Below are 115343 nucleotides of genomic sequence, written 5' to 3'. Positions count from 1 at the left end.
GGTTTCGTAAAAGCACCATTCTCAAATTTTGTTCCACCACCAAAAAACTTTGCGATATCTCCAGAGATCTGATTAATTTGGCTGCCATTTACTGCCTCAGTTGAACTTTCTGAAAGCTCTCCTTTCTTCACACCCGCAATAATTCGCGCTCCATTACTGCCTGTAATATCAACTTTCTCACCGCCTTTTTCCTTACCAATAGTGATAAGCCTCTGTTCTTCATCCCATTTAACAAGACTATCATCAGCTATTTGATCTTTTATTTCATTCAACTGAGAAACATTTACTGCATCAGTATCATCAGTCCCTTTTAATACTCCTGTAATCTTTTTATTCCCCGCATCAATACCATTCATGGTTATGCTTGGTCCCCCATCCATAAACATAAAGCCATCATTACTCATAGTACTTTTACCTGTAGTGATACTTGTCAACTTAAGATCATCATTCAAAGCAAATGTAACTTTATTCTTATCGTCTTTTTCAATTGTGATATTTTTGTAACCATCCACCTCACTCGCAATAAGATCTACTGTACTACCTGCTCCAACATCTGTAGCATTGTTACCATCAACAGAAAGCTTCCAACCTTTTGTCGCAAGTTGTTTTACATCTTTCAATTGTTTATAATTTACTGCATCATTATCATCCTCTCCAGCCTTTACGTTTGTAATAATTTCATTGCCAGCATCAATACCTTCTAGATTCAAGCTTGGCCCCTCACCATTAGCAAACATAAAGCTACCACTACTCATAATGCTATCACCTGTAGTAACACTTGTTAAGTTAAGGTCATCATTCAAAGCAAATGTGACTTTATTCTTATCGTCTTTTTCAATTGTGATATTTTTGTAACCATCCACCTCACTCGCAATAAGATCTACTGTACTACCTGCTCCAACATCTGTAGCATTGTTACCATCAACAGAAAGCTTCCAACCTTTTGTCGCAAGTTGTTTTACATCTTTCAATTGTTTATAATTTACTGCATCATTATCACCCTCTCCAGCCTTTACGTTTGTAATAATTTCATTGCCAGCATCAATACCTTCTAGATTCAAGCTTGGCCCATCACCATTAGCAAACATAAAGCTACCACTACTCATAATGCTATCACCTGTAGTAACACTTGTTAAGTTAAGGTCATCATTCAAAATAAATGTGACTTTATTCTTATTGTCTTTTTCAATTGTGATATTTTTATTATTGTTCTGATCAACACCTGCAACAAGATTTACTGTATTACCTGCTCCAACATCTGTAGCATTGTTACCATCAACAGCAAGCTTCCAACCTTTTGTTGCAAATTCTTTTATTTTATTCAACTGCGCAACATTTACTGCATCAGTCTCATTTTCTCCAGCTTTCACTCCCGTGATTATTTTATCACCGGCATCAATACCATCTGTAGTTATTCTAGCACTCCCGTCAAAAATAATACCATCATCACTTATAGTACTTCTCCCTGCGGTAAGTTTCTTTACTGTAATATTATCAGCTAAATCAAATTTGACGTTATTTTCGTCATTTTCATTGTCTTTTACAATTTTAATGTTTTTATTACCATCTTTATTCTCAACAGCAGAAAAATGGACCGTACTACCTGCCTCAACATCTTCTGCATCCTCATCTTCAACAGAAAGTTTCCAGCCTCCCCCTTTAATTCCTTCTGTCATTTCTTTCAGTTGCTTTAAATTCACCGCATCAGTATCATTTTCTGCTTGCTCTACTCTTGTAATCTTTTTATTGCCAGCATCAATACCATCAACAGTCATTTTAGGGCCATTATTATCAACAAACATAAAACCAGCACCACTCATAATACTGTTGCCTGTGGTAACACTTGTCAATTTAAGCTGATCACTCAAAGTAAATGCAATTTTATTCTTATTGCTTTCAGTACTTTTTTCAATTTTTAAATTATCTTGTCCTACATCTTTGTCATTTTTTACTGAAAAATCTACGATATCACGTCCTTTAACGGTTGTAGAATCTTGATCGTTCACGGAAACTTTCCATTCTCCTGCAACCAAATCTTTCATAGCTTTCAATTGCGCTACATTCACGGCATCAGTATCCTGACTTCCCGCTGCTACACCTGTGATTTGTCGTGTTAACCGACCATTCTTCTGACCACCAACTTCACCAACGCTAAAAGCACCTGCAGTACTTTTCCATGCCATATTAGTTTCTGTCGACGGACCATTCAGAAAGGGATCATAACCAACATCACCTTTTTCTCTATCAGAGACAGAACCTCCACCTATAGCAACACCATCATAAACATGTGCTTGTGCATTCGCACCAATAGCAACAGAATCCTCTGCCTCGGCAAAAGTATGCGTTCCTATAGCAATCGCATTTTCACCTTTTGCTATTACTTTCCTATTAGGATTAACCGTTGGAGTTCTATCAGAATCCCTACTGCCTATTGCAATAGCTCCTGAACCTTGCGCTTCAGCCTCTGAACCTATAGCAATCCCATAATTCTTATCTGCCTTTGCTTTTACACCCAAAGCGACACTATTCTTACCTAATGCATTTGCAAGTCCACCAATAGCAACCGTAGATTCCTTCTTCGCTTCCGATCCTACACCTATAGCAATACTTGCTTTACCGCTTGCAAGTGCAGAAACACCAAAAGCTTGCGCCCCACCAGCTTTTGTAGTAGCACCAGCACCAAATGCCGTTGAATAATTCCCTATTGCAGAAGAGCCACAACCGGTCGCAAAAGAATAAACACCATAAGCTTCAGGTATCGCATTCATAAAACCACCAGTAGCTGTCCCCATATAAGTAGCATTTTGGGTTAAATTCCCATCACTCATCCATATAACCTGTTGAGTAGTCGTACCATAAGGATCACCTCCATTGTTGGCATTATAGCCATCCATAAATCTATTATATTGTTCCTCTGCAGTTATTCGGCTGGTAACGTTTGCTTGTTGTTGTCCACCGCGATTCACAACATTATCCACACCACAAAAATCATCATCACCAGCTAAAACAATACTACCATGACTACCTTTTGCATATGAAACACCGGCACCTATCGTACTCTCGACAAGTGAGCCTCTTATAGCAAGATTTGCAGCAAAAACAGGAGAAACACTTGATAAAAGCGCTGCCATTGCAGTTCCTAACGAAACAGCTTTGATCACATTTGGTGTTGAATATAATTTTTTCATAAGAACCTCCTCCAACAGAATTCAACATCATCACAACGCGCAAAAACTCTCATGGCAAAACGCTTGGTTTGCGCACCCAAAAACGAATAAATAAAAATAAAACTACCCCTCTATGATGCCGATATTTCTTAACAGCATCATCCTAAAATCTCTGTAACAACATTGAATCTAGAAAAGTCCCCAACCCTTTTAGCTAGAGGGATTCAAGCTAAAAAATAAATAAAAACACAAAACTTTGAGAATATTATAAGTCTCCATTCAAAATTACTGCGATTTATCTCTTAACAAAACAGTTTCATTAAAGAGCAATTCTATCTTTCAGATAAAGCGCATAAGCAGAATGGCAAGAGCATAAAAAATAATTTTTTATAAATTTGCAAAAATACTTTATAAATAAAATGAAGGAGAAATCTTTTATACGAGCTTTTCTTAATAAGCATAAGCTTATGATGTTTTTAAACTTATAATATAATGCAGTAGATAATGATTATCTTGACAGCTACATATTTTTTCTCTAAATTAGCCCACTTTAAATGCAAGATATGATTTTTGCAAAAACTATTGCTTCGTATAGCAAGATACTTTCCATAAAAAGTTTTGAAATTTTAGCCTATAATCGTTACAAAATGGCTGTATGTTATTTTATAATTTATGCATCTAAAACATACTCTTTAAATAAAAATGCTTTTTATTAGTTTTTTCTGCATCTAAATCTAGAAAAAGCTGCTGCAGTTACAAAAATAAATAGCATAAATTAAAAGATATCGCTTAATATGCTTTCTCAGTTTCGATTGGACACTTTAAAAAGAAGTAAAGTTGCCTCAACTTCTTCCCTATTATTGAAATCTTGAAGGAATCTTATCCTCTTCAAAATACTCCATCTTATACGACAATAAAAAAAAATCATTTGGCAATGCATCTTAAATACCGTAACTTTGTCGACATATTTTGTGGTTAGAAATTTCAAAGTCTTAGAATCATAAAAATTCTGATAGACATTTTTTCAAAAATTGCTACTTTGCAGAAAATGAATGAAATCATTATATCGATGTGCAGAATAATTCTTGATAATGGCAATGAAGTAATGCTTAAATATGCCTAAACTGTATGGAAAACCGCGACTTGGAGGAGTAAATATGACCTCTTTATGCGATAAAGAGTTATCCGATACCCTTGTTGGGCTTTATGATGACTATCAGCGCGGTTTTGATATTGGAGAAGAGCTTAAATTATGCGTAGATTTAGCTTTATCTCTTGAGTTGGAACTTAGTATTCATCGTTTAAGTGAAGCAGATGCAATTTTTAAAAAAGAAATTGCACAAACTTTGCAGCGACGTAGAAGCTCTCTTTCCAATGAAGATGGAAGTGATACGATCCTCCCTATGGATTGGGAAAAGCACAAATAAATAATATTTTTATAGAATAAGAAGATTTCCTGATTATTTTATACTCTGTTGTGTTCAAATATGGAATAAATTTCAAAATTCTAACTTCTCAATTCTTTCATGAGAATAACGTTTGTTGAAAAATTTATATGAACACTTTTTGATGATTATCAAACAATAGCATGTATTTTAAATCTCCATAAGCTTTATTTTATTGGTTAAAATCTCCAACTTTAGCATTCATTCATCTATTCGTTAAAAGAAAGTGTGAAGTGTGAATTATCATAAATATTTATAGAATAGCATAGATACGATACTAAAATGTAATTGACTGTTTTTCATTTTTATAAAATAAAACGATAAGCATTCCAATAATTGCAACGATACTTTGAAGAAAGTATATAAACTGAGATGAGATAGCGTAAGGTTCTATTGCCATAAAAAGATAGACTCCAAGAATAAAACATCTAGAGATACTATTAAAACTTGCTTGCAGTCTTCCCTGATATTCAGGTTTACAGAAAAGTTGTGATAAAGAAATTGAAAGAGCCCTGCTCGAAAGTCCAAATCCAATTATAAAATAGACAGGAAAACCAATGTATATCTGTCTATTGAAAGACAGAATGACAAGATCACTAGCCATAATAGCTAATAAAATTGCTAATGTTTTCCTTATGGATAAAACTTTACAAAAAAATGGCGAAAGAAGCGCACCGGTAAATACGCCCGCTGAATAAAGTGCTTCAAATATTGCAAAAATCCTACTATCTGCTTTCAAGACTTCTTGTGTATAAGGAATGAGAATAACAGGAATAGTCATCAAAAGCATCATAATAATCATTTGGCTCATATAAAATATAAAAAGAACCGGATTCTGCTTAAAATAGCGGAGGGATACTGTACAATTTTCCCACCAATTTTTCTGGCTTTTACTTTTACATCCTCGAATTTTAGATACCTTCATGGCAAAATTAAACAAACCCGCAATAATAAAGAATTACCACCTATTAGAAGAGTTCCTTTTATTCCCACATAGGCAAGTATAAACCCGCTGAATCCCATACCTATGATAGTGCCAAATTCATAGACCATATCGATTGTTGCATTTATAAGCTGTTCTTTCAGAACAATACTCTGAATTAGAGGAACAGCTGATAGCATATAAAAAGAGATAAAAATGCCAAAAGAACAAATAAGACTATCAATTCAATTTTTATGCCCAATTGCCAAAGTATTACCCAAACCACGAGCACCAAACCTCTAACAAGATTTGAAATAATAATTTGTATTTTACGATTATATTTATCCGCTAGCACACCAAAAACAGGTGCCAAAATAATATTAGGCATCTAGAGAAAAACATTAAAAGCGCTACACCACCGATTGAGCTTGTCTGATTGTAGGCAAACCATGATAATGCGATATAATTGAGCCCATTTCCAAATGTAGCAAAAAACCGCTCAAAGTAAAATACAGAAAAGTTCTATTATTGAATAATAGCAGCGCGTTCTTTCAAATTTTCAACGAACATAACCTAATCTTCCCGCATATATATCATTTGGTATGTTATATAACCCTATTGAAAAAATATATTTTTTTACAATTTTATATTGTAACTTATTCAGTTAAAGAATTCCTGAGTTGAATAGTTTTAAAATATTCATTTTGTCATGGAATGCCTAACGGCTCCATAAAAGAAAGCATCTTTGTCATAAGATGGAATAATTTTATGATATTTAAAGATTCATAAATAGCATTGTTCTTATTGAGCGTTATACGCCGTCGATATGATATATAAAGCAGAAATTAATGACATTGATCGTAACAGCTATAAAGAAAATGGATTATTTTATCTTTTTCGCTAGAATGGGAATGAGTAATTGTCACAGGTAAGCTATAAATTTAATGCTCATTAAAAGCATCAAAATGGTAAGCACACTGGAATTAAGATAAATTTTTGAGCAAAATGCATGGAATTTGATCTGATAGTCATTAAACTCTAAAGCATATCATGGAAAAATAAGAAATAAATCAATATCTTTTGTATCGAATAAAAGAGAGAAAATGCTGAAGATTAGTTCTCGTTCTCCTTCTAAGTTTATATTTGACATATAAGAAAAAAGGAGCAATTCTCAATTATGTATATCAACTCTTGTAAAGAGGGGGGGGCTTATAATGCAAAATGCTCAACTAAAAAGTGAAAAGTTCGATGAGTTGGCTGATGACTACGATCTTTATCGTCCACGTTATCCTCTTACCTTATTGAAAACCATGCTACTGCCTTTTAAAGGCAAAAAGCATTTGTCCATCGTGGATGTAGGCGCTGGAACAGGCATTGCATTAGAGGGGATTATTAAACTTCTAGGAAGCAAGCACCAATATCATGCTATCGATGTATCAGCCGATATGATTGAGCAGGGACAAAAAAATTTCCTTTTATGCAGTGGTATCACGGCAAAGCTGAAAGCCTATTACCTCAAATCGGCAAGATTGATCTTGTTATTGTAGCACAAGCATTTCAGTGGATGAATCGCCCTCTGTTGCTTTGCGCTGTCTCAAACCAACTCCGAAACGGAGGTGTCATGGCGGTTATTCAAAACAATCGCGATTTTAAAAATAGCAAATTTCTCGCTGCTTATGAAACATTGCTAGAAGAAATGAGCCCTCATTATTCTCGTTATTATCGTCATTTTGATTTTTTACAGGAAATGCATGAGGGGCTTGGGGTAAGTTCAGAAAAGGTTTCTTTCTATACACACAACTGGACAATAACAATTCCATCTGAGTCTTTTATAGGAATGAGCCGTTCCTCAACACAAGTGCAACGCGCTATTGCTTACCATGGGGATGAATATCTTCGACAATTAGCTGTATTGATAAAGCAATATGAAGTGCATAGAAATTTGGAGCTTTTATATAAAAGTGAACTCTATATGTATGTACAATAACCCAACATCTATGATTATCCCCACACCTTATTATAGCATACCCCTCTCAAAAAACTTGGGCTTCTCAATAATATGTGAAACAATTATTTAATTATCGACATATATCCTAATGACAAGAGTATATATTTTTAGAGTGTCGATATGACTGCACAAAAAACTATTATTTTGGTTTTATGGGCTTGTTGTTGTGCTCTATCTTCTGATATGCTGCTTTTTTTAAGTAATCTTTAGAATGCTTATTAAGATAATATCCTCATCGGTTTTCCTAGGCATGACTATGACATTAGGAACCCTTACAGGCCTATCTTTTGAAAAAAGCAGCTTGTACACATTAAATCTTCATTACAATGGATAGATTTATATAAAAGAAGAATTATCATCTATAGTCTTCTTTTGTTTATTGCTCTTTTTCACTATATTAATTATCTCTTTGGTTTTAGTACTGTCTTTATTTTCATAGGTTATCTCTCTTTGATTACCTTAAGTACACTAAAGATTGATAATACTAAACTAGCACTGAATGGTTATATTCAGTGCACACAGAGCTTTTCACATCATGCAAACAGTAGTGCAGATCGGCGCCTTTTTGGAAGTAACTATCCCACAAGAAATCACTTCTAAAATGGACTATAATGGTTTGATTTCGGCAATTTGTATATTGGAGATCATCATAAGCCTTATAGCCGGATATAGCATTTTTCGCGATAAATATAGCAAAGATAGCGCTATGTGTACCACACCGTCTGCAACCGAAAAAGAGCTAACACCATAGCGCAGACAGATGGGCTTTCCTTTAAACTTCAACTTTTATGCATCTGCATAGGCCTTATTGATTTGCATATTTGCGCCTACAATACACTGGTAACTATTCTTTTTCAAAATATGAAAAATTTTAACTATGAATATTATGGACTTTATAGTGCAGTAACAGATGTAATCGTTTTTTTAGCTGCTTTAATAAAAAGCCCTCGCTTGAATTCATTCAACCAGCTCTTATACTGAGTGTAGCTAATTTCATTTTTAGTATCACGCAATCACCCTATTTAGCTGTAGTCTCTTGTTTCTTATTAGCTTTTCGATGAATAACATGCGAATTAATGCTCGCAAACATACAATTGAAATGCTCAAACAAAAACTCAAGTAGAGCTAATAGGAAGCTATAGTGGCATGCTTTATACTCTTTTTCAATCGACGCGGGATATGTTATCCTTTGTCTTCTTACAAGCTCGTCTCTTATGGGACCGCAAGCATCCACTTAATAGGGCTTACAATCTTTATTTATGTTCTTTTCCTTTCATCGCAACAAAATAAAGCATGAGCAAACCCATTCTTATATTATCATCCCCTTCTCTACTGGCATCCTCTATGGTCCTACTGTGCAAAAATAAAAATATAGCAGAAGCGAATCTTCACAATACCAATAAGATAAAACAGTACTTTTCGACCGGTAGCGATAGAAGCAATGGTAACAAGCGCTGAAGAGATATTTATTATACAAGAGCAATCAGCTGCTTATTATGATTGTTCTGATACTAATCCCTTGACTACTGATTAACGATGAAAAAACAGCAACGTAACAACACTTTTGTGTAAATGATTTATCTTATATCCAATCAAAAACTCTCATAAAAAACGGTTATTCTCTCGATGGTTTTGAATCCCTTAATGGTTATGTAGTGAAGCCAAATACTCCTGCTGGAAACAATAGTGCTTTGTTGTTTTCTAACTATGAAGAAATGATGATATAGGTCTCTAAAATCGACAGGATGCACAATTTTTGGGTAGGCCTAAAGGAAGCTTATTTCCTTCAAAAAAGCTTGATGGGAGAAAAATACATAAGTAAACGCCATTATAAATGAAGAAGCTATAAAGATATGTGGTTTATCGCGATATAAAAAAGCTATTCATAATGAGGAGTACCTTTGTTTATAAATCGCTTGATATACTTTATGCTCAAAATCCTTTTTATACCGCTCTTATTTCTTATGCAAAGTGATGCATGCATGCGGTAGGGAATTGAATATAGACCTTCGCATATGGAAATCGTGCGAACTATCCACGAACCAATGATAATCGAAGTGGGAACTTACCTTCATGGAGAAATTGCATCCACCTTATTCACACATTGTGATGAAGATGATTTACTTGAAAGTCCCACTAATCTCATTACAATTTTTTTGCAAATACCAAGTCTCTTCAAGAAAAAAGAGCGTATTATCTTTCTTATCAATAAAGACGAAGGCCATATCATAAAAGATGTTAGACTATAACAGCCAAAGTTTCATGCTTGAAAAAATGTGATCATTTTATAAAGAAAATAAGCTTTTAGCCCTGACAATCGATTTAAATATTTGTCTAACTATTATAGCAACTTGGGGAAAAAGTGATGATTACTTACCGGTTTTAGAGAAAATAATTCGTAGCATTTGTTTATCAAAACTATCTGTTTAATAAAAAAGTTATTTTAACACAAGAAGCAAAATATCATATATTGGCTCCGTAACTGCCAATACTGTTGCTGAACTTCTTATTCTTCTCAGGAAAACCAGATGTTATTTATGCATAAAGCATATGAAAAATATCAATATGTTGAAGTTTATTAAGAATATTCTACAAAACTATATAAATATTTAAAAAAACCAGTATATATGATGTCCTCATTGCTTTCATGAGCATTATTGGGGGATAAATGACAAGTATATTAACGTTTGGGTTTTTATTTAACGGTATAAGGATTTTAACTGGCGCCTTTATTGTATTCTATATGCTTGAAAAAGGCTTAACGCTTATTGACATAGGTATTATTAAGTCATTTCAAGCTTTTATTATGATGATTACAGATATCCCTCTTGGATATTTTGCAGATAAAAAAAGTTATAAAATATCTGTCATTTTGGCAGCAGCTTTTTCAGCCACATGGCTATTTCTTATGGGAATTTCTACAAGCTTTAACGGTTTTCTTTTGGCAGAATTTTTCAACGCATTGTCTCTTACATTGAATGCTGGTGCCTATAATGCTTTACTTGTTCAATATGCAAAAAAAACATTGACATCTACTAAAAAAATACTTGGCTCTAGCTCCCAATACAATTTTATTGGTATGTTTATATTTAGTTTAATTGGCGCATATTTTGCTAATTATTCTAACCAATATATATGGTATATATCTGCATTTTTAATGCTAATTACAACAATATTTGGTTTAGTTTTTTTGAATGATCTAAAAGGAGAGAAAAAACCAATAAAAGAAATTGCTGTTATTTTAATCTGTATCGTTTTTTATTTAATTAAATATACATATCTTCGCGTAGAAGTTATTTTACACGATAGTATTAGCGATAATCTCAGAGCCACATATGAATCTTTTTTATCAACTGTTAGCAGATTGAGCCTCTTGGTATTCTTTTATATAAGTGCGTATATGGTCAATTTATTCGGTTTTTTGTCATTAGTTTATATTTTTGCTATATATTTGCTTATTTATTTGTTTGCAGTGTTCTTTTTAGAAAAGACTCTTTGAAAAAGCGCAATGAGACTGTTAGCAAGTTTCGTTTATGCAAATAATCTGGCTTATGCATGCAAAATCTTGATGGCTTTTCTTTAGAAAATGAATAGAAATTTCAATATACGTTTTATTTGGAGTAAGGAACGCAAAATGACCATCTATAATGTATTAAAGAGCTGGATTATTCATAGCTTAGTTATTGTATAAAATATTTTATCCTGTTTGCGTTTTGCTGAAAATAATGAACTCTTTTGTAGATTAGCAAAAACAAAAAAGCGTTCGTAGTTAACTTATCATGTTTTTATTAGAATAAACTCTGAATTCACCAAAATTTATAAAACCCAATTTTTTATAAATGCCAATTCCCTCGTTAGAGGCTTGCATACCAATAACATGACATTTTTTTCTTTTTAAATGCTCAATCGCAATTTTTGTCATTAATGTCCCAACACCTCTTTTCTGAAAATCTGGATTAGTGACAATATCATACACTCCATCAACTCCATCTACTTTAATACAAAAACATATTGCTACAGTACTATTCTTTATATAACCAACGAACATCTCTACATCAGAGTCTTTTTTATAACAACGGCCTATTGTTTCATAAAATATAACCGCTTCTTCATAAAAAGGCTCAAATACTGATGCTATAACATTTCTGTAATCTCTAAAATCTTGAAGAGATTCAACTTCTTTGATTTTGAAGTTATCCGGCATAAAAATAACATGTGAGTCTATATTTTGTGCTAAAGCTGCCATTCCTACCTCTGTTTCAACATGCTCTAAACCAATAGATAAAAGAACTTCATCAACTTTATAATGAGACGAATGCGATCTAATCCACCAAGCTAAAGGCAGTTTTTTTGCATTAAAGGAATCGATTATAGATTTTGCTTGGTCTACAGGTATAGTTTCTTGTAAATTTTTAGCAGAGATAATATTGAATATGTCTGAAGCAAATGTTGAATTAACAGAAGATACTCCATTTGGAAAATCAACAACTTTCATTTTAGGGCATAATTTGGGTCAAAACGTACCTTTGAAAAAAGTTATTCTCTAACGATAAGTCAATTTGTGATTTGTTTAACATTTTATTTCTTAGTAATTACTCTGAAAGAGCATAGCAATCTCAATATTTATTGAACTGCTTCATCATCTGCGATTCCTCGCAATGATAACTTTTGGTGATAATGATGCTGAAAAAGGTTCTCTAAAAAAATATGGCGGAGAGAGAGGGATTCGAACCCTCGATATGGTCTCCCATATACACGCGTTCCAGGCGTGCGCCTTCAACCACTCGGCCACCTCTCCAGAAGCCTGCACTATACTCAGAAAGAAATAACGTGCAAGCTTAAACTACACATTCAAAATTCAAAAAACAATTTTATTTATCAAAATACGATGTGATACCTGTTGAATAACCAGCACATCCTCTTGTTTAAAAAACTTTTCCGTAAATTGCATTAAAATATAATCATTGGATTTGTGCGTAATAAGAATTTTTTATGTTTACGAACGCATTTTCTACTCTATACGTAACAAATAATACGCCTCTTTAAATTAAGATATTACCTATCTTTTTTCAAAAACTAAATAATTATGTATCACTAATTCGCTATCTACTCATTTTATCTAGTAATACGTATCATAATGAATGAATCCTAACTTCTTAGACCCATAATATTAAAATTTACTGGAATAGTAAATTTATATTCTAAATAATGCGTTAGATTATAATTATTTTACATTGTAGAATTCATTCATTCTTCTCTTTTAAGGCTTTCTAGTACCCTATATCATTGCTTAAAGCGCGTACAGCTCGCGCTGTTTCACATTGTAATGCTTTTTTTGCTAAAATTTTCATCTCTTCAAAACTATGTGCCTGCAAACATGCTTTTACTGAAGAAATATCACTAGATATCATGGAAAGCTCATGAATTCCTAGTCCAGCCAAAATCATTGCTGCAAAAGGATCCCCAGCCATACCACCGCAGACACTCACCCAACATTCGTGCTTTTTAGCACCTTGAATAGTCTGATGAATCATACGTAAAACAGCTGGATCAAGACTATCTGCTTCAGACACTAAATATGGATTTTGTCGATCAACAGCCATTGTGTACTGTGTTAAGTCGTTGGTTCCAATTGAAAAAAAATCAACATGAGCACTTAAAACATCAGCCATAATGGCTGCTGCAGGCACTTCAATCATAATACCAAATTTTAACTTTGGTGCACGAATATCATTTTGAATTTCTTCTGCTATCTTTTTTATAGTGAAAATCTCTGAAAGAGACATGACCATCGGAAATAAAACCCAAAGATCACCTCCTTCTTTAGCGGCTCGATACAAAGCACGCAATTGAGGAATCAATAAATCACGACGCCGTAATAAAAGCCGTGTCCCCCGAATACCTAAAAAAGGATTATCCTCTTTCGATAAAGATAAATGTGTAACCTGTTTATCCCCACCAATATCAAGTGCACGAATAATTAATGGCCTATCTCCTACAGCTGTAATCATCCTTCGATATGCATCAAATTGTGACTTTTCATCCGGAATATGTGGATTTTCTAAAAACAAAGACTCTGTACGCATGAGTCCAACACCTTCAGCTCCTAAATCAAATGCTACAGGAACTTGATTTGCATAGTTGACATTTGCCATAATGCGAATTCTTTGGCCATCTGTTGTTTGCAATGGCAATCTATTCACACATATCGTACTGTCACATTTTTTTGCAAAACTTTTCATTTGTTTTTGGACATCTTCAATATCTTCAAAAGGAGGTTCAAGATAAATAAAACCGTTATCACCATCAATAATGGCTTGAACACCGCATTTAACTGCTAAAACATCAGCACCCACAGCAACAACCATTGGAATACCAAGAGTACGTGCTAAAATAGCTGTGTGAGATAAAGGACCGCCCCATGCCGTTACCAATCCCCTTACTTTTGTAAAATCGAGCTGGGCAATATCAGAGGGAGAGAGATCATCCGTTATAAGAATAGTATCATGCAGGATATTCTTTAAAAAGAAAGATCTATATAATGGATTGATTTTACCTAGAACACGACGACCAACATCAAATAAATTAACAGCACGTGCCGCTAATACAGGATTATCTACCTTAGACAACATATCTGTAAATTGTCTAACCGCTCTATCCCAAGACCAAGCTACCCCATGACCTTCTGCCATAAAACGATGCGCCTGTGCTATCAGATTTTCATCTTCAAGCAAAACCATTTGCGCAGAAAAAATCGCCGCAGAATCTGCTCCCATACGTGCTGTGATATCAGCAATAATTGACGTTAGCTTATGCTTTGTTTTTTTGATAGCATTTTCAAGACATACCACGCCAGCTGCAAAATCAATTGGCTGATCCAAAATGGAAATATTATTTTGCTGTAAAACCAAAACCTCACCGACAGCTAACCCACCACTCGCTCCAACACCAGAAATACCTTTGTGACCAGAGTGAGGATACCAACTATGGACAGCTTTTCTTTGAGCTTCCATTTCTCTCATCATACATTTTTCACTTATGCTCACTTTCTTTACAACAGAAATTGCATCCTGAAGAAGTTGTATACCTTCTACTGCATTTGTTGAAAAAATTAAAACATCACCATTTTTGGCTCCTAATTGTAGTAAACCAATCAAATTTTTCATTTCAACAATATACTGACCATGGCGCACTTTGATAGAACTCTGAGCTCTTTTCGCAAAATCAGCCCAAAGAGAAGCTGGTCGTGCATGAAGACCACTTGGATAATCTAAAGTCCATTCCTGACACACTGAAAGATCACCAATTAAATGCTTATTCGTTTTTGTATTCTGACCAAAAAGTGTTGTAATAATCTGCTGTTTGTCTGAAGTTGTGAAAAGTATTTCAAGTTGTTCTTTATCCAATAAAAGAGATGCCAATTTTTTATAAATTTCTTTATAGCGATCTGGATAAGCTGCAACAGCAATCACTAAACGCGCTTTATTACCGTTTTGCCATTCAACACCTGCAGGAATTTGTATAACAACAACAGCCTCCCTGATAATAAAATCACAACTTTCAGCCATTCCATGAGGAATAGCCATACCATTTCCAAGCCAAGTATTCGTTATTTCTTCACATTTGAGCATGCTTGCTAGGTAACATTTGTTAACTGCACCAATCTGTACCAATAATTTAGCAGCAGCATGAATCGCATCATTCTTATGGTCAAAAGCAGCTGCAAGTTGTACAGATCTTATAGATAAAGTTTCCATCTCGTTACAATCTGTATTCATTACCTCTGCTTCCTCATGGCTCATCGTAAATTTTAAATTCCTCACATTCACACATGAATATGTCTGATAAATTTTATTTCAAAGCCGCAGTTCTCAAAATAGAAAGTGTAAACAACACTGCAACTTTCTGTTTTATGGAATATCATTCAATAAGCGTTTAAATTGCCTAGCATAACTCAAACAATAATTGGATATTGTTATTCATCGCATCGCTTAAAGTCATCAAGACAAGCCTAATTTCTACCCTTTATTTAACAAAGATAAATGCCCCAATCCTTTTAACCTCATCAATAGAAAAACGTTCTTTAAGAACGCTTTTATCATCTAAAGTTATCCGTATAATTTATCATCATTCCTCATTGAAGCAATCAAGCATTCTTACCTATAACTTTAGCTGATATTTTAACATACCCCTTAAACTGACTAGTCACACTTGCACGTCTCTGGTTTATGACATAACGAAAAACTTCCTCTGCATACTCTTTCTCTTTAAGATTTCATACGAAAAAAAAATCTCGTAAAACACTGTTTTTAATCTTTAAAGAATAACTTTGATCCTATTATAGACTTCTCTTTCTCAAATAAATATTGTTACCGCATGGTGCTCTCTGTCCGTATACCCTTAAAGTATATACATCTAAAAAACACAGTCCCTCGATAACCAAAATCTAAAAAAGCTTTCTAAATGCCTTTAATGTTTAAGCAAATCGATCAATAAAAAATGATGTTTCTTTTAATTCATTTTTGTTCTTGTGTTTAGAGATTGTATTTTCATAACGTACCCAATAAAGAAACAATGTTTTTTTCTGATGACGCATCAACTATTTTGATATTGTAAAATTTAATCTCTTTAAATGACATATTAGATTTCCTCATTTTTTAAAAATTATATCATACCTCAAAACACCATGGTTAATGTACTCATTCCTACTAAAACAATTGTACAAATGGTCTTATTCAATTATTCTACATTTTTTGAAAAAAATTATCTCACGCTTCTCTGGCATAAAGTAAAGTAGATTTTCAATATTACACACCCCTTACTGAGAAGCTTTATCATCATATTAATATTTTGCACACTCATGAAAGAGAATGCAATTTTTTCCATTCTTTAAGAGCAACATGCCCTCAAATTTTATTTTTTAGTTTCCTATATACTAGGCTTTTTTAATATTATTATAAAGCAAAAAAGGAAAGATAGCTCTCTACCTTTCCTTTTCATATTAAAAAAACTTTAAAATCAAAGTCCAATAAAATACTGACCTATAGCCCAATATTACGGTTTACTCCGCTATCTCCCCTACAGGAATAACAGAAACATACGAACGATTCTTTGCTTTCTTACAAAAAGAAACCGTTCCATCTAACAATGCAAAAAGAGTATGGTCTTTTCCTATACCAACATTATCACCAGGATGCCAGCGTGTACCACGCTGACGAATAATGATATTTCCAGCAATAACGGTTTCACCACCAAATTTTTTAACGCCAAGACGTTTTGATTCTGAATCGCGGCCATTACGCGAGGAACCGCCAGCTTTTTTATGTGCCATGGACGTTCTCCTTTAATCCTCTTTACTCTTTGATGCTACAGTTGTTTTTTTCTTTGAGGTAACTTTTTTTTCAGTCGGTTTCTTTATAGAATCTGCAGCTTTTGTTTCCTTTGTTGTTTCTTTTGATGCAGCTGCTTCCTGTTTCACGGGCTTTGCAGATGCTTTTTTAGGTTTTAAATTACCCATTAAAATTTCTAAAATACGAAGCCTTGTTACTTCTTGACGATGGCCTCGCGTACGCTTTGAGTTCTGACGACGACGCTTTTTGAATGCAATAACTTTACGTCCACGTTCTTGCCCTATAATCTCAGCTGTAACCACAGCATCAGCAACAACAGGTGTACCAATAATTGCATTATTCTCTTGCCCAACCATTAATATGTTATTAAACTCAACAATATCACCAGTATTTCCAGTAACTTTTTCAATTCTCACCACTTGGTTAGCAACAACACGGTATTGCTTACCACCGGTTTTAATGACTGCGAACATTCTTTATCCTTCCGTTCACTCCAGCTCTTATTTTCATTTCTACCTTACAGAATAAGGGGGAAAATAGGCTGCTTTTTATCAGTCGTAATAAATTTTCAACAATAAGTATAAACTATTTTTTCAACAAAAATACACGCAGATTTCTCCACGCTCATGGTCAAAGCATATATGACAAAGTTTCTATACTCTGTCAATAAAGTCCTACAAAAAAGCAAAAAAAGGTTGTACTTAAAGCAATTGAAGGTTATCTACCCGCCATAATATTTCAACAATATGAAGTTTTTTGTTGTACTTGTATATGGAGAGATGGCTGAGTGGTTGAAAGCACCGCACTCGAAATGCGGCATAGGGGAAACTCTATCGAGGGTTCGAATCCCTCTCTCTCCGCCAATAGCTGAGAAATTGTCATTTAAAGAATTTAATGACAACTTGTCTGTGGCTTATCAGCAGGTTTTGTATCAATTTATGCTCTTTCAAATGATTTCTAAGAGGCTCTTAAAGATTTTTTAAAACCTATTCCTTTTTTTACTACCAAATTTCGACTTTTGCTATTTTTTACATTTTTTGCAATTTTAAGTGTCGAAATCTATTTTCGACAAAACACGTATTTAATGGTAAAAAATATTCATAAGAATAAAAAACTTCCAAATCTTCCCTAAATGCTAAATCATTTAACTTGATTGAGTTCTCTTGTTAAGCGTACAGCTTCCTCTGCTTTTGGTCTTACAAAACGTCCCAAAAAGAGATAAACAACCGGTGTAACATAAAGAGTAAAAATAGTTGCCAAGCCTAAGCCACCAACGATTACCCAACCTAAAGCTATACGTGCCTCCGCACCAGCACCTTTGGCTAAAACCAAAGGAATCCCTCCTAAAATAGCACAAATCATTGTCATAAAAACTGGACGAAGACGAATATTTGCTGCTTCTTCTATAGCTTCACGTACACTTTTACCTTGATCACGTAACTGATCTGCAAACTCGACGATAAGAATACCATTTTTAGCCATAATTCCAATCAGCAAAATTAAACCGATTTGACTGTATATATTAAGGCTAACACCACTTAAAAACATAGCAATCATAGCACAACCAATCCCTAATGGTACAGTCGCCATGATAATAAACCCTGAAATAAAACTTTCAAACTGTGCAGCTAAAACCAATAAAATGATCACAAAGGCGATTCCAAAAACAATCATAAAATTGGAAGATGTTTCATTCAGTGTTTCAGCTGCTCCCAAGGGAACCACATAGTTTCCTTTTGATAACAAAGGAGCAGCAATTTCCTGTACAGTCTGATAAGCACTGCCTAAAGTAACGCCTGGGGCAAGATTTGCGCTTAAAACCACCGCACTCATACGTTTTTCTCGTTTTAATTGGGGTACGGTAGCTTTTTCATGTAAACTTGCAATAACCGATAAAGGAACATATTGATTTCCTTTTGTTTTTAAAAAAATATTTTCCAAGTCACGAGGGCTCTTCATAGGATTTTTACGCGATGTCAATTTAACATCGTAAGAATGATCATTTACATAAACAGAGCCAATCTTTTTACCATCCAACATTGTTTGTAATGTATAACCCAAATTGGTAATATCAATCCCTAAATCAGAAGCTTTTTCTCGATTAATTTCAATAAAAAACTGTGGTTGCGTTGCATCGACAGTAAGTCGTGGACGAATAAAACGTGGATCAGCTTGTAAAGCACTCACGAGCTTATCAGCAATAGGTTGTAATGTTTTATAATCACTGCCAAGAATGGCAAATTCTAATCCTTGACCCGTTCCTCTTACACCTAATGAGTTTCCTTGTGCAGCAAACACCAAAACTGCTGGAAACTGTCTCACTTTTGCATTAATATCTTCTACAATTTCTTGTTGATTCCGTAACCGCTTATCCCAAGGGGAAAGTAATAAAATTAAAAAAGCGGTATTGGTTGAGCCGTTCATGCCCACTATAGAATAACTGTTAGCAATCTCTCCAGAATCACGTAAAGGCTGTAATCGCTCTTCAATTTTTTCTACTTGCTCATTCATATATTGTGCAGAAATACCTTGTGGGCCATTGACCACTAAAAAGATAAGAGACCTATCTTCTGGTGGTGTTAATTCTTGTTGCAACTTCATATAACTGCCAACGCAAAGACCTGCAAAAATAAGTGAAGAAAAAACAACAGTCCAAGGCCTTTCTAAGCATTTATGCAAACTATAAATATATCCTTTATGAAAAAACGAACCTAATTTATCCAAAAAAGTCAAATAATGGTGCACGCCTTCTTTCTTTTCCTCGCTATGTGCTTTAAGAAAACGCGAAGCCAACATAGGGCAAAGTGTTAAAGCAACAATTGCGGAAAGAAGAATAGAAATTGCCAAAACAAAACCAAATTCTCTAAAAAGTCTTCCCACTTGCCCAGGAAGAAAAGAAATAGGTACAAAAACAGCCACTAGAGTCAATGTTGTTGCTAAAACAGCAAAAAAAACTTCACGCGTTCCTAACACCGCTGCTGCTCTAGAACCTAATCCCATATTGCGCCATCGAACAATATTTTCAAGAACAACAATGGCATCATCCACTACAAGTCCTGTAGCTAAAACAAGCCCCAAAAATGTAAGAATATTCAAAGAAAATCCTACAAGATAAATGGCTGCAATTGTACCAATTAAAGCAACAGGAAGAGATAAAGCAGGAATAAGCGTTACACGAATATCTCTTAGAAAAAGAAAAATAACCAAGATAACGCTAAGGATAGCAATGACCAATGCAACTTCAACTTCATGAAGTGCGCTCTTGATAAAAAGTGCATCATCACTAATAACATCTATATGCACATCAGGAGGAATAATCGTTTTAAGATTATCGACAGTCGCTCTCACACCTTTGGAAATATTAAGGGTATTAGACTCTGCTTTACGCACAATCCCTAACCCAATACCTGTCTTTCCGTTGATACGAAGAATAATCGTTTCTATATCAGGTGACAAAGTCACATGTGCGACATCACCGAGACGTACATGAGGTTTTAAGACAACTTGTTCAAAAGCTTCTGGTGTTGTTAAACGTGCAGTAGCATGCACAATTAAAGCTTGCTTAGAATTACGTAACGAGCCCACAGGTATATCAGTTGTCATATCTGCAAGAGCATTTGAAATATCTGCCACTGTTAATCCATAACTGGCAAGTTTTGCTTGATCTACATCAACTTGAAAAATCTTCTTTCGCGCACTCGCAACTTGTATATCACCAACACCATCAACAGCAGAAAGTGCATCAACAATTTTATCATCTACAACCGTTGTTAAATCATCAATACTCATTGTTGGTGAAGTCACAACCAAATACATCATTGAAGCAGCATTTGAATCTGCTTTAATAATAAGAGGTGCATCTGCTTCTTTTGGTAAAGAATACGTAACAGGAGACAAAGCATCACGAATGTCAGATGCTGCAATATTCAAATCAACACCCACATTAAAATTAACCTCTACACGAGAAATGCCAAAAGAAGAAGTTGAAGAAATTGTCTTCACACCTGAAACGCGAGAAACGGCATCTTCTATAACTTTCGTTACTTCACGATCAATTGTTTCTGCTGATGCACCAGAAAAAAGCGTTATAATCGTCGTCACAGGAGTATCAACATCTGGGAGTTCCCGTACATCAACATTCAACCATGCAGAAACTCCTGCAATCATGATCATAGCATTCAAAACGAAGGTAAATACTGACCTACGAATAAATAAAGAAATGATACCGCCTTGCTCCGATACCTGCGACTGTTTTGTACTCAATTCTTGGCTCATTGTTCATCTTTCCCATAAACGGCTGATAATTGCTGTTGATGGGCGTCTGGAGCCTCAAGAGTAACCTTGCTTCCTGGATAAAGCATTTGTACTCCCTGAATAACAATTTGATCACCATTTTTTAAAGGTGCTTTTACAAAAACCTTATCTGTTTCATGCTGAATAATCGATACTGGTATAGACTCGACTTTTCCCTCTCTCACACGCCAAACAAATGACCCTTTACTATTCCATTGAATTGCAAGAGGATTAACGACAGGGAAAGAACCACCATAAAATTGTAAAGCAATAGAAAAAGACATACCAGACATAAGCGCATCTTTTTCATTCTTAATTTCAACTTGGATGTGAAGTGTACGGCTTTTAGGATCAACAATATTATCAATCGCATAAATATGGCCAACAAAAACTTTATCAGGTTGCGCCGTTAATGTTGCGGTTACCTCATCTCCTTTATGGATTTGTGAGATATATCGTTCAGGAACCCATATATCGACCAAAATACTTTCTCTATTCTCAATACGCCCTATAACAGTGTTAAGGGTTACAGCATTGCCCTCATCAATGGGCAAAATGCCAACAATTCCTTTTATTGGTGCACGAATTGTTCGCCGGTCAAGATCTACCTCAGCATTCTGAAAAACTAAATTTGCATTTTCTAACTCTAATCGTGCAGTAACCTCCTGAACCTCTGTTGCTGTATTGCTAGCACGCAATTTAAGAATACGTGAAAGCGTTAAAGCACTATTGTCACGCTGTACTTTTGCTTTTGCAGCCGCTATTTCTTCCTTTTTAGAATCAAGCTTTGCTATTACATCCCCTACTTGCACTTTTGTACCAGCTGATACAAAAAGTTTATCAATAACACCTGGAGATAAAGGCGTTAATTCTACCTCAGCGAGTGCTTGCCCACTTCCAAGCACATTTAACCGTTCATAAAAATCCTGAATTTTTACATAATCAACAACAACATAGGCCGGGGAGCGTTTCCTTGGTATCTTTGAAAGATTATGCGATGCATTTGTTGTTTTATCTACTATAGAAATACCTTGTTCTGAATTCTGTTTTCCAGCCCAATAGGTAACCATCAAAATAATAACGAAAAACACCCATGGAAAGATTTTTTTTAACACTTCTATACATCCACCCTCGCTGTGTCATGAATACGCAAACTTATTTGAAACAGTTTTCAACAGCAATATCCGAGTTTCATATAAAAGCCAAACTGCAGGTAGTATATTTTACCCCCCGCCGCAAAAAACATATCTCATTTTTGTTTGCGTATCTTTTCTACATTTAAACGTCAAGTTAACTATCGTTCATCTTAATTTATACACTGAATATAAATTAAGAAAACGCCTCTGTAAAAATCCAATTGAAATCGGAAACATAATCATTGCATTTCTTACAATGTTTCCTCAATAAAAAGATAAATTTTCTATTTCTATTAAGTTTCACTTGCAATTTTTTAATGAAACGATTAGGAACCCTTTGTCTTCAAAGATAAAAAATTAAAAATATAAGCACCCGTAGCTCAGCTGGATAGAGCACCAGACTACGAATCTGGGGGTCAGGAGTTCGAATCTCTTCGGGTGCGCCATTATAAAAATTTTATTCTTTTCAATGCATTGTTTAAATTAACAATTATAAACTCTCTCTTAAATTGCTTTAAAATATATTTAGTGTGTGAGAGCAGGATATTGTTCTAATTCTTTTGAGTGCGAATCAAAATTTGTTTTTTCTGGAAACCTTCGCCATGTTAGAAACTGTTTCTCTGTAAAATTTCTAAAATTATTAAACCTTATCTTTATAAGATATAAAAATATCTAAATAAAATAAATTGTTAAAAATAGACATCACACTCCCAAAAAATTGCAGAATTTATATCTGGAAATTTTTCTGATCTCTTTCATTCTTTCTAAAACTTTTTAAAATTTCATTTCGTGATGCTTTTTAAAAACTATAGCAATATTATTTCATTTTTTATTTTTTCTTGCACAGCATATCATCGATCTTTATGATAGTTTACTCTATCTTGATATCCTATAAGCTATCATAGCCAATAGAGTACACGCTCTCAATGCTAAAAAACTAAATTAAAGAATTTTTCTATGCCCAAAACAGATATTGAAATTGCTCGCACAGCTAAAAAACAACCCATTATTGAAATTGCTAAAAAAATTAATATTGCACATGAAAATCTTATTCCTTACGGACATGACAAAGCTAAAATTTCTTCTACTTATATAAAATCGCTTAATAAAAATCCGGATGGTAAACTTATCCTGGTTACAGCTATTAACCCAACACCTGCAGGAGAAGGAAAAACAACAACAACTGTTGGGTTGAATGATGCTCTCAATCTCATTGGCAAAAAAACTATAGCCACTTTGCGAGAACCGTCTTTAGGTCCTTGTTTTGGAATAAAAGGGGGAGCTGCTGGAGGTGGTTATGCTCAAGTAATACCGATGGATGACCTTAATTTGCATTTTACCGGCGATTTTCATGCCATTACAGCTGCTCACAATCTTCTTGCCGCGATGATAGATAATCATATCTATTGGGGCAACACTCTAAATATTGATCCACGTCGTATTGTCTGGAAGCGAGTCCTCGATATGAATGATCGCGCATTGCGTGATGTTGTTATTTCATTAGGTGGAGTTACCAACGGTTTTCCCCGTCAAACAGGTTTTGATATTACTGTTGCATCAGAAGTCATGGCACTTTTTTGTCTTGCCGAAAATTTAGAAAATCTGACGCAGAGACTCAAAAAAATTGTCGTTGCCTATCGTTATGATAAAACACCTGTGACAGTTGCTGATCTTAATGCAGAAGGCGCAATGACAGTTCTTCTCAAAGATGCTATACAACCTAATCTCGTACAAACAATTGAAAACAATCCTGTGCTTGTTCACGGAGGACCTTTTGCCAATATTGCTCATGGCTGTAATTCAGTTATAGCAACAAAAACTGCTTTAAAACTTGCTGACTATGTTATTACAGAAGCAGGATTTGGAGCCGATCTTGGTGCAGAGAAATTCTTCGATATTAAATGCCGACAAGCAGGTCTTGTACCGAATGCGACCGTGATTGTCGCAACAATTCGTGCATTAAAAATGAATGGTGGTGTCAACAAAAATAATTTGACAGAAGAAAATGTCGTTGCTTTACAAAAGGGAGCAAACAATCTTTTAAGGCATCTTAAAAACATGGAGAACTACGGTATTCCTTGTGTTGTTGCTGTTAACCATTTTGCAACCGATAGCGACGCTGAAATCAGTACATTACAAAAAATAGTTGCCGCAACAGGACACAAAGCTATTATCTGCAAACATTGGGAACAAGGAGGAAAAGGCGCCATAGAACTGGCGCAAGAACTCGTAACCTTGATTGAAGAAAAAGCTTCCCATTTCAAAGTTCTGTATCAAGATGATCTTCCGCTTGTTCAGAAAATTAATTGTATTATCAAAAATCTTTATGGTGGCCGTGGCGCTATCATTACAGCTCCTATTCTCAAACAACTTGAACACTGGGAGAAAGAAGGATATGGAGCATACCCTATTTGCATGGCAAAAACGCCTTATTCTTTTTCTTCTGATCCCACACAATATGGTGCTCCTGTTGATTTTGAAATTCCTATACGGGAGGTGCGCCTCTTGGCAGGTGCTGGCTTTATTGTCGTCATCTGTGGAGATATTATGACCATGCCAGGCTTACCGCGTTACCCTGCTGCTGAAAAAATTTATATGGATGAAAATAATCAGATAAAAGGGCTTTCATAAGCTTATATGCAGCAAACTCCATCATCTATTGTAAAAAATACTCTATAGCAAGAAGAATGGAATTTAAAAAAGCAATGTAGACAAATACCCTCTTTATGTGTTATGCATATATTGTATGTTTCCTTTTAGATATACCTTTTAAAAGGAAGTGGATTTTTTCCTATTATTTATAATAATGAAACAAAACAGGATAAGCAGTGCAAGTACTCGTTCGTGATAATAATGTTGAGCAAGCGCTACGTGCGTTGAAAAAAAAGATGCAGCGTGAAGGTATCTTTCGTGAAATGAAAATGCGTGGTTATTATGAAAAACCATCGGAAAAACGTGCTCGTGAAAAAGCTGAGGCTGTTCGTCGTACACGTAAACTTGCTCGTAAACGTGCACAAAGAGAAGGCCTTATTGGTAATGGTCGAACTGCTGCGGTAAAGTAGTATATTTTACTTGTTATAAAATCACATTGGTTGTGGATGAGTAGAGCGTAATATCTTAGCGATTTACACTGATAGTTGTTTTTATTATCTACTCTTTCTCATCTTGTTGTTATTTTTTTCTTTACACCCATAAAGGGTTCATGTGTTTTTGATGTAATCTTAATAGAAATGACTTTGTTCCAAGCCATTTTGAGCAATCGGAATAATACGCTGTTACTTGAAATAAGTTAAAGGGGGATTGTATATGTGTTGTAAGGTGTTTTTGTTCCTTACTTTATATAATTATCCCTCTTAATGCGATTTCCCCCTCTTAATATAATTTTCTTTGTATACAAATTATGTAATCGTTCTCTTAATGTAGGATACAATATTCAATATCCCTCATACTCCCCAATTATATTAGATTGCAAAAATAAATCATGGCTCAATATACAACTGTATGTGTAAAAATTATAAGCCTCAGATTTATATCTCTCTTCATTTATTAAAATAAGCAGATACAACTCTATTATTTTAATGTTTTATCGGTAATTTTTACTTGTTAGATACGTACATAGCCTAATTTATTGGTTTAATATAATTATAGCATGACCAATTCACTCAATCTCGTGGTATTCTATAATAACATTCCAACATTTGTAAAAATGTACGATAGTTAGTAAAATATTCAACTGCCTTTCCATGTACTTCAAATAAAAAATTGTGTGAAAATAAAACCCTCACAGAGTTATGAAAATAAAGTGGGGATTAAGAAACTCAAATTTTTTACGTATTTCGTTATTCTTATCCAGTACTCTCATTGTTTAGATCTTTTTAACTACGATATGTCATAACTTTTATTCATTCTCAATTCTATTTTTCAGATTGTAGTCTAGCCAATATGTGCAAAATAAAGGATGTAAGTGTGCAACATTCTCGTTGGTTTCAATTTTCAATACTCGCATCATGTATCTTAATGGCAGAAAGCGTTATCTTTAGTTTATCTGGTTTTTTGTATGCACAAACACTCAATCAAAATTTAGGACCAAGTGGTTTACCACTTCCGCGCTTTGCTTCAATTAAGCCTACGCGTGTTAATGTGCGCGTCGGACCAGGAAGTAATTATTCTATTATCTTTACTTACAGAAAGAAGGGATTACCTATTGAAATTATTCAAGAATATGATCAATGGCGTAAAATTCGTGATGCAGAAGGAGATGAGGGGTGGGTCTATCAATCGCTCCTATCAGGAAAACGCACTGCTATTACTGTTCCATGGCAAAAAGATAAAACAAAAAGGCTGATGTTACGCAAAAGCCCAACAGATAATGCAGAACTCGTAGCAGAAGTAGAACCTAATGTTATTGGTTATATTCGCCAATGCGACGGAGGACATTGGTGCGAAATCAATATTAACAACACCCGCGGATGGCTTCATCAACCTCAATTATGGGGAATTTATCCTGATGAAAAAATTAAAGGTTGGTAAATCCGCAATTCAATATAGTTGAATTTTTATTCCTTATAATCAGATTTACTTTTTAGGCTTTAACCGAACTATTAAATCAACATGTGAAATCTCCATACCCTCCGGTGGTTTAGGCAAGTTTTTAATAATAGGAGCTTCTTCTAAATTGCACGGAATATCAAGAATACGATTTTCACCTTCTATATAAAAATGATAATGATCAGACGTATTGGTATCAAACCAAGTTTTTGAACCTTCCACAGCTATAATCCTTAATAACCCCTCTTCTGTAAACTGGTGAAGTGTATTATAAACGGTTGCTAAAGATACAGGCACCCCCGCTCTCACAGCCTCTTCATAAAGCTCTTCAGCAGAAATATGACGGTTGCCTTTAGAAAAAATCATATAAGCAAGTTCCAATCGTTGACGTGTTGGTCGCAAACCATTTTGACGCAAACGCTTTTCTAACATAGAGATGGAATAATAAGGCATCATCTTTCCACAATCTTCTACAGACTGTTTTTCTTCATTCAAACCCAAATCATCTACGCTCACTGACATATTTTAAACCATAATATATTTCTATTTTGACAAAATTAAAATACAACAAAATGGAGACAGTATGATAGAATCCTTTATTCCATTATAGATAACTATTCACACAAGATACATAAAAAAGGACTTTTGTCATTAAAAATGGTATAAAATCATTTCCCTCTTCCTAAAATTTGCTCTAAAAGTAAGTTGAAGAAAAGCACAGAAGTAAAAATATATGCAAATAAATGGAGTAACAATGACTGAAAAAAAGTCTCGCTACACTTATGAAGAGCTTCTAAGCTGTGCTCGCGGTGAAATGTTTGGTAAAGGCAATGCACAATTACCAGCACCACCAATGTTAATGATACATAGAATCACTCATATCGATGAAACTGGTGGTGAATATAATAAAGGAATAGTTCGTGCTGAATTTGATGTTACTCCAGACCTATGGTTTTTTGATTGCCATTTTATAGGAGATCCTGTTATGCCAGGATGTCTAGGTCTAGATGGCATGTGGCAATTAACAGGTTTTTTTCTTGGTTGGTTGGGAGAACTAGGAAAAGGGAGAGCTATATCAACAGGTGAAGTAAAATTATCAGGTATGGTAACTCCCAAAACACAACTTCTTGAATATGGAATAGATTTTAAGCGTATCCGACGTGGGAATTTGGTCTTAGGAATAGCTGATGGGTGGGTAAAAGCAGATGGAGAGACCATCTATAAAGCGAATGATTTACGTGTTGCTTTATTCAAAGAAGACTGAAAATTATTTCTATCAGAAAAGGTGCTTTTATTATTCTGTATGAAACAAGGAGGTATGAATGCGTCGAGTTGTTATAACCGGAATGGGTATTGTTTCTGCGATTGGAAATGACCCGCAAGCCGTTTTAACCAGTTTAAAAGAAACAAAATCTGGAATTTCTTACGCACCTCAGTATGCTGAATTAGGCTTCCGTAGTAGAGTTTACGGTAAACCTGATATTAATATAGAAGAGCTGGTAGATCGACGTGCCCTGCGTTTTCACGGACGTGGAACAGCTTGGAATCATATCGCTATGGACCAAGCAATTAGTGATGCCGGTTTAGAGCCTCATGAGGTATCGAATGAGCATACTGGAATTATCATGGGATCTGGAGGTGCTTCAACACAGTCAATTGTTGAAGCTGCTGATATTACACGCCAAAAAGGTCCAAAACGTATAGGACCTTTTGTTGTGCCAAAAGCAATGAGTTCTACAGCGTCCGCAACGCTTGCAACTTTCTTTAAAATTAAAGGTGTAAATTATTCAATCTCTTCGGCTTGTGCTACATCCAATCATTGTATCGGCAATGCTTATGAAATGATTCAATATGGTAAGCAAAAGCGCATCTTTGCTGGTGGTTGCGAAGATTTAGATTGGACATTATCTGTTTTATTCGATGCTATGGGTGCTATGTCCAGCAAATATAATGATGTTCCAGCTAAAGCTTCACGAGCTTATGATACTAATCGTGATGGTTTTGTTATTGCTGGTGGAGCGGGAGTATTGGTGCTTGAAGAACTAGAAGTTGCTAAAGCACGTGGTGCAAAAATTTATGGAGAAATTGTTGGTTATGGTGCTACATCTGATGGATACGACATGGTTGCTCCTTCAGGAGAAGGAGCTGAACGTTGTATGCGTATGGCACTTGCTACTGTAAAAGATAAAATTGATTATATTAATCCCCATGCAACAGCAACACCTGTTGGAGACCCTCCTGAAATAGAAGCAATTCGTCGTATCTTTGGAGCAGGAGATAAATGTCCTCCAATCTCTGCTACAAAATCTCTAACCGGACATTCATTAGGAGCAGCAGGTGTTCAAGAAGCAATTTATACACTGTTAATGATGAATCATAATTTCATTTGTGAAAGTGCCCATATTGAAGAACTTGATCCGGCTTTTGCTGATATGCCTATTGTTCGTAAACGCCGTGATCATCAACAACTTAATACTGTATTGTCAAATACATTTGGATTTGGTGGTACTAATGCAACGCTTATTTTCCAGCGTTATGCATAAATCAGGAGTTCTTAGCTTATCGAAAAAATTACGGTCTTACGGAGAATAATATGAAAGGTTTGATGGAGGGCAAACGTGGCCTTATTATGGGGGTTGCAAATGACCATTCAATTGCTTGGGGCATTGCATGCCAACTTGCAGAAGCGGGAGCTGAATTAGCTTTTACCTATCAAGGAGATGCTTTTGGAAAACGTGTACGGCCACTCGCAGAAAAACTTGGCTGTAAATTAGTATTAGAGTGTGATGTTGAAAAAATTGAGAATGTGGATTATGTTTTTGAATATCTTGAGAAAGAATGGAAAACGCTTGATTTCATTGTTCATGCTATTGGTTTTTCTGATAAAACACAGCTCAAAGGGCGCTACGTTGATGTTACAACACGTGAAAACTTTAAACGCACAATGGTTATTTCAGCGTATTCTTTTACTGAAATTGCTCAGCGTGCAGGTAAGCTTATGCCTAATGGGGGAACACTTTTGACACTTACCTATGGGGCTTCACAACAAGTGGTCCCTAATTATAATATCATGGGTGTAGCTAAAGCTGCTTTAGAAGCTATGGTGCGTTATTTAGCAGCAGATTTTGGTCCTCAAAATATCCGTGTCAATGCAATTTCAGCTGGTCCTATTAGAACCTTAGCAGGGAATGGTATTGCCGCTGCACGCGCAATATTCGCGCATCAACGCCGGAATGCGCCATTGCGCCGTACTGTAAACATTCAAGAAATCGGAAAATCTGCTCTTTATCTTCTTTCTGATTTATCATCAGGTGTTACTGGCGAAATCCATTATGTTGATTCCGGCTATAATATCATGTCTATGCCAATACTTGAAGAACTCAAGAAAAGTGAAGATGCTCAAGAAGAAGAATAATCTGTCATATTTTTTAAGTGTAAACATAGTCATTTGCATATCTTGAGTAATATGTTGAAACCTTGCTTTAGAAACAGATAATTGAAAAAGCAGTTTATTTTGAATAGCCTTACCTTCAATAATGTTACAAACTTTATATTTTAATTATATTGTCTAAAAACTGTTTCTTCATAACTTATTGCTAAAGAGTTGTCTTTTATTCAAGTGATTAAAGACAGTCTATTTTAGTTTTTTCTCATATGCGTTAAATCTCTCATGTTCTAAAATCATTTCAAAACATATTGTATCAATATATTTCATCTTTAAGTGTACGATTTAACAATGTATTAGCCGCTTCACGTACATTTTTGCTGCAATAGAGGATTTGATAAATTTGTTCTGTAATTGGCATTTCTACCCCAATACGTCGTGCTAATATATATACTTCCTTGGTATTTAAATAGCCTTCAACAACCTGACCAATCTGTTTTTTTGCTTCTTCTATGTTCGTTCCTTTGCCAAGTAATAGTCCAAAACGACGATTGCGCGATTGATCATCCGTACTTGTCAAAATTAGATCACCTAAACCTGTCATTCCCATAAATGTAGAAAGTTCAGCACCCATAGCAACACCTAAACGACTTATCTCGGCTAATCCGCGTGTAATGAGTGCTATACGAGCATTAGCTCCAAACCCCATACCATCTGATATACCTGCACCAATAGCAATCACATTTTTGACTGCTCCCCCTAGCTGAACACCAATCATATCTGAATTTTTATAAACCCTACAACTTTTATCATGACAGAAAAGCTGTTGTAATTCTTCACTAAATTCAGCATTAGAAGCTGCTATCGTCATTGCAGTAGGTAATCCCATAGCAAGCTCTTTTGCAAAAGTTGGTCCTGAAAAAATTGCTAAAGGAATTTGAGCACCTAAAACTTCACGAGCAACTTCTTGTAGAAGACGTCCTGTTCCAGATTCTAAGCCTTTTGTTGCCCAAATAATACGTGAGTTCTGATCCAAATGAGGTTTAATATTATACAATACCTGATGAAAGACATGGCTTGGAACAGCTATTAATATAATATGGCTTGCTGTTATTGCTCTCTTAAGTGAAGCTTCAGGCAACAAATTATCAGGGAATCGAATACTAGGTAAAAACGCCTGATTACAGCGATGTTTCTGCAATTTTTTGATATGTTGAGGATTATATCCCCAAAGCAAAACACGATGTCCATTACGTGCAAGCGCAATAGCTAATGCAGTACCAAAAGAACCAGCACCAATAATTGTTATCGAAACAGTTTCCATTAAATTTTCTAATTTATTTTTCAAATTTTTGGTTTTAATGACCTCTGTTTGCTGCATATATCTTCATGCAAGAGATATTTTAGTATAAATTACTAAACCTGAAACTGCTATTTCTTCATAGCTTTATTTTGCCATAACATGGATAATTTTTATTAAAATCCTTATATCCTCTATATTCAATTTTATAAACATTATTTTTTTACATTCTATCAATAGCTCTTTTTCTCAAATATACATTCAAAATTGCCATTCTTTTCTGAATCACTTTTTCCTTATGCCCTCCTAAGCACACCTATCTTACATTATCTCGCGCTTTTATAAAGCATATGCCCGAGGAGCCTTTGCTTTAGCATCTGCTCCACGGACATCTCTCTTCTTAACCTATTACTTTATCGAAGAATGCGTATCTTGAATGTGTCCTTACGGATTTTGCACATTTGGCTGTTTTTCTACAGAAACATTTTTATTTGGTAAGCGCTTTAAAACCGATGAACTTTGTTCTTCTTGTATTTCCGACTCAATAACACGCCCTGAACCACCCATCATATTATAATTCAAATGAGAAATAGCCCACCACGTACCTCCAACAATAACAAAAACGCAAATAACTGCAAACCATAAAGCAATTAAATTCCATTTAGCATCTGGACCAGAATTCAAATGTAAAAAGAAAACAATTTGTACTATAATCTGAATAATTGCCATCCCAATAAGATATGCAACTTTTGTACTAATTGCCCAGCTTTCCATCATTCCATACATTACAGGAATAAAAGAACCCAAAGTGAACAATACAGCCAAAAGAAACCCTACTAAATAACTCCCTGTACTGGGATTATGTGTTTCATTATGCAGACTCATTATAGCGCTCCTAACAGATAAACCATGGTGAAAACACCAACCCAGACAATATCAAGCAAATGCCAAAAAATTGAAAGACAAGTCAAACGGGTTTTATTATCTTGATCTAAACCACGGCGACGAAGGTGAAAAAACATCACAACCATCCAAAGTAGACCAACACTCACATGAAGACCATGGGTACCAACCAAAGCAAAAAAAGCTGACCAGTAAGCAGATAAAATTTCTCTTCCAAAAAGCTTTAAACCGGTTTCAGGATCAATACCAGCATAAGCACTAGGATCGAAATAAAACACCTCTCCTAAAAGCTCATGGAATTCGTAAATTTCCATCCCAATAAAGCAGCATCCAAGTACAAAGGTAATGGCCATCCATAAACGTACACCACTGAGATTATCCTTATGCATTTGTACCATTGCAAACCCATAAGTAATTGATGAGAATAATAAAATGGCGGTTTCAACCAAAACAAATTTTAAATTAATAAACTCATTACCTGCTTTACCTCCACCATAAGAAGCAGAAAAAACAGCAAAACTTGAAAAAAGTGTCGAAAACAAGATCAAATCCGAAAGAATATAGACCCAAAAACCAAATGTCATTACTGAGCTACTATCGTGATGATGTTCATCTATGGCATTCGTATTATTCACTGTTATTGCACTCATACTGTGACTCCTTGCTCCTTAAGAACTGCTGTAAAGGCATCTTCAGTTTTTTGAACTTCTTCAGCTGAAATATAATAACCATGGTGGTCACCTGTTAATGAATGACACACTATCGTTGCAATAAAGCCAATCAAGCCAATAGCAGCAAGCCACCATATATGCCAAACAAGTGCAAAACCAATAACTAGCGAGAAGAATCCTGCGATAATTCCAGCTGATGTGTTTGATGGCATATGAACTTTTGTAAATCCATTTGTCGGACGCTGATAACCATTTTTCTTCATATGCCAGTAAGCATCATCAGACTGTACCTTTGGAAGTATCGCAAAATTGTAAGAAGGAGGAGGTGAAGAAGTAGACCATTCAAGTGTTCGCGCATCACCCCAAGAATCATTCACTGTGACTGGTAACTGTCCTTTATGCTTAATACCGTACCAAATCGCTAAAACAACCTGTAATACAAAACAGAGAATACCAAGTAAGATAATAAAAGCGCCTAGCGCAGCAACTATAAACATTGGCTGCCAAGTAGGCTCTGCATAATGTTGAAGACGACGCGTTGCACCCATTAAACCAAGCGCATAGAGTGGGAAAAAAGCAAGGTAAAATCCAATAAACCAACACCAGAAAGACGCAATACCCAACATCCTATTTGGCTTATAACCGAAAACTTTTGGAAACCAAAAAGCAAGTCCCGCTAAATAAGAGAAGACAACGCCTCCAATAATTGTATGGTGAAAATGTGCTATTAAAAAGAGCGAGTTATGGAATTGCCAATCAGCAGGTACAATAGATAATAAAACACCTGTTAACCCACCACCAACGAATGTAAAGATCATCCCCATACACCAAAGCATCGGGGGCTCAAAGCGAATTTTCCCCTTATACATCGTGAGTAACCAATTAAAGACTTTAACACCTGTAGGAACTGCAATGATCATTGTTGCAATACTAAAAAAGGTATTGACCGCTTCACCACCACCCATTGTAAAGAAATGATGCCCCCAAACAAGAAGGGAAAGAATCAAAATAACTACCATTGCCCATACCATGGAAGTATAACCAAAGAGGCGTTTTGAAGAAAAGGTTGACACAACTTCAGAGACAATTCCAAAAGCTGGAACAACCAAAACATAAACTTCAGGATGACCAAAAACCCAAACATAGTTAATCCATACCATTGGATTCCCGCCACCAACATTGGTAAAGAAGTTCATTCCTAAATAACGATCACATGCTAAGAGTGCAAATGCTACAGCTAAAACAGGATAAATAACTACAATAAGGATGTTACTGACAAAAGCACTCCAACAAAAAACAGGCATCTTCATCATTGTCATTCCAGGCGCCCGCATTTTAATGATCGTTGCAATAAAATTGATTGAACCCATGGTGGTCGCTATACCAGAAAGTTGAAGCGACCATAGATAATAATCAACTCCTGTATCTGGACTCATCTGCAACTCTGTGAAGGGTGGATACATAAGCCAACCACCACGACCAAAATTACCAATAGCTAGTGATATATTAATCAGTATTGCTCCTGCAGCTGTAATCCAAAATCCCAAATTATTTGCAAAAGGAAAAGCAACATCACGAGCACCAATTTGAAGTGGTATAAGATAATTGAAAAGACCAAATAAAATAGGCGTGGCCATGAAGAAAATCATAATGGTACCGTGCGCCGAGAAAATCTGATCAAAATGATCTGGTGGTAAATATCCTGCTGCTTCACTCCCAAGCGCTAAAGCCTGATGTGTCCGCATCATAATCGCATCGGCAAAACCACGAACAAGCATGATAATTCCAAGGACAATGTACATAATGCCAATGCGCTTATGATCAACCGTTGTAACCCAATTTCGCCAAAAAACGCCCCACCACCCAAGCACACTTAAGCCAATAAAAGCAATTAGGCCAACTAATACAATCGCAATACATGTATATAAAACGATCGGTTCATGTGCAAGTGCATGAAAAGCACCCGCTGTAGGATCTGTAAGTCTTCCAAACATTTCTCAACCCATATCAAATGAATTTTAGTTTCAAAGAAACCTCATTTTAAAAAAGGATTTCTTCTCGATTTACCCTCTAAATAACGTCAGGATCAAACACTGAACAAAGCGCACCCCACAGCGTCTGAGCTGCGGCACGTCTCATCAAATCTTCATTACATACCGTATTTTCATCGACACATCGATTAACAACCCGATAGTAAAGCCGCTTCTCAACAGGTGCAAAATAACGAACTTCGGCATCTTTTTTCTTTGCAGCAACATCACCCATACGAGGCGCAATAGACAGCTGACGATAAGATACACGATCAAGCGCTCGACCATTAGCCCGAGCTTTCATAACCCAATTATTAAAATCTTCTAAAGAGACAGAATGCCATTGAAACCGCATATTTGCAAAACCATCACCGCTATAATTTGCTGAGCTTCCATTGAACACTCCTCGTTCTTCAGCTAACAAATGTAACTTAGAATTCATCTGCGGCATAGCATAAATAACCGTACCCAATCTTGGTACCCAAAAAGCATTAACAGAACTCTCTGATGTCAATTGCAATAAAACTTGGCGACCTTCAGGCGCATAAATTTCATTGATCGATGCAATATTATACTCTGGATAAATGAAGAGCCATTTCCAATCAAGTGCCACAACATCTACTTGCAACGGCTTTTCTTCACCAACAACTTCTACTGGAAGTGGATGTTCTGGTTCAAGCTTATAGGTGTAATAGGCTGTAAATGCACCTAAAACTAACACGATAACAATTGGAATACCCCACATAAATGCTTCAATTTTATTGGAATGCCCCCAATCAGGCAAATATTCTCGTGAGGTATTCGATGCGCGATATTTGATAGCCAAAAATATCACACTCACCATAACTGGAATAACAACACAAAGCATAACAGCAACACAAACAATAATCAAAAACAGCTGCTGACGTGCAACATACCCCGCTGGGTGAAGAACATCCCACTTAAAACCTGATAAAAGTAACATCCCCCCTAAAATTACGAGTATCTTTATTTGTTTAACAAAGTTTCTCATCTCACCTGCCCCATCATACATATCAGAAGTTGCCATAAAAAAATGACAAAATCTTAATAATATGCTTACCTATTAAAAAAAAATTATCAAGTAAATTCAAATGCCCTTATTAAGATTATACAATTTTAATTCTTCTACGCCAATTTTAAACCTCTTGGCAATATATTCGAGCGCAAATCGATACCCTTCATATCCACAACCAGAAATAACGGCATCCACACCTGCAGAGACATAAGAATGTCGACGAAAAGTTTCACGATGATAAATATTAGACAAATGGACTTCTACTTTTGGGCCTGAAAACATCTTTAACGCATCAAGAATTGCAACAGATGTATGGCTGTAAGCAGCCGGATTGATGATTAATCCACTACTTACTTCAAGCGCTTCTTGTATCCACTCTACCAATTGACCTTCACTATTACTTTGATAAAAGCGGAGTGTCATGTCAAATTTTATCGCCCATTCTTTACAAAATTGTTCTATATCTTCTAAAGTTTTAGTTCCATAAATTTCTGGCTCACGTCTTCCAAGACAATTTAAATTAGGGCCATTTAAAATCGTTATAACTGTAGGCATAGTGAATCTTTTCTTCTCTATTATCATATATCAAAAAAATTTTTAGTATGTTTTTTATTGTGATAAAGCACCATCTTTAATTTCAAAAAATTCTGCGCGTCCTCTCAAGGTGTCAAATAAAATGCTGTCTGTTCCAGTCATAAATGTTTGCCCACCTAAATCATCCAGAATATCAAATAAAGCATTACGTCTATGAGAATCAAGATGCGCAACAATTTCATCAAGAAGAAGAATAGGCGCTTTCTCTGAAAGTATACCTGTTAAACGGGCATGACATAAAATCAAACCTGTTAAAAGTGCCTTCTGTTCACCCGTCGAACAAAATGCTGCTTCCATATTTTTATCAGCATAAAAAACCTGTAAATCTGTGCGGTGTGGTCCCTCTAATGTTCGTCCAGCTGCACGATCCAATGCACGATTATGTTGTAATCGATCACAAAATTGCTCTTCAACTTCAATAGCTGATAGATTATTCAAAGCTGTTTCTAAAAAACCATCAACTTGCAAAAAAGCACGCGGAAAAGGTGTATGAACTGGCATTTGTGCAAATAAGTCATTTATAAGCCGGATAATATCAATACGGGCTGCGGCAATAGCTGTTGCTAATTCTGCCATTTGCTTTTCTAATGCATTAAACCAAGCATGATCTTCATTACCATCTAAAAATAAACGATTACGCGCACGCATAGCTCTATCATAATCTATTATGCGACGACCATGTAAAGGATCAATAGCCAAAACCATACGATCTAAAAAACGACGACGCTCAAGCGAAGAACCTGTAAAAAGCCCATCCATAGAAGGTGTCAGCGCACTCATATGGCAATATTCTGTTAGGCTATCACCTGTTTCACTGACACCATTAATATGAACTTTTCGACTGTTATTACCAATTTCCAACGCTGTACCAATATTCACTTCACCATAAAGCGAACATTGAAGACGCGCAAATACAACAAACCCATCATCTCCACCATCCGAAGAACTAATATCAGAATAAGCTGCACGTCGTAAACCACGCCCCGGAGATAGAAAAGATAACGCCTCTAAAAGATTTGTTTTACCAGCACCATTATGGCCTGTAAAAACAACATGTTGTCCTGAAAAATGAATATTAAAAGAAGAATAATTACGATAACGTATCAGCTTTAGTTGCTTTACCGCCACTTTATGCACATGATTTGCATCGCATTGCAAAATAATTGTCCCTAAACGCGAATAGGCATCAACACGTAAAGCGCATCCGCATCATTATTATCACGAATCAGAGCTGGTGCGACAGAATCAGCTAACATAAAAACAATTTCATCACTGGAAAGTTGCCCAGCAATATCAAGAAGATAACGTGAATTAAACCCTATCTCAAGAGAATCAGATGTATAAGTCACAGCTAATTGATCTTCTGCACTCCCAGACTCAGGATTATTAACGACAAGTTTTAATTGCCCTTGTTCAATTGCTAATTTTACTGCACGCCCACGATCACTTGAAATTGTAGAAACACGATCAACCGCAGAAGAAAAATCCTGCCTATTGACAACCAATTTTTTATCATTTCCAAGTGGAATAACACGTTGATACTCTGGAAATGTTCCATCAATTAACTTTGAAGTCAAAACTACAGAGCCTATAGAAAAACGAATCTTTGTTTCTGAAAGCTCTATACACACATCACTATTAATTTCTTCTGAAAGAAGTTTTTGCAACTCTCCTACCGTTTTACGAGGAATAATAACACCTGGCATCCCCTCAATCCCTGAAGGAGCGTCCATATCAACTTGTGCCAAACGATGACCATCAGTTGCAACTAAACGTAGTTTTAACACATTATCATCAATAACATGAAAATAAATACCATTAAGATAATAACGGGTTTCTTCAGTGGAAATAGCAAATTGCGTACACTCAAGTAAATGCTTTAAACCTGATGCTGATAAAGAAAAACGATAACCAAATTGCCCTGGAAGTGATTCTGGAAAATCTGCTTTAGGAAGACACTGAAGTTGAAAATTTGCACAACCAGAAACAACAGACATTGTGCTTGCCTGATTCATATCAACTGATAAGACAATCTCACTACCATCGGGCAACTTTCGAACAATATCATACAACAAATGCGCTGGAACAGTGATTGCTCCAACTTCTTCAACATGAGCAATGAAAGATTCTATAACTTCTAAATCAAGATCTGTTGCTTTTAACTGCACACCACTCTTGTCTGCATCAATTAATACATTCGATAAAATAGGAACAGTATTACGCCGTTCCACCACACGGTGGACACGACTAAGAGATTTAAAAAGTTGATTACGATCAACTGTAATACGCATAAAAGCTCCGTGACAATTTACTAAAACTATAGGAACAAACAAAAATAACAGATTTAGTTTATAGAATCATCTGTCAAGTTTTATTCAACCTCTCTTAAAATAACAAGCGTCTCTCCTACAAGGAAAAAATCACTTTTCATTCCACTCCTGCAATATTTTCTAAGGATTAAGAAAAGACTCTACACACTAGGCAGCCTGTTCTCCAATTAATCGTTTAAGCAATTCAAGCTCTTTAGCTAACGTCTGATCATCACAAACCAAATCTTCAATTTTACGTACAGCATGTAATACGGTTGTATGATCACGCCCTCCAAAACGACGCCCGATCTCTGGCAATGAGCGAGGTGTCAACATTTTTGCTAAATACATTGCAACTTGGCGCGGCTTTACAACTGTACGAGTCCGACGATTAGATAATAAATCTTGCTTAGAAACATTATAATGGCGCGCAACCGCACGTTGAATTTCTTCAATCCGAATACGTTTAGGCTCACCTGAACGCGTCAAATGACCTAACAATTCATCAATCCGTTCTAAAGATAAATCAGACTCAAAAGACTGACGGAATAAAAGTTGATTAAAAGCGCCCTCAATATCACGCCCCGACCCCAAAACCGTTTTAGCAATATATTCTAAAATCTCATCGGAAATGACAACCATGTTATCATCTTGTTGTGCTACCTTTAATCGCTGACGCAACATTTCCAAACGCATCTCATAATCTGGAGCTTCAATTTCAAGAGCAACACCCCCCTGAAGCCGAGATCGAACGCGAAGATCTAGTGATTCTAGTTCTGCTGGTGGACGATCCGCAGCGACAACAACCTGTTTTGCACTATCAAGCAACATGTTAAGAAGATGACAAAATTCATTTTGTATAGACTTTCCTTGCAAAAATTGCATATCATCAATAATCAAAAGATCAATGTCGCGAAGCTGCTCTTTAAAAGAAAGAGCATCATTATCACGGATAGCTGTTGCAAAACGCCACATAAAATATTCCGCAGTCAAATAAATGACTCGTGCTGGCGTTAAACGTTTTAATGCCGCCGCTGCAATAGCTTGAAGCAAATGTGTTTTTCCTAAGCCAACAGACGCATGAATAAAAAGAGGATTAAAACGCAAAGCACTTTTATGCCCCTCTGCAACAGAACGCGCTGCAGCTAAAGCAACACGGTTAGAAGAACCCTCAACAAAACTTTCAAAAGTATAGCGAGAATCAAGAGGAGAACCAAAAACTCCTGATTCAACACTCTTTACTGCATCTTCACTATAACACTCAACAAAAGGAGATGCTGCTTGCTCTTCTAGAGTAATAGGAGCTGAATTTGTTCTACAGATAACACTTTTTGAAACACGCTTCATACCACGCACAATCACTTCAACACGAAGAATCGCTGAATTCTCCTGTTTCCATAAATTAGTTAAAAGAGAACCATAGTGATTATTAATCCATGAACGTAAAAATGCCGTAGGAACAGAAAGCTTTACAAGATTACGGCTATACTCAGCAAGTTTCAAACGACCAAACCAACTGGTATAAGCTTCAATGCCAACTTGTGCTTTTAATTGCGCCATCACGCGTGTAAAAGCCGCTACACCTTCCTCCTCTGAAATAACCGGAAAATCTACAGAAGTATTTCTACTAACTAATCCACCTCTATCTGTCATCTTAATTATTCTCTCTGTCGACAGGATATTCACCGAAACCCTTTTAAAGGAACTAGCTTTAGAGTTCAATTTATCCACCATCTTTCATCCCGATAAACAAAAATTGTATCTTGCTAAACAACTAAAAATTAAATTAGCGACAGCAAAAACGCTCTACCCAAAATAAGTTTCCTTATCCTCCCCTAGGATAGTCCATCACAACCCCACCAATAAAGATGACCAATAAGATTCACTTATACTCATGATACGACCCATTCTTTGCAATGGAAAACATACCAATCAAGAAAACTAAAAATACTTCAGACAGTCTACCCAATATGAAAGCTCGTAATAGCCTAAACCAAAGCACATTATATGCAACAAAAACTCTATGAACTGATTATGAACCCCTGTATATTTTTAGTCTCCAAAAGAACCATACAAAACAGCAGTGGTAAAATGCAAGGGGGCAAAATAAAATCAAAAATCATGATAAATTTGCATATACAAACAGAAAATGAGAAAAATAGTTGATTCAATTCATTTTTTTTCTTTAAATTTACCAATTATAAAGAATCTCTCCGGATGAAAAAAAAAAAATAAAAATGCTTGACAAAAAAGACTCTGCAAAAATCCACAGAGCTTGTGGATAACCATACAAACTCTACAAATCTGCTCTACTTTTTTATAAGGAGAATCGCTGTATTTTCTTTCCCAAAAAGGACAAAGTTTTCAGAAAATACAAAAAACCAGCGCTTATATGACGCTGGCATAATCATTAGTAAAATGAAAAATTCTTAAACGCTGAGAGCTTTCAAACGCTTTGCTAAACGCGATACCTTCCGCGCAGCAGTATTTTTATGAAAAACCCCTTTAGAAACTGCACGCATAATTTCAGGCTCAAAATTCTTAAATGCTATTTCTGCAGACGTCCTATCGCCACCAGCTACAGCATCATCAAACTTACGCATAAAAGTACGAACGCGTGAACGACGTGCTCTATTAACCTGCGTACGTGCAACAACCTTGCGCACCGCCTTTTGAGCCGAAGGTGTATTCGCCATAAATCTCTCTCTCTTTCAACTCATTGGATAAGAGCAATCTCTACGACCTCTTCACCAATATCAATAAATCATGTTAAGCAAAACTATAAAATTGCTTATAACTGGACAGCTTATAGCGTAACATTTCCGTCAACGTCAATCAAATTTTCAAAGAAGGGCATAAAAAATAAAATACAATTCTTATACCCAACTTGATATTTCAAAAACACTCTTTAGCATACAAAAGCCGTCACTCTTTACACCGCTAAATTACGCAAAACATATTGCAAAATTCCACCATGATGCAAATAATCCAATTCATCTTCAGTATCAACACGGCACAGTAACGGAATAGTTTTCACCGTTCCATCAGAAAAAGTAATTTTGGCTACAGTTTTTTGACGCGGTTTCAAATTATGAATTCCTTCAATTGTTACTTTTTCGTCCCCTTTTAAACCGATAGATTTCCAACTTGTACCTTCTTCAAATACAAAGGGAACAACACCCATGCCAACAAGATTAGAACGATGAATTCGTTCAAAAGACTGAGCAATTACCGCTTTTACACCAAGAAGATTGGTACCTTTAGCTGCCCAATCACGAGATGATCCATTACCATATTCAATGCCCGCAAATATAACGAGTGGAACACCTTCCTGTTTATATGCCATTGCAGCATCATAAATTGCTTGTTCTTTCTGTGAAGGATAATGGATTGTATATCCTCCTTCACGACCATTTTCGCCTAACATGAAGTTACGAATACGGATATTGGCAAAAGTCCCACGCATCATCACCTCATGATTCCCACGACGCGTTCCGTACTGGTTAAAATCAGCCACTTTAACACCATGATCCATCAAATATTTTCCAGCAGGAGAATCCGCTTTAATAGACCCAGCAGGAGAAATATGATCTGTCGTGATCTTATCACCAAACAAACCTAAAATTCTTGCATCCTTAATATCTGATAAGACATCAGGCACCTTACGCATATCATCAAAATAAGGCGGGTTACGCACATAGGTTGATTGCTCATCCCAAGCATAAGTAGCATCCGTAGAGACATGAACTTTTTGCCAATTTTCATCTCCCTTAAATAGATCTGCATATTTTTCAGCAAAAATTTTACGCGTAACATTCTTTTCAATAAATTCTTGTATTTCCTGAGATGTTGGCCAAATATCTTTCAAATAAACCGGTTGACCATCTGAGCCTTCACCTAAAGGTTCCTGCGTTAAATCTTTTCGAACTGTTCCTACTAAAGCGTGTGCAACGACCAATGGAGGTGATGCTAGATAATTTGCTTGTACATCAGGTGAAACACGTCCTTCAAAATTACGATTTCCTGAAAGAACTGCTGCTGCAATAAGACCATTATCATTAACCGACTTAGAAATAGGGGGATACAAAGGACCAGAATTTCCAATACATGTCGTGCATCCAAACCCAACTAAATTAAACCCTAGTGTATCCAAATCTTTTTGCAAACCTGAATTGATAAGATAAGCTTCCACAACTTTAGAACCAGGAGCAAGAGAAGTTTTAACCCATGGTTTGCTTTTAAGGCCTTTTGCTACAGCATTACGCGCTAAAAGACCGGCTGCAATAAGAACACTTGGATTGGATGTATTTGTGCAAGAAGTAATTGCAGCAATGACGACATCGCCGTGGCTAAGTGTATATTGCTCCCCTTCAACATGATAACGATCATCTTGCCCTGAAGTTTTCTTATAATCTTCAACCAATGCTTTCTCAAAACCTTGACCAACATTTTCCAATGCAATACGCCCTTCAGGACGCTTAGGACCAGCCATAGATGAGACAACACTGCCCATATCTAATTCAATAGTATCACTAAAAATACGATCAGCAACCGCTTCATCGTGCCACATCCCTTGTGCTTTAGAATATGCCTCCACCAAAGCAATACGATTTTTATCACGCCCTGTCATACTGAGATAACGCACTGTCTCTCTATCAATTGGGAAAAAGCCACAGGTTGCCCCATATTCAGGTGCCATATTCCCAATCGTTGCTCGATCAGCAAGTGTCATGTGCTCTAGACCGGGACCAAAAAATTCAACAAATTTACTGACAACGCCTTTTTTGCGTAACATTTGTGTCACCGTCAACACTAAATCAGTCGCTGTCACACCTTCTTTAAGTTTACCGGTTAGACGAAAACCAATAACTTCAGGTAACAACATAGAAACGGGTTGGCCTAGCATTGCTGCTTCTGCTTCAATACCACCAACACCCCAACCCAAAACACCCAAACCATTGACCATAGTTGTATGCGAATCAGTACCCACGCAGGTATCAGGATAAATTACCTGATGCTTTCCTTCATCCTTTACCCACACACATTGTGCTAAATATTCTAAATTAACCTGGTGACAAATTCCTGTTCCTGGAGGAACAACACGAAAATTTTGAAAAGCTTGCTGACCCCATTTAAGAAAACGGTAGCGTTCACCATTACGCTCATATTCATGTTTAACATTTTCCTTAAAAGCCATAGGATTGCCAAAATCATCGACGATAATTGAATGGTCAATGATAAGATCAACGGGAATAAGGGGGTTAATTTTTTCAGCATCTCCTTCAAGTTTAACCATGGCATCGCGCATTGCAGAAAGATCAACGACAGCAGGAACGCCTGTGAAGTCTTGCATGAGCACCCGTGCTGGGCGATAAGCAATTTCCGCACCGGCACTACCTTTGTTGTTTAGCCATTCAGCAACGTTCAAAATGTCCTTTTTCTTAACCGTACGCCCATCTTCAAATCGTAATAAATTTTCGAGAATAACTTTCATCGAAAACGGCAAACGGGAAATTCCTTTAAGCCCATTTTTTTCCGCTTCGATCAAACTGTAATAAGTATATTCCTTGTCTCCAACTTTTAAAATTTTGCGACAATTAAAGCTATCAATGTGAGTCATGACTGTCCACCCTCATACTAAAAACCACCCAATTTCCCGGAATGAACAACACAAACTACGAGTCAAGGTCGCAGCTTGAGTGCAGGCGCAATCACCTCCGCCATCCATTTCCCCCCACCTTCTCATAGGCAAATTCGGAAATCGGCGCCAAAAACCATTCTACACCAGATCTTGATGTAACACAGAACTTATAGAACTATTTCTAGAACTATTCTAGGTACAATTACATAAAAAACATGTTTTTTATTCTATAATGCAATAAAGACGATAGAAATAAGAACAAATCAGGCAATGTGACATGGTGTTATCAGGCAAAGATTTAACGGCTTATAGGAATGAAGAAATCCTTTTTCAAGGTCTTTCTTTTTGTTTATTCCCACAACAACTTATGATAATCACAGGACCAAATGGTATCGGAAAATCTACATTACTACGAATCATCGTCGGTCTTCTTAAAGCAACTGAAGGTCATGTCGTCCTTAAAGACAAAGAACAAACATATCCCGTAGCAACAGCATGCCATTATCTTGGTCCACAAAATGCCATGAAACCTTTTTTAACGGTCATTGAAAATCTGCAATTTTGGGCAAAATTTTATGGGCAACATTTACGGTACCCATCTGAAGCTCTTGCTGATATCGGTCTTTCTCATCTTGCACACTTACCCTTTAACGTTCTATCAACAGGGCAAAAAAGACGTGTAGCAATTGCACGCCTTTTACTCTCCCATCGTCCTATTTGGATTTTAGATGAGCCAATATCTGGACTTGATAACCACGCAAAACAACGTCTTGCCAATATTTTCCAATGCCATCTCAACCAAGGTGGTATGATTATTGCTGCAACTCACAGTTTTCTTGGTATTCCAGAAAATCATAAAATCGCTCTAGAAAAATTCTTACCAACCCAGGAGTAAAAAATGAAAGCACTGTTCTGGCGTGACCTGAGATTAACTTTAACGCCGCAAGAATCTTCATTAACAGGACTTTTGTTTTTCATTGCTGTCATTGTAGTAACCCCCTTTGTTATCGGCCCAAATCCTAAAATTCTCGCACAAATAGGTCCAGGTATCTTATGGTTTGGAGCTCTTCTTGCAGGTCTCCTCAATCTAAACAAACTTTTTCAAACCGATTACGATGATGGAAATCTCGATCAATTTATTCTTTCTGGACAAAGACACAGCCTCACATTGATTGTCTTGATAAAATGCCTTGCCCATTGGGTAGGAACAATGCTACCTCTTATCTTTGCTACTCCTCTTTTAGCATTTATGCTCCATTTAGATGCAGTGACAACTTTTACAACAATACTTACTCTCTTGTGTGGAACACCTGCTATTATTTTTATTGGTGCTATAGGGGCTGCACTTGCAACATCATTGTTACACAGCACTCTCCTTATTTTTATCATCATCTTACCTTGGATTATTCCCATCATGATTTTTGGTGTTTCAGCTGCTACAGCCCCCACGAATCCAAACATTTCGTTTCTTAATTCTTTGGCTTTTCTCATCGCTTTTTCACTTCTTTTGAGTCTTTTTAGCTCTTTTGTTACCGCTATGATACTCAAGTTTTTATCAGAATAGGAAAAGATGTTTGCTGTACAACAAAACTCTGCTTATGATAAATTTCATGAATAAGACATCTCGTATACATAAAATGAGGTCGCTCCCGACAAGTTTAACCCGTTTTATGAAAATAAGTGGTACCGTTTTGCCTTGGTTAACCGGTGTAACACTAGGGCTTCTCATCTTAGGTCTTATTCTGATTGTATATTCACCCGATGATTACCAGCAAGGTATAACAGTCAAGATTATGTACATTCATGTACCATTCGCATGGCTTTCCACATTCTGTTACATTATAATGAGTGCTGCTGCACTAGGAAATTTGATTTGGAGATATCATCTTGCTGATATAGTACTCAAATGTGGTGCACCCATTGGAGCACTTTTTACTGCTTTGGCTTTAATAACTGGAGCTCTTTGGGGGCGCCCTACGTGGGGAACATGGTGGGTATGGGATGCACGGCTTACATCAGTTTTAATTCTGCTTTTTATCTACCTTGCTATTATAATGCTTGATCGTGCTTTTGATAATCAAATAAAAGCGGCACACGCAACAGCAATTCTTACACTCGTCGGATTTGTGAATATCCCCATTATCAAATTTTCCGTTAATTGGTGGAATACATTACATCAACAAACATCGCTTTTTCGTCTAGGAGGTCCAACAATCGATCGTGCTATGTTATATCCCCTTATAACAATGATCATGTGTTTTATTTTTATGTTTATTCTGCTCTATTTGATGGCTATGCGAAATGAAATTAATAGTCGTTATATTAAAATGCTGCAGATCAAAAAAGCTCGTCATGCACACCATCAGGACTCTTCATCATGCTCGACTTAAACAGTATTCACAGCAGATTTTCAGGAAATTTTTCTCAGCAAGTTGATTTCTTTCTTGGAACTCTTCATCAAAAGCAAATTGTTATTTTGAGCTATACGTTATCCGCGATCTCACTCCTTAGTCTTATTGGCTACATTCTTTGCAAAGGACTCTATCAAAAAAAAATGCTCCATAAGCTAAATAAAAAAAAGCTATTTGAGAAAGAAAAATATAATGAAAACCCCTCCTCAAAAACCTAAAAAAGATATCTCCTTACCTGTTATGTTGGGATTGTTTGGGCCATTAATACTTTTTCTTTTTCTCATGATACTTTTCTTTGATTTTATACACAACAAACGTCCCAATGATCCTTTTTTCCTCCCAAATACATTAGCTGGAAAACCTGCTCCTGAAACCAATCTTCCTTTACTTAATAAGGACGCTCATCTTAATTTCGAGCAATTTAAAGGACGTATAACATTGGTCAATTTTTGGGGATCTTGGTGCTTATCTTGTCGCAATGAGCATCTTATCTTGATGAAAATTGCGCAAGATAAACGTTTTGATCTTGTTGGTATTAATTATAAAGACAGCAAAGAAAATGCCCAACGCTTTCTGAGCAATTTTGGTAATCCTTTTAAATTTATTGGCTTTGATATTTCAGGTCATACGGCTATTAACTGGGGTGTATATGGACCACCGGAAACCTTTCTTTTAAATCAAGAAAATATCATTATTGCAAAACATGTTGGCCCCTTAACATGGAAAATTTACCAAAAAGAAATCTTACCCAAAATTGAAAAAGCTATAATGATAAAATAAAGGACAAATATCAATTTATGAAGAGAGTTCCGCTAAATAAAAAAGGCAAATACAGTCAAATATTCTCATCGCAAAATTCTTGAAAAGAAATTATAAAGGCTTGGCTGCATATTATAAAAGAAATACAACAAGTATTTTATAAAAAACTTAACATACTATGAATTATATTCATGAAAAGAAGGGGCTAGTTATACCTTCATACACATAAAATCTGTGGTATTGGAAAGAAGTTCTATTACATCATTTTTATGAGCCATGTCATTGGCAGCAAGAAGAAATACCTTTTTTAAAAAATATGCAAATGAAACAACACAATGATAGGCTGTTTTCTTGCTATTAAAAAACACAAAAAGGGAAAGCTTAAATGCATTTCTTGATGAAGAAAACCTCTCCCTCTATTAAAAGTCCTGCTTTTGAAAAGCCTTCTTTCATAGCCAATTCTATATTGAAACTAAAATTTAACAATGGAACATAGAATACAATAGCGATTACACAGCAGATATTATACCCTTATCCGCCGTCTTTCAGATACTGGCTGAAACGCTATCTTAGCATGAAAAGCACAATAAGGACTATTTTCACCGGAATCAGCACCACAAAAATGAAAATCTGATGATAAAGGATCTCCAACCGGCCATCTACATGTATTTTCACTCAATTGCAAAAGATTAAGTTGGCGTGATATAGGCACGACAACATTTGATTTCGCAGATGTATCAATTTCAGCCACATCTTCTTCTGCTACAAACTCCACCTTTAAAGCCGGTGCTTCAATATTAACAGCTTCTATTGGCGATACCGTTGATGAAGCACGGCGCCCACGTGGAGACGATAGATTTTCCCCTACAGATACTTTTTGTGCACGCGTATTCCCTTGTGCTGTTTTACCACGACCTGGTAATTTTAATCGATGTACTTTACCAATTACGGCATTCCTGCTGACTCCCCCTAACTGAGCTGCAATTTGACTTGCACTTAACCCCTCACTCCAAAACTTCTTCAGAAGCTCAACACGTTCACATGTCCAACTCATATCAGCACTCCATTCTCATCACTTCATTAAGACGCACCCCTTTTGCATCCTTAAAAGGTTGTATTTTCAATGAACCAAATAAACAATTTTCCGCTTTCCCCACGCATAAAAATCATTTAACTCATGAAATTTATAAACCAAAATATAATTTTGCTTGTTGACTTAAATTACAATACGCATTGACTCCATGACAAGAGTCTTTCCTTCTTTTAAGGGATTATTTAGAATGTTTTCCCCAACTTGCGAATCAATCATATATCAAACTCTGTATTTACTTAAGAGTTTTTCCTAATGCATATCTTTGCAGAGCCTTTATTGCTTTTTTAAATCGATGTAATGATTGATATTATTAGATAACTAATTGTAATAAAAGCTTAATTGTTCTACAAAAAAATATGTAATGTTGTTTTATTGATGGCATTATTTTATTTATATTGCAAAACTTAAAATATAAAGGAAGTCATGATGGATGCACGCGCTCTACAGCCACTTTACACGTGCTTTGCTCGGCGTAATTTGCATTTTAAACAAGGCAATGGTATATGGCTTATTTCTGATGAAGGAAAGCGTTATCTCGATTTTACATCTGGCATTGCTGTTAATGCATTAGGGTATGCGCATCCAAAACTCGTTGATACACTTAAAATACAAGCAGAAAAACTTTGGCATATTTCCAATCTTTTTCAATCGCCTGAACAAGAATCTCTTGCTACACGGCTTTGTGTAAATAGCTTTGCTGATAAGGTTTTTTTCTGTAACTCCGGCGCTGAAGCGCTTGAATGCGCATTCAAAACTGCGCGTCACTATCACTATACATCTGGTCATCCAACCCGCGTTGAAATTATTACCTTTGAGGGTGCATTTCATGGACGCACACTTGCAACACTTGCAGCTACTGGGCACGAAAAATATTTGGAAGGATTTGGTCCAAAAGTGGATGGATTTCTTCAAGTTCCTTTTGGTGATGAAAAAGCTTTATGTAATGCTATCAATAAAAATACCGCTGCTATTCTTATTGAACCTATTCAAGGAGAAGGAGGAATACGAACAGTTCCTCACGAGACTTTAAGATTTTTACGCAAAATATGTGATGATCATGACCTGCTTTTAATTTTTGATGAGGTTCAAACAGGTATTGGACGAACCGGAAAACTTTTTGCTTATGAATGGAGTAACATCACACCTGATATTTTGACTCTCGCAAAAGGTTTGGGAGGTGGATTTCCATTGGGAGCTTGTCTTGCAACAGAAAATGCTGCTAAAAGTATGATACTAGGGACCCACGGATCAACTTTCGGAGGAAATCTTCTCGGAATGGCAGTAGGAAACAGTGTTCTTGATATCATCTTAGAACCTGACTTTCTTCACCATGTACAGCGTATGGGGAATAAACTAAAAAGTGGACTTTCAAGCATTCTTAATATCTATCCTGATGTGCTCTGTAATATTCAAGGAATGGGCCTTATGCTAGGTATTCAGGGCGTTCTTCCCTCCAATGTTATCGTCGATGCATTGGAAAAGGAATATATTCTTACTGTTAGTGCTAACAATAACGTAGTACGCTTCTTACCTCCCCTTATCATCATGGAAGAAGAAATTGATGAAAGCTTGCGTCGTATTGAAAAAGCAATCGCTCATCTTTCACAAATAAACGCAAAAGGTAAATATTATCAATATGACAAATGTTCACCGTCACTTTACTGATTTATCTGTCTTAACCCCACAAATAGCACGTGCTCTTATCGATTATTCGAAAAGCCTTAAGGCATCTTTCAAAGCAGGAAAAGGCTCAAAACCTTTTGTAGGTAAAACACTGGCGATGATTTTTGAAAAACCATCCACACGAACCCGTATTTCATTTGATATCGCCATGCGTCAACTTGGAGGAGATACGATTACATTAACAAGCTCAGAGATGCAGCTTGGTTATTGTGAAACTATCGCTGATACAGCACGTGTCTTATCACGTTTTGTGGATATCATTACATTACGAACGACAATACATCATCGGATGCTCGAATTGACACAATATGCACAGATTCCTGTCATTAATGCTCTTACAGATGACACACATCCTTGCCAAATTTTAGCAGATGTCCTGACCTATGAAGAACATCGCGGACCAATTGCAAAAAAAATATTTGCATGGATGGGAGATGGCAATAATGTACTTCATTCATTGATTGAAGCTGCTGCTCTTTTTAATTTTCATTTACGTATTGCCACTCCAAAAGGCAGAGAACCACAAAAAAGATTTATTCATTGGGCACGTGAAAGAGGAGCTCATATTACACTGACTCATAATCCTCGAAAAGCAGCTAAAGATGCCGATTGTATTATTACCGACACATGGGTGTCTATGGGACAAGAGTCTCATGCCCGCAATCATTCTATTTTTCTCCCTTATCAAGTCAATGAATCTTTAATGGAATTAGCAAAACCCAATGCTCTTTTCATGCATTGCCTTCCTGCCCATCGTGGTGAAGAAGTTGTGGACACCATAATTGATGGACAGCACTCTGTTGTATTTGATGAAGCAGAAAACCGTCTTCATACCCAAAAGGCAATTCTTGCATGGTGTTTACAAGATCCGTTTTTCTCTTCACAATAACACATCGAAATAACGCATATATATAAAAGGCTGTAATATGAGCAAACAAGCTAAAGATGATGCCTCTCTTAACAACATTTACTTGAATGAAGATGATACTGTTATCCCTTTTCAAGTTGAAGAACTTGATATCCGTGGACGTGCCGTACAGCTTGAAAAAACTTTAAATTCTATTCTTGCAAGGCATCAATATCCTGAACCTGTTTCTTATCTTTTAGCAGAGGCTTTGGTTTTAACCGTTTTGCTTGGAAGCTCTTTAAAGCTTAAGGAAAAATTTATTTTACAAACGCATTCCAATGGGCCTGTTAATATGTTGGTATGTGATTTCTCTCCTCCTTCTAATCTACGGGGATATGCTCGTTTTGATAAAGAACTGCTCAAACAAGCAATAGCCAATAATCAAATATCTTCAGAAACACTTTTAGGAAAAGGTACTTTGGCCTTTACCATCCGCCAAGGTCCCCATGCCCAAGATTATCAAGGAATAGTTGCATTAGAGGGATCAAGCTTGCAAGAAGCTTCCCTTACTTATTTTGATCAATCAGAGCAAATTCCTACCGATATCCACCTAGCCGTTGCTATATTAATCAATCGAGACAAACAAGGAAAAACACAAAAAAATTGGCGCGCTGGGGGGCTTTTAACCCAACTTTTACCTCAAGCATCACCTCACCAGAAAATATATGAACCTCATCAAAAACAAGAAAAAACAAAAACCCGTACCCAACTTAAGAACCAATGGCAAGAAGCCAAAGCTCTAACAGCAACTATTGAAAGTGCAGAATTGACGGACCCCCAAGTTGGCAGTAAACAGTTATTATTCCGTCTTTTTCACGAACAAGGGGTTAGAGTTTTTAATCCTCTTTCTCTTGTAGATAAATGCTCTTGTTCGCGTGAAAAAATTAAAAAAATCCTTGAAGGTTTTCCTGATAGTGAACGCACCAAAATGGTTGAAAATCAATATATTTCAGTTGTATGTGAGTTTTGTTCAACAACTTATCGTTTTAAGCTGCAAGAATTTTCTCAAGAAAAAGCATAACAAATATTCTTTTCGAAAAAATGCTAATTACAACCAAAGCCTATTGTAATTAGGTTCTTGAATGCTCTGAAAATTTGATACAAACAATATGAACGCTTCCTCTCACAATATCATATTTCTTTTCTCGACAGAAAACGACGCAACCACACATAAAGCGCTCCCTCACCGCCATGTTGATGAGCAGCTTTTTCAAATGCATGAACATAATATCGAAAAGCCGGTGTTGATAACCAGTGAGGAACAAATTTATACAGAGCACCATCACTTCCATACGATCGGCCTTTTCCTGTGATAACCAACACATAACGTAATCCATTTTGTTGAGAGGACTGTAAAAACTTTTTTAAGAAATAATAAGCTTCTTCCTGAACATATCCATGAAGATCGAGACGAGCCTCAATCGGATAATGACCTTTTGCAATTTTACGATGTGCAACACGATCAAAAAAATGGATCTTTTGTACTTGTACAACTGTCTCCTTTTCCCTTTTAATAACTGTTGGGCTCTGTTGTTTTTCCTGAGATAACGGAAAGATTTGTTTTATACACTGTCTCTTATTGTCATGCTTAGTAGCATCTTTTATCAAAGAAGAATAGCGATTATCATGCAGTGGTTTTGTCGTACGACACACCATCTCCCATAAAAGACGATCTTGTGGAGTTAATAAACTTCTTTTTTGTCTCCATTCAACGGTGGACATTACACTTTTCAATCTCTTATAAATCTTTGATTACGCAATCTTATGTATAAATAAAAAAGAGCTTAATTTTCATCTTCTGTTGCAAAAAGCTTCCAGTTTGGATCGGATGATAAGCTATTGCGTACAAAAGTCCAAACATCGCGAATTTCTACAATAGTATCAGGATCACCGTCTATACGCTCTTCTTGCTCATTATAAGTTACAGAAATTATTTCACTGATAATTCGTACAGTTATAAATTCTTCCTTGTCTTGTATTGCTGCTGCAACAAACTCAATTTTATTAATCCCAACAAAAGTAAACTGAACATTTTCTTTATTTTTTTCCCTTTTTTCAAGAGCAGCGCAAAAGCTCTCAAAAACATCTTGTGACAGCAATCTTTTAAGTTGGTCTCTCTCTCCTTTAGCAAAGGCTGTTACAATCATTTCGTAAGCAACTTGGGCACCCTTTATAAAGAATTGAGGAGAAAATTGAGGATCAATTTTGCGCAGTGCCCTTAAACCTTCATTTAATACACTTCCTTCTGGTGCAATTGCATCAATTTCGCTAAAATCACCCTTTTTTGTATTGCTATGATGAGGGAGCGAAACAAGACTATCCGTCGTTTCTGTTTCAGTTTGTTTTTTAGAATAATTTGAAGAAGAATCAAAGGGAGGTTTTTCAAAACCAATCCGTTTTCCTAATACATTACGTAGTTGTATAAAAACGACAACCATAATAATAAGAGCTATGACAAGTACAACGTCAAATTCCATGTGTGCTGCTCATCTCCTAACCTACAATGATCTATAATAAATATTGCAGTCAATATCATTTATCAATAAATATGTAAAATAGGGAATTTTACCATTTAAATATTTTTAATAGTCCCTCATCTATTTTATAGGCTTTATTTGTCTATGTTTAAAAGAGGGTATCTTATATTTTCCATCCGAAACATTGTGAAGGGAATTTTTATGTGATTAAGTTTTATTCTATAAATCCTCGTTTTTTTGTTATTATTTTTCTCTGCGCTCTCTTAATCGAAATCGCTGGCTTTATCTTTGTTGGAAAGGAAATTGGAATTTTAGCCACTTTGGGTTTAGTTGTCTTAACAACACTTGCAGGAAGTCTTTTGTTACGAATTCAAGGTATTAGTCTTTTAAAAAATATACAACGTGGATTTATTCAGGAGCATTCTCTGGAAGACAAAATTTCCAACGATGCTCTTATTATTATAAGTGCAATTTTGCTTATTCTTCCCGGCTTTGTAAGCGATATTTTAGGGATCTTACTTCTTATTAAACCAATCCGTTCTATTGCTTGGCATTTCTTTTCATCGTTACGAAATAAAATGAATACTACTGCGCAAAATGACTCTGAAAAAATCATTGACCTTAAAGCTGAAGACTACAAAACTTACGATGCAACAGAATCTCCATGGCGTAAAAATGATGATAATCATTAAAGTGCTAGAAAAATCTCTAACCTACTTAAAAAATTATGAAGACAAAGAGAGCGTTCCTTGCAACCTTGTGCAAGGCATGATAACCAGCTTGATCTTGAGATTAAAATATACATATCATAATGAGAGGTTCATAGTATGGCTGAAGGTGAAATGAACAACAGTAGTGGAGAACCAGTTTTTGCTGTATTAACGCAATATTTAAAAGACTTTTCATTCGAGAACCCAAGTGCTCCTCGTTCTCTGCGTCCGCGTGAAAAAGCACCACAAATCGATATCAATATTAATGTCAATGCGAATCCTATCGGTGACGACAATTATGATGTCGTCCTATCTCTTTCTGTAAAAGCTAATGATGACACAGAAACATTGTTTCACGTAGAACTCATTTACGGTGGTGTTTTCCATATAAAAGATATCCCCCAAGAGCATGTTATGCCACTCGTTTTTATTGAATGCCCACGTCTTTTATTTCCATTTGCACGGCAAATTATATCTGATGCAACCCAAAACGGTGGTTTTCCACCTTTATGGATTGATCCAATTGATTTTGCTGCTCTTTTCCAAAAGCGTGTTGCTGAAGAACAAAACAAAAATCAAACACAACCATCTTAAGGATTTATTCTTTTTCAAAACCATGAAGCCCTTGATATTTTTCAATATTTCAAGGGCTTTTTTAAATAATTTTTTCTGCATGGTAAGCAGCAAGCATTGCTATATTAACAACATCTGTATCGCTTCCGCTAAAAGGTACAATTTGAACAGACTTTTCCAATCCAATTAAAATAGGTCCAATGATAGTTGCTTCTCCAAGCTCTTGCAACATTTTACTTGCTATAGAAGAGGCATGATATCCAGGCATTACCAAAATATTAGCAGTCCCTGTTAATCCCATAAAGGGATATTGCTGCATCAATTTTGCATTAAGGGCCACATCAGCACTCATTTCTCCATCAAATTCAAAATCAACCTTGCGCTCATGCAAAATACTAACAGCATCCTGAATTTGTTGTGTAACATATCCTTTCATATAGCCAAAAGTAGAAAATGCTACAAATGCTACCCGTGGCTGATATCCAATCCCATGAACAAACGAGGCTGTCTGTTCTGCTATATCCGCAAGTTCTTCAGCATTAGGATTCTCGTAAACAGCAGTATCCGCAATAAATACAGTTCTTCCACGACAAATAGCCATTGAAATACCAATTAACCGTTCTTTTGGTTTCTCATCAATTACTCGGCGTATATCAATCAACGCTGTTTCATAATTACGTGTCACCCCTGTAACCATTGCATCAGCATCTTCTAATGCCACCATACATGCAGCAAAGTAATTGCGATCATTATTGATACGACGATGACAATCACGCAAAAGCCAGCCTTGGCGTTGCATCTTTTTATAAAGATAATTTGCATAAGCATCGACGCGATCAGAAAGCTTAGCATTCATTACAGAAATACCTTCACGCTCAAGATCAATTCCAGCAATAGCAGCCGTTTCTCTTACTTGTCTTTCACGACCAATTAAAATCGCTTTTCCCATTTTTTGATGAGCATAGGAAACAGCGGCCCGTATAACTTGCTCTTCTTCACCTTCTGCAAAAACAATTTTTTTTGGTGCTTGACAAACATGATTATAGACACCACGCATCACAGAAGAAATGGGATCACGTCTTGCCTTCAAATCACGTTCATAAGCCGCTAAATCATCAATATTTTTTTGTGCAACACCGCTTTCCATGGCCGCTTTTGCAACCGCAATTGAAACAACAGTAAATAAACGTGGATCAAAAGGAACAGGAATGATATAATCTGGACCAAACTTTAACCGCTTTCCACGATATGCTTCTGCAACGCTATCGGGAACATCCTCATGTGCTAAATCAGCAAGAGCTCTTGCCGCAGCAATTTTCATCTGTTCATTAATGACGGTTGCACGTACATCAAGCGCACCGCGAAATATATAAGGAAAACAAAGAACATTATTAATCTGATTTGGATAATCCGAACGGCCTGTCGCTATAATAGCATCATTGCGCACTTGCCTAATTTCTTCTGGTGTAATTTCCGGATCAGGATTAGCCATCGCAAAAATAATCGGCTGAGGTGCCATAGTTTTTACCATTTCTGGGGTAATAGCACCTTTAGCAGAGACACCGAAAAACATATCAGCACCTTCCATTGCTTGTGCAAGCGTACGCTTATCCGTTTGAACAGCATGCGCAGACTTCCACTGATTCATGCCCTCTTTGCGACCTTCATAGACAACGCCTTTTGTATCACACAATATAATATTCTCAGAACGAAATCCCATTGCTTTAATCAACTCAATACAAGCAATACCTGCAGAACCAGCTCCATTACAAACCAACCGCGTATTTTGCATATCACGCCCCGTTAAAGACAAAGCATTGAGCACACCAGCAGCTACAATAATTGCCGTACCATGTTGATCATCATGAAAAACAGGAATGTTCATGACTTCACGCAAACGGCTTTCAATTACAAAACACTCAGGCGCTTTAATATCTTCAAGATTGATACCACCAAAAGAAGGCTCTAAATGACGTACAAGATTAATAAAACTTTCTGTATCATTCGTATCAATTTCTAGATCAATCGAATCAATATCCGCAAAGCGCTTAAAAAGTACAGCTTTTCCTTCCATCACCGGCTTAGATGCCAATGCACCTAAATTACCTAAACCCAAAATAGCAGTACCATTTGAAATAACAGCGACAAGATTACCTTTTGCCGTATAATCATAAGCGCAGGCTGGATGTTGAGAAATTGCTTTCACCGGAACAGCAACACCTGGTGAATACGCGAGTGATAAATCATGCTGTGTTGCCATAGATTTTGTTGCAACAATTTCCAACTTTCCAGGACGACCACGGCTATGAAAGTCTAAAGCTTCTCGTTCACTAGCGCTGTAAATTGTTTGAGATGTTTTCGGATACTGCTCACCTTTTTTCATCTTACTTCACTTTCTCCAAAAACAGTGTAAATCCTTTTTGGTAATGTATACCATTATCCAATTTTAAAATTTGATTCATATATTAGAAATCGTTATTCTTGCTTTAACAGATCTGATTATGCCTTTCAATTAAGAGATAATAAAGACAAATATTGAAGTAAAAAATATAAAAGCCTCACTTGAAGGAAACACGCAAGTACAAATGGATAAGAAAATCGAACGTAAAGATAATTTACAATCTACACCCGCATCTGCTCCCCAACAAGAACGCCTCACCCCTATGATGGAGCAATATATAGAAATCAAAGCCGTTAATAACGATTCCTTACTTTTTTACCGAATGGGTGACTTCTATGAACTCTTTTTTAATGATGCAATTGAAGCTGCTCAAGCTTTAGGAATCACACTCACAACACGTGGCAAACATTTAGGGCAGGATATTCCTATGTGTGGTGTTCCTGTTCATGCTGCAGATGATTACTTGCAAAAATTAATCGCTTGTGGTTATCGTGTTGCTGTTTGTGAACAAACAGAAGATCCCGCAGAAGCTAAAAAACGTGGGTCAAAATCCGTCGTCCGGCGTGATGTTATCCGCCTTGTAACACCTGGAACTATAACAGAAGAAAAGCTTCTTGATCCAACGCGTGCAAATTATCTTATGACACTTGCCCGCATCAAAACAAGTGATACAGAAGAATTTGCTCTTTCATGGATTGATATCTCAACAGGCATATTTCGCGTCACAGAAAGCCACCATGAAAAGCTTTTAGCAGATATTATGCGTGTAGATCCGCAAGAAATCATTGTTGCTGATTCTTTTTTCCACGATAAATCCCACAAAGCACTTTTTAATGTTCTTGATCGTATTGTTTCACCTCAGCCTGCTAATTTGTTTGACTCAATCACTGCTGAACGTGATATTTGCAATTATTTTAAACTCTCCACCCTTGAAGGTGTTGCCGATTATTCACGCCCCGAACTCTCAGCAATCGCTGCTGCTATACGTTATATCGAAAAAACACAAATTACGCATCGCCCCCCTCTCATGCGCCCTGAACGCCAAAATGAAAGTGCAACCCTTTTCATTGATGCAGCAACAAGATTAAGCCTTGAGCTTGTTCGAACCACATCAGGTCAACGTGATGGAAGTTTACTAAAAGCTATTGATCGTACTGTAACAGGAGGAGGTTCACGTCTTCTCGTTGACCGCCTTATTGCTCCTCTTACAACCCCTTCAGCTATTGACCAACGTTTAGATTCTATTGCTTTTTTTCTGCGCAATACATCCCTTGCAGAAGCCACAAAGCTCATTTTAAAAGGAGGGCCAGATATGCCTCGTGCCGTTTCACGTTTGGCTCTTGGTCGAGGAGGACCCCGTGATATGGCTGCCATTCAGCGTGGCTTTGAAATTGTTCAAGAGCTCCACCAGCTTTTTGATAAGGAGCTGCTTCCTCAAGAAATAAACGATGTACAACAAATTTTCTCAAATTTACCAACAGCTTTACATTTTCATTTAGAAAAAGCATTAGCCGATGATCTCCCATTACTTAAGCGTGATGGTGGTTTTATTCGCCCTCATTACCATGAAGAGTTAGATGAAATGCGTGCTTTACGCGATGAATCTCGCCGTATCATTGCAGAGCTTCAAACACAATACGCCCAAGAAACAGATATTAAAAATCTTAAAATCAAGCATAATAATATTCTAGGCTATTTTATTGAAGTTACGAGTACACAAGCATCAGCTCTTACAAATAGTCCGCAAGCAAAAGCACGTTTTATTCATCGACAGACAATGGCAAATGCTATGCGTTTTACCACAACAGAACTTGCTGATCTTGAAAGCCGTATTGCGCATGCAGCCAACCACGCCATTATGCTTGAATTAGAAATCTTTGATACTCTTGTAAATGAAATTACCCAACAGGTTGACTTTATCCGTAAAGCCTCTGAAGCACTTGCCATTTTAGATGTATCTGTTGCTTTAGCACATTTGGCTGAGGAACAAGGGTATTGTCGTCCCCAAGTTGATCATTCCTTAACCTTCGAAATTACCGCAGGACGCCATCCTGTCGTAGAGCAAGCATTACGAAAACAGGCAGCAGAACCCTTTGTTGCCAATAACTGCAATCTTTCTGTGCAAGAAAATCACCAATATGCAGCAATCTGGCTTCTCACAGGTCCTAATATGGGAGGAAAATCAACTTTTTTACGACAAAATGCTCTTATTGCTATTATGGCGCAAATGGGATCCTTTGTTCCAGCAACTTCCGCACATATTGGTGTTGTTGACCGTTTATTTAGTCGTGTTGGTGCTTCTGATGATCTTGCACGGGGACGCTCAACCTTTATGATGGAAATGGTTGAAACCGCAACGATCCTTAATCACGCCAGCAGTCACTCTCTTGTTATTCTTGATGAAATTGGACGAGGAACTTCAACCTTTGATGGCCTTTCTATTGCTTGGGCAACCGTTGAATATCTTCATGAAGTTAACCACTGTCGTGCTATTCTTGCTACGCATTTTCATGAAATGACAGCACTCACTGAAAAATTAGAACGCCTCCACAATGTGACAATGAAAGTTAAAAACTGGAATGGTGATGTGGTTTTTCTTCATGAAGTTACACCTGGAGCTGCTGATAGATCCTATGGTGTACAAGTTGCAAAGCTTGCTGGACTACCTTCAGCAGTTATTAGCCGCGCTACAGATGTTTTACACCAATTAGAACAAGGTGAAATGGCCGGAAAAGGACATAAGCTCATCGATGATTTACCGCTTTTTTCCCTTAAAGAAACATCTTCTAAAAATGAAGAAATAAATAAACCATGTATACTTCATGAAGCTTTAAAAGATATTCATCCTGATGAACTGTCTCCTAAACAAGCTTTAGATGCACTTTATCATCTCAAAAAACTTGAAAAAAATAATGCCTCTCTAGACAAATAAAAAATACAGTGCTTTTTTAGCGATAACCTTTAGCATAGAGTATTGCTTTTCCCTAAATGCATTTTGCGCTTCATAAAAAAGCATGTTGTGCCCGATAAATTGAGCACTCATACAACAAAGAACAAAATCCTCTGCCCTTCTTCAAGCGTTATTTGCAATAATTGATATTCTTCTTTTCAGCCGAGAGAATATCTTGCTTCCAAATTATATAAAAGACATCAAAAATCTCTCAAAAATGTGTTTCTTTTAAAGAAAATAAATTTGTATTATCATCAAACATGACGAACTGCTCCTTTTGCAGCAGAAGTTGTCATAGCAGCATAGGCTTTGAGAGCTTTTGAAACTTTACGCTTACGCTCTTCTACCGGTTGCCAAGCTTGTTTTCCTTTTGCTTCCATTTGCGTACGACGATGCATTATTTCAACATCATCAACCAACATATGAATTGTACGGTTAGGAATATTAATCTCTATGATATCACCTTCTTCTACCAAAGCAATTTCTCCTCCTTCAGCAGCCTCTGGTGAAATATGCCCTATAGAAAGCCCTGAAGTTCCCCCTGAAAAACGGCCATCTGTTATAAGTGCACAAGCTTTTCCTAACCCTTTAGATTTGAGATAACTCGTTGGATAAAGCATTTCCTGCATGCCAGGACCACCACGTGGACCTTCATAACGAATTAAAACAATATCACCTGATTGAATTTTATTGGTTAAAATCGCTGAAACAGCAGCATCTTGGCTTTCAAAAATTCTTGCTGGACCTTTAAAAGTTAAAATTGATTGATCAACACCTGCTGTTTTTACAATACAGCCATCTTTTGCAAGATTTCCGTACAGAACTGCCAATCCCCCATCTTGCGAATAGGCATATTTTTTCTCACGGATCACACCTTTTTCACGATCAAGATCAAGAGTATCATAACGACATCTCTGGCTAAAAGCTATTTGTGTTGGAATCCCGCCTGGAGCTGCACGATAAAATTCATGAATATTTGGTTCTTTGGTTTGTTTTATATCCCAATGATAAAGAGCTTCTTTCATTGTCTTTGCATGAACTGTATAAACGGATGTATCAATGAGCTCAGCAGCAGCAAGCTCCCCTAAAAGACCCATAATGCCACCAGCGCGATGCACATCTTCCATATGCACATTCGCAACAGCAGGTGCAACCTTACATAAAACAGGAACACGACGTGAAAGATGATCAATATCCGACATGGTAAAATCTACCTCACCTTCTTGTGCTGCTGCTAACAGATGAAGCACTGTATTGGTTGATCCCCCCATGGCAATATCAACGGTCATTGCATTTTCAAAAGCCTTGCGGGATGCAATAGAACGCGGTAAAACTGTCTTATCATTTTTTTCATAATAGCGTTTAGCTAATGCGACAATCTGTCGTCCAGCTTCTTCAAAAAGCATTTGACGATCTGCATGTGTTGCGAGCACTGATCCATTTCCAGGAAGAGAAAGCCCCAATGCCTCAGTTAAACAATTCATTGAATTTGCAGTAAACATTCCTGAACAAGAACCACATGTTGGACAAGCAACCCGCTCCATTTCAGCAACTTCTTCTTCTGAATTATGTTCAGAAGCAGCAGCAACCATAGCATCAACCAAATCAACAGTAAGATCTTGGCCTTTCCATTTAATTTTTCCTGCTTCCATAGGGCCGCCTGAAACAAAAATTGTAGGAATATTCAAGCGCAAAGCAGCCATTAACATGCCAGGCGTAATTTTGTCACAATTGGAAATACAAACGAGTGCATCAGCACAATGGGCATTGACCATATATTCAACAGAATCAGCAATAATTTCACGTGAAGGCAAAGAATAAAGCATTCCATCATGCCCCATAGCAATTCCATCATCTACCGCAATGGTATTAAACTCCTTCGCAACACCGCCAGCCACTGCTATTTGTTTTGCAACCAATTGCCCTAGATCTTTTAAGTGAACATGTCCTGGTACAAATTGTGTAAAAGAATTTGCAATCGCAATAATGGGCTTATCAAAATCAGTATCTTTCATCCCTGTTGCACGCCAAAGGCCACGGGCTCCTGCCATATTGCGCCCATGCGTTGATATTCTTGAACGGTAAGAAGGCATTATTTTTTCCCCTCAAATAATTCCATTTGTTCTTTTGTGCTGCAATCTTTGCTTAAAAACAAGAGCTTTCACACAAGAAATAAAAAAAGCCTCATGCTGAGGCATTTGAAACACAAAATTTGAAGCTTTATATCCATTACATTTAATAGTAACTATTTATTCTAATAGGATTTGAGTACTTTTTAAAAAATATTTTTATTTTTTGGTGGAGCTAAGCGGGATCGAACCGCTGACCTCTTGCATGCCATGCAAGCGCTCTCCCAGCTGAGCTATAGCCCCTATTCAAAGACCTTCTTTTTCCTAAAAGGACAAATCAATAGCCTTAAGTGGATTTTTAGGACGAGAAAATCTGAATATCAAGAAGAATTTATATTTAATAAAAGAATACTTCTTTTACAGCTTTTAAACATCATCATCATTAGAAACACCACTTCCAAGAATATCGGTAACGTCATCATCCTCATCGTCTTCATCATGAGATAAAAACGTGTCATCATCATCACCAAGATCCACATCACTATCTTCCAAATCAGGCAGATCATCATCATCCTTAGAATCGTCATCATCATCTTCAAGAAGCATAAAAGCAGATTTTTCAAGTGCTGTATCAAGCTCTTCAGTATCAATTTCTTCTTCATTATTTGCTTCAGCTGCCGCAACCTCAAAGTAAGAACGCGGATAAGAAATTCCTGTATAAGGCGACACAATAGGGTCGCGATTAAGATCATAAAACTTCTTTCCCGTTTCCGGATCAATACGCTTCGTTCCAAGTTCTTGTTTTGCCATGGACCATGCCCCTTTGATTACTATCATTCCATTAAAAAATAAATTTTATGGTGCTTAATCGAAAAATAATGTCTTTGTCAAAGATAAATACATCGTTCTGCGCAGATTTCCTCATGACGGCTTTTACAGCATGTGCTAAAAGACATTTAATTTCGTAAAATATAGATAGAATTTTCATGCAAAAAGCAATACCCATAACCGCTTATCAATCTACCAATCTTTCTGGTACAATTAAAATACCTGGAGATAAATCAATCTCCCATCGCTCTCTTATTTTGGGAGGGCTAGCGAATGGTGAAACACATATTCATGGACTGCTTGAAAGCGATGATGTCCTTAAAACAGCTGCTGCTATGCAAGCTATGGGTGCTTGTATTCTTCAAAAAAAGAGCTCTTGGATTATTCGAGGAACCGGTAATGGTTGCCTTTTATCTGCACAAAAACCTTTAGATTTTGGTAATTCTGGGACAGGTGCTCGTCTCATTATGGGAATGGTGGGACCTTATCATATGAAAACAACTTTTACTGGAGATGCCTCTCTTTCTAAACGACCAATGGGGCGCATTCTTGATCCATTGCGTCTTATGGGTGTCGAAATTGAAACAACGCATGGCGACCATCTTCCTTTAACGCTTTATGGTCCCAAAATGGCTAATCCGATTCGCTATCGTATCCCAATGGCTTCTGCTCAAGTTAAATCCGCACTCCTCCTTGCGGGACTGAATGCCGCTGGAACAACAACTGTTATTGAACCAATTCCTACACGAGATCACACCGAAAAAATGCTCCAAGCATTTGGTGCTAAACTTGAAATAGAAAAAGATAAAAAAGGAGAATGCTTTATTCATCTCAATGGTCAACCACACCTCTCTGGGCAAACGATATATATCCCAGGAGATCCTTCTTCTGCAGCTTTTCCAATCATCGCAGCTCTTCTTGTAAAAGACTCTAATATCGTGCTTGAAAATGTTCTTATAAACAACACGCGAATAGGACTCATCGAAACATTATGGGAAATGGGTGCTCAAATTGAACTTTTGAATCAACGCCATACAGGTGGTGAAAATATTGCTGATCTACGCGTCAAATCATCAGAGCTAAAAGGCGTTACTGTACCAAAAGAACGCGCCCCATTCATGATTGATGAATATCCCGCTTTAGCAGTAGCAGCAGCTTTTGCTGAAGGAAAAACCACTATGCTTGGTATTGAAGAATTGCGCGTTAAAGAATCAGATCGGCTCGCGGCACTCGCACATGGACTAAAAGTGAACTCTGTAGAGTGTGAAGAGGGAAAAGATTTTCTCATTGTTCATGGAAAAGGCTCTGAAAAAGGTTTAGGGGGAGGACATATTACTACACATCTTGATCATCGCATTGCCATGTGTTTTCTTGTTTTTGGACTTGCTTCAGAAAAACCTGTCACCATTGATGATAAACGAATGATCGCGACAAGCTTTCCAGAATTTATCCCATTTATACAGCGACTTGGGGGGAAAATCGCTTGAAACCTTTTGTTATTGCAATTGATGGGCCTGCGGCCTCAGGAAAAGGGACATTAGCACGCAAAATTGCAACGCATTATCACCTTCATTATCTCGATACTGGTCTTACTTATCGTGGCGTTGCTTACGCGCTTTTACAACAAAAATTAGCTCTCGATGATGAAAAAAGTGCTATTGCTTATGCCAAAGAACTTGATTTTCATACCTTAAATCCAGCTTTTCTCTCTTCTCATGAGCTTGGTGAAGCCGCTTCAAAAATAGCCATTAACCCTGCTATACGTAAAATTCTTGTTGCAAAACAACGCAACTTCGCTAAAATTTTGCCTGGAAGTGTACTTGATGGACGTGATATTGGTACGGTCGTTTGCCCGAATGCAGATATTAAACTTTACATTATAGCTAATGTTCAAACACGCGCAAAACGTCGCTATCAAGAAATTTTAAAAACAGGTATTCAGGTAGATTATAAAAAAATCCTTGATGATCTTGAACAGCGTGACAGCCGTGATACAACACGTAAACAAAGCCCTTTAAGGCCTGCAAAAAACGCCCACTTGCTTGATACGTCAGAATTGAGTATAGAAGCAACATTTGCAATTGCATGCGCTTTTATTGATCCTATCATAAAAGCGCGTATAATTGGATGAAATCGTGAAGGTGATTTCCGGCCATGCGCTAATTTTTCTTCCTGTATTCAAGGAAAAAGGCAGGAAGTTGCCCAAAGTTAACACTAACCTAGCGCTAATACCTTTTATCATATAAGGTATGTATTAGGAGTTCTTATGTCACAATACAATCCCACAACAGCGGATTTCGAAGCCCTTTTGGCAGAATCCTTCCAAACAAATGATCTTAATGAAGGATCCGTTGTTAAAGGTCGTGTCATTGCAATCGAAAAAGACATGGCTATTATTGATGCTGGACTAAAAGTCGAAGGACGTATTCCACTCAAAGAATTTGGAGCAAAAGGAAAAGACGGTTCCTTGCGAGCTGGTGATGAAGTTGAAGTTTATATCGAGCGCATTGAAAATGCGATGGGTGAAGCCGTTCTATCGCGTGAAAAAGCACGCCGTGAAGAAAGTTGGATCCGTTTGGAGGAAAAATTTAATGCAGGTGCACGTGTTGATGGGATTATCTTCAGCCAAGTAAAAGGAGGATTTACAGTTGATCTCGATGGCGCTGTCGCTTTCTTACCTCGCAGCCAAGTCGATATTCGTCCTATTCGTGATGTTTCACCTCTTATGCATAACGCACAATCCTTTGAAATTCTAAAAATGGATCGCCGTCGTGGCAATATTGTTGTCTCTCGTCGTACTGTATTAGAAGAAAGTCGTGCTGAACAACGTTCAGAAATTGTTCAAAATCTTGAAGAAAACCAAATTGTTGAGGGTGTTGTTAAAAATATTACGGATTATGGCGCCTTTGTTGATCTTGGTGGAATTGATGGTCTCTTACACGTTACAGATATTGCTTGGCGGCGTGTTAACCATCCATCTGAAATCCTTACAATTGGTCAACCGATTAAAGTACAAATTATTCGCATTAATCAAGATACACACCGTATCTCTCTTGGAATGAAGCAACTTGAAAATGACCCTTGGGAAAGCATTAGTGCTAAATATCCAATAGGTAAAAAAATTACTGGAGCTGTTACCAACATTACTGATTACGGTGGTTTTGTGGAAATTGAACCAGGAATCGAAGGACTTATCCACGTTTCTGAAATGAGTTGGACAAAGAAAAATGTTCATCCAGGAAAAATTTTATCTACATCACAAGAAGTGGAAGTGGTTGTTCTTGAAATTGATCCTTCTAAACGACGGATCTCTCTTGGCTTAAAGCAGACATTTGAAAACCCATGGATTGCTTTTGCCAATAAATATCCTGTCAATTCACAAATTGAAGGAGAAGTCAAAAATAAAACGGAATTTGGTCTCTTTATTGGACTTGAAGGCGATGTAGACGGTATGGTCCATCTTTCTGATCTTGATTGGAATCGTCCTGGTGAACAAGTCATTGATACTTATAATAAAGGAGATATTGTTAAAGCCATAGTTCTTGATGTTGATGTTGAAAAAGAGCGTATCTCTCTTGGGATTAAGCAACTTTCCAGTGATAAAGTTGGAGAAGCAGCAGCTTCAGGTGAGCTTCGTAAAGGCGCTGTCGTAACATGTGAAGTAACTGCTGTGAATGATAATGACATTGATGTGAAATTAATTGATCATAATCTTGAAACAACCATTCGTCGTGCTGATCTTGCGCGTGATCGTGATGAGCAGCGTCCTGAACGTTTTGCAATTGGTCAAAAAGTTGATGCCCGTATCACAGCATTTGACAAGAAAACACGTAAAATTTCAGTGTCTATCAAAGCCTTAGAAATCGCAGAAGAAAAAGAAGCTGTTGCACAGTATGGTTCTACAGATTCAGGTGCTTCTCTTGGTGATATTCTCGGCGCAGCTTTGAAAAAGCAAGAACAAGATTAATATACTCTTGTTACAACAATTGTTTCATAGAAGGTCGCTCATATTCGAGCGACCTTTTTTGTTTTAAAGGACGTTATATACTTGCTTTTTCTATTGTCTCATCAAAAATTGCAACTATTCTTACAGTAAAACAAAAAATTTGTTATTTTTTATAAACTGTTCATATTAATGATTATAATAAAATACTCATACTCTCTCAAAGAGAAAAAGTGACATACTTTGAATCGTATAAAATATTATGGCATTCACAATATCTTTCATAACGTATTTTTTTTCAAAGCGAATAGGAAATCATCATCTCAATAAAACTGATTTTCCAATGCGTTCAATTTATAAGCTACAGGAAGATCTTTATAAATTGGGTTATGAGATAGCCTCTCAAAAATAAATCTTCCTTCCTAAATATAAAGGAGAAAATAATTTTTACAGAAGATTAAACGAAAATGCTAAGCTTATCCTTCGTGCCTTTCATACCAGTGATATGGCTATTCACAACGATAAAACCATACAACAGTTATAGCACAGCTTATCTCACTCCTTCATAAAACAACTCCCCCTTTATCAACGAAAAGCAGATATACCACGTATTTTGTTTTAGCTTGGCTTTATATTGCACATACAAATAGAAGCACACTCACTGCCATTATCAATGAATTTCAAAAAGTATGTGCTTTTAAAATCGGTGCGTTATGAGCACCATCTTCTGTTCTATAAATGCTTCTTTATTGAAAATATTCGTCGTCTTTCAGTACATCTTGAAAAAGTACGGTATATGCATCATCTTGCTCATAAAATTTTCCTTGCAGAAAATGAAACAAAATTACACTCTCTTTTTGCACGATACGAACCCTTCACTATTGATTCAACTTTTTCAGCATATTTATTCTATCGTTTATGCTGTGCATCTATCGATTCAACAACAGCATTAAACTGACTTGAAAAACAATTAAAAAGCCAAGGCAGTGGTCTAGAAATTGCAACAGCTGATGAACATACACGCCAAGCAGCAGATGATGTGACCACGGATAATATTATACATTGCTCTTAAGGCTGTAGATGATATTGATTGGACAGCATGGTTTAAAACTGTCAGTTCTGTCGATACTATCTTACGTGCAAAAAGTGATTTTTCCAAAATTGATTCTCAATCACGTAATATCTATCGACAAGTAATCGAAAAAAATGAATTAGAAGTTGCATGCAAAGCTACAGAAATGGCAAATGCAACCCCTAAAGAGACTGATCATTACAACTAATCCTCTGTTGAGTAGTATCTTATCAATGATGGACGTTATAATTTTGAAAAAGCCTATAATTATACCCCACCTTTATTTATCAAATGGATACGATATTTCTGTTGTTCAAAAATAAGAAGCATTGCAATTCCCGTCTCTTTTTTAACGCTTGCGCTTTTGTTTTCTATGATTAACCCAATTATACAGGGACAAAACCCCACAACTTATCGTGTTGAATCTTATGTCATGGCAGTAGATATTTATGCCGTTCAACCGCACTGTAGACAAGGTGGTTGGACATGGTATACGAGGCTTAGCGGGTTGGTTTTACCGTACTACAATAAAAACTCTTCTTGAAATTTATCTTCAAGCTAACCAATTATTTTTATATCCCAATTTGCCTTCCTTTTGTCCCCAATATGAAGCGAAAATAAAATATTCTAATGCTATTTATACTATTAAAATGAAATGAGGAAATGAAAATATACTCTGTGTTAATGGTAAAAAATATGTCGATATTCATGCAGGAATAAAGCTAGAAAAAACAAGTCACCATAAAATCATACAGATACTGAAATCTTAAACACGCAGAACAATAAAAGGTTTTTTATTCTTGCCCAAAACCTTAGAGTTGTTATAGTTCCTATATGGATTTATTTTGCTATACAATCATTTTAAATTTTATAAAACTGAAAGAAAAGGGATCATGAATCACCCAGATATTGCAAGACGTGTTTACAACCATACCTGGAAACTTGATCCCATTATTCGTTCACTTCTCGATACGGATTTTTACAAACTTCTTATGGTGCAGATGATTTGGGGACTTTACCCTGATGTCAATGTTACTTTTTCCCTTATAAACCGTACCAAAACAATACGTCTTGCCGATGAGATTGATGAAGGCGAGTTGCGTGCTCAACTTGATCACACCCTCAGTTTGCGCTTTACAAAAAAGGAAATGATCTGGCTGGCTGGTAATACATTTTATGGACGTAAACAAATTTTCGAACCAGATTTTCTTCATTGGCTTGAGAATTTTCAATTACCAGAATATGAACTCACCCGCAAAGATGGTCAATATATTCTTCATTTCCATGGTCCATGGGCTAATAGCTCTATGTGGGAAATTCCTGTCCTTGCCATTATTAGTGAATTACGCTCACGTGCTGCTATGAAAAAATTAGATCGCTTTGCTCTTGATATACTCTATGCACGTGCTAAAGCAAAAATGTGGAGTAAAGTGGAACGCCTTAAAAAATTATCTGATATTAAAATATCTGACTTTGGCACAAGACGCCGTCATTCTTTTTTATGGCAGCGCTGGTGTGTTGAAGCATTAAAAGAAGGCATTGGTGATTCTTTTACTGGGACTTCCAATGTTCTTCTTGCCATGGATACAGATTTAGAAGCTCTTGGAACCAATGCTCATGAACTGCCTATGGTCATTGCTGCTCTTGCCGAAAACGATGACGATTTACGTAGAGCACCCTATAAAGTCTTGCAAGACTGGAACCGTTATTATGGTGGAAATCTTCTCATTGTCTTGCCTGATACCTTTGGCACAGAAGCATTCTTACATAGCGCACCAGATTGGGTGGCTGATTGGACGGGTTTCAGGCCCGATAGTGCTCCACCTATTGAAGGTGGCGAACGTATTATAGAATGGTGGAAAGAAAAAGGAAAAGATCCACATGAGAAATTATTGATTTTTTCTGATGCACTTGATGTTAATACCATTGAAAAAACCTATCACCATTTCCATGGGAAAGTGCGTATGGGATTTGGCTGGGGAACAGATTTAACAAATGACTTTGCAGGCTGTTCTCCCCAAGAAATGATATCTTTTGATGCGCTTTCCCTTGTTTGTAAAGTAACGCATGCCAATGGTAGACCTGCCGTAAAACTTTCTGATAATCCTGAAAAAACTATCGGTGATCCGCAAGAAATACAACGTTATCTCAATTTCTTTGGCAATAAAAATGAAAAACAGATAGCTAGATCTATAAAAACCTAAATTCTAAATTCATCTGTCTAAAATTAAAAACAAACGGCTATAGAACGCATTATCAGCTATCAATAAGTTAATATAATAATTTTTTTCTGAAAGCGCTTTACATCGCTCTCCAAAGCGACTTTATGCACTTTTTATTAAAGGATTCCTATACAATTTTCTTTGCATATAAAATGATTTTATCAATATATTCTTCTACACAATCAAGTGCTTTCAAAAAAATTATTCTTTTAGTGAGTCTCTCTTATCTCTCAACATGAGAGAGAAAAATCTTTGTAAACAATTTTAAAACACTAACATATTTGGCTCATAAACCTTTTATTTCTATCATTATGCAGATGGACGCGTCACAATATAAAGAGCAATCAAAAGCAAAATCATCATCACTGATAAAGATAGCCACAAAGTAGGATGTAACATTACCCAAAAAGATAAAAAACCACCTGCCATACTCATCACTGCAAAAACTTTAACAAATGTGGAAATAGCTCTCTTTTCTTCCCACTGTTTAATAGGGGGACCAAAAACGCGATGATTATGCAACCAACGATGAAAACGTGGTGAAGAACGTGTAAAACACCATGAAGCAACTAACAAAAAAGGCACTGTTGGCATAATAGGTAATACGATACCGATAATAGCCAATATAATCATTACCCATCCCACTATAGAAGTAAAAACACGTAAAGGGTAATATGTTTTAAAGTCTTTTTGCATTTGTTCGTACTATTTTCCTTTATGAAAACGACATTTTTTCTTCTTATACTGTTTTAGTGCACAATCACTCTATTCATAAATATATTATCCTGTGATAATCTCTGCTAAAATACAAAACAGCCTATGGAATATGATAATTATCTCAAAGTTTTCAAGAAATCAGAATAAACTTTTTAGAATATAAAAAATAAAAAGGCTGCAGAACTGAATCAATGCAGCCTCTTAGTTACGAATGCAGCTCTGGGGGGAGAATACACACTGCATCCACTTGCTAGATATTAGGAGGAAAAACAATCTAGCGCTTTATTTTTTAATTAAAACAGGAATAAGAGACAATACACAAAAATGCATGGCTGATATGCAGAAATGAACTATGCTTAAATTTCCTGCATCGTTGGTCGACGAAAAAACATCAATAAAAAAATGGTTATAAAGATTAATGTTAGAATTAATACAATCGTAGAAGCAGAATCAGATCCTATAAATAAGCTTAAATAAATTCCTAAAAAACCAGAAAGAGCTGCAACAAGCATAGCAATCACCAACATAAAAGAAAATCGTTTCGTTATAAGATAAGCAATTGCTCCCGGTGCGATTAACAAAGAAATCACTAAAACAATACCAATAGCTTTTAAAGCTGCAACAATTGTAAGAGAAATCATCGTTAAAAGGATGTAATGAAGCATCGAGATTCGTAATCCCATTGCACGACCTTGAACAGAATCAAAAATATACAACATAAAATCGCGCCATTTTGCCCCTAAAATAAAAGTGACAATGCAAGAAATGATTGCAGTTTGCGTAATATCAAGCCAGTTCACACCCAAAAGATTACCGAAAAGGATATGGTTCAAATCTAAGCTACTATAAATAGATGTTGCTAATACAAGCCCTAAGCCAAACATAGATGAAAAAACAACTCCCATCACCGTATCCTGTTTAATCCGGCTATTGCTCCCTAAAAAACCTGTTGCAAGGGCGCAAACCATACCGGCAACAAAAGCGCCGCAAGTAATTAAAGCCATAGTAATATTAGCCGAGCGCATATTTTGAAACCAAGCAAATGGCAAAGAAGTCAAAAATGCTATCACCCACGGCGTTGTCATATAGCCCACAACAACACCAGGAAACACCGCATGAGAAATGGCATCACCTAACAAGGCCCATCCTTTTAAAATGAGAAAACAAGAAAGCATCGCCATTGGAATAGAAAGGATCATGACAATAAGCATACCTTTCAACATAAAAGAAAATTGAAAAGGAAGAAGTAATTGGTCAATCATGATATTACCATACCTTTTTTTGCTGCTTTTATACGTAAACGCGCCGCAATAAAACCATGCTTAGGGGCAAAAATAAATGCTAGAATAAACAAAAATGCTTGAAAAAGCACCACGACACCACCCGTCTGCGCATTCAAAAAGTAACTTACATAAACACCGAATATGCTCGTAAATGTTCCAATTATAATAGCAATAATTAAAACATTTACAAAACGATCACTTAAAAGATAAGCTGTTGCTCCTGGCGTTACGACAAGACAAATAACCAAAAATGCTCCAACTGTTTGCATAGCAGCAACAGTACAAGCAGCAAGTAATGTGAAAAAGAGAACCTTCAAGAACTTTACGTTTAATCCAATAGCACGTGCATGCGTTTCATCAAATAAAGAAACAAGAAGATCTTTCCATTTTAATAACAATATGAACAAAGAAACAAAACCAATAAAAGCCAATTGTATAATATCTGATGAACTGACTGCTAAAATATTTCCCAAAACAATAGTATCAATATTAACAGCCATCGGTTTTAATGATTTTAGAAACAATCCAAAAGCAAAAAAAGAAGAAAAAATGAGGCCAATAATGGTATCTTCTTTCAGCTTTGTCCGATGATTTAAAAAGAGCATTGCTGCTGCTGCAAGCCCACCAGAAAAAAAAGCTCCAAGAGAAAAAGGTAATTCCAAAAGATAAGCCCCTGCTACTCCAGGAACAATTGAATGGGAAAGCGCATCACCAATCAATGACCACCCTTTTAACATCAAGAAAGCAGAAAGAAAGGCACAAACACACCCAACTAGTCCGGAAACCCACATCGCATTTACCATATATTGGTAACTTAATGGTTCAAGCAGCCAATCAATCATGCAACATGCTCCACTTTTTGGATATTTTCACGCATGGAAGATGGCTCATTTTGTGTGAAAAGAGTATTCTTTTGTATACCTTGAAGATCAAAAATATGATGGTGCAAAGCACCACCAAAAGTTTTTTCAAGATTTTTCTTTGTAAAGACTGTTTCTGTTAATCCAGAAGCTAAAACTGTCCCCTTTATTAAAACTGTGTGATCACAAAATTCACGAATAGAGCCTAAATTGTGTGTAGAAACTAAAATCACAGCACCCTCTTTACGCAAATCTTGCAACAAAGCGATGATTTTATCTTCTGTTGTCACATCAACACCTGTAAACGGCTCATCTAGTAAAATAGCTTTTGCCTGCTGTGCAAGAGCACGTGCTAAAAAAACGCGCTTTTTCTGGCCACCAGAAAGTTCACCAATTTGGCGCTTAGCAAACGCCAGCATATCAACACGTTCTAATGCAACACGAACAGCTTCATAATCTCGTGTTCGCGCATAGCGAAAAAAATTCATGTGGCCATAACGCCCCATTAAAACAACATCTTCAACCAGAACAGGAAAATTCCAATCAACCTCTTCACTTTGAGGAACATAAGCAATGAGATTTTGTTTCAAGGCGACTTCAACAGGTAAATTAAATATGCGAATTTTTCCTTTTGAGGGGCGTACAAATCCCATAATTGCTTTGAATAATGTCGACTTTCCTGATCCATTTACACCAACCAATGCCGTAATAGAACCTGTTGGACTTTCAAAGTTCACTTCACGTAAAGCTGTATGTCCATTACGATATGTTACTGTTACCCCTTGGGCAAATATTCCAGATTCCATCATTGGTTTTTTACTCCCTCTAATAAGGCATCGCTAATACGTTTGCTTGTGACACGTAATAAATCAATGTAGGTTGGTACCTCACCATTTTTCTCACTTAGAGAATCCACATAAAGAACACCACCATATTTAGCGCCTGTTTCCCTAGCAACCTGTTTTGCAGGTGCAGGAGAAATAGTGCTCTCAGAAAAAACGGCTTGGATATTGTATTTACGAACCATATCAATAACATGTTTAACCTGCTGCGGCGTCCCTTGTTGATCAGCATTAATTGGCCATAAATAAAGTTCTTTCAGATCAAAATCACGCGCCAAATAACTGAATGCACCTTCACTGGTTACGAGCCAACGCTTATCTTGCGGTACAGCCGCTAATTCAGCTCTAATAGGGTCAATGGTTGCACGAATTTTTTGTTTATAAATTTCAGCATTTTCTTTATAAATGCTAGCGTTTGCAGGATCGTATTTTATAAAAGCATCGCGAATATTATCGACGTAAATTAAAGCAGAAGTTGGTGACATCCACGCATGGGGATTGGGCTTACCACTAAAAGGGCCTTCACCAATTGTAATTGGTACAACACCTTTTGAAACAACAACACTTGGAACATCTTTTATAGTTTGAAAAAACTTTTCAAACCAAAGCTCTAACCCTAACCCATTCCATAATACAAGATTTGCACCTTGTGCACGCATAAGATCGCGAGGCGTTGGCTGATATTCGTGAATTTCTGCACCCGGCTTTGTAATGGATTCAACATCAGCAGCATCACCTGCAACATTTCGCGCCATATCAGCAATAATTGTGAATGTTGTAACAGCTTTAAATTTACCAGCACATAAAGCTAAATTTGGAGTAAAAAAAATAACACTCGTGAAGACTATAATAAGCAATTTTTTTATGTTCATTAACTCTCTCTTTATTGCCAATGATTTGCATTATCACTTACAAATAACAGTTATCTTTTTTATTTGCAATGAAGGATTTTTACAAAAAATAAATTTTAAAGGTAATTTCAAAACAATCTTTCTCTCTCTAAGAAAGATCTGGTGTGTTAAGAAAAAATCTCATTTTGAAATGAACATCTTTTTTAAAAAATGAGAAATCTTAAATGCTTTAAAAAAAGCAATCCACACTGCTTCCTCTTAAACTTTATATATTTAAATTTTTAATAGTCATAGTACTTGACAAAATACACTCAACAACGAAGATATGCACCGGTTGTTTGCGTAACATTTTTGACTACCTTTGAAGAAATTTCTTCCAGCTCTTTATCTGTTAAAGTCCGTTCAATAGGCTGAATAGCAATTTCAATTGCAATAGATTTTTTATCTTCTCCAAGGTTTGAATCTTCAAAAATATCAAAAACCTGTACGGAATGAATAAGCTTTTTATCTGCTCCACTTGCAGCACGAACAATAAGAGAAGACGCAACCGTTTTATCAACGATAAATGCAAAATCACGCCGGACCATTTGAAAAGGTGATAATTTTAAAGGAGAACGGCTTTTGGTTATTTTTTTCTTGGAGACTGGAATCTGATCTAAAAACACTTCAAAACCGCATAAAGGGCCACTGACATCTAGCCTTTCTAATGTAGCAGGATGAAGAACGCCAAAAAAACCAAGGATAATCTTTGATCCAAGCTTCATAACCCCTGAACGACCAGGGTGATACCAACTAGGTGCTCCAATCTCAATTTGCACCTTGCTAATATCTATACCGCATGCATCTAAAATAGCAAAAGCATCTGCCTTTGCATCAAAAACATCAACTTCTTTTGTATTCCCATCCCAAAAACGCCCCACACCTTCAAATCGTTCTGTTCCACGGCGAATCCCACTTGCAACACGGTGTTGCTTATCAGGTGTATCATCCTCATAGATATCGGCAACTTCAAACAAAGCAAGATCTGGAAAACCACGATCCGCATTTCGCTGTGCTGCCGCTAATAAACCAGGCAAAAGAGAAGGACGCATAACGGACATATCCGCTGCTATAGGATTGACTAATTTAAGTTGCGCTTGACCACCTCCAAAAGCCAGAGCTTGTTTTTCAGAAATAAAAGACCAAGTCACTGCTTCCTTCATACCACGATGTGCTAAAGCCAAACGTGCAATACGCGCACGAAATTGCAAAACTGTTAAATTTGGACTTGTGTTCTCTGTAAAATTTTCCAATGGCATGGGTGTAATTTTATCGAGTCCGTAAATCCTCATCACCTCTTCCACTAAATCAGTTTTATAAGAAATATCAGGGCGCCATGTTGGAACTTTAACCATCACCACATCGTCTTTTCCTTCAACGCAAAATCCAAGCTTTGTTAAAATAGTTATGATTTGTTCACGCTCTATTTGCAAATGAGTTAAACGTTTAATTTCAGAAAAAGGAAAAGCAATTTGTTTGATTTCTGGTTGTTGATAACCAACAACCCTCTTCTTAGATACTTTACCACCACAAAAACGTAAGGCTAATTCTGTTGCAATTTCAAGTCCCGTTTCCATAAAAGCTGGGTCAACACCCCGTTCAAACCGATAGCGTGCATCACTAATAAGACCTAATGTACGTCCTGTCTGCGCAATACTTTGCGCATCCCAAAGTGCTGACTCAATAATAACACGTCGTGTCATCGCATCACAGCTTGTTCTTTCACCCCCCATAATACCAGCAATAGAAACAACCCCCTCTTCATCTGCAATGATACAATCTTCAACACTCAAATTATAGGTTTTACCATTAAGTGCCTGAAGCTGCTCACCTTCATAAGCACAACGTACACATAAATTGCCTTTAATCTTATCAGCATCAAAAACATGAAGTGGACGACCAAGATCAAAACTGATGTAATTGGTTATATCAACCAGCGCATTAATCGGTCTTAAACCTATTGCATTCAAACGCTGTTGCATCCATTGCGGTGATGCACTGTTTTGAACATTACATACTTCACGCCAAGAAAAACCTAAACATAAGGCTGTATTTTGCGAAAAGCTTAAAGAAACATCTAGCGATGTTTCAAAGCTCGTCTCCAATTGTGGTAAGGATAACGCTTTGAATTTTCCCATTCCAGCAGCAGCAAGATCACGGGCAATACCACGAACACCTGCGCAATCAGAACGATTAGGAGTCAAACCAATATCAATAACTGGATCATCTAAACCAGCGTAAACCGCAAATGACTCTCCAATAGGTGCGTTGTCTGGAAGCTCGATAATCCCATCATGTTCATTTGATAATTCAAGCTCACCCCATGAACACATCATTCCAAAACTCTCAACACCACGAATTTTACCTACTGATAGCGTCACATCAAGTCCTGGCACATAGGTGCCTGGTAAAGCAAGAACACCAACAAGTCCAGCACGCGCATTTGGAGCCCCACAAATAACTTGTACCGGTGTACCAGTTCCAGTATCTATCGATAAAATCTGAAGTTTATCTGCATCTGGATGTTTTTTTGCTGTTAAAACTTTTGCAATGACAAAAGCTTTTAAAGAAGAACGGTCATCAATATGATCAACCTCAAGACCTATAGCCGTTAGCTTTTCACAAATTTCCTGCAACGACGCGTCTGTTTCTAGGTGATCTTTTAACCAAGACAATGTAAATTTCATTTTAAAACCTCACATCAAAGCTATGATAAGATCACCTATTTCTTAAATCAGAGAAAAAAGCAGGCATATCAAAACAACGAAAACCATAATGGTCCAACCAACGCAGATCAGCATCAAAAAAAGCCCGTAAATCAGGCATCCCATATTTCAACATAGCAATACGATCAATGCCCATTCCCCATGCAAATCCCTGATACTCATCAGGATCTAAACCAACATTTTTCAAAACATGAGGATGCACCATTCCACATCCTAAAATTTCCAGCCAATCCTTTCCTTCCCCAAACTTAACTTCTAAACCAGAGCGATCACATTGAATATCCACTTCCATAGAGGGTTCAGTAAAAGGAAAGAAAGAAGGCCGAAAACGCATCTTTACAGAGGGTACTTCAAAAAAGGCTTTACAAAAAGTCTCATGAAGCCACATCATATGTGCAATGGTGGAAGTTTTATCAATAACAAGACCTTCTACCTGATGAAACATAGGCGAATGTGTTGAATCCGAATCCATCCGATATGTTTTTCCAGGAATAATGATACGTATCGGAGCTTTCTGCTTTTCCATCGTACGGATTTGCACAGGAGATGTATGGGTACGTAATAACTTTCGTTCTCCTGTTTTATCAACATCGAAAAAGAAAGTATCATGCATTTCACGCGCAGGATGCCCTTCAGGAAAGTTCAATGCCGTAAAATTATAATAATCCGTTTCGATATCTGGACCCTCTGCAAGAGTGAAACCCATTTTTGTATAAATGGCTATAATTTCCTCAATGACCTGTGAGATAGGATGAATACGTCCCCGTTCCACAGGCGAAGAACGAATAGGTAAAGTGATATCAACTTTTTCACGAGAAAGACGTGCATCCATTGCTTGGCGCTTTAGCAGGTCACGCTTTTGTGCCCATAATTCTAAAATGCGATTTTTTAATCCATTAAGAACAGGCCCAATTTTTTGCCGCTCTTCAGCGTCCATATTCCCTAATGCTTTTAATTTTTCAGAAATACTACCTTTTTTGCCCAATGCCGCAATACGCACTGTTTCAAGTGCCTGTTCATCACTCGCTGCTTCTAAAGCCGAGCAAATTTCTTGTTCCAGACGCTCAATATCACTCATCTTTGTGCCTATTTTTTTAATACAAAAATCCCGCACTCGTCATAACCAGCACGGGACCTCGAATCAATGAATATTTTAAGAGAACACGACTGGCTTATTTGACAGCACCTTCAAAAGCATTAGGCGTTGTATCCTTCAAATACTCTAAAGCTTTCTTTGCAGAGGAAACCAAAGCAGAAAACGCTTCAGCCTCATGAATTGCTATATCTGAAAGAACTTTACGATCAACCTCAATACCTGCTTTTGACAAGCCATCAATAAAGCGCCCATAGGTTAAACCTTCTGCACGAACAGCAGCATTAATTCTCTGAATCCACAAAGCACGGAAAGTACGTTTCCTATTCTTGCGATCACGATAAGCATACTGCTTTGAACGATCAACCGCTATCTTAGCAGTACGAATGGTATTCTTACGCCGACCGTAAAAACCTTCTGCCTGTTTGAGAACTTTTTTATGTTTAGCGTGCGCTGTCACACCTCTTTTGACACGTGCCATATAATAATCTCCTTAAAATCAAAAGCGTAAGGTTTAAGAACCATTCGGCAAATAATGCTGAATAACTTTCTTAGCATCTTGTTCACTCAAAACCATTGTTCCACGCGCATCACGAATAAATTTATTCGAACGTTTAATCATGCCGTGTCGCTTACCTGCAGCTGCTACTTTAACTTTGCCTAACGCAGTGATTTTAAAACGCTTCTTAGCGGATGATTTGGTCTTCATCTTGGGCATTTTGCTACTCCATACATTAATATTTTCAAATGGACCTTCGATTCAGTATAAAAACCTCTTCACTCAGGCGGACCAATGCCTGAATAAGCATTTAAACAGCCACGGCATGCCCTGCCGGACGGTTCAACAGCGCTTTCATAAGCTAGTATACACAAAATAGCAAGACCATATCAAAAAAATATCGGAGCACCGTTACCTTGAACTTCAACCAACGGTGCTGGAATAGCATTTGTTTTCATTGCTGCTTTACATAAATCAGCAATGATACATTGTGTACATTGTGCTTTACGCGCTTGACAAATATAACGCCCATGTAAAATAAGCCAATGATGCGCATGATGAAGATAACGGACAGGTATAATCTTTAGCAACTTTTCTTCAACAATATCTGGTGTTTTGCCAGGTGCTAAACCAAGACGGTTACCAAGACGAAAAATATGTGTGTCTACCGCCAATGTAGGCTGTCCAAAAGCAACATTCAAAATAACATTAGCTGTTTTACGTCCTACACCAGGAAGTGCCATAAGAGCTTCACGATTATTAGGAACTTGACCATCATAGTGATCAATCAAACAGTTACAAAGTGCATAAACATTACGCGCTTTTGCACGCCAAAGACCAATCGTACGAATATGATGTGCTATCTCTTCTTCCCCCAATGCAACCATCTTTTCCGGATTATCAGCAAAGCGAAATAATTCTTTTGTCGCTTTATTAACGCTTGTATCTGTCGCTTGCGCCGAAAGAACAACAGCAATCAAAAGAGTGAAAACATTTGTATAAATAAGATCACTCTTAGGTGTTGGGCGTTGAACAGAAAAACGGCGAAATATTTCCGCAATTTCCTTTTTGCTATACAATGTTTCTGAAGATTGTTGCGCCTTTGACAATTTTATTGTTTTTTGAGCCATTGAACTCTCTTGTATTTTCTCTCTTGAAGTTATCATTCACGCTTGCCATATGAGAGAAGTACAACAGACGCTTTTTTAAGTTTGATCAAGTCAAGTCGCTTTGAAGAGGATATGTACAATGACACATGCGACGCCTTTCTCCAATCCTTTTCTTTTAGGATTTGAAACAGTAGAAAAAACATTGCGACGTATTGGTAAAGCTGATGAAGCTTATCCAGCTTATAATATTGAACGTTTACATAAGAGTGATGATGCAAACCATATACGCATAACTTTGGCTGTTGCTGGATTTAAAGTTGATAACCTCAGTATTTTACTAGATGATAATCAATTGATCATTTATGGTAAGCAAACAGACAATCAAAACCACCAATATTTATATCGCGGTATAGCTGCACGTCAGTTTCAACGTATTTTTGTTCTTGCTGAGGGAATGCATGTTACAAATGCTGAGTTGAAAAATGGTCTTTTATCTATTAATCTATACCAACCAAAATCAAAAAAACAAACAAAGCATATTCCTATCAATGTAAGTAGTGATGAGTTATAAAAGTTAAAGCGTAAAGGAACAGTAAAATGGGAGAGCATAAACAAAACTTATCGTTGCAAGATGTATCCTCCTCTGATGTGGGGCAAATTGCTTATTTAAAAAAAGTTTGTACAGATGACTTGGCTAAAAATTTTCCAGATCTTCCGCCAATGACCCCAGGCATTACAATATGGGCCCTCTTTGCTGAGACAGGTTATCCTATTATTTTATCCGATGAGCGCTCTATCGCTCTTGCTGGAGCTAATGAACATGAACTACAAATCGTAACTCTACATTAAATTGCTTTTTAAAAATGACAAAAACCTTTTTGTAAAAGCATAATCTAGCATTTTCCTCTCTAGGTAAAAGAAGGAGGAGTAATTTCGTTTTTAGATTTTTATAACTGTTTCCCATTAAAAAAATACGGTTGCCTTTGGCTTTACTCTTATTGCCATGAATCTGTTAGGGAACAATATTTGTTTCTTTATCTTGCTTTTATCTTAAATTTGGTATCTCTTAACTTTAACATTCTTTTTCATCAAAGCTGTTATAAAACATTCTTTACGTGATACGAATCTATACCAAAATTCTATCTCTCATGACCTTAATGAGGCAATCAAAAATCAGACTTACGCATTCAAACTGTATGAGATGCTCTATTTAAATTTATCTCATAACCAATCCAATTTCTATATTAGAAATCTTGATAAGTCTCTTTAACGCCATCCACATGTCTGTAATTGTTGTTCATAAAGTCTCGATAGATCTGCCATACGTTGCGCTTTTTGTGCCAGTGCATTGTTTATATATCCTTTACTACGTGCATAACCACCATGCCCCATATGATAGTTTAAATACAGTCTATAAGCATCATTAAATTTTACACCATTGCGTTGCACAGTTTGGCGATGGTACCAACCAATAAAATCTGCGGCATCTGCAAAATTGGTTCGCCGCGCAAAAGTCTTTCCTGTAGAGCGGAGATACATTGCCCATGTGCTGTCAAGTGCTTGGGAATAACCATAGGCTGTCGACCGACGTTTCCATGGAATAAAACCAAGCAATTTTTTTCGTGGAGGACGTGCATTGTAACGAAAATCTGATTCCGACTTAATGGTTGCAAGAATAATAGACATAGGAATTCCATAGTGCATTTCTGCTCTTTTAGAAGCCTTTCCCCAATTATCAAAAAAACCATTTTTTTGGGCCAAAATAACGCAAGCATTGTTCGTATAGATACGAGAGCTTGTTGCACAGCCCCCCAACAGAAACACCACTGCCCCTAAAAACAAAAGGTGCCGCATATCTTTTCTTCCTCTCATTAGAGAATAAAGTAAAGTACAGATAATAAAAAACTATTACCAATCCATAAAGGATATACACAAAACTTATGACGACTAAAAGACTTACTTTATTCTTCCTCAACCAAATGCATTTTTTGTGATTGAAGTGGTGTTGTCATTTTTTCTGGATGAGAATTTTTCTCTTTTAATTCGAAAGTTTCAATACGATTAGCTCTTTTCATAATTTTAGAAGATGATATTAAAATCCCTTCTATATCTTCCCCAGCTTTATAAAAATGCTTTTGTAATGCACGAACACGTGTATCCATTCGCCCAAAATCTTCCATCAATTTTGCTACTTCCGACTGAATCAAATGCGCTTGTTCACGCATCCGTGCATCTTTCATAATCGTTTGTACAACCTGAACAGATAACATTAACAAAGATGGCGAAACAATAATGACATGTGCCCGATTGGCTTTTTGGACTAAAGGTTCAAAATCTTCATAAATTGTTGCAAAAATCGATTCTGATGGTACAAAAAGAAAAGCAGTGTCATGCGTTTCTCCAGCAATCAAATATTTTTGTGCGATGTCACGAATATGTACTTCCATATCAGTACGAAACTGACGTTCTGCTTCCTGACGCTCTTGTGCTGCTGTTGCTTTACGCATAGCATTCCAAGCTTCTAAAGGAAATTTAGCATCAATGACAAGAGAAGGCGCTTTATTCGGCATATGAATGAGACAATCTGGACGCTTACCATTTGAAAGAACTGCCTGAAAAACATAAGAATTTGCTGGTAAAGCATCAGCAATAATTGCCTCCATGCGCCCTTGACCAAAAGTCCCACGTGTTTGCTTATTGTTTAAAATGGCCTGCAACTGAACAACCTGCCCTGTGAGCGATTGAATATTATTTTGTGCCGCATCAATCACCGCTAGACGTTCTTGTAAACGATTTAAATTTTCATATGTAGACTTTGTCTGTACTTGAAGCGTTTTGCCTAAACTTGTTGTCATACCATTGAGTTGCTCACTGAGTGACTTATTCAATTCAGCCTGCCTTTGACCAAAAATTTCTGCCATCGTTTGCATCCGCCCTTGCATTTCAGCTTGTGTTTTTAGCAATGTAGCCATTTGCATTTGTACTTCACGGGCGCGTTCACCAGTTTCCTTTTCTAAAAGGACTTTTTTTCTATGAGAATATATCAACATAAAAAATGCGAAAAAAATGAATAGAAGGAAAAGGAGAACTATCGGTTGCACAAAAGTCCCATCCATGAACATAAAAGAAAAAAACGAATCAAACATGAAAAGTAATATAACGCTCTTATCGTAAAAAAGTATAAGAATCCGTTATTCAATATTGACCGATATTAAACTATTGATTAATCTGTACATATGTCAATGAGACCCTTAGTTATTTTACCTGATCCAATTTTACGGGAAATATCCAAACCTATCGAGCATATTGATTCAGCGCTCCAAAAGCTCATTGATGATATGCTGGAGACTATGTACCATGCCAAAGGCATTGGTCTTGCCGCTATTCAAATTGGTGTACCAATACGTATGTTGGTTATAGATGTCTCTCAAAATGACACAAAAAAAGATCCATTTGTTATTATCAATCCAGAGATTTTGTCGCTTTCAGATGAACACAGTATTTATAAAGAAGGTTGTCTGTCTATTCCTGAATATTATGCGGAAGTTGAACGCCCTAAAAGCCTTCGTGTCCGCTATCAAGATCGCGAAGGAAAACAGATAGAAATTGAAGCAGATGATCTTCTAGCTACTTGCTTACAACATGAAATCGATCATTTAAATGGTCGCCTTTTTATTGATTACATTTCAAAAGTCAAACGTGATATGGTGATACGGAAATTTAAAAAACGTGCAAAAGAAAAAAAAGTACAGGAAGCAATTTTGTAATGGCATTACGATTAAGTTTTATGGGAACGCCTGATTTTTCTGTTCCCATTTTACATGCTTTATTGGAAGCAGGGCATGATATCGTTGCTGTTTATAGCCAACCTCCTCGTCCTGCAGGGCGTCGTGGACTTAAATTGGTTCCTTCACCTGTTCAAAATGCAGCGCAAGAAAAATCTCTTCCTATATTCACACCCCAAACACTTAAAACAGCCGAACAGCAAGAGCAATTTGCAGCACTTTCTATTGATGCCGCTGTTGTTGTTGCCTATGGGCTTCTCTTACCAAAAACTATTCTTGAAACACCACGCTTTGGTTGCTTTAATGCCCATGCTTCACTCTTGCCACGTTGGCGTGGTGCTGCACCTATTCAACGTGCAATTATGGCAGGTGATAAAGAAACTGGAATGACGATTATGAAAATGGATGAAGGACTTGATACAGGACCTATTGCTTTTTCTCGCTCCATTCCTATCACAAATAACACCTCTACTGCTGCGCTTTCAAACAAACTTTCACATATCGGTGCGGAACTTATAATAGAAGCTCTATCAGCTCTTGAAAAAGGACAACTAAAATTTATCCCACAATCAGAACAAGGCGTAACCTATGCAGCCAAAATTACAAAAGAAGAAACCCGTATTGATTGGACAATGCCTGCAGAACTGATTCACAGGCATATCTGTGCGCTTTCTCCCTCTCCTGGTTGTTGGTGTAACATGAAGATTGCGGATAAAGAAGAACGCGTCAAAATTCTTGGAAGTTGTTTAAAAGCGGGTCCTTCTCTTGAAATTGGTCACATAGAACCAGATTCTTTAATTATTCATTGTGGACAAGGGCGTCTTGAAATAACGCATCTGCAAAGATCTGGCGGTAAAGCTCTTGAGTGCGCAACATTTTTGCGAGGCGCCCGTATTTCTGCTGTTTTTTGATATGCCGCGGTTTAAACTTACCCTCGAATATGATGGCTCAAATTATGCTGGCTGGCAACGCCAAACAAAGCTTCATACCATACAAGGAGCGCTTGAACAGGCAATTTTTCATTTTACTGGACAACAATTGACCATCACGACAGCTGGCCGAACAGATGCAGGTGTACATGCTACTGGACAAGTAGCGCATGTCGATTTTATAAAAAACTGGCACACGCATACGGTATGCGATGCGCTTAATGCTTATTTACGCAAACAGAAGGAAGATATTTCTATCTTAAATGTGGAAAACGTTTCAGATGACTTTGATGCGCGATTTTCTGCTATAAGACGTCATTATCTCTTTAAAATTCTCAATCGTCGCTCTCCACCAGCCCTAAATGCTAAACGTGTATGGTGGATACCAAAACTCCTCAATGCCGAAGCTATGCATGAAGCAGCGCAAAAACTTGTAGGAAAACATGATTTTACCACTTTTCGCTCAGTCCATTGCCAAGCCAAAAGCCCTATTCGTACTCTTGAACGCCTTGATGTGAAAAGGGAAGGAGAAGAAATTTTTCTCTATGCGCAAGCACGCTCTTTTCTTCACCGTCAAATTCGTTCATTTGCGGGGAGCCTCATGGAAGTTGGCATCGGGCGCTGGACAGCGCAAGATCTTGAAGCCGCTCTTCATGCTAAAGATCGTACACGTTGCGGTGTTGTTGCACCATCTTCAGGACTTTATTTAACCAAAGTGGAATATTAACGCATTCACACAAATACATTCTTCAAAAACACTAAGGAAGCCCATAAAAAGAACGAATTTCTTCAAAAGCTTCTGCTGCTGTATTAACAAATTTTATCAAATCAATATCTGAGGGAGAAATTGTACCTTGTGCAGACAGATGCTCAAAATTGATGGCATTGTTCCAAAACTCTTTGCCAAATAGTAAGATCGGAATCTGTTTTATACGCTCCGTTTGCATTAACGTTAATGCTTCAAATAATTCATCAAGAGTTCCAAACCCTCCAGGAAAAACAGCTAATGCCTTCGCGCGCATAAGAAAATGCATTTTGCGCATTCCTAAATAATGAAAATTAAAGCATAAATGTGGTGTTACATAAGAATTAGGCTCTTGCTCATGGGGTAAAATAATATTCAAACCAATCGTGGGCGCTCCAACATCACAAGCACCACGATTTCCTGCTTCCATTATCCCCGGCCCTCCCCCTGTGACAACAACAAATTCACGATATTCAGTCGTAGCAGAATAGCATGAACATAAACGTGCAAATTCTCTTGCCATATCATAATAAGGTGACATAGCCTGCAAATTTTTCTTTTGTATTTCATTTTTTGCTGCCCACGCTACTTGCCCAGATTCAGGAATACGTGCACCACCAAATAAAACAACTGTTGATTGGATATCATATTCTTTAAGTATTATTTCTGGCTTTAAAAATTCAAGACCTATACGTTGTGAGCGTAGCTCTGGACGCATCATAAACTCTTGATCCATATAAGCCAAACGATAAGCGGACGAATGTATCTGGGCTGAATCAGAAACTTTATATCCCTGTTTTAAAGTATCTTTTACCTGAAAAAATGGTGTCCAATTCTTTTGTTCTTCTTCTTTTTTTACTTTATAGCCTTTTTTCATACAGTATCCTACTTTCTCATCGTTTTATTGACTGGAGATATTTCTTCGCGTAGGTCATAAAGAATAAATCTTGAAGCTTTCAACTTATTTAACGGAATTCTTGTTATGACCAATCTTTCACAATTCGAAATCATTATTGAAAAAGCATTTGATGACCGCGATTCTATCAATACTAGCACAAAAGGTGAAATTCGTGACAGTGTTGAACATATATTAAATCTTCTTGATAAAGGTGAAATCCGTGTAGCGGAACGTAAAAAAAATGGACAATGGTATGTTCATCAGTGGTTGAAAAAAGCTGTTCTACTCTCTTTTCGACTCAACCCTATGCAAATGATTACTGGTGGAATTAATGGAACATATTGGTGGGATAAAGTTCCTCCAAAATTTTCTGGTTGGCAAGAAACTGATTTTAAAAAAACAAATTTTCGTTCCGTTCCTGGAGCAATTGTGCGTCATTCTGCCTATATTGCACCCAACGTTATCTTAATGCCATCCTTTGTAAATCTTGGTGCCTTTATCGATGAGGGAACAATGGTGGATACATGGACAACTGTTGGCTCCTGTGCACAAATTGGTAAACATGTTCATCTTTCTGGTGGCGTTGGCATTGGAGGTGTTTTAGAACCATTACAAGCAAACCCAACAATTATTGAAGATCATTGCTTTATCGGAGCGCGATCTGAAATCGTTGAAGGCTGTATTATTCGTGAAGGTGCTGTCTTAGGGATGGGGGTTTTTATTGGAAAATCGACAAAGATCATTGATCGTACAACAGGAGAGATTTTTATAGGAGAAGTTCCCGCCTATAGTGTTGTTGTACCGGGTTCACTTCCTGGAAAACCACTCCCAAACGGTTTAGTAGGACCAAGCCTTTACTGTGCTGTTATAGTAAAACGTGTTGATCAAAAAACACGAGAAAAAACATCCATTAATGATCTTTTGCGTGACTAGAACACACTTTTTAAAAACGCTAACGCATAAACAAAAAATGCAAAAAATTCTGATAAAGGAATAAGTCTCCTTTCTTCATTACTTACTCATTTTAAGTGCTTGAATAAAAGCTGATTGTGGAATTTCTACTTTTCCGAATTGACGCATTCGTTTTTTACCTTCTTTTTGTTTTTCTAAAAGTTTGCGTTTTCGCGTCACATCACCCCCATAACATTTAGCCGTTACATCTTTACGTAAAGCGCGAATTGTTTCACGTGCAATGATTTTACCGCCAATTGCAGCTTGAATTGGAATCTGAAACATATGTTGAGGAATAAGATCCTTCAGTTTTTCGCATAATGAACGCCCACGCTTTTCGGCAATAGTGCGGTGTACAAGCATCGATAATGCATCGATAGGCTCGCCATTTACTAAAATAGACATTTTCACTAAATCTCCCTCCGAATAATCTTTCATCTGATAATCAAAGGAAGCATAACCTTTTGAAATTGATTTTAAACGGTCATAAAAATCAAAAACAACTTCATTTAATGGTAAATCATATGTCACCATAGCACGTGTCCCAACATAGGACAAATCAACCTGTATCCCTCGCCGCTCTTGGCAAAGCTCTAAAATTGAACCAAGATAGTTATCAGGCGTCATTATTGTTGCCCGAATCCACGGTTCTTCAATGGAAGAAATTTTAATAACATCAGGCATATCTGCTGGATTATGGAGTTCCTTGACAGAACCATCATTCATATTCATACGATAAACAACGGAAGGTGCTGTTGCAATTAAATCTAAATTAAATTCGCGCTCCAATCGTTCTTGAATAATTTCAAGATGAAGAAGCCCTAAAAAACCACAACGAAAGCCAAATCCTAAAGCTGCTGATGTTTCCATTTCAAAAGAAAAGCTTGCATCATTTAAGCGCAATTTTCCCATGGCTGCACGTAAATCATCAAAATCAGCCGCATCAATGGGAAAAAGTCCACAAAAGACAACTGGTTGCGCAGGTTTAAAACCAGGCAAAGCATTTTCACAAGGACGACGTTCTTCGGTAATCGTATCCCCAACCCGCGTATCTGCAACCTCTTTGATAGAAGCAGTAATAAAACCAATCTCTCCTGGTCCTAATTCATCAACCGGCACCATTTTAGGCGTAAACACACCAACGCGTTCAACAGGATATTTAACGCCTGTTCCCATCATGCGAATGATTTGACCTTTTTTTAAGGTACCATCTACCACCCGTACTAACACAATAACCCCAAGATAACTATCATACCAACTATCAACCAACATTGCCTTTAAAGGTTTCTTCACATCGCCGGTATGCGGAGAAGGTAATTGTGTAACGATCGCTTCTAACACATCTGGAACACCCAAACCTGTTTTTGCCGATATTTCTATAGCCTCAGATGCATCAATGCCTATCACATCTTCAATTTGTTCCTTAATGCGCTCAGGCTCTGCAGCTGGAAGATCTACCTTATTGAGAACAACAACCAACTCATGAGAATTATCAATAGCCTGGTAAACATTTGCTAACGTTTGCGCTTCTACACCTTGGCTAGCATCCACCACCAACAGCGATCCTTCACAAGCTGCTAATGACCGTGAAACTTCATAAGCAAAATCCACATGACCTGGTGTATCAATAAGATTTAAAATATAAATTTTACCATCCCTTGCTTTATAGTGTAAACGCACCGTTTGTGCTTTAATAGTAATTCCACGTTCGCGCTCAATATCCATCGAATCGAGCACTTGTTCTTTCATTTCACGTGTCTCAAGCCCTCCTGTCATTTGAATCAAACGATCAGCTAAAGTTGACTTTCCATGGTCAATATGTGCCACAATGGAAAAATTACGGATATGATTACGATCTACTGTCATATAAGGCGATTTAGCAAAGAATAATATAAAACGCAAAGACCAATTACGTCTTATTGAACACATTTAAAAGAATATAAACGAAAAAAGCTTCTAAAAATATAACGCTTTATAGCCTAAAAAATAAGACTTTTATGAGCAAAATAAAAAACGAATAATGAAACAGGACGCTCGAAATAAAAACGCCATAGAATAAGTCATAACAGGAGAGAGATAGAATTAATCCGTCTTTTTAACCATTTTTTCTTTTTTACGCCATTGTGAAGGTTGTAATTCAGCTACAATGATTCCAATTAAAATGAGTATCCCCCCTAATAAAGCTGAAGAGGACAAACGTTCACCTGCTAAACGTCCAACAATACCAGCCCATACAGGTTCACCTGCGTAAATGAGTGTTGCACGTGTAGGTGAAATAGATTTTTGCGCCCAATTCATAGCTAATTGAATGATAGCACTCATTAATGCCAAGCCTATTCCAATACTTACCCATATCCATGAAAACTGTGGTATTGTTTCACCCATCAAAGGCATAGACAAAAATGAAAAGAAACCACAAAAAAATAACTGTACAATTGTCACACGCCGGCTATCAACTTTGCTGGCAAAAATTCCAATGAGTATAACTTCTCCAGCAATTGCTACAGCTCCTAATAAAGTTAAAATTTCACCTTTTGAAGCATCAAACTTTTCCAACTTTTGTCCAGAAACAAGCACAAGCCCAATAAAAGCAAGAATAATGCCAATCCAACAAGCAAAACGAGGGGGCTTTTTAAACACAATCCATTGCAATATCGGAACCATCGGCACATAAAGTGCTGTAATAAAAGCCACTTGACTACTCATAACAGTTTGAAGTCCCGCTGCCTGCAAAGCGTACCCCAAAAACATTCCTAAACCAATAGCCCCCCCTGCAAAAACTTCATATACAGTTATACTTTTCAAAGAACGCCAAAAAATAGCTCCACATATAAGTGATGCAACAAAAAAACGAAATCCAACAAAAAAGAGAGGCCCACTATAACGTACCGCTATATGAATCGCTAAAAATGTAATGCCCCACAATATTGTTGCAACAAATAATACAAATTCTTGTTTGCTGCATAAGGGACGTTTGAACTTTTGTATATTCACCATGAAAAGCCTCATTCTTCAATTTTTGTACACCTTATGAAACAATAAGTGTTCCGACTCCTCGTTCAGTAAACAGTTCTAACAAAACAGAATGGGGCGTTTTACCATTTAAAATGACAACACCTTCAACACCATTTTGAAGGGCTTTTATACAAGTCTCTACTTTTGGAATCATTCCCCCCGAAATAGTTCCATTCTTAATGAGATTTTCAGCTTCTGAAGCTGTCAATTCCTTTAAAAGCTTTCCCTGTTTATCTAATACACCAGGAACATCAGTCAAAAACAAAAGACGTTTGGCCTTTAATGCACCAGCAATGGCTCCCGCAAAAATATCAGCATTAATATTATAGGTTTTTCCATCACGGCCTGGAGCGACAGGGGCAAGAACTGGAATCATTTCAGAACATGCCAAAAGATCTAGCAACGTGCGATCAACTTCAACAGGTTCCCCAACAAACCCTAAATCTAAAACACGTTCAATATGCGAATCGGGATCAATCACAGTTTTATAAGCCTTTTTAGCAAAAACCATATTGCCATCTTTACCGCACAGCCCTATTGCCCATTCACCTTCAGCATTGATAAGAGCAACTATTTCCTTGTTTATAGACCCCGCCAAAACCATTTCAACAACTTCAACGATCCGTTCATCGGTCACGCGTAAACCATTTTCAAACCGTGACTCAATTCCCATTTTCATCAAAATTTTAGCGATTTGAGGACCACCACCATGAACAACAACAGGGTTAATACCTGATTGCTTCAACAAAGCAATATCACGCGCAAATGCTTGCCCTAAAGTAGCATCACCCATAGCGTGACCGCCATATTTTACTACAACTGTTTCATTCTCGTATTTTTGCATATAAGGTAAAGCAGACGACAAAAACGCTGCTTGTATTTCAAAAGCATCAGCAATATTGCTTTCAACATCATTCATAAAAAGAGCCTCCTCATCACTTTTTACCATTTCTTAAGTAGAATTTAGGAAAAGTGAAAACATATTTTGTTTTATCTGTTGTCTCCCCTAAAAATCATTAACTTCTCTTTAAATTACGAGTGGAATAAGCATGAGATACCACAAAAACAATTTCCTTCAAAAGAATTGACAGAAAAAAATACCATAGATGTACAACATGCCATTGCTTTATGACCTTATGTATAAAGTTTGAAAGAAAAATTTTGAATCTACACCAAGTGTATATTTAAACTTCCCTTTTATCCTATTATAGAATGTTTAACAATGAATCTAGAGATACCCAACTCTTGATTTTTAAGAAGAATATAAAATTTTTGATTATGATGGTATGAACTGTCAAATTAGCGCATATAAAAAGTAAGGGAGTTATCAAAATATCCACATCCAATAAGCAAAAATTTTTACTACAAAATTCGTCTTCTTTTTAAATTATTGGAATCAAAAACAGTAATTGAGAATTCTTGCTCCCATATATGTTATAGGAAAAGCGGTTTTTCTAAAACTTGTGGCATAATCCACTATTTTAATCCTAACCAATCTTCTTGCAAAGCCCGCAAAATCATTTCAGTGCATTTTTACCTTACGGGGTTCTATATCATCCAAAAACACAAAAAACATTCTAAAAGAAAAACAAATAACCACTCAATTCATCTCATCACAACATGAAAATCGTTGTGTAAAACATCTTAGAGTAAGATCAAACTTTTCTCTTCTCTCCTGAGAGATTATTTGTTCTTTCTCTCAAAAAAACATCAATTTACGGTAGCAAAAATATACAATCTTTCACTTAAAGAGCACGCAAATTTTATTTTTATAGCTTATCATTTCTCGTCGCTTACTGAACAATTTTACAGTTTGCACTTAAACACCAGAAATACTCTCAAAAAATTCTTTCATACGTGCAAAAAAACCATGCGATTGCGGTGAATTATCATGGTTTGAAATTTTTTCAAATTTTTGCAACAAATCACGTTGCTCTTGCGTTAGTTTCTGTGGTGTTTCAATCGTGATATGAATATAAAGATCACCCCTTGCTTGCTGGCGACGTAACATTGGCATTCCTTTACCTTTAAGGCGGAATTGACGTCCATGTTGTGTTCCTTCTGGAATCTTTACACGCGCTTTAACACCTTCAAGATCAGAAATTTCAAATTCTCCTCCTAAAGCTGCTGTAACCATTGAAATAGGAACACGACAATGTAAATCTGCTCCTTCACGTTGAAAAAATTCATGCGGTTTAACAGAAAGAAAAATATAAAGATCACCACTAGGACCACCACGAATACCAGCGTCTCCCTCACCAGAAAGACGAATACGCGTACCATCTTCAATACCAACAGGAATATTCACACTCAATGAGCGCTTTTTTTCTATTCTTCTGGTTCCTTGGCACTTTGGACATGGATCAGTAATGGTTTCACCCCGCCCATGACACACGTGACATGTTCTTTCAATGGAGAAGAAACCTTGTGCAGCACGCACACGACCAGAACCATGACAAGTTCCACAAACTTGTGGTTTAGAGCCCTTTTTTGCACCTGAGCCTTCACACATATCACAAGTAACGGAACTGGGAATATTAATTTGTGCAGTTTTTCCTGAAAAGGCCTCTTCCAAGGTTACTTCCATATTATAACTTAAATCTGCACCACGTTCACGACCATCACTGCGCTTACGCTGCATTCCTCCCATAATTTCGCCAAAAAAATCTTCAAAAATATCAGCAAATCCGCCACTTGCAGCAAACCCTCCAAAGGGATTTCCTCCTTCGCGGCCGCTATTTTCAAAAGCTGCGTGACCAAATCGATCATAGGCGGCACGTTTTTGAGGATCTTTCAGAACTTCATAAGCTTCACCAATTTCTTTAAATTTCCGCTCTGCTTCTTTATCCCCCGCGTTGCGATCTGGATGATACTGCATTGCTAACTTACGAAAAGCAGACTTTAACTTCTTATCATCACACTCACGAGTTACGCCAAGAACTTCATAATAATCAATTTTCATCATGTATTCCTGATAATTTTGTGTCATCCATTTTCATGGATAATTTTCACTTTCAATTTATATTTTTAATAACAAACTTGCAACTTATCTTAAATAATAAAGCCCCGCCTTATATTTCAAAGGCTGGGGTTATTTATTGATCAATACATTGTCCTGTACTACTTCTTTTTATCATTAACTTCTTCAAAATCAGCATCAACAACATCATCGTTATTCTTTGTATCTGTTTCAGTATCGGACGTTGCTGCTTGAGACGCTTCATACATAGCTTGTCCAAGCTTCATACTAACTTCTGCTAATTTTTGCATTTTTGTTGTTACTTCTCCAGTATCAGTACCCTCAAGCGCAGATTTTAAATCAGATATTGCCGTTTCAATCTGCTCTTTCTCTTCAGCTGATACTTTATCACCATATTCTGTAAGCGATTTTTCTGTTGAATGGATAAGAGCTTCCGCTTGATTTTTAGCCTCAACCCCCTCACGACGCTTTTTATCTTCAGCCGCATGCTCTTCTGCATCTTTGACCATTTTTTCAATATCAGCATCACTTAAACCACCTGATGCTTGAATACGAATTTGATGTTCTTTACCGGTTCCTTTATCCTTCGCTGAAACATTGACAATACCATTCGCATCAATATCAAAAGTGACCTCAATTTGCGGTACACCACGTGGTGCTGGTGGAATACCAACCAGATCAAACTGAGCGAGTAATTTGTTATCATGAGCCATTTCGCGTTCGCCTTGGAAAACACGAATAGTCACAGCATTCTGATTATCATCAGCAGTTGAAAAAACTTGCGATTTCTTTGTGGGAATAGTGGTATTACGCTCAATAAGACGTGTAAAAACCCCGCCCAATGTTTCAATTCCCAAAGATAAAGGCGTTACATCTAGCAACAATACATCTTTTACATCACCCTGTAATACGCCCCCTTGAATAGCAGCACCCATCGCCACCACTTCATCAGGGTTAACACCTTTATGTGGATCTTTGCCAAAGAAACTTTTTACAACTTCCTGAATTTTGGGCATACGTGTCATACCGCCCACTAAAACAACTTCATCAATCTCACCAGCTTTTAGTCCTGCATCTTTCAATGCTGCTTTACAAGGTTCGATAGTGCGCTGAACTAAATCATCAACAAGCGCTTCAAATTTTGCCCGAGTCAATTTCATCGTTAAGTGTTTCGGACCAGATTGATCTGCTGTAATAAATGGTAAGTTGATTTCAGTTTGCTGTGAAGAAGAAAGTTCAATCTTTGCTTTTTCTGCAGCTTCTTTTAAGCGTTGCAATGCCAGTTTATCATTTTTCAGATCAATCCCTTGTTCTTTCTTAAATTCATCAGCAAAATAACCAACCAGACGCATATCAAAGTCTTCACCACCCAAAAATGTATCCCCATTGGTTGACTTTACTTCAAAAACGCCATCCCCAATTTCAAGTACAGAAATATCAAATGTACCACCACCAAGGTCATAAACAGCAATCGTTTTTCCATCTTTTTTATCTAAACCATACGCTAACGCTGCTGCTGTCGGTTCATTTATAATGCGCAAAACCTCAAGCCCCGCAATTTTACCCGCATCTTTAGTCGCTTGACGTTGTGCATCATTGAAATAAGCAGGAACAGTAATAACTGCTTGTTCAACCTTTTCACCAAGATAAGATTCAGCAGTTTCTTTCATCTTTTGTAAAATCATTGCCGAAATTTGTGACGGAGAATATTTTTTACCCGTTTCTTCAACCCATGCATCGCCATTGTCACCTTTAACAATTTTATAAGGAACAAGCGCTTTATCTTTTTCAACCATAGGATCATCAAAGCGGCGTCCAATAAGACGTTTAACTGCAAAAACTGTTCCTTCAGGATTCGTAACTGCTTGCCGTTTAGCAGGCTGTCCGACAAGCCGCTCTCCTCCATCAGTAAAGGCAACAATAGAAGGCGTCGTTCGCGCCCCTTCTGAATTTTCAATAACCTTTGCGTTTTTGCCATCCATAACAGCAACACAAGAGTTAGTCGTCCCCAAATCAATACCAATTACTTTTGCCATATTTTATCTCCATTCAGCAAGCTACCTCAACCTTCATCAAGCATCTTCCTAAGACAGCTCCTTAATAAAGCCTGCATTTCACTTCAAATTACATAATTAAAATCGCAAGCTGCAACAGCCTTGCTGGTTCGTATATAAGAACAGGCTCTTATCGCTACAAGAGAACAATGAGAGAAACATTCCTAAAATAAAATTTTTCTTCTAAAAGAGGCATTCTACTTACGTGTAAATACCATAATTTATTAAAAACGTGGACATAGTAACATATCTTATCTCTTATCAAAATATATTCTATAAAAATTAAAACATAAGGACAATAAACTTCTCATAGCTACAAGAAGTCATCTTATGAAAGGATTTCTCAAGCGCTAAAGATTTATATTATAAATATTATAAGCTTTTCTTCACTCTATCGCTTATGAAGATTATATCCCTACACTCATAATGAGAAAGCATTTTTCATATTCATTCCCATAATACTAAAATCTTTTACTAAAGATTCTTAATTTGTAAGGATAGTATCTGTCATATCTTCTACACACCTTTATTCCTAACAGCTTTATTGTTTAATATTTTTTTAACTAGCCTTTGAAGAGAACCAATATATTCCCTTTCTTAGCTATATATTTCTTAAATTTGTAAGACCATTTCTTCGCTTTTAAGTATATTGTCTTCTTAAGCCCTATCGCCTTCTTAAAAATGCAACTATCCAATGTTTTTCCTCTTCGGAGCAACAACAATGAAACTTTAGAAATTCTTTCTTTTCTTTTAAACAAAAACTCTGCTAAATATGAAAAGAGAGCGTTTAAAAATGTATCTAACAAAGGAGGGTAAATCAATGATAACATGTATTGTTAAGAGCCTAAGGAACTGTATATATAACAATACAGCTCACGCACAATCTTTTTTAAAAAAGATTGTCACAAATATTGCATGTGCTCTTATTTTTTCTTGTATTATAGCCTTACCTGCAGCTGCTCAACAACATAAACTCAACGATCAACAATATAAAATTGGAGATATAGAAATTCTTCATCCTTGGATGCGTGCAACACCCCAAGGCATCAAAGTTAGTAGTGGTTATCTTTATATAATTAACCATAGCAGCACTCCAGATCGATTGGTTTCTGTATCAACCGATGGAGTACAAACAACAGAAATTCATTCTATGTCTGTTGTTAATGATATTATGAAAATGGAAAAAATGCACAACGGCGTTGAAATTCCTGGAAATGGCGAAGTTACACTGAAACCTGGTGGTAATCACATCATGTTCATGGGGCTTTCACAACCATTCAAGCCGGGTGATAAAATCAACGCGAAATTAACATTTGAAAAAGCAGGAACTGTTGATATTAATTTCTCTGTGAAAGCTATAGGAGATGCATCACCTGTAAAATCAACACCTGTTCAATAAATTCTTGCATAACCATTTAATCAACGTTTTAACATCAATGAAGAGGTGTAAAAAAAATCACACTTCTTCATTTTAGTGTAACAAAAATGGAATGTAAAAAAATTTATCCTTTTTTAATTAAGCGTGCTCAATTTCAGGAATACGTAAAATTTGTCCAGAATAAATTTTATCAGGCGATTTTAACATCGGTTTGTTGGCTTCAAAAATGAATGTGTTTTTATGGCCTTGCCCCTTCCCATAAACTTCTTCAGCAATTTTCCAAAGATTATCACCCGATTTAACTTCATAAAAACGAGAAGCTTTCTCAGCTGCAGTATCTGTAATTTTTAATTGGTCAATATCAACAGAAGAAATACCCTGCGCATTACCAACTACTAAAAGTGCTTTTTCCAATGTTTCCCTATCTGGAACCTCACCACTCAAAACAGCTTTATCATTTTCAACCTGAATATTCACTTTTTCTGTGTCAAGTTGAAAACGATCAAATGCAGCTTTAAAATCTTTTTCTTCTGGTGCATGATCCCCAATACCAAGCTTTTCGCCAACTGCTTTAACAAAATTAAAAAATCCCATTGTAGCCTCCTTTTGTATAGTGGCAACAGTTTTTTGCACATATAACACTACACTCTGTTTTCTTTGCTCTTAAAACAGATAGGCAGATTTTCTAAACTTCAACCAGAAAAAAAGACTTGTTCAATTCTGAGACAGAAAAAATAATAATCTGAAACGGAGACGACAATAAACTTTAAAAAAAACATTTTCGTGAAAAATTTCTCTCAAGCAAAGGGATCTTAATACAAACAAAAGCATTATAAAATTGTAGAGGTAAAACAAGCTTTTATTCTCAAGAAAAAAGGTTTTTTACTCTGCTAAAGTTCACAGCACTTTTGTTTTGCAAAAAAAATGTGAACTCCCATATAAATACGTGGGTAATAGGTAACTTGCTGCTAAAGCAATAGAGGCAATAGAAAGGTATAAGAAGCCATGAAAGATACGCCAACAGTCACACAAACAATTGTACTTGTTGATGACGACCGCAATATTTTGACATCTTTATCTTTTGCGCTTGAAACAGAAGGCTATCGGGTTGAAAGCTATACAGATGGAGCATCTGCACTTAAAGGTCTCACACTACATCCTCCACATTTAGCTATTTTTGACATTAAAATGCCCCGAATGGATGGGATGGAACTTTTGCGCCGCTTGCGTCAAAAATCTGATATTCCAGTTATTTTTTTAACTTCTAAAGATGATGAAATTGATGAATTATTTGGTCTTAAAATGGGTGCTGACGATTTTATTACCAAACCTTTTTCTCAACGCCTTCTCATTGAACGTGTGAAAGCTATTCTACGCCGTTCTAATGCGCGTAATCAGCCTCTTGCAGTAGGAAGCTCACCTACTTCTTCTCTGAAACGTGGGGATCTTGTAATGGATCAAGAACGTCACACCTGTACTTGGAAAGATAAACCTGTTATTTTAACCGTTACGGAGTTTTTGATTCTACAAACTTTAGCACAAAGGCCAGGGGTTGTGAAAAGTCGTGATGCGTTAATGGATGCTGCTTATAGTGATCAAGTCTATGTCGATGACCGCACCATCGATAGTCACATTAAACGTTTGCGTAAAAAGTTTAAACAAGTGGATGATGATTTTGCAATGATTGAAACACTTTATGGTGTAGGTTATCGTTTTCATGAGGTATAAAACTTTTTTGTCGCAAAAGTTTAAATGGCGATTAAATAAATGACAAAAAACTCTCAACTGGAAACACTGCAAAAAAAGGTACCCAGCAGCATTTTCTCAATACCATTGCTTATGTTTGCACATTTCCATTTTCGAGCACAACGACTTCTTAGACAATTGCTTTTTTCCAGCCTTACACGTCGCATTGTCATTTTAAATATTGCAGCTCTTGCCATTCTTGTGACAGGTATTTTATATCTTAATCAGTTTCGTGATGGTTTGATTGAAGCAAAAATTAAAAGTTTATGCATCCAAGGAAAAATTATCGCAGGCGCTATTGCAGCCTCTGCAACAGTGGATACAAATTCTATCCTCATTGATCCTCAAAAACTTTTAGAATTACAAGCCGGAGAAAGCGTTACACCCGCACCTCAATCAACTGATTCTTGGGACTTCCCCATTAACCCTGAACAAATTGGTCCTCTTTTAAGACGTCTTCTTACGCCTAAAACGACAAGAGCACGCATCTATGATCGTGATGCAACTTTGCTTCTTGATTCACGGGTTCTCTATTCTAGTGGTGAAGTTTTCCGTTATGATTTGCCTCCACTTAAAACGGAACAAAGCTGGTGGGAGAAATTCTCTTCATGGTTTTCAAATACGTTTTATGGCAAAGGTCTTGCCATTGATAGAGAGCAAACAAAAAATGTTGGTATTGCTTATCCAGAGGTTTACCGTGCATTAAATGGTTCTCTTGCAACCGCCAAACGACGTAATCGACAAGGCCAACTTATTGTTTCTGTGGCTGTGCCTGTTCAGCGCTATCGTGCAGTAGTGGGAGCGCTACTACTTTCAACCACTGGATCAGATATTGATAATATCGTAAAAGGTGAAAGATTGGTTATTTTTAAAGTCTTTGCTGTTGTAGGCAGTGTGCTTTTGGTTCTTTCCCTTTTTTTAGCCCATACCATTGCTTATCCTTTAAGCAAATTGTCTGCCTCTGCCAATCGTGTGCGTAATGGCAATAATAAGCGCGTAGAAATTCCTGATTTTTCAATGCGTGAAGATGAAATTGGACATCTTTCGACTTCTATTCGTGATATGACAAATGCTCTTTATATGCGTATTGAAGCCATTGAACGTTTTGCTGCTGATGTAAGTCATGAATTAAAGAATCCTCTTACTTCGCTACGCAGTGCTGTCGAGACACTTCCCTTAGCAAAAAATGAAGAGGCACAAGAAAAGTTACTTGAAATTATTCAACATGATGTGCGTCGTCTTGATCGTCTCATTACTGATATTTCTGATGCTTCTAGGCTTGATGCAGAACTTGCACGTGAAACTGCAGAAATCGTTGATATGATACCACTTTTGGAAAATCTTGTTAATGCCGCTCAAGAAATATATCGGAGTACACAAACCATTGATATAAGTCTTAATGTTATTCCACGTCCTCATGGAAAAGCGTATCTTGTGTTAGGACATGAACTGCGTTTGGGCCAAGTTATTACCAATCTCATTGACAATGCACGTTCTTTCATTCCTCGAGATAATGGTAAAATTTGTATCACTATGAAGAGTTACGCTTCAACTATCATTTTAACCATTGAAGATAATGGCCCTGGTATTCGTTCAGAAAATATTGAACGCATTTTTGAACGTTTTTATACAGATCGACCAAATGAAGATACATTTGGACAAAATTCAGGACTTGGACTTTCTATTAGTCGACAAATCATTGAAGCGCATAATGGAACAATTACCGCTGAAAATATTATTGACCCTAAGCTTCAAGATAGTAAAATTGGTGCTCGTTTTACCATTGTCCTTCCTCTTGCTAAATAAACCTTTTACTCAAAGAAAAAGGCATGAAAACAAAAAATGAAATACTCCATGCAAATTGCCTCCAACTAGGAGGAAAAGGGCTGTTAATTATAGGTCCTTCTGGTTCAGGAAAATCAACCCTTACCCTTGCTTTACTCGAGCGTGCTGAATGGTCAAACCGTAAAGCAAAACTTATCAGTGATGATTATACCGTGCTTTGTGTAAAAAATGGAAAACTTTATGGATACACTCCAGAAGGCTTACAGGGAGGAATCGAAATTCGTGGTGCTGGACTTTATACAATAGAGTTTAAAAAACAGACAGCGATTAACTGCGTTATTCTTCTCGGTCCAGAATATGAACGCTTTTTTACAAATCAAACTTTTCAATTTGCAGATCTACACATTCCTCTTTTAAAGCTTCCTAGTCTTCGTGAAGCAGATTGCACAGCCATTTGTCAAGCCATTGAGGCATTCTTTTTTAGAAAAATATGGCGTAAATCAGTCTAATTTTTTTCTAAATATAAAAAATCACATTTTTTACTTTTTTTTGCAAATTTTGCTTGGCAGAAGAACAAAGCTTTGTAAAATACATTTCCTACCATATGATCAGATCCTTTAGTTAACAGGAGTTTGCATAAATGATTGGACTCGTGCTTGTAACGCACGGTGAATTGGCTGTTGAATTTCTACGCGCTGTAGAACATGTTCTTGGAACACAAGAAAAGTTTGCAACAATATGCATCTATCCCGATGATGATATAGATCAGCGTCGAAATGATATTATCGCTGCAGTTTCCTCTACAAATACAAATCATGGCGTGATTATATTAACAGATGTGTTTGGTGGAACACCTTCAAATATAGCAATTTCTGTTATTGAAAAAGGACGTATTGAAATGATTGCGGGTGTTAATTTACCTATGCTCATTAAACTCATTTCTATTCGCCAATGTCCTGATATTTCATTATCAAAGGCTTTAAGAATAGCACAAGAAGCAGGACGTAAATATATTAATGTACCAGTATAATTTTATAGCGGATAATGAAACACCGATGCTTTCCAAAAACCCTCTTCCATTTAAACTAAGTCGTCATTTCAATATCTGCAATAAACGTGGGCTGCATGCACGTGCTTCTGCAAAATTTGTTCAAACTGTTGAAAATTTCAACGCTATTGTTGAAGTTGAAAAAGATGGAAAAATCGTGGGCGGTTCATCGATTATGGGACTTATGATGTTAGCAGCTTCTTCTGGTTGCAATCTCACGATTCGTGTTTGGGGACCAGAAGCAACTGATGTTCTTAATGCTCTTGAAAAACTCATCAATAATAAATTTGGAGAAGAAAATTAAAATTCATTGTATGCAGATCCATGCTTATCCTTAAAATAAAGAAAGCTGCTTATTATTGTTCTCGATTTTTTATTCTTTTCTTTACCGGCATTGATATCATCAATTAAGAGACGTTACAGTGATCGCCCGCATAAATATTTACTAGCGATTGTATTGTACACAATATTTATGTTTGTTTTTGTTTCAAACTCTACCCAGTCAGTTTAAATATTTATTCCCTATTTCAACTGTTATCACAATTAAACCTTTGCGACGTATCTTTGTGATGAAACATATAGCAATATAGTTTTATCGTTATGATAATCATTCTCTGAATGATAAATATATTTTATGCATTTAACGCATCATAACAGAAAATATTTTTTAGACATAATTTTTCTAAATAATTGCCTTATCTTTCATGTTATACTGAACTCTTAATTAATCTACTGTTTTACTGACAGTGACATTTTTTATTATAAGAAAACACCCATGTCTCGTTTATTTAGTGCTCTTCAAATTCCTCAACAAACAACACAAGCACTTATATCGCTACAAGATGGTTTACCAAAAGCACAATGGATTAATCCACAGAATTTTCATGTCACATTGTCTTTTTTTGGTGAAGTTGAAAATTTCCTAGAAAATGAACTTATGCGTGCCTTTGAGACAATAAAACTTTCTTCTTTTATACTACAAACAAAGGGTTTTGAAGTTTTTGGTTCAAAAAATGCTCCACATTCTCTTGTTGTACGTATTGCCCCTTGTGAAGCTCTCAATCTTTTACATGAGCAGATGCAAACCATCCGGAACCGCTTAGGCTTTCCTGCTGAGGAAAGGCAATTCATACCCCATATCACTCTTGCGCGGCTACTTGATATAAATCCAAAAGATCTTCCTTTTTATCTATCTTCACGGGGGGATTTTTCGTTTGCTCCCTTTGAGATTAATCATTTTGTTTTACTGTTATCGCCCTCTCCCTCAAGCGATACCCTTTATAAAGTAAAAGGAAGCTGGATGCTTCAAAATAAAAGGGTGTAAAGACACCCTTAGATTGATAATATGTTTTTTGCAAAATATAAGGATAAACTACAATAAAGATCGCTATTTTAAGCCCTTTTTATAAAAGTATTATGCGGGCTTAGATTCAACTGGAGATTCTTTAGGAGCTTCTTTTGCTCCTCCTTTGGCCACACCCACTATCGCTGGACGCAAAACACGTTCACCAATAATGTAACCTGCTTGAACAACTTGCTGCACAGTGTTTTCAGGAACATCGGAATTAGGAATCTCAAACATTGCTTGATGAAAGTGAGGATCAAATTTTTGTCCCTCTGGATGAATTTTCTGCACACCATGACGTTCTAATGCTGCTATCATTGCACGTTCTGTCATTTCAACGCCCTCAGCTAATGTTTTCAAACCGGCATCATTTTCACGCGCACCTTCTGGAATAGCCTCCAATGCACGATTAAGATTATCAGAAACAGATAACATATCACGCGCAAAATTAGCAATTGAATAAGCCTTCGCATCCGCAACATCACGCGCAGTACGACGTCGAAGATTTTCCATATCGGCGGCAAGACGTAAAAGTTGACTTTTTAGTTCCTTGTTTTCATCTTGCAAAGCCACTAAGGGATCAATAGCCTCACTTTCTTCTTCTTCAAGGTCTGCGTGAACTTCTTCTTCATGTGTTTTTAAAAGTTCATCAGCAGCTTTTTTAAGTGTATCGCGATCAGATGGTTTTTTTAAATCGCAATTTTCCAATGAAGCGTCAGTAAATTTGTTTTTTTCATCAGACATAAAAATTCCATTCCTTCATAAGATTTGTTATTCTCGATATCAAAGTTTTACAAACAAAAATCAAGAGGTGTTTTTGTATCTTAATACAATGCGCATTTACAGTACAAATATTCATCTGCTCATTTTAACGCAATAATTGTGAGACGAGTTGCGCTGTGTAATCAACCATGGGTACAATCCTTGCATAATTAAGCCGTGTGGGTCCAATAACGCCTAAAGCACCAATGACTCTTTGTTGTGAATCACGATAAGGTGCCACAACTAAAGAGGAGCCAGAAAGCGAAAACAACTTATTCTCTGAACCAATAAAAATACGAACCCCTGAACCTTCATCCGTTAAATCGAGCAACTGCGCCATGCTTTCACGTGTTTCAAGATCATCAAACAAGTGTCGTAATCGCTCTAAATCTTCTTCTGCTTTTACATCTTCAAGCAAATTACTCCTCCCACGAACAATAAGATGTATTTTATGATCAGAGTCCTCACCTCCCCATACAGCAAGACCCGTTTCAACAAGATGATGGGACAAATGATCCAGCGCAGCTCGTGTTTCTAGGCATAAACGTGCAATTTCTTCTTTTGCTTCACTCAATGTGCGCCCCTGAATATGGGCATTGAGAAAATTGGTTGCTTCCGTCAATTGTGCATGGGTTACCCCTTCTGGTAAATGAACAATACGATTTTCAACCTCACCTTGTTGAGTTACTAAAACAGCAAGAGCATGTTCCCCATCAAGACGTACAAACTCAATATGTTTCAATGTCCCCTCATGTTTTGTTGCCAAAACAAGCCCTGCCCCACGTGAAAGATCTGAAAGAACACGACTTGCTTGGATGAGAAAATGTTCAACAGATTGTGCATGACCCGCTTCCTTGACTTGAGATTCAATATTTTCACGCTCCTCGTCTGGTAAATCACCTGCTTCCATAAATGCATCAACAAAAAAACGTAAACCTGATTGCGTCGGCATTCGCCCTGCCGATACATGCGGTGCATAAATCAAACCAAGATGTTCAAGATCACTCATCACATTGCGAATCGTTGCAGGCGATAATGTCTGTCGCAAAAGCCGTGAAAGATTACGAGACCCTACAGGCTCGCCATCATTAAGATAAGTTTCAACAATATGACGAAAAATATCACGCGAACGCTCATCAAGATATTTTAGCTCATTATCAATAGGTTTGTGCTTCATCACAATTAATTTACTACCTTAAAAACACTTTCTTCTTATATAAGTTTTGCCAAGGTTTGGTCAAATAATCTAAAGCAGTGAAAATACATTTTACATATTTATAATAAAAAATGCTATCCTTAAAAAGGAAGAGCCTTTTAGATGTCTTTCCCATCATTGTTCAATGCAAAAAAATTCTTTGAATGGAGTTTTCGTGTATAAAAAGCTATTTCCTTTTATTTTTGGAGAAATGTATATGAGAAGTATAGACAACAAACAACTCGTCATTGCTACACATAATACAGGTAAATTGCACGAAATTACCACTTTAGTGACGCCCTTCGGCTTAACCATACAATCTGCAAAAAAGCTAGGATTGCCTGAACCACAAGAAACAGGAACAACATTTGAAGAAAATGCCTATATCAAGGCTTTTGCAGCTGCAAAAAGTACAGGGATTCCTGCCCTTTCTGATGATTCAGGCTTGGAGGTCGATGCTTTTGGAGGTGCACCAGGTGTTTATACAGCGGATCTTGCTCTTCAGCCTGATGGTACCCGTAATTTTTCCAAAGCTATGCAAAAAATAGAAGATGAATTTCAAAAAATTGGAGCGCATAAAAAAAGCCAACGAAAAGGCCGTTTTATATCCGTTATTTGCATTGCATGGCCTGATGCTCATGCAGAATATTTTCGCGGACAGGTTGAAGGATCACTCATCTGGCCTCCGCGTGGAGATAAAGGCTTTGGCTTTGATGCTATTTTTCTACCAGATGGCTATGAAAAGACCTTTGGAGAAATGTCAACAGAGCAAAAACATGACTGGAAACTCGGTGATAAAACCCCCCTCTCACATCGTGCACGCGCTTTTAAACTTTTTGCAGAAAACCTTTTGGCTCTCTCATGAATGAAACTTTTGGAATTTACGTTCATTGGCCCTTCTGTGCTGCCAAATGTCCTTATTGTGATTTTAATTCACATGTTCGTATTCACGGTGTTGATCAACCCCGTTTTGTAAATGCCTTTGAACGTGAAATAAAAACGCAATATCATAAAATAGGTCCACGTCATGTTACAAGCATTTTTATCGGTGGCGGAACCCCCTCTCTTATGGAACCTCAGACTGTTGACAATTTATTGCAAGCAATTGCAAAAAAATGGACAATCGATAATAAAGTTGAAATTACACTAGAAGCCAACCCATCCAGTGTAGAAGCAGAGCGCTTTCGTGGATATCGCGCTGCAGGTGTTAATCGCTTATCTCTAGGTGTACAAGCACTCAATGATAAAGCGCTGCGAAAACTTGGCAGACTCCATGATGTAAAACAAGCTCTTCACGCTATTGCTTTAGCACGCGAAATCTTTCCACGTTTATCCTTTGATCTCATTTATGCACGCCCTGAACAAACACTTGAGCAATGGAAATATGAACTTGTTCAAGCTATTGATTTTGCCGTAGATCATCTTTCTCTTTATCAACTAACAATTGAAGAAGGAACAGCCTTTCAACGACTTCATACCGCAGGAAAACTCATCCTTCCTGCTTCAGAGCTTGCAGCAGATCTGTATCATCTTACCCAAGAAATCACCTCACAACATGGACTACCAGCTTACGAAATCTCAAACCATGCAATTCCTGGTGCTGAATCAGCACATAATCTTCTTTATTGGCGTTATCACGAATATGCCGGCTTTGGTCCAGGAGCACATGGGCGTTTTATGGAGTATTCACCAGAGAATTTTTCGATCTATTCACAAGAATCTCCCTCCCAAAATGAACCCCGTAAACGTTATGTTACAATAAATGAAAAATATCCTGAACATTGGCTCAATTTGGTAGAAACTACGGGACATGGCTGCATTGAAACAGAGCAATTGACCACCCTAGAACAGGCAGATGAAATGCTTCTTATGGGATTGCGCCTTTCAGAAGGATTGGATCTTGCGCGTTATGAAACCTTAAGCCCTAAAGGCCTACCAGTAGAAAAAATTATCGATTTACAACAAAAAGGGCTAGTAGAAATGAAAGGAAACCAACGCCTAAAAGCGACAAGTAAGGGACGAATCCTTCTTGACTACATCATAAACCAACTGGCAAACTAATATTTCCATCACTCTTATCTTTTACACATACAAACTACAATGCAACACTTTATAATGTGCATCATCGAGTAAAAGAATTTTCTAAAAAATCAATATTTCTTTACGCAAAAAAATCAATAATGAAGCGCTCATAAATAGAAGTAAGGGTTTCCATTGCATCAAGAGAAACACACTCATCCACCATATGCATCGTTTGCCCAGGTAGACCACATTCAATCACTGGACAATAATCTTTAATAAATCGTGCATCAGAAGTTCCTCCAGAAGTAGAACATTCTGGTCTATTTCCTGTTACACTTTCAATAGCTTTCAATAAAGTGTTAATAAGTTTATCATTTTTGGTTAAAAAAACATCCCCTAAACTTGGAATCCATTCAAGCTGATAATAAGGGTTTTGATCTTTATTGTTTTTTGATTGTACACAAGCAAGACGCTTTTCTATTTCTTTCATCAATGTCTCTTTTGTCCAAAGATCATTATAACGTATATTAAAGCGAATTATTGTCTGCTCTGGAATCATATTCACCGCAGGATTACCCGTATCAATGGTTGTCAATTCCAAATTACTAGGTTGGAAATTCTCTGTTCCTTTATCTAAAGCAGTTTGTGTTAAAGCCTGAATAAACTTACTTGCTAAAGGCAAAGGATTGGCTGCTCGCTCCGGAAAAGCTACATGACCTTGACGACCTTTTACAGTAATAATACCAGAAATTGATCCTCGACGGCCAATTTTGATTATATCACCAACAGCCTTTACACTTGTTGGTTCTCCTACAAGAGCTGCTGTCCATTTTTCACCTTTTTTTTCTGCCCATTTGAGAAGTTTTACTGTACCATTAAGCGCAGGCCCTTCTTCATCTCCTGTAATGAGAAGGCTAATTGTTCCTTTGATAAAGCATTTTTCAAGAACGCGAGCCAATGCTGCAATAAAACAAGCGATTCCGCCCTTCATATCAACAGCACCCCGCCCGTATAATTTTCCTTGATCTATGACAGCTTCAAAAGGAGGATAGGTCCAGCTTTCCAATGCACCTGGCGGCACAACATCCGTATGGCCCGCAAACATAAGATGAGGCCCTTTACTTCCTAATTTCGCATAAAGATTTTCAATACTATCTGTATTTGTATCTGAAAAAATGGGACGCTCAACATCAAAATCCATCTTTTTCAAAAAATATTCCAAGGTTGATAAAGCACCCGCTTCATGAGGTGTCACAGAAGGACAACGAATAAGATCCTGTAATATCTGAATTGGATCTGTAAGGACAGACATCACTACTCTTTCCATCTGAATTTAAAAGTTATCAGGAATGGAAACTATAAGCTACAGTACAAAAAAGATAAAGAAAAACATTGAAGACACTCAGCAAACCAAGCAGGGGAAGACAATCGTGCTGAGAGCTTCAATGGCTTCTTCATCAGAAATGACAAAGCATACCCATAACGGTATATTGAACAAAGAGTTCCCTTAAATATCGCCTTTATGGTAAACTTTTTATATCTCCAACTTATACGTGCTAAAATTAATTGCTTGCAACTTATAACCATTTTCTTTCAACCAAGTGCGATGCATTTTACTATTGGGGTAAAGTTTTTCACAAAGAGCCCAAAATTTTGGTCCATGATTCATTTCAATAAGGTGGGCAACTTCATGTGCTACAACATACTCAACAACTTCTTTTGGTGCCATAACAAGACGCCAAGAAAAAGAAAGCCGCCCCCATATCGAACAAGAACCCCAACGACTTTTCGTATCTTTATAACAAATTGATTTTACCTTACGTTCTACTTTATCTGCATAATATCCCACCAACGGTGTTATAACGAGTGCAGCCTGTTTTTTTAAAACCTCAGCAACACGTCTTGGTAAATATTCTAATTGACCATAAACAATAATTTGAGGCGCTTGTCCTACATTCTCTGCAACGATTTCTGTTATCCCACGTCCTGCTTTATGTTTTATGGTGTGCGCAACACCCAATAGAGGAATTGTCGCTCCCTCTTTGAGATACAAGTCTTCATGAGAAATTTGGATACGAGAAAGGCGTGCCTCAATCCAAGACCGGTGCTTTTCAATAAAATTTTGAACAGAACAAGAACTTATTGCTGGTGGCGTTGTTACACAAATTTCCCTTTTATGCGCATCAATACGTAATGTAAGGCGACGCGCATTTTTATGTTCCCGTACCCGTAAAGGTACAACGTGGTTAGAGAAAATAAAAGGCTGTTCATAAACAGTCATATATGACGTCTTTATTTTTTATAAATTTAATCTTTATTTTGCACGGATTCGGTCAATCAATGACCGCAAAGCCATTTCAAGAAGCTCCAAATCTTGTGGACGCGAAAAACGATGATCAGCGTCACGAACGAGTGTCAATGTCACATCATGTAAAGGCAAATGATTCAATAAAGTTAATGTATGCTGATAGGGTATCTTATTGTCTTCCATCCCTTGGAGAATGTGAATAGGACAGCCAACGTCAATGCATCCCTTCATCACGCAGTTATCTCTCCCATCTTCAATAAATGCTTTTGTAAAGGGCATCGGTTCATCATCATTATGCTCTATAAGTCGTTCAACACGCCCTTTTTCTTCCAAAATTTTCCGTTCTTCCGGCCTTAACTGTGGTTCTACTAATGTTTGTGTAAAATCAGGAGCTGGTGCAATTAAAATCATGCCCGCAAGCTTCTTATTTTTCTGTGCAAGCATCATAGCAAGCTTTAAAGCAATCCACCCCCCCATAGAGGAAGCAATTAAAACTTGTGATCCTTCACAATAGGTTTCAAAAACTGCTAAACTTTCCTTAACCCAACGTGAAATCGTTCCTTGGAAGAAATCACCTCCCGATTCTCCATGGCCAGAGTAATCAAAACGTAAACAAGACAAATCATTTTTTTGAGCAAAATGATCAACGAGTAGCGCTTTGTTTCCTAACATATTAGATTGATAACCAGAAAGCCATACTAAACCAGGAAAGCAATGACCTTTACGATGACGTACTGCAAGAGCGGTATCCTCAAAAGAAAAAAACTGACAAGAAATATCTGAGTCCATTTTTCTTTTCCTTCATAAAATAATCTCTTTTATAAAATAAAAACTTTTATACTTCAAATCACTTTCAAAAGTTATAAAGCAAATTATGAAAAACGTGAATTCTAGTTGTTTTTCTGTGCATAATTGTATATTAATGAGTTCTTTAGTGAATCAAAATAAGGAGCATAAGCCATTCGCAGACCATTTAAAATGACATCTACCCAAAAAGATGGGCCACGTTCAAATCAAGATATTCGGGTCCCTTGCGTTCAACTTATCAATGACGAAGGACAACATCAGGGGATTGTTACAACGCAAGAAGCTCTTGCTATGGCTGCAGATGTGGGGCTTGATTTGGTTGAAATTGTACCAAACGCTGATCCGCCGGTGTGTAAAATTATCGATTTGGGAAAATTGAAATATCAAACCCAAAAAAAAGCAGCTGAAGCGCGTAAAAAACAAAAAGTTATTGAAATTAAAGAGATTAAAATGCGTCCAAATGTGGATGTACATGATTATGAAGTGAAACTTAAAGCTGTTCATCGTTTTATTGATCATGGTGATAAAGTAAAAATTACTTTGCGTTTTCGTGGTCGTGAAATGGCACACCAAGATCTTGGCTTAAAACTTCTTCAACGTGTGAAAGAAGATACAAGTGCAATTGCTAAAATCGAATCGGAACCAAAACTTGAAGGTCGTCAAATGATGATGGTGATAGCACCGAAGTAGTTTTTTATTACACGCATATACAGTATTCAATTCATATAGAATTAAAGAAATAAATGCTTTTAAAAGCACCACAATAGAGTGTTGTGGTGCTTTTAGTTGTTGATTAATATTCCCTATCTTCTTCATAAATAAATGTCCTTCATAAAGAAGCTAAATGTTTTTAACATTATAATGCTTCAATCTTGCATAAAACAATGATAGAATATAGAGGCGCTCTATGGTTAAAAAACAAATTTCCTCTGTTGATAAACATCTTATTATTCGTCTTTTGCGAGAGAATTTTCACAAACATGCGCGTTGGTATAGTGCTGCAATTTTTTCAATGATCATTATTTCTGGTACAACTGCAGCCAGTGCATGGATTATACGTGATGTTGTCAATTACATTATTGATGCACAAAACTTGGGCATGATTATTTTGATTGCAAGTATCATTGCTTTCATGTTTATTCTCAAAGGAATTGCAACTTTTTCCCAAACTTATTTTCTAAGCAAAGCAGGTAACAGTATTATTGCCGAACAACAGCGCAAAATTTATGCACGCCTTATGGAACAGGGTGTTTCTTTTTATCACGATAACACCTCATCTGATCTTCTTGTCCGCGTCACTCACAATGCCACAGCAGCCCGTAATATTATTGATACCATTGTTACAACTTTTGTACGTGACTTACTCTCTGTTAGTGGTCTGTTACTTGTTATGTTCATTCAAAATCTTGCATTAATTATCATTACCTTAATTGTAGGACCACTCGTTTTTTTAAGCATTCGAATGGCTTTAAAACGTATTCGCCGTCTTATGGAAAAAGAGCTTCTTTCACTTGGTAAAATTATCAAAATTGTACAAGAAAGTGCCATTGGGATTCGCGTTATCAAAGCTTTTTCACTAGAAGAAATCATGAAAAAGCGTATGGACAAAGCCATTTGTGATGTTGAAAAACAAGCAAATCATATTGCAAGGCTTGAAGCTATTACGAGTCCGATTATGGAAACACTTGCTGGTGTTGCCATTGCGGGTATTATTTGCTTTTCCGGCTACCTTGCAAACCAACGTGCAGGTGCTCAAGGTGAATTGATGTCCTTTATTGTTGCTTTGCTTCTCGCTTATGAGCCTGCAAAAAGACTTGCAAATGTACGTGTTAAAATTGAATCTGGTTTAGTTAATATCCGTACAATGTTTGAAATACTTGATCGTCCCCTCACAGTTATAGAGCATGGAGAAGCTAAAGATTTAGAAAAAACACAAGGATCTATTTGTTTTGAAAATGTTTCTTTCGCATATACAGACAATCAAATGGTATTAAAAGATATCAATTTCGAAATAGAACCTGGAAAAATGACAGCTTTGGTAGGACCATCCGGTTCAGGAAAGTCAACTCTTATCAATCTTATTATGCGTCTTTATGACCCAACACAAGGGCGTATCTTAATCAATGGTCAAGATATCCGCTATATTACATTTCGCTCTCTTAGAAATCTTATGGCTTACGTAGGGCAAGATACTTTTCTTTTTCAAGGAACCGTCCAATATAATATTGGGCTTGGAAAAGAAAATGCCTGTCAAAACGATATCATCAAAGCAGCAAAAGCAGCTAATGCTCATGACTTTATTATGGATTTACCAAATGGATATAATACAGAAATAGGTGACAATGGTAATAATCTTTCAGGTGGACAAAAACAACGGCTTGCTATCGCAAGAGCAATGATTCATGACAGTGAAATTCTCATCCTTGATGAAGCAACAAGTGCCTTAGATTCACACACAGAAGAACAAATTAATGAAGCCCTTCATCACCTCACAAAAGGACGTACAACTATTGTCATTGCGCATCGACTTTCAACAATTGCACGTGCACATAAAATTGTGGTCATAAAAAATGGTCAATTAATTGAACAAGGCACCCAAAAAGAATTGTTAGAAAAGGAAAATAGTTTTTACAAAAAACTGCATAATCTCCAATTTAAAAAGCACACATCTTAAACAATGAGAACTTAAAAACTTTAACCCTTAATAGTCTCTTTCATAAAAGAGGCCAATACTAGAGTTTTTTTCATTTCCTATGGCACCTTTAGCTTTAAGATGACGTGAAACATCCAAATTAATTGTTCCTTTTGTCGTTCCATCTGATCCTGCTTCGAAACCTAAATAAATATTGTTACGTATATAACGTCCAACGCGTAAACCCGTATTACCCTTTTCATCAACAATAACATCAAGATCATCAAGACCAATTTTAGTCCGTAAAGTATTTAACAAAGATGTATTAGGAGCGCCTGCAAGATCTGCTACTGCTGCTGCAAGCTGTGCAATTTGAAATGGTGACAACTCATTAAGAGAGCGATTAAAAATCAAACGCGCCAAAACCTCATCCTGTGGTAACTTTGGCTGTGAAGAAAAATTAACATCTAGATTATCAATTGTTCCACTGACAGTTACCGTAACATGAATATCGCCACTGTTATTGTGCGTTACAAAATAAACTGTAGGATTAAGATTACCGCTAAAACTTGCCTGTCCTTGATCAAAATTAAGACGTTGTGAAAGAATATCAAAACGTCCACGAATCATCTCAAACTCACCAACTGGATGAACATCATTCCATGGTCCTGTGAGGTTAATGCGCCCTCCCAACTCAGCATCTAAACCACGACCACGTACAAAAAACTGATTATGCGCAGTAATACGCATATCAAACCGTACAATAGAAGAAGGCTTTTGAGAAACACTACGATTTTGATAAGACTTTTTAACCTCAGCACGTTCAAGTGTCTTTTGAATCGATTTGGTTAAATTTTTATTTTTAATATCAAGAAATTTTGTATTTTGAAAATGATTAGGAACAAAAATTTCAGCTTTTTCAACGAGGATATTACCACCAATAACAAGATCATTCAAAAAAGAACCCTCCATTGTCATATCCCCTGACAATGTTGCAAAAATCATTGATCCATCATTATAATTGGCATGATCAAGATGAAGGACTAAATCTGCCTGTAGATCATTGGTAATGCGCCCCTCAGCAGACAGAGCCCCCCCATTTGATGAAGAAGCAGAAGCACGCTCTATAAAAATATGGTCGCCATTTAGTTTGCCCTCAAGCGTTATATTATTTAATCCCAAATTTGTTTTTGAATCAAAAAAACTGCCATTGTTTATAGAAAAATTCCCTGTTAACTGTGGTTGAGATAATGGACCATTAAGAGCAGTATCAATGTTTGCTGTACCTGTTATATGTGCCCCACGCTTTGCTAATAAAAGATCAACAAATACAAGAGGCATTGTCCCTTTTAAGTTTAGCTTAACCTCTGAGCTTTTTAAAGAAATAGGCCCATTTATAGAGAAATTTAAGCCTTTATCTCCTGTTGCTATCATATGCTCAATATGCAATGTCGAATTTTTGTAAAAACCGCGCGCATTCATATCAACTGGCATAAGCCCTTTATATGTCATAACCGTAAGATTTTGACTTAAAAGTGTAAAATGAGCAGAAGGATCTTTTACTGTTCCACCAACATCAATTTTGCCTCTTACCATTCCTTCAAGCACTTTTCCATCAATCAAATTATTGACCAAATGCGCAGATAAATTCTGTACATTAACGTGCAAATCAAGTTTGTTTTTATCCAAAGAGATATTACCCTTTGCTTGCGCATGGACTCCTTCACCTATTAAATCTGCATCCAAAGTAAGAGTTTGATTTACCGTTTTGCCTGTTGCAGAAAGTAAAAAAGGCATTATTTTTTTATCTTGAAGAGCAATGCTTGTTACATTCTCGCCCTTTATATCATAAGTAACATTGGGGTTTTTTAAATGACCGCCAATCATAACTTGTCCTGTTAAAGTACCGGAAACACCAAGATTAGGCTTCCATAGATTGGCTAAAGCAGCAGGAAAAGCATTCATTGTAAGATGTAGATTAAGAGTATCTTTAACGTTTCCGGCAAGCATAATCCTACCCCCATTAACCGCAACGTCTAATGCATTAATTGTCAGTCCATTTTTATCAAAAACAAGTGTTGCCCATTTAGGCAATGTCGCATG

General features: G+C 36.8%; 93 protein-coding genes, 4 tRNA genes and 2 pseudogenes (2 of these 99 cut by a window edge). 46 read left to right on the top strand and 53 right to left on the bottom strand.

Features of this window, described 5'->3' with window-relative positions:
- On the bottom strand, positions 1-3188 hold the 5' portion of the coding sequence (locus K3248_RS02130) for a Vomp family autotransporter (protein ID WP_220716713.1). Its footprint begins 2512 nt before the window's first position; the window shows 3188 of its 5700 coding nt (coding positions 1-3188); it begins with the start codon at positions 3186-3188; its stop codon lies beyond the left edge, outside the window.
- Between the two features lie 1136 nt (positions 3189-4324).
- On the opposite strand from K3248_RS02130, the gene K3248_RS02125 reads away from it, so the two are divergent.
- Positions 4325-4594, top strand: coding sequence for a hypothetical protein (locus K3248_RS02125; protein WP_220716712.1), 270 nt, complete (start codon positions 4325-4327; stop codon positions 4592-4594).
- A 295-nt stretch (positions 4595-4889) separates the two neighbouring features.
- On the opposite strand, the gene K3248_RS08610 is transcribed toward K3248_RS02125, so the two are convergent.
- Positions 4890-5414, bottom strand: coding sequence for an MFS transporter (locus K3248_RS08610; protein ID WP_246588216.1), 525 nt, complete (start codon positions 5412-5414; stop codon positions 4890-4892).
- 1334 nt (positions 5415-6748) lie between these two features.
- On the opposite strand from K3248_RS08610, the pseudogene K3248_RS02115 reads away from it, so the two are divergent.
- The 3 genes and pseudogenes from K3248_RS02115 (at position 6749) to K3248_RS02105 (ending at position 11041) form a co-directional block, all read left to right on the top strand.
- Positions 6749-7521: pseudogene (locus K3248_RS02115) on the top strand (class I SAM-dependent methyltransferase).
- A 556-nt stretch (positions 7522-8077) separates the two neighbouring features.
- Complete coding sequence (locus tag K3248_RS08605; RefSeq protein ID WP_246588208.1) at positions 8078-8293, top strand: hypothetical protein; 216 nt, start codon at positions 8078-8080, stop codon at positions 8291-8293.
- A gap of 1917 nt (positions 8294-10210) precedes the next feature.
- Positions 10211-11041 (top strand): MFS transporter, encoded by an 831-nt coding sequence (locus K3248_RS02105; protein WP_220716711.1) that lies wholly within the window; start codon positions 10211-10213, stop codon positions 11039-11041.
- A gap of 270 nt (positions 11042-11311) precedes the next feature.
- Here K3248_RS02105 and K3248_RS08600 read toward each other — a convergent pair whose 3' ends face one another.
- From K3248_RS08600 to rplU, 5 genes are all read right to left on the bottom strand, one after another.
- Positions 11312-12037, bottom strand: a complete 726-nt coding sequence (locus K3248_RS08600) for a GNAT family N-acetyltransferase (RefSeq protein WP_246588206.1) — start codon at positions 12035-12037, stop codon at positions 11312-11314.
- Positions 12038-12250: 213 nt separating this feature from the next.
- Positions 12251-12340: transfer RNA gene (locus K3248_RS02090), tRNA-Ser, on the bottom strand.
- A gap of 472 nt (positions 12341-12812) precedes the next feature.
- The gene (gene ptsP / locus K3248_RS02085; RefSeq protein WP_220716830.1) at positions 12813-15320 is read right to left on the bottom strand and encodes a phosphoenolpyruvate--protein phosphotransferase; all 2508 of its coding nucleotides are present in this window, start codon (positions 15318-15320) and stop codon (positions 12813-12815) included.
- Between the two features lie 1283 nt (positions 15321-16603).
- Positions 16604-16873 (bottom strand): 50S ribosomal protein L27, encoded by a 270-nt coding sequence (gene rpmA / locus K3248_RS02080; RefSeq protein WP_220716710.1) that lies wholly within the window; start codon positions 16871-16873, stop codon positions 16604-16606.
- 12 nt (positions 16874-16885) lie between these two features.
- A complete protein-coding gene (gene rplU, locus K3248_RS02075; RefSeq protein WP_220716709.1) occupies positions 16886-17365 on the bottom strand; it encodes a 50S ribosomal protein L21 in 480 nt (159 codons plus the stop codon).
- A 300-nt stretch (positions 17366-17665) separates the two neighbouring features.
- On the opposite strand from rplU, the gene K3248_RS02070 reads away from it, so the two are divergent.
- Positions 17666-17755, top strand: a tRNA-Ser gene (locus K3248_RS02070).
- Between the two features lie 277 nt (positions 17756-18032).
- Here the strand turns inward: K3248_RS02070 and K3248_RS02065 are convergent.
- Positions 18033-21167, bottom strand: a complete 3135-nt coding sequence (locus K3248_RS02065; RefSeq protein ID WP_220716708.1) for an efflux RND transporter permease subunit — start codon at positions 21165-21167, stop codon at positions 18033-18035.
- Positions 21164-22306: an efflux RND transporter periplasmic adaptor subunit gene (locus tag K3248_RS02060; RefSeq protein ID WP_220716829.1), complete on the bottom strand. Its 1143-nt coding sequence runs from the start codon at positions 22304-22306 to the stop codon at positions 21164-21166. The genes K3248_RS02065 and K3248_RS02060 overlap by 4 nt, the downstream gene beginning before the upstream one ends.
- Before the next feature lie 384 nt (positions 22307-22690).
- Between K3248_RS02060 and K3248_RS02055 the strand changes: the two genes are divergently transcribed.
- The 4 genes from K3248_RS02055 to K3248_RS02040 all read left to right on the top strand — a co-directional run bounded on the left by K3248_RS02055 (position 22691) and on the right by K3248_RS02040 (position 26851).
- Positions 22691-22767 (top strand) — tRNA-Arg (locus tag K3248_RS02055).
- 511 nt (positions 22768-23278) lie between these two features.
- Positions 23279-24952 carry a formate--tetrahydrofolate ligase gene (locus tag K3248_RS02050; RefSeq protein WP_220716707.1) on the top strand — a complete coding sequence of 558 codons (1674 nt, stop codon included), beginning with the start codon at positions 23279-23281 and terminating at the stop codon, positions 24950-24952.
- 197 nt (positions 24953-25149) lie between these two features.
- On the top strand, positions 25150-25383 hold the full coding sequence (gene rpsU, locus K3248_RS02045; protein WP_220716706.1) for a 30S ribosomal protein S21: 234 nt from the start codon (positions 25150-25152) through the stop codon (positions 25381-25383).
- A 904-nt stretch (positions 25384-26287) separates the two neighbouring features.
- Positions 26288-26851 carry an SH3 domain-containing protein gene (locus K3248_RS02040; RefSeq protein ID WP_220716705.1) on the top strand — a complete coding sequence of 188 codons (564 nt, stop codon included), beginning with the start codon at positions 26288-26290 and terminating at the stop codon, positions 26849-26851.
- 45 nt (positions 26852-26896) lie between these two features.
- On the opposite strand, the gene irrA is transcribed toward K3248_RS02040, so the two are convergent.
- Positions 26897-27391, bottom strand: coding sequence for an iron response transcriptional regulator IrrA (irrA, locus tag K3248_RS02035; protein ID WP_220716704.1), 495 nt, complete (start codon positions 27389-27391; stop codon positions 26897-26899).
- Positions 27392-27623: 232 nt separating this feature from the next.
- On the opposite strand from irrA, the gene fabA reads away from it, so the two are divergent.
- The 3 genes from fabA to fabI are packed head-to-tail and all read left to right on the top strand — an operon-like array spanning position 27624 to position 30284.
- Positions 27624-28133: a 3-hydroxyacyl-[acyl-carrier-protein] dehydratase FabA gene (gene fabA, locus K3248_RS02030; protein WP_220716703.1), complete on the top strand. Its 510-nt coding sequence runs from the start codon at positions 27624-27626 to the stop codon at positions 28131-28133.
- A 58-nt stretch (positions 28134-28191) separates the two neighbouring features.
- On the top strand, positions 28192-29412 hold the full coding sequence (gene fabB / locus K3248_RS02025) for a beta-ketoacyl-ACP synthase I (RefSeq protein ID WP_220716702.1): 1221 nt from the start codon (positions 28192-28194) through the stop codon (positions 29410-29412).
- 50 nt (positions 29413-29462) lie between these two features.
- Positions 29463-30284 (top strand): enoyl-ACP reductase FabI, encoded by an 822-nt coding sequence (gene fabI / locus K3248_RS02020; protein ID WP_220716701.1) that lies wholly within the window; start codon positions 29463-29465, stop codon positions 30282-30284.
- Positions 30285-30570: 286 nt separating this feature from the next.
- Here the strand turns inward: fabI and gpsA are convergent, their stop codons facing one another.
- The 11 genes from gpsA to acnA all read right to left on the bottom strand — a co-directional run bounded on the left by gpsA (position 30571) and on the right by acnA (position 44717).
- Positions 30571-31578 (bottom strand): NAD(P)H-dependent glycerol-3-phosphate dehydrogenase, encoded by a 1008-nt coding sequence (gpsA, locus tag K3248_RS02015; RefSeq protein WP_220716828.1) that lies wholly within the window; start codon positions 31576-31578, stop codon positions 30571-30573.
- Between the two features lie 420 nt (positions 31579-31998).
- A complete protein-coding gene (gene cyoD / locus K3248_RS02010; RefSeq protein WP_220716700.1) occupies positions 31999-32439 on the bottom strand; it encodes a cytochrome o ubiquinol oxidase subunit IV in 441 nt (146 codons plus the stop codon).
- Positions 32439-33107: a cytochrome (ubi)quinol oxidase subunit III gene (locus K3248_RS02005; protein WP_220716699.1), complete on the bottom strand. Its 669-nt coding sequence runs from the start codon at positions 33105-33107 to the stop codon at positions 32439-32441. Before K3248_RS02005 ends, cyoD begins: the two co-directional genes overlap by 1 nt.
- Complete coding sequence (cyoB, locus tag K3248_RS02000; protein ID WP_220716698.1) at positions 33104-35122, bottom strand: cytochrome o ubiquinol oxidase subunit I; 2019 nt, start codon at positions 35120-35122, stop codon at positions 33104-33106. Before cyoB ends, K3248_RS02005 begins: the two co-directional genes overlap by 4 nt.
- Positions 35123-35198: 76 nt before the next feature.
- Complete coding sequence (gene cyoA, locus K3248_RS01995) at positions 35199-36170, bottom strand: ubiquinol oxidase subunit II (protein ID WP_220716827.1); 972 nt, start codon at positions 36168-36170, stop codon at positions 35199-35201.
- A gap of 96 nt (positions 36171-36266) precedes the next feature.
- Positions 36267-36749, bottom strand: a complete 483-nt coding sequence (gene aroQ / locus K3248_RS01990) for a type II 3-dehydroquinate dehydratase (protein ID WP_220716697.1) — start codon at positions 36747-36749, stop codon at positions 36267-36269.
- A gap of 54 nt (positions 36750-36803) precedes the next feature.
- The gene (gene recF, locus K3248_RS01985; protein WP_220716696.1) at positions 36804-37946 is read right to left on the bottom strand and encodes a DNA replication/repair protein RecF; all 1143 of its coding nucleotides are present in this window, start codon (positions 37944-37946) and stop codon (positions 36804-36806) included.
- Between the two features lie 11 nt (positions 37947-37957).
- Positions 37958-39079 carry a DNA polymerase III subunit beta gene (gene dnaN / locus K3248_RS01980; protein ID WP_220716695.1) on the bottom strand — a complete coding sequence of 374 codons (1122 nt, stop codon included), beginning with the start codon at positions 39077-39079 and terminating at the stop codon, positions 37958-37960.
- A 186-nt stretch (positions 39080-39265) separates the two neighbouring features.
- Positions 39266-40831, bottom strand: coding sequence for a chromosomal replication initiator protein DnaA (dnaA, locus tag K3248_RS01975; protein WP_220716694.1), 1566 nt, complete (start codon positions 40829-40831; stop codon positions 39266-39268).
- Positions 40832-41526: 695 nt separating this feature from the next.
- On the bottom strand, positions 41527-41793 hold the full coding sequence (rpsT, locus tag K3248_RS01970; protein WP_220716693.1) for a 30S ribosomal protein S20: 267 nt from the start codon (positions 41791-41793) through the stop codon (positions 41527-41529).
- A 236-nt stretch (positions 41794-42029) separates the two neighbouring features.
- A complete protein-coding gene (acnA, locus tag K3248_RS01965; protein ID WP_220716692.1) occupies positions 42030-44717 on the bottom strand; it encodes an aconitate hydratase AcnA in 2688 nt (895 codons plus the stop codon).
- Positions 44718-45015: 298 nt separating this feature from the next.
- On the opposite strand from acnA, the gene ccmA reads away from it, so the two are divergent.
- Genes ccmA through K3248_RS01945 form a run of 5 tightly spaced genes read left to right on the top strand, consistent with a single transcriptional unit; the run spans position 45016 to position 47929 of the window.
- Complete coding sequence (gene ccmA / locus K3248_RS01960) at positions 45016-45633, top strand: heme ABC exporter ATP-binding protein CcmA (protein WP_220716691.1); 618 nt, start codon at positions 45016-45018, stop codon at positions 45631-45633.
- A gap of 3 nt (positions 45634-45636) precedes the next feature.
- Positions 45637-46302 carry a heme exporter protein CcmB gene (ccmB, locus tag K3248_RS01955; protein WP_220716690.1) on the top strand — a complete coding sequence of 222 codons (666 nt, stop codon included), beginning with the start codon at positions 45637-45639 and terminating at the stop codon, positions 46300-46302.
- Positions 46303-46348: 46 nt separating this feature from the next.
- Positions 46349-47128 (top strand): heme ABC transporter permease, encoded by a 780-nt coding sequence (locus K3248_RS01950; protein WP_220716689.1) that lies wholly within the window; start codon positions 46349-46351, stop codon positions 47126-47128.
- Positions 47116-47367, top strand: a complete 252-nt coding sequence (locus tag K3248_RS08595) for a hypothetical protein (protein WP_246588205.1) — start codon at positions 47116-47118, stop codon at positions 47365-47367. The genes K3248_RS01950 and K3248_RS08595 overlap by 13 nt, the downstream gene beginning before the upstream one ends.
- Positions 47342-47929 carry a DsbE family thiol:disulfide interchange protein gene (locus tag K3248_RS01945; RefSeq protein WP_220716688.1) on the top strand — a complete coding sequence of 196 codons (588 nt, stop codon included), beginning with the start codon at positions 47342-47344 and terminating at the stop codon, positions 47927-47929. Before K3248_RS08595 ends, K3248_RS01945 begins: the two co-directional genes overlap by 26 nt.
- Before the next feature lie 502 nt (positions 47930-48431).
- Here K3248_RS01945 and K3248_RS01940 read toward each other — a convergent pair.
- Positions 48432-48962 carry a GcrA family cell cycle regulator gene (locus tag K3248_RS01940; protein WP_220716687.1) on the bottom strand — a complete coding sequence of 177 codons (531 nt, stop codon included), beginning with the start codon at positions 48960-48962 and terminating at the stop codon, positions 48432-48434.
- Positions 48963-49427: 465 nt separating this feature from the next.
- Here K3248_RS01940 and K3248_RS01935 point away from each other — a divergent pair, with 465 nt between their 5' ends.
- The 3 genes from K3248_RS01935 to K3248_RS01925 are packed head-to-tail and all read left to right on the top strand — an operon-like array spanning position 49428 to position 52612.
- Complete coding sequence (locus K3248_RS01935) at positions 49428-50666, top strand: aspartate aminotransferase family protein (RefSeq protein WP_220716686.1); 1239 nt, start codon at positions 49428-49430, stop codon at positions 50664-50666.
- Positions 50638-51573 (top strand): ornithine carbamoyltransferase, encoded by a 936-nt coding sequence (gene argF, locus K3248_RS01930; protein WP_220716685.1) that lies wholly within the window; start codon positions 50638-50640, stop codon positions 51571-51573. The genes K3248_RS01935 and argF overlap by 29 nt, the downstream gene beginning before the upstream one ends.
- A gap of 37 nt (positions 51574-51610) precedes the next feature.
- Positions 51611-52612: an Hsp33 family molecular chaperone gene (locus K3248_RS01925; RefSeq protein WP_220716684.1), complete on the top strand. Its 1002-nt coding sequence runs from the start codon at positions 51611-51613 to the stop codon at positions 52610-52612.
- A gap of 110 nt (positions 52613-52722) precedes the next feature.
- Here the strand turns inward: K3248_RS01925 and K3248_RS01920 are convergent, their stop codons facing one another.
- Both K3248_RS01920 and K3248_RS01915 read right to left on the bottom strand, forming a co-directional pair.
- Positions 52723-53313 carry a Smr/MutS family protein gene (locus K3248_RS01920; protein ID WP_220716683.1) on the bottom strand — a complete coding sequence of 197 codons (591 nt, stop codon included), beginning with the start codon at positions 53311-53313 and terminating at the stop codon, positions 52723-52725.
- A 62-nt stretch (positions 53314-53375) separates the two neighbouring features.
- Positions 53376-54068 (bottom strand): Tim44/TimA family putative adaptor protein, encoded by a 693-nt coding sequence (locus K3248_RS01915; RefSeq protein ID WP_220716682.1) that lies wholly within the window; start codon positions 54066-54068, stop codon positions 53376-53378.
- A gap of 203 nt (positions 54069-54271) precedes the next feature.
- Between K3248_RS01915 and K3248_RS01910 the strand changes: the two genes are divergently transcribed.
- Positions 54272-54760 (top strand): FxsA family protein, encoded by a 489-nt coding sequence (locus tag K3248_RS01910; RefSeq protein ID WP_220716681.1) that lies wholly within the window; start codon positions 54272-54274, stop codon positions 54758-54760.
- A gap of 135 nt (positions 54761-54895) precedes the next feature.
- Positions 54896-55372 (top strand): protein-export chaperone SecB, encoded by a 477-nt coding sequence (gene secB, locus K3248_RS01905; protein ID WP_220716680.1) that lies wholly within the window; start codon positions 54896-54898, stop codon positions 55370-55372.
- Between the two features lie 61 nt (positions 55373-55433).
- Here the strand turns inward: secB and K3248_RS01900 are convergent, their stop codons facing one another.
- Positions 55434-57734, bottom strand: a complete 2301-nt coding sequence (locus K3248_RS01900; protein WP_220716679.1) for an NADP-dependent malic enzyme — start codon at positions 57732-57734, stop codon at positions 55434-55436.
- Positions 57735-57936: 202 nt separating this feature from the next.
- On the opposite strand from K3248_RS01900, the gene mutS reads away from it, so the two are divergent.
- Positions 57937-60684, top strand: coding sequence for a DNA mismatch repair protein MutS (mutS, locus tag K3248_RS01895; protein ID WP_220716678.1), 2748 nt, complete (start codon positions 57937-57939; stop codon positions 60682-60684).
- A 272-nt stretch (positions 60685-60956) separates the two neighbouring features.
- Here mutS and ilvD read toward each other — a convergent pair whose 3' ends face one another.
- From ilvD to K3248_RS01880, 3 genes are all read right to left on the bottom strand, one after another.
- Complete coding sequence (gene ilvD / locus K3248_RS01890) at positions 60957-62795, bottom strand: dihydroxy-acid dehydratase (RefSeq protein ID WP_220716677.1); 1839 nt, start codon at positions 62793-62795, stop codon at positions 60957-60959.
- A gap of 203 nt (positions 62796-62998) precedes the next feature.
- A tRNA-Ala gene (locus tag K3248_RS01885) sits at positions 62999-63074 on the bottom strand.
- A gap of 123 nt (positions 63075-63197) precedes the next feature.
- Positions 63198-63581 (bottom strand): TIGR02300 family protein, encoded by a 384-nt coding sequence (locus K3248_RS01880; protein ID WP_220716676.1) that lies wholly within the window; start codon positions 63579-63581, stop codon positions 63198-63200.
- A gap of 176 nt (positions 63582-63757) precedes the next feature.
- On the opposite strand from K3248_RS01880, the gene aroA reads away from it, so the two are divergent.
- The 6 genes and pseudogenes from aroA to pncB all read left to right on the top strand — a co-directional run bounded on the left by aroA (position 63758) and on the right by pncB (position 70818).
- Positions 63758-65086 (top strand): 3-phosphoshikimate 1-carboxyvinyltransferase, encoded by a 1329-nt coding sequence (gene aroA, locus K3248_RS01875; RefSeq protein ID WP_220716675.1) that lies wholly within the window; start codon positions 63758-63760, stop codon positions 65084-65086.
- A complete protein-coding gene (cmk, locus tag K3248_RS01870) occupies positions 65083-65730 on the top strand; it encodes a (d)CMP kinase (protein WP_220716674.1) in 648 nt (215 codons plus the stop codon). The genes aroA and cmk overlap by 4 nt, the downstream gene beginning before the upstream one ends.
- Positions 65731-65865: 135 nt before the next feature.
- Positions 65866-67566, top strand: a complete 1701-nt coding sequence (gene rpsA, locus K3248_RS01865) for a 30S ribosomal protein S1 (protein WP_220716673.1) — start codon at positions 65866-65868, stop codon at positions 67564-67566.
- Between the two features lie 238 nt (positions 67567-67804).
- Positions 67805-68990: pseudogene (locus K3248_RS08590) on the top strand (protein ndvB); the annotation flags it as partial.
- A complete protein-coding gene (locus tag K3248_RS01855; protein ID WP_220716671.1) occupies positions 68988-69158 on the top strand; it encodes a hypothetical protein in 171 nt (56 codons plus the stop codon). The pseudogene K3248_RS08590 and the gene K3248_RS01855, both read left to right, overlap by 3 nt.
- A gap of 349 nt (positions 69159-69507) precedes the next feature.
- Positions 69508-70818: a nicotinate phosphoribosyltransferase gene (pncB, locus tag K3248_RS01850; RefSeq protein ID WP_220716670.1), complete on the top strand. Its 1311-nt coding sequence runs from the start codon at positions 69508-69510 to the stop codon at positions 70816-70818.
- Between the two features lie 327 nt (positions 70819-71145).
- Here the strand turns inward: pncB and K3248_RS01845 are convergent, their stop codons facing one another.
- The 10 genes from K3248_RS01845 to nth all read right to left on the bottom strand — a co-directional run bounded on the left by K3248_RS01845 (position 71146) and on the right by nth (position 80876).
- Positions 71146-71532: a YbaN family protein gene (locus tag K3248_RS01845; protein ID WP_220716669.1), complete on the bottom strand. Its 387-nt coding sequence runs from the start codon at positions 71530-71532 to the stop codon at positions 71146-71148.
- A 377-nt stretch (positions 71533-71909) separates the two neighbouring features.
- Complete coding sequence (locus K3248_RS01840; RefSeq protein WP_220716668.1) at positions 71910-72815, bottom strand: metal ABC transporter permease; 906 nt, start codon at positions 72813-72815, stop codon at positions 71910-71912.
- Positions 72812-73678 carry a metal ABC transporter permease gene (locus K3248_RS01835; RefSeq protein WP_220716667.1) on the bottom strand — a complete coding sequence of 289 codons (867 nt, stop codon included), beginning with the start codon at positions 73676-73678 and terminating at the stop codon, positions 72812-72814. Before K3248_RS01835 ends, K3248_RS01840 begins: the two co-directional genes overlap by 4 nt.
- A complete protein-coding gene (locus K3248_RS01830) occupies positions 73675-74505 on the bottom strand; it encodes a manganese/iron ABC transporter ATP-binding protein (RefSeq protein ID WP_220716666.1) in 831 nt (276 codons plus the stop codon). Before K3248_RS01830 ends, K3248_RS01835 begins: the two co-directional genes overlap by 4 nt.
- Positions 74502-75410 (bottom strand): metal ABC transporter substrate-binding protein, encoded by a 909-nt coding sequence (locus K3248_RS01825; protein WP_220716665.1) that lies wholly within the window; start codon positions 75408-75410, stop codon positions 74502-74504. Before K3248_RS01825 ends, K3248_RS01830 begins: the two co-directional genes overlap by 4 nt.
- A gap of 290 nt (positions 75411-75700) precedes the next feature.
- The gene (gene pheT / locus K3248_RS01820; RefSeq protein WP_220716664.1) at positions 75701-78115 is read right to left on the bottom strand and encodes a phenylalanine--tRNA ligase subunit beta; all 2415 of its coding nucleotides are present in this window, start codon (positions 78113-78115) and stop codon (positions 75701-75703) included.
- Between the two features lie 31 nt (positions 78116-78146).
- The gene (gene pheS / locus K3248_RS01815) at positions 78147-79232 is read right to left on the bottom strand and encodes a phenylalanine--tRNA ligase subunit alpha (RefSeq protein ID WP_220716663.1); all 1086 of its coding nucleotides are present in this window, start codon (positions 79230-79232) and stop codon (positions 78147-78149) included.
- Between the two features lie 94 nt (positions 79233-79326).
- Positions 79327-79728: a 50S ribosomal protein L20 gene (gene rplT / locus K3248_RS01810; RefSeq protein ID WP_220716662.1), complete on the bottom strand. Its 402-nt coding sequence runs from the start codon at positions 79726-79728 to the stop codon at positions 79327-79329.
- A 33-nt stretch (positions 79729-79761) separates the two neighbouring features.
- On the bottom strand, positions 79762-79965 hold the full coding sequence (rpmI, locus tag K3248_RS01805) for a 50S ribosomal protein L35 (protein WP_220716661.1): 204 nt from the start codon (positions 79963-79965) through the stop codon (positions 79762-79764).
- A 170-nt stretch (positions 79966-80135) separates the two neighbouring features.
- Positions 80136-80876, bottom strand: a complete 741-nt coding sequence (gene nth / locus K3248_RS01800) for an endonuclease III (protein ID WP_220716660.1) — start codon at positions 80874-80876, stop codon at positions 80136-80138.
- 118 nt (positions 80877-80994) lie between these two features.
- Between nth and K3248_RS01795 the strand changes: the two genes are divergently transcribed.
- Positions 80995-81426, top strand: coding sequence for an Hsp20 family protein (locus K3248_RS01795; protein ID WP_220716659.1), 432 nt, complete (start codon positions 80995-80997; stop codon positions 81424-81426).
- 26 nt (positions 81427-81452) lie between these two features.
- Positions 81453-81704 carry a BQ00720 family protein gene (locus K3248_RS01790; protein WP_220716658.1) on the top strand — a complete coding sequence of 84 codons (252 nt, stop codon included), beginning with the start codon at positions 81453-81455 and terminating at the stop codon, positions 81702-81704.
- Positions 81705-82121: 417 nt separating this feature from the next.
- Here K3248_RS01790 and K3248_RS01785 read toward each other — a convergent pair whose 3' ends face one another.
- Both K3248_RS01785 and K3248_RS01780 read right to left on the bottom strand, forming a co-directional pair.
- A complete protein-coding gene (locus tag K3248_RS01785; protein ID WP_220716657.1) occupies positions 82122-82709 on the bottom strand; it encodes a transglycosylase SLT domain-containing protein in 588 nt (195 codons plus the stop codon).
- 107 nt (positions 82710-82816) lie between these two features.
- Positions 82817-84001: a DNA recombination protein RmuC gene (locus tag K3248_RS01780; RefSeq protein WP_220716656.1), complete on the bottom strand. Its 1185-nt coding sequence runs from the start codon at positions 83999-84001 to the stop codon at positions 82817-82819.
- A gap of 90 nt (positions 84002-84091) precedes the next feature.
- On the opposite strand from K3248_RS01780, the gene def reads away from it, so the two are divergent.
- From def to truA, 3 genes are read left to right on the top strand one after another with little or no spacing between them, the layout of a single operon-like run.
- A complete protein-coding gene (gene def / locus K3248_RS01775) occupies positions 84092-84622 on the top strand; it encodes a peptide deformylase (protein WP_220716655.1) in 531 nt (176 codons plus the stop codon).
- On the top strand, positions 84622-85551 hold the full coding sequence (gene fmt, locus K3248_RS01770; protein WP_220716654.1) for a methionyl-tRNA formyltransferase: 930 nt from the start codon (positions 84622-84624) through the stop codon (positions 85549-85551). The genes def and fmt overlap by 1 nt, the downstream gene beginning before the upstream one ends.
- A 1-nt stretch (position 85552) precedes the next feature.
- Positions 85553-86296 (top strand): tRNA pseudouridine(38-40) synthase TruA, encoded by a 744-nt coding sequence (truA, locus tag K3248_RS01765; RefSeq protein ID WP_220716653.1) that lies wholly within the window; start codon positions 85553-85555, stop codon positions 86294-86296.
- A 31-nt stretch (positions 86297-86327) separates the two neighbouring features.
- On the opposite strand, the gene K3248_RS01760 is transcribed toward truA, so the two are convergent.
- On the bottom strand, positions 86328-87191 hold the full coding sequence (locus K3248_RS01760) for an LOG family protein (protein WP_220716652.1): 864 nt from the start codon (positions 87189-87191) through the stop codon (positions 86328-86330).
- A gap of 105 nt (positions 87192-87296) precedes the next feature.
- Here K3248_RS01760 and dapD point away from each other — a divergent pair, with 105 nt between their 5' ends.
- Positions 87297-88145, top strand: a complete 849-nt coding sequence (gene dapD / locus K3248_RS01755; protein WP_220716651.1) for a 2,3,4,5-tetrahydropyridine-2,6-dicarboxylate N-succinyltransferase — start codon at positions 87297-87299, stop codon at positions 88143-88145.
- A gap of 78 nt (positions 88146-88223) precedes the next feature.
- On the opposite strand, the gene lepA is transcribed toward dapD, so the two are convergent.
- The 5 genes from lepA to dnaK form a co-directional block, all read right to left on the bottom strand.
- Entirely contained in the window at positions 88224-90029 is a 1806-nt protein-coding gene (lepA, locus tag K3248_RS01750; RefSeq protein WP_220716650.1) for a translation elongation factor 4, read from the bottom strand.
- Between the two features lie 216 nt (positions 90030-90245).
- The gene (locus K3248_RS01745; RefSeq protein WP_220716649.1) at positions 90246-91160 is read right to left on the bottom strand and encodes a DMT family transporter; all 915 of its coding nucleotides are present in this window, start codon (positions 91158-91160) and stop codon (positions 90246-90248) included.
- 31 nt (positions 91161-91191) lie between these two features.
- A complete protein-coding gene (argB, locus tag K3248_RS01740; RefSeq protein WP_220716648.1) occupies positions 91192-92097 on the bottom strand; it encodes an acetylglutamate kinase in 906 nt (301 codons plus the stop codon).
- A gap of 900 nt (positions 92098-92997) precedes the next feature.
- Positions 92998-94140 (bottom strand): molecular chaperone DnaJ, encoded by a 1143-nt coding sequence (gene dnaJ, locus K3248_RS01735; protein ID WP_220716647.1) that lies wholly within the window; start codon positions 94138-94140, stop codon positions 92998-93000.
- 158 nt (positions 94141-94298) lie between these two features.
- On the bottom strand, positions 94299-96194 hold the full coding sequence (gene dnaK / locus K3248_RS01730) for a molecular chaperone DnaK (protein WP_220716646.1): 1896 nt from the start codon (positions 96192-96194) through the stop codon (positions 94299-94301).
- An 838-nt stretch (positions 96195-97032) separates the two neighbouring features.
- Here dnaK and K3248_RS01725 point away from each other — a divergent pair.
- Positions 97033-97611: a copper chaperone PCu(A)C gene (locus K3248_RS01725; RefSeq protein WP_220716645.1), complete on the top strand. Its 579-nt coding sequence runs from the start codon at positions 97033-97035 to the stop codon at positions 97609-97611.
- Positions 97612-97728: 117 nt separating this feature from the next.
- Here the strand turns inward: K3248_RS01725 and lysM are convergent, their stop codons facing one another.
- Entirely contained in the window at positions 97729-98184 is a 456-nt protein-coding gene (gene lysM, locus K3248_RS01720; RefSeq protein ID WP_220716644.1) for a peptidoglycan-binding protein LysM, read from the bottom strand.
- 411 nt (positions 98185-98595) lie between these two features.
- On the opposite strand from lysM, the gene K3248_RS01715 reads away from it, so the two are divergent.
- The 6 genes from K3248_RS01715 (at position 98596) to thpR (ending at position 103493) form a co-directional block, all read left to right on the top strand.
- Complete coding sequence (locus tag K3248_RS01715) at positions 98596-99318, top strand: response regulator transcription factor (RefSeq protein WP_220716643.1); 723 nt, start codon at positions 98596-98598, stop codon at positions 99316-99318.
- A gap of 39 nt (positions 99319-99357) precedes the next feature.
- Positions 99358-101142 (top strand): sensor histidine kinase, encoded by a 1785-nt coding sequence (locus K3248_RS01710; RefSeq protein ID WP_220716642.1) that lies wholly within the window; start codon positions 99358-99360, stop codon positions 101140-101142.
- 23 nt (positions 101143-101165) lie between these two features.
- Entirely contained in the window at positions 101166-101630 is a 465-nt protein-coding gene (locus K3248_RS01705; RefSeq protein WP_220716641.1) for an HPr kinase/phosphatase C-terminal domain-containing protein, read from the top strand.
- A gap of 131 nt (positions 101631-101761) precedes the next feature.
- Positions 101762-102151: a PTS sugar transporter subunit IIA gene (locus tag K3248_RS01700; RefSeq protein WP_220716640.1), complete on the top strand. Its 390-nt coding sequence runs from the start codon at positions 101762-101764 to the stop codon at positions 102149-102151.
- Between the two features lie 25 nt (positions 102152-102176).
- Positions 102177-102473 carry an HPr family phosphocarrier protein gene (locus K3248_RS01695; RefSeq protein ID WP_220716639.1) on the top strand — a complete coding sequence of 99 codons (297 nt, stop codon included), beginning with the start codon at positions 102177-102179 and terminating at the stop codon, positions 102471-102473.
- Between the two features lie 471 nt (positions 102474-102944).
- On the top strand, positions 102945-103493 hold the full coding sequence (gene thpR, locus K3248_RS01690; protein ID WP_220716638.1) for an RNA 2',3'-cyclic phosphodiesterase: 549 nt from the start codon (positions 102945-102947) through the stop codon (positions 103491-103493).
- A 90-nt stretch (positions 103494-103583) separates the two neighbouring features.
- Here the strand turns inward: thpR and grpE are convergent, their stop codons facing one another.
- Both grpE and hrcA read right to left on the bottom strand, forming a co-directional pair.
- Positions 103584-104258, bottom strand: coding sequence for a nucleotide exchange factor GrpE (grpE, locus tag K3248_RS01685; RefSeq protein ID WP_220716637.1), 675 nt, complete (start codon positions 104256-104258; stop codon positions 103584-103586).
- A 124-nt stretch (positions 104259-104382) separates the two neighbouring features.
- Complete coding sequence (gene hrcA / locus K3248_RS01680) at positions 104383-105453, bottom strand: heat-inducible transcriptional repressor HrcA (protein WP_220716636.1); 1071 nt, start codon at positions 105451-105453, stop codon at positions 104383-104385.
- Positions 105454-105688: 235 nt separating this feature from the next.
- Between hrcA and rdgB the strand changes: the two genes are divergently transcribed.
- Together rdgB and hemW are read left to right on the top strand one after the other, a co-directional pair.
- Positions 105689-106336, top strand: coding sequence for an RdgB/HAM1 family non-canonical purine NTP pyrophosphatase (rdgB, locus tag K3248_RS01675; RefSeq protein WP_220716635.1), 648 nt, complete (start codon positions 105689-105691; stop codon positions 106334-106336).
- Positions 106333-107532 (top strand): radical SAM family heme chaperone HemW, encoded by a 1200-nt coding sequence (gene hemW, locus K3248_RS01670; RefSeq protein ID WP_220716634.1) that lies wholly within the window; start codon positions 106333-106335, stop codon positions 107530-107532. Before rdgB ends, hemW begins: the two co-directional genes overlap by 4 nt.
- 100 nt (positions 107533-107632) lie before the next feature.
- Here the strand turns inward: hemW and dapE are convergent, their stop codons facing one another.
- The 3 genes from dapE to K3248_RS01655 form a co-directional block, all read right to left on the bottom strand.
- Positions 107633-108805, bottom strand: coding sequence for a succinyl-diaminopimelate desuccinylase (dapE, locus tag K3248_RS01665; RefSeq protein WP_220716633.1), 1173 nt, complete (start codon positions 108803-108805; stop codon positions 107633-107635).
- Between the two features lie 222 nt (positions 108806-109027).
- On the bottom strand, positions 109028-109774 hold the full coding sequence (locus K3248_RS01660) for a M48 family metallopeptidase (protein ID WP_220716632.1): 747 nt from the start codon (positions 109772-109774) through the stop codon (positions 109028-109030).
- A gap of 33 nt (positions 109775-109807) precedes the next feature.
- The gene (locus K3248_RS01655; protein ID WP_220716631.1) at positions 109808-110590 is read right to left on the bottom strand and encodes an alpha/beta hydrolase; all 783 of its coding nucleotides are present in this window, start codon (positions 110588-110590) and stop codon (positions 109808-109810) included.
- Positions 110591-110779: 189 nt separating this feature from the next.
- On the opposite strand from K3248_RS01655, the gene infC reads away from it, so the two are divergent.
- Both infC and K3248_RS01645 read left to right on the top strand, forming a co-directional pair.
- Positions 110780-111298 (top strand): translation initiation factor IF-3, encoded by a 519-nt coding sequence (infC, locus tag K3248_RS01650; RefSeq protein WP_220716630.1) that lies wholly within the window; start codon positions 110780-110782, stop codon positions 111296-111298.
- A gap of 217 nt (positions 111299-111515) precedes the next feature.
- Positions 111516-113282 carry an ABC transporter ATP-binding protein gene (locus K3248_RS01645; protein WP_220716629.1) on the top strand — a complete coding sequence of 589 codons (1767 nt, stop codon included), beginning with the start codon at positions 111516-111518 and terminating at the stop codon, positions 113280-113282.
- Positions 113283-113309: 27 nt separating this feature from the next.
- On the opposite strand, the gene K3248_RS01640 is transcribed toward K3248_RS01645, so the two are convergent.
- Positions 113310-115343 carry the 3' portion of a translocation/assembly module TamB domain-containing protein gene (locus tag K3248_RS01640; RefSeq protein ID WP_220716628.1) on the bottom strand. It continues 2616 nt past the right edge of the window, so only the last 2034 of its 4650 coding nucleotides appear in the window; its start codon lies beyond the right edge, outside the window — the gene reads right to left on this strand; it ends in the stop codon at positions 113310-113312.

The organism is Bartonella raoultii, from assembly GCF_019659805.1.
GTDB lineage: Bacteria > Pseudomonadota > Alphaproteobacteria > Rhizobiales > Rhizobiaceae > Bartonella > Bartonella raoultii.
This window is presented reverse-complemented; position numbering and strand designations above follow the sequence as displayed.

Bases quoted from the DNA above. Each gene is read 5' to 3' on its own strand.
- K3248_RS02125 (WP_220716712.1), top strand. From the start codon at position 4,325: ATGACCTCTTTATGCGATAAAGAGTTATCCGATACCCTTGTTGGGCTT.
- K3248_RS08610 (WP_246588216.1), bottom strand. From the start codon at position 5,414: ATGATTATTATGATGCTTTTGATGACTATTCCTGTTATTCTCATTCCT.
- K3248_RS08605 (WP_246588208.1), top strand. From the start codon at position 8,078: ATGCAAACAGTAGTGCAGATCGGCGCCTTTTTGGAAGTAACTATCCCA.
- K3248_RS02105 (WP_220716711.1), top strand. From the start codon at position 10,211: ATGACAAGTATATTAACGTTTGGGTTTTTATTTAACGGTATAAGGATT.
- K3248_RS08600 (WP_246588206.1), bottom strand. From the start codon at position 12,037: ATGAAAGTTGTTGATTTTCCAAATGGAGTATCTTCTGTTAATTCAACA.
- ptsP (WP_220716830.1), bottom strand. From the start codon at position 15,320: ATGAATACAGATTGTAACGAGATGGAAACTTTATCTATAAGATCTGTA.
- rpmA (WP_220716710.1), bottom strand. From the start codon at position 16,873: ATGGCACATAAAAAAGCTGGCGGTTCCTCGCGTAATGGCCGCGATTCA.
- rplU (WP_220716709.1), bottom strand. From the start codon at position 17,365: ATGTTCGCAGTCATTAAAACCGGTGGTAAGCAATACCGTGTTGTTGCT.
- K3248_RS02065 (WP_220716708.1), bottom strand. From the start codon at position 21,167: ATGAGCCAAGAATTGAGTACAAAACAGTCGCAGGTATCGGAGCAAGGC.
- K3248_RS02050 (WP_220716707.1), top strand. From the start codon at position 23,279: ATGCCCAAAACAGATATTGAAATTGCTCGCACAGCTAAAAAACAACCC.
- irrA (WP_220716704.1), bottom strand. From the start codon at position 27,391: ATGTCAGTGAGCGTAGATGATTTGGGTTTGAATGAAGAAAAACAGTCT.
- fabA (WP_220716703.1), top strand. From the start codon at position 27,624: ATGACTGAAAAAAAGTCTCGCTACACTTATGAAGAGCTTCTAAGCTGT.
- fabB (WP_220716702.1), top strand. From the start codon at position 28,192: ATGCGTCGAGTTGTTATAACCGGAATGGGTATTGTTTCTGCGATTGGA.
- fabI (WP_220716701.1), top strand. From the start codon at position 29,463: ATGAAAGGTTTGATGGAGGGCAAACGTGGCCTTATTATGGGGGTTGCA.
- gpsA (WP_220716828.1), bottom strand. From the start codon at position 31,578: ATGGAAACTGTTTCGATAACAATTATTGGTGCTGGTTCTTTTGGTACT.
- cyoD (WP_220716700.1), bottom strand. From the start codon at position 32,439: ATGAGTCTGCATAATGAAACACATAATCCCAGTACAGGGAGTTATTTA.
- K3248_RS02005 (WP_220716699.1), bottom strand. From the start codon at position 33,107: ATGAGTGCAATAACAGTGAATAATACGAATGCCATAGATGAACATCAT.
- cyoB (WP_220716698.1), bottom strand. From the start codon at position 35,122: ATGTTTGGAAGACTTACAGATCCTACAGCGGGTGCTTTTCATGCACTT.
- cyoA (WP_220716827.1), bottom strand. From the start codon at position 36,170: ATGAGAAACTTTGTTAAACAAATAAAGATACTCGTAATTTTAGGGGGG.
- aroQ (WP_220716697.1), bottom strand. From the start codon at position 36,749: ATGCCTACAGTTATAACGATTTTAAATGGCCCTAATTTAAATTGTCTT.
- dnaN (WP_220716695.1), bottom strand. From the start codon at position 39,079: ATGCGTATTACAGTTGATCGTAATCAACTTTTTAAATCTCTTAGTCGT.
- dnaA (WP_220716694.1), bottom strand. From the start codon at position 40,831: ATGGTGGATAAATTGAACTCTAAAGCTAGTTCCTTTAAAAGGGTTTCG.
- rpsT (WP_220716693.1), bottom strand. From the start codon at position 41,793: ATGGCGAATACACCTTCGGCTCAAAAGGCGGTGCGCAAGGTTGTTGCA.
- acnA (WP_220716692.1), bottom strand. From the start codon at position 44,717: ATGACTCACATTGATAGCTTTAATTGTCGCAAAATTTTAAAAGTTGGA.
- ccmA (WP_220716691.1), top strand. From the start codon at position 45,016: ATGGTGTTATCAGGCAAAGATTTAACGGCTTATAGGAATGAAGAAATC.
- ccmB (WP_220716690.1), top strand. From the start codon at position 45,637: ATGAAAGCACTGTTCTGGCGTGACCTGAGATTAACTTTAACGCCGCAA.
- K3248_RS01950 (WP_220716689.1), top strand. From the start codon at position 46,349: ATGAATAAGACATCTCGTATACATAAAATGAGGTCGCTCCCGACAAGT.
- K3248_RS08595 (WP_246588205.1), top strand. From the start codon at position 47,116: ATGCTCGACTTAAACAGTATTCACAGCAGATTTTCAGGAAATTTTTCT.
- K3248_RS01945 (WP_220716688.1), top strand. From the start codon at position 47,342: ATGAAAACCCCTCCTCAAAAACCTAAAAAAGATATCTCCTTACCTGTT.
- K3248_RS01940 (WP_220716687.1), bottom strand. From the start codon at position 48,962: ATGAGTTGGACATGTGAACGTGTTGAGCTTCTGAAGAAGTTTTGGAGT.
- K3248_RS01935 (WP_220716686.1), top strand. From the start codon at position 49,428: ATGGATGCACGCGCTCTACAGCCACTTTACACGTGCTTTGCTCGGCGT.
- argF (WP_220716685.1), top strand. From the start codon at position 50,638: ATGACAAATGTTCACCGTCACTTTACTGATTTATCTGTCTTAACCCCA.
- K3248_RS01925 (WP_220716684.1), top strand. From the start codon at position 51,611: ATGAGCAAACAAGCTAAAGATGATGCCTCTCTTAACAACATTTACTTG.
- K3248_RS01920 (WP_220716683.1), bottom strand. From the start codon at position 53,313: ATGTCCACCGTTGAATGGAGACAAAAAAGAAGTTTATTAACTCCACAA.
- K3248_RS01915 (WP_220716682.1), bottom strand. From the start codon at position 54,068: ATGGAATTTGACGTTGTACTTGTCATAGCTCTTATTATTATGGTTGTC.
- secB (WP_220716680.1), top strand. From the start codon at position 54,896: ATGGCTGAAGGTGAAATGAACAACAGTAGTGGAGAACCAGTTTTTGCT.
- K3248_RS01900 (WP_220716679.1), bottom strand. From the start codon at position 57,734: ATGAAAAAAGGTGAGCAGTATCCGAAAACATCTCAAACAATTTACAGC.
- mutS (WP_220716678.1), top strand. From the start codon at position 57,937: ATGGATAAGAAAATCGAACGTAAAGATAATTTACAATCTACACCCGCA.
- ilvD (WP_220716677.1), bottom strand. From the start codon at position 62,795: ATGCCTTCTTACCGTTCAAGAATATCAACGCATGGGCGCAATATGGCA.
- K3248_RS01880 (WP_220716676.1), bottom strand. From the start codon at position 63,581: ATGGCAAAACAAGAACTTGGAACGAAGCGTATTGATCCGGAAACGGGA.
- aroA (WP_220716675.1), top strand. From the start codon at position 63,758: ATGCAAAAAGCAATACCCATAACCGCTTATCAATCTACCAATCTTTCT.
- rpsA (WP_220716673.1), top strand. From the start codon at position 65,866: ATGTCACAATACAATCCCACAACAGCGGATTTCGAAGCCCTTTTGGCA.
- K3248_RS01855 (WP_220716671.1), top strand. From the start codon at position 68,988: ATGATTAACCCAATTATACAGGGACAAAACCCCACAACTTATCGTGTT.
- pncB (WP_220716670.1), top strand. From the start codon at position 69,508: ATGAATCACCCAGATATTGCAAGACGTGTTTACAACCATACCTGGAAA.
- K3248_RS01845 (WP_220716669.1), bottom strand. From the start codon at position 71,532: ATGCAAAAAGACTTTAAAACATATTACCCTTTACGTGTTTTTACTTCT.
- K3248_RS01840 (WP_220716668.1), bottom strand. From the start codon at position 72,815: ATGATTGACCAATTACTTCTTCCTTTTCAATTTTCTTTTATGTTGAAA.
- K3248_RS01835 (WP_220716667.1), bottom strand. From the start codon at position 73,678: ATGATTGATTGGCTGCTTGAACCATTAAGTTACCAATATATGGTAAAT.
- K3248_RS01830 (WP_220716666.1), bottom strand. From the start codon at position 74,505: ATGATGGAATCTGGAATATTTGCCCAAGGGGTAACAGTAACATATCGT.
- K3248_RS01825 (WP_220716665.1), bottom strand. From the start codon at position 75,410: ATGAACATAAAAAAATTGCTTATTATAGTCTTCACGAGTGTTATTTTT.
- pheT (WP_220716664.1), bottom strand. From the start codon at position 78,115: ATGAAATTTACATTGTCTTGGTTAAAAGATCACCTAGAAACAGACGCG.
- pheS (WP_220716663.1), bottom strand. From the start codon at position 79,232: ATGAGTGATATTGAGCGTCTGGAACAAGAAATTTGCTCGGCTTTAGAA.
- rplT (WP_220716662.1), bottom strand. From the start codon at position 79,728: ATGGCACGTGTCAAAAGAGGTGTGACAGCGCACGCTAAACATAAAAAA.
- rpmI (WP_220716661.1), bottom strand. From the start codon at position 79,965: ATGCCCAAGATGAAGACCAAATCATCCGCTAAGAAGCGTTTTAAAATC.
- nth (WP_220716660.1), bottom strand. From the start codon at position 80,876: ATGGCTCAAAAAACAATAAAATTGTCAAAGGCGCAACAATCTTCAGAA.
- K3248_RS01795 (WP_220716659.1), top strand. From the start codon at position 80,995: ATGACACATGCGACGCCTTTCTCCAATCCTTTTCTTTTAGGATTTGAA.
- K3248_RS01790 (WP_220716658.1), top strand. From the start codon at position 81,453: ATGGGAGAGCATAAACAAAACTTATCGTTGCAAGATGTATCCTCCTCT.
- K3248_RS01785 (WP_220716657.1), bottom strand. From the start codon at position 82,709: ATGCGGCACCTTTTGTTTTTAGGGGCAGTGGTGTTTCTGTTGGGGGGC.
- K3248_RS01780 (WP_220716656.1), bottom strand. From the start codon at position 84,001: ATGTTTGATTCGTTTTTTTCTTTTATGTTCATGGATGGGACTTTTGTG.
- def (WP_220716655.1), top strand. From the start codon at position 84,092: ATGTCAATGAGACCCTTAGTTATTTTACCTGATCCAATTTTACGGGAA.
- fmt (WP_220716654.1), top strand. From the start codon at position 84,622: ATGGCATTACGATTAAGTTTTATGGGAACGCCTGATTTTTCTGTTCCC.
- truA (WP_220716653.1), top strand. From the start codon at position 85,553: ATGCCGCGGTTTAAACTTACCCTCGAATATGATGGCTCAAATTATGCT.
- K3248_RS01760 (WP_220716652.1), bottom strand. From the start codon at position 87,191: ATGAAAAAAGGCTATAAAGTAAAAAAAGAAGAAGAACAAAAGAATTGG.
- dapD (WP_220716651.1), top strand. From the start codon at position 87,297: ATGACCAATCTTTCACAATTCGAAATCATTATTGAAAAAGCATTTGAT.
- lepA (WP_220716650.1), bottom strand. From the start codon at position 90,029: ATGACAGTAGATCGTAATCATATCCGTAATTTTTCCATTGTGGCACAT.
- K3248_RS01745 (WP_220716649.1), bottom strand. From the start codon at position 91,160: ATGGTGAATATACAAAAGTTCAAACGTCCCTTATGCAGCAAACAAGAA.
- argB (WP_220716648.1), bottom strand. From the start codon at position 92,097: ATGAATGATGTTGAAAGCAATATTGCTGATGCTTTTGAAATACAAGCA.
- dnaJ (WP_220716647.1), bottom strand. From the start codon at position 94,140: ATGAAAATTGATTATTATGAAGTTCTTGGCGTAACTCGTGAGTGTGAT.
- dnaK (WP_220716646.1), bottom strand. From the start codon at position 96,194: ATGGCAAAAGTAATTGGTATTGATTTGGGGACGACTAACTCTTGTGTT.
- K3248_RS01725 (WP_220716645.1), top strand. From the start codon at position 97,033: ATGATAACATGTATTGTTAAGAGCCTAAGGAACTGTATATATAACAAT.
- lysM (WP_220716644.1), bottom strand. From the start codon at position 98,184: ATGGGATTTTTTAATTTTGTTAAAGCAGTTGGCGAAAAGCTTGGTATT.
- K3248_RS01715 (WP_220716643.1), top strand. From the start codon at position 98,596: ATGAAAGATACGCCAACAGTCACACAAACAATTGTACTTGTTGATGAC.
- K3248_RS01710 (WP_220716642.1), top strand. From the start codon at position 99,358: ATGACAAAAAACTCTCAACTGGAAACACTGCAAAAAAAGGTACCCAGC.
- K3248_RS01705 (WP_220716641.1), top strand. From the start codon at position 101,166: ATGAAAACAAAAAATGAAATACTCCATGCAAATTGCCTCCAACTAGGA.
- K3248_RS01700 (WP_220716640.1), top strand. From the start codon at position 101,762: ATGATTGGACTCGTGCTTGTAACGCACGGTGAATTGGCTGTTGAATTT.
- K3248_RS01695 (WP_220716639.1), top strand. From the start codon at position 102,177: ATGCTTTCCAAAAACCCTCTTCCATTTAAACTAAGTCGTCATTTCAAT.
- thpR (WP_220716638.1), top strand. From the start codon at position 102,945: ATGTCTCGTTTATTTAGTGCTCTTCAAATTCCTCAACAAACAACACAA.
- grpE (WP_220716637.1), bottom strand. From the start codon at position 104,258: ATGTCTGATGAAAAAAACAAATTTACTGACGCTTCATTGGAAAATTGC.
- hrcA (WP_220716636.1), bottom strand. From the start codon at position 105,453: ATGAAGCACAAACCTATTGATAATGAGCTAAAATATCTTGATGAGCGT.
- rdgB (WP_220716635.1), top strand. From the start codon at position 105,689: ATGAGAAGTATAGACAACAAACAACTCGTCATTGCTACACATAATACA.
- hemW (WP_220716634.1), top strand. From the start codon at position 106,333: ATGAATGAAACTTTTGGAATTTACGTTCATTGGCCCTTCTGTGCTGCC.
- dapE (WP_220716633.1), bottom strand. From the start codon at position 108,805: ATGTCTGTCCTTACAGATCCAATTCAGATATTACAGGATCTTATTCGT.
- K3248_RS01660 (WP_220716632.1), bottom strand. From the start codon at position 109,774: ATGACTGTTTATGAACAGCCTTTTATTTTCTCTAACCACGTTGTACCT.
- K3248_RS01655 (WP_220716631.1), bottom strand. From the start codon at position 110,590: ATGGACTCAGATATTTCTTGTCAGTTTTTTTCTTTTGAGGATACCGCT.
- infC (WP_220716630.1), top strand. From the start codon at position 110,780: ATGACATCTACCCAAAAAGATGGGCCACGTTCAAATCAAGATATTCGG.
- K3248_RS01645 (WP_220716629.1), top strand. From the start codon at position 111,516: ATGGTTAAAAAACAAATTTCCTCTGTTGATAAACATCTTATTATTCGT.